The organism is Streptomyces sp. NPDC016677 (genome assembly GCF_055562815.1).
On the sequence record NZ_JBVHEO010000008.1, the window covers coordinates 115061 to 229216 of the forward strand.

General features: G+C 72.2%; 105 protein-coding genes, 5 tRNA genes and 1 riboswitch (2 of these 111 only partly in view). Of the genes, 29 read left to right on the forward strand and 81 right to left on the reverse strand.

The features are described from left to right. The 6 genes from ACZ3IG_RS22225 to ACZ3IG_RS22250 all read left to right on the forward strand — a co-directional run. A protein-coding gene (locus ACZ3IG_RS22225) for an aspartate aminotransferase family protein (RefSeq protein ID WP_467434184.1) crosses the window boundary here: on the forward strand, positions 1-38 show its end. It extends 1336 nt beyond the left edge of the window; only the last 38 of its 1374 coding nucleotides appear in the window; its start codon lies beyond the left edge, outside the window; it ends in the stop codon at positions 36-38. A gap of 190 nt (positions 39-228) precedes the next feature. Beyond that, the gene (locus tag ACZ3IG_RS22230; protein ID WP_467434185.1) at positions 229-1014 is read left to right on the forward strand and encodes an ABC transporter ATP-binding protein; all 786 of its coding nucleotides are present in this window, start codon (positions 229-231) and stop codon (positions 1012-1014) included. Next, positions 996-2486: a hypothetical protein gene (locus tag ACZ3IG_RS22235; RefSeq protein WP_467434186.1), complete on the forward strand. Its 1491-nt coding sequence runs from the start codon at positions 996-998 to the stop codon at positions 2484-2486. The genes ACZ3IG_RS22230 and ACZ3IG_RS22235 overlap by 19 nt, the downstream gene beginning before the upstream one ends. A 130-nt stretch (positions 2487-2616) precedes the next feature. After that, entirely contained in the window at positions 2617-3024 is a 408-nt protein-coding gene (locus ACZ3IG_RS22240) for a VOC family protein (RefSeq protein ID WP_467434187.1), read from the forward strand. Positions 3025-3152: 128 nt separating this feature from the next. Continuing rightward, on the forward strand, positions 3153-4280 hold the full coding sequence (locus tag ACZ3IG_RS22245) for an LOG family protein (RefSeq protein ID WP_467434189.1): 1128 nt from the start codon (positions 3153-3155) through the stop codon (positions 4278-4280). Between the two features lie 162 nt (positions 4281-4442). Further along, a complete protein-coding gene (locus ACZ3IG_RS22250) occupies positions 4443-5156 on the forward strand; it encodes an LAETG motif-containing sortase-dependent surface protein (protein WP_467434362.1) in 714 nt (237 codons plus the stop codon). Between the two features lie 114 nt (positions 5157-5270). On the opposite strand, the gene ACZ3IG_RS22255 is transcribed toward ACZ3IG_RS22250, so the two are convergent. The 11 genes from ACZ3IG_RS22255 to rpsB form a co-directional block, all read right to left on the reverse strand. After that, positions 5271-6071: a maleylpyruvate isomerase N-terminal domain-containing protein gene (locus ACZ3IG_RS22255; protein ID WP_467434190.1), complete on the reverse strand. Its 801-nt coding sequence runs from the start codon at positions 6069-6071 to the stop codon at positions 5271-5273. 23 nt (positions 6072-6094) lie between these two features. After that, the gene (locus tag ACZ3IG_RS22260; protein WP_467434191.1) at positions 6095-7129 is read right to left on the reverse strand and encodes an ABC transporter ATP-binding protein; all 1035 of its coding nucleotides are present in this window, start codon (positions 7127-7129) and stop codon (positions 6095-6097) included. Positions 7130-7131: 2 nt separating this feature from the next. Continuing rightward, positions 7132-8730, reverse strand: a complete 1599-nt coding sequence (locus ACZ3IG_RS22265) for an ABC transporter permease (RefSeq protein WP_467434363.1) — start codon at positions 8728-8730, stop codon at positions 7132-7134. Positions 8731-8768: 38 nt separating this feature from the next. Then, positions 8769-9863 carry a thiamine ABC transporter substrate-binding protein gene (locus tag ACZ3IG_RS22270; protein WP_467434193.1) on the reverse strand — a complete coding sequence of 365 codons (1095 nt, stop codon included), beginning with the start codon at positions 9861-9863 and terminating at the stop codon, positions 8769-8771. An 81-nt stretch (positions 9864-9944) separates the two neighbouring features. Then, positions 9945-10050: riboswitch (TPP riboswitch) on the reverse strand. 36 nt (positions 10051-10086) lie between these two features. After that, positions 10087-11193, reverse strand: coding sequence for a dual-specificity RNA methyltransferase RlmN (gene rlmN / locus ACZ3IG_RS22275; RefSeq protein WP_403545517.1), 1107 nt, complete (start codon positions 11191-11193; stop codon positions 10087-10089). A gap of 20 nt (positions 11194-11213) precedes the next feature. Further along, the gene (locus ACZ3IG_RS22280) at positions 11214-11954 is read right to left on the reverse strand and encodes a hypothetical protein (protein WP_467434194.1); all 741 of its coding nucleotides are present in this window, start codon (positions 11952-11954) and stop codon (positions 11214-11216) included. Positions 11955-12030: 76 nt separating this feature from the next. Next, positions 12031-13119, reverse strand: coding sequence for a phosphatidate cytidylyltransferase (locus tag ACZ3IG_RS22285; RefSeq protein WP_467434195.1), 1089 nt, complete (start codon positions 13117-13119; stop codon positions 12031-12033). Further along, positions 13119-13676: a ribosome recycling factor gene (gene frr / locus ACZ3IG_RS22290; protein WP_215164522.1), complete on the reverse strand. Its 558-nt coding sequence runs from the start codon at positions 13674-13676 to the stop codon at positions 13119-13121. The genes ACZ3IG_RS22285 and frr overlap by 1 nt, the downstream gene beginning before the upstream one ends. 129 nt (positions 13677-13805) lie before the next feature. After that, positions 13806-14567, reverse strand: coding sequence for a UMP kinase (gene pyrH / locus ACZ3IG_RS22295; RefSeq protein WP_215164523.1), 762 nt, complete (start codon positions 14565-14567; stop codon positions 13806-13808). 175 nt (positions 14568-14742) lie between these two features. After that, the gene (tsf, locus tag ACZ3IG_RS22300) at positions 14743-15579 is read right to left on the reverse strand and encodes a translation elongation factor Ts (RefSeq protein ID WP_215164524.1); all 837 of its coding nucleotides are present in this window, start codon (positions 15577-15579) and stop codon (positions 14743-14745) included. Between the two features lie 96 nt (positions 15580-15675). Continuing rightward, positions 15676-16578 (reverse strand): 30S ribosomal protein S2, encoded by a 903-nt coding sequence (gene rpsB, locus ACZ3IG_RS22305; RefSeq protein ID WP_467434197.1) that lies wholly within the window; start codon positions 16576-16578, stop codon positions 15676-15678. A 291-nt stretch (positions 16579-16869) separates the two neighbouring features. On the opposite strand from rpsB, the gene ACZ3IG_RS22310 reads away from it, so the two are divergent. Then, positions 16870-17439 (forward strand): peptidoglycan DD-metalloendopeptidase family protein, encoded by a 570-nt coding sequence (locus ACZ3IG_RS22310; protein ID WP_467434198.1) that lies wholly within the window; start codon positions 16870-16872, stop codon positions 17437-17439. Positions 17440-17498: 59 nt separating this feature from the next. Here the strand turns inward: ACZ3IG_RS22310 and ACZ3IG_RS22315 are convergent, their stop codons facing one another. The 18 genes from ACZ3IG_RS22315 to ACZ3IG_RS22400 all read right to left on the reverse strand — a co-directional run bounded on the left by ACZ3IG_RS22315 (position 17499) and on the right by ACZ3IG_RS22400 (position 31617). Then, positions 17499-17723, reverse strand: a complete 225-nt coding sequence (locus ACZ3IG_RS22315) for a hypothetical protein (RefSeq protein ID WP_467434365.1) — start codon at positions 17721-17723, stop codon at positions 17499-17501. Positions 17724-17992: 269 nt separating this feature from the next. After that, positions 17993-18550, reverse strand: coding sequence for a TetR/AcrR family transcriptional regulator (locus tag ACZ3IG_RS22320; RefSeq protein WP_215164570.1), 558 nt, complete (start codon positions 18548-18550; stop codon positions 17993-17995). A 117-nt stretch (positions 18551-18667) separates the two neighbouring features. After that, on the reverse strand, positions 18668-19510 hold the full coding sequence (gene whiG, locus ACZ3IG_RS22325) for an RNA polymerase sigma factor WhiG (protein WP_403545531.1): 843 nt from the start codon (positions 19508-19510) through the stop codon (positions 18668-18670). 296 nt (positions 19511-19806) lie between these two features. After that, positions 19807-20985: a DNA-processing protein DprA gene (gene dprA, locus ACZ3IG_RS22330; RefSeq protein ID WP_467434366.1), complete on the reverse strand. Its 1179-nt coding sequence runs from the start codon at positions 20983-20985 to the stop codon at positions 19807-19809. A gap of 287 nt (positions 20986-21272) precedes the next feature. Beyond that, positions 21273-22892 (reverse strand): YifB family Mg chelatase-like AAA ATPase, encoded by a 1620-nt coding sequence (locus ACZ3IG_RS22335; RefSeq protein WP_467434200.1) that lies wholly within the window; start codon positions 22890-22892, stop codon positions 21273-21275. Continuing rightward, the gene (locus ACZ3IG_RS22340) at positions 22892-23254 is read right to left on the reverse strand and encodes a YraN family protein (RefSeq protein WP_467434201.1); all 363 of its coding nucleotides are present in this window, start codon (positions 23252-23254) and stop codon (positions 22892-22894) included. The genes ACZ3IG_RS22335 and ACZ3IG_RS22340 overlap by 1 nt, the downstream gene beginning before the upstream one ends. A 117-nt stretch (positions 23255-23371) precedes the next feature. Then, positions 23372-23680, reverse strand: coding sequence for a DUF2469 domain-containing protein (locus tag ACZ3IG_RS22345; protein WP_003965949.1), 309 nt, complete (start codon positions 23678-23680; stop codon positions 23372-23374). Positions 23681-23736: 56 nt separating this feature from the next. Next, positions 23737-24213 carry an NUDIX hydrolase gene (locus ACZ3IG_RS22350; RefSeq protein WP_467434368.1) on the reverse strand — a complete coding sequence of 159 codons (477 nt, stop codon included), beginning with the start codon at positions 24211-24213 and terminating at the stop codon, positions 23737-23739. Between the two features lie 70 nt (positions 24214-24283). Further along, positions 24284-25054 carry a signal peptidase I gene (gene lepB / locus ACZ3IG_RS22355; RefSeq protein WP_467434202.1) on the reverse strand — a complete coding sequence of 257 codons (771 nt, stop codon included), beginning with the start codon at positions 25052-25054 and terminating at the stop codon, positions 24284-24286. A 65-nt stretch (positions 25055-25119) separates the two neighbouring features. After that, positions 25120-25956: a signal peptidase I gene (lepB, locus tag ACZ3IG_RS22360; RefSeq protein WP_467434369.1), complete on the reverse strand. Its 837-nt coding sequence runs from the start codon at positions 25954-25956 to the stop codon at positions 25120-25122. A 319-nt stretch (positions 25957-26275) separates the two neighbouring features. Then, positions 26276-27298 carry a signal peptidase I gene (lepB, locus tag ACZ3IG_RS22365; RefSeq protein WP_467434203.1) on the reverse strand — a complete coding sequence of 341 codons (1023 nt, stop codon included), beginning with the start codon at positions 27296-27298 and terminating at the stop codon, positions 26276-26278. Beyond that, entirely contained in the window at positions 27291-28148 is an 858-nt protein-coding gene (lepB, locus tag ACZ3IG_RS22370; RefSeq protein ID WP_467434204.1) for a signal peptidase I, read from the reverse strand. Before lepB (ACZ3IG_RS22370) ends, lepB (ACZ3IG_RS22365) begins: the two co-directional genes overlap by 8 nt. A 45-nt stretch (positions 28149-28193) precedes the next feature. After that, complete coding sequence (rplS, locus tag ACZ3IG_RS22375) at positions 28194-28544, reverse strand: 50S ribosomal protein L19 (protein WP_070022289.1); 351 nt, start codon at positions 28542-28544, stop codon at positions 28194-28196. 137 nt (positions 28545-28681) lie between these two features. Continuing rightward, positions 28682-29515 (reverse strand): tRNA (guanosine(37)-N1)-methyltransferase TrmD, encoded by an 834-nt coding sequence (trmD, locus tag ACZ3IG_RS22380; protein ID WP_467434206.1) that lies wholly within the window; start codon positions 29513-29515, stop codon positions 28682-28684. Continuing rightward, on the reverse strand, positions 29515-30069 hold the full coding sequence (gene rimM / locus ACZ3IG_RS22385) for a ribosome maturation factor RimM (protein ID WP_467434207.1): 555 nt from the start codon (positions 30067-30069) through the stop codon (positions 29515-29517). The genes trmD and rimM overlap by 1 nt, the downstream gene beginning before the upstream one ends. A gap of 94 nt (positions 30070-30163) precedes the next feature. Beyond that, positions 30164-30403, reverse strand: coding sequence for an RNA-binding protein (locus tag ACZ3IG_RS22390; protein WP_189419670.1), 240 nt, complete (start codon positions 30401-30403; stop codon positions 30164-30166). Positions 30404-30405: 2 nt separating this feature from the next. After that, the gene (rpsP, locus tag ACZ3IG_RS22395) at positions 30406-30825 is read right to left on the reverse strand and encodes a 30S ribosomal protein S16 (protein WP_467434208.1); all 420 of its coding nucleotides are present in this window, start codon (positions 30823-30825) and stop codon (positions 30406-30408) included. Between the two features lie 195 nt (positions 30826-31020). Continuing rightward, positions 31021-31617, reverse strand: a complete 597-nt coding sequence (locus tag ACZ3IG_RS22400; RefSeq protein WP_215164537.1) for a hypothetical protein — start codon at positions 31615-31617, stop codon at positions 31021-31023. A 608-nt stretch (positions 31618-32225) separates the two neighbouring features. On the opposite strand from ACZ3IG_RS22400, the gene ACZ3IG_RS22405 reads away from it, so the two are divergent. Further along, complete coding sequence (locus ACZ3IG_RS22405) at positions 32226-33083, forward strand: SAM-dependent methyltransferase (protein ID WP_467434209.1); 858 nt, start codon at positions 32226-32228, stop codon at positions 33081-33083. Between the two features lie 16 nt (positions 33084-33099). Here ACZ3IG_RS22405 and ftsH read toward each other — a convergent pair whose 3' ends face one another. From ftsH to nsdA, 6 genes are all read right to left on the reverse strand, one after another. Further along, positions 33100-35046 carry an ATP-dependent zinc metalloprotease FtsH gene (gene ftsH / locus ACZ3IG_RS22410; protein ID WP_467434210.1) on the reverse strand — a complete coding sequence of 649 codons (1947 nt, stop codon included), beginning with the start codon at positions 35044-35046 and terminating at the stop codon, positions 33100-33102. Positions 35047-35169: 123 nt separating this feature from the next. Then, positions 35170-36720, reverse strand: a complete 1551-nt coding sequence (ffh, locus tag ACZ3IG_RS22415; protein WP_467434212.1) for a signal recognition particle protein — start codon at positions 36718-36720, stop codon at positions 35170-35172. A gap of 109 nt (positions 36721-36829) precedes the next feature. Next, positions 36830-39307: a [protein-PII] uridylyltransferase gene (locus tag ACZ3IG_RS22420; RefSeq protein WP_467434213.1), complete on the reverse strand. Its 2478-nt coding sequence runs from the start codon at positions 39305-39307 to the stop codon at positions 36830-36832. A 26-nt stretch (positions 39308-39333) separates the two neighbouring features. Further along, positions 39334-39672: a P-II family nitrogen regulator gene (locus ACZ3IG_RS22425; RefSeq protein ID WP_215164542.1), complete on the reverse strand. Its 339-nt coding sequence runs from the start codon at positions 39670-39672 to the stop codon at positions 39334-39336. Beyond that, the gene (locus ACZ3IG_RS22430; RefSeq protein ID WP_467434214.1) at positions 39669-41012 is read right to left on the reverse strand and encodes an ammonium transporter; all 1344 of its coding nucleotides are present in this window, start codon (positions 41010-41012) and stop codon (positions 39669-39671) included. Before ACZ3IG_RS22430 ends, ACZ3IG_RS22425 begins: the two co-directional genes overlap by 4 nt. Before the next feature lie 412 nt (positions 41013-41424). Then, a complete protein-coding gene (nsdA, locus tag ACZ3IG_RS22435) occupies positions 41425-42927 on the reverse strand; it encodes a transcriptional repressor NsdA (protein ID WP_467434216.1) in 1503 nt (500 codons plus the stop codon). A 447-nt stretch (positions 42928-43374) separates the two neighbouring features. Between nsdA and ACZ3IG_RS22440 the strand changes: the two genes are divergently transcribed. Continuing rightward, positions 43375-44040 (forward strand): bifunctional DNA primase/polymerase, encoded by a 666-nt coding sequence (locus ACZ3IG_RS22440; protein WP_467434217.1) that lies wholly within the window; start codon positions 43375-43377, stop codon positions 44038-44040. A 140-nt stretch (positions 44041-44180) separates the two neighbouring features. Here the strand turns inward: ACZ3IG_RS22440 and ftsY are convergent, their stop codons facing one another. Further along, on the reverse strand, positions 44181-45389 hold the full coding sequence (ftsY, locus tag ACZ3IG_RS22445; protein WP_467434218.1) for a signal recognition particle-docking protein FtsY: 1209 nt from the start codon (positions 45387-45389) through the stop codon (positions 44181-44183). 209 nt (positions 45390-45598) lie between these two features. Here ftsY and ACZ3IG_RS22450 point away from each other — a divergent pair, with 209 nt between their 5' ends. Further along, positions 45599-47050 (forward strand): cytosine permease, encoded by a 1452-nt coding sequence (locus tag ACZ3IG_RS22450; RefSeq protein ID WP_467434220.1) that lies wholly within the window; start codon positions 45599-45601, stop codon positions 47048-47050. Between the two features lie 752 nt (positions 47051-47802). On the opposite strand, the gene ACZ3IG_RS22455 is transcribed toward ACZ3IG_RS22450, so the two are convergent. The 4 genes from ACZ3IG_RS22455 to ACZ3IG_RS22470 form a co-directional block, all read right to left on the reverse strand. After that, positions 47803-49221, reverse strand: a complete 1419-nt coding sequence (locus tag ACZ3IG_RS22455) for a sugar porter family MFS transporter (RefSeq protein ID WP_467434221.1) — start codon at positions 49219-49221, stop codon at positions 47803-47805. A gap of 235 nt (positions 49222-49456) precedes the next feature. After that, a complete protein-coding gene (smc, locus tag ACZ3IG_RS22460; protein ID WP_467434222.1) occupies positions 49457-53011 on the reverse strand; it encodes a chromosome segregation protein SMC in 3555 nt (1184 codons plus the stop codon). Between the two features lie 226 nt (positions 53012-53237). Then, entirely contained in the window at positions 53238-53441 is a 204-nt protein-coding gene (locus ACZ3IG_RS22465) for a hypothetical protein (protein ID WP_030824772.1), read from the reverse strand. 380 nt (positions 53442-53821) lie between these two features. Then, a complete protein-coding gene (locus ACZ3IG_RS22470) occupies positions 53822-54103 on the reverse strand; it encodes an acylphosphatase (protein ID WP_467434224.1) in 282 nt (93 codons plus the stop codon). Positions 54104-54263: 160 nt separating this feature from the next. Between ACZ3IG_RS22470 and ACZ3IG_RS22475 the strand changes: the two genes are divergently transcribed. Together ACZ3IG_RS22475 and ACZ3IG_RS22480 are read left to right on the forward strand one after the other, a co-directional pair. After that, complete coding sequence (locus ACZ3IG_RS22475) at positions 54264-55415, forward strand: CAP domain-containing protein (RefSeq protein WP_467434225.1); 1152 nt, start codon at positions 54264-54266, stop codon at positions 55413-55415. 81 nt (positions 55416-55496) lie between these two features. Further along, positions 55497-55901: a winged helix-turn-helix transcriptional regulator gene (locus ACZ3IG_RS22480; protein ID WP_467434226.1), complete on the forward strand. Its 405-nt coding sequence runs from the start codon at positions 55497-55499 to the stop codon at positions 55899-55901. Position 55902: 1 nt separating this feature from the next. On the opposite strand, the gene mutM is transcribed toward ACZ3IG_RS22480, so the two are convergent. The 11 genes from mutM to ACZ3IG_RS22535 form a co-directional block, all read right to left on the reverse strand. Then, positions 55903-56763 (reverse strand): bifunctional DNA-formamidopyrimidine glycosylase/DNA-(apurinic or apyrimidinic site) lyase, encoded by an 861-nt coding sequence (mutM, locus tag ACZ3IG_RS22485; RefSeq protein WP_467434228.1) that lies wholly within the window; start codon positions 56761-56763, stop codon positions 55903-55905. 58 nt (positions 56764-56821) lie between these two features. Beyond that, positions 56822-59251 (reverse strand): tetratricopeptide repeat protein, encoded by a 2430-nt coding sequence (locus tag ACZ3IG_RS22490; protein WP_467434230.1) that lies wholly within the window; start codon positions 59249-59251, stop codon positions 56822-56824. Between the two features lie 22 nt (positions 59252-59273). Continuing rightward, on the reverse strand, positions 59274-59699 hold the full coding sequence (locus tag ACZ3IG_RS22495) for a hypothetical protein (RefSeq protein WP_467434231.1): 426 nt from the start codon (positions 59697-59699) through the stop codon (positions 59274-59276). A gap of 116 nt (positions 59700-59815) precedes the next feature. Beyond that, a complete protein-coding gene (rnc, locus tag ACZ3IG_RS22500) occupies positions 59816-60616 on the reverse strand; it encodes a ribonuclease III (protein ID WP_467434370.1) in 801 nt (266 codons plus the stop codon). A 19-nt stretch (positions 60617-60635) separates the two neighbouring features. Further along, positions 60636-60809: a 50S ribosomal protein L32 gene (gene rpmF / locus ACZ3IG_RS22505; RefSeq protein WP_003951102.1), complete on the reverse strand. Its 174-nt coding sequence runs from the start codon at positions 60807-60809 to the stop codon at positions 60636-60638. 2 nt (positions 60810-60811) lie between these two features. Continuing rightward, positions 60812-61456, reverse strand: a complete 645-nt coding sequence (locus ACZ3IG_RS22510; RefSeq protein WP_467434232.1) for a YceD family protein — start codon at positions 61454-61456, stop codon at positions 60812-60814. Positions 61457-61617: 161 nt separating this feature from the next. Beyond that, positions 61618-62751: an ATP synthase F0 subunit B gene (locus ACZ3IG_RS22515; RefSeq protein ID WP_467434233.1), complete on the reverse strand. Its 1134-nt coding sequence runs from the start codon at positions 62749-62751 to the stop codon at positions 61618-61620. 87 nt (positions 62752-62838) lie between these two features. Beyond that, positions 62839-63318 carry a pantetheine-phosphate adenylyltransferase gene (gene coaD / locus ACZ3IG_RS22520; protein WP_215164573.1) on the reverse strand — a complete coding sequence of 160 codons (480 nt, stop codon included), beginning with the start codon at positions 63316-63318 and terminating at the stop codon, positions 62839-62841. A gap of 26 nt (positions 63319-63344) precedes the next feature. Next, a complete protein-coding gene (gene rsmD / locus ACZ3IG_RS22525; RefSeq protein WP_467434371.1) occupies positions 63345-63965 on the reverse strand; it encodes a 16S rRNA (guanine(966)-N(2))-methyltransferase RsmD in 621 nt (206 codons plus the stop codon). Positions 63966-64036: 71 nt separating this feature from the next. After that, complete coding sequence (recG, locus tag ACZ3IG_RS22530; RefSeq protein WP_467434234.1) at positions 64037-66238, reverse strand: ATP-dependent DNA helicase RecG; 2202 nt, start codon at positions 66236-66238, stop codon at positions 64037-64039. A gap of 49 nt (positions 66239-66287) precedes the next feature. Further along, on the reverse strand, positions 66288-67994 hold the full coding sequence (locus ACZ3IG_RS22535) for a DAK2 domain-containing protein (protein WP_467434235.1): 1707 nt from the start codon (positions 67992-67994) through the stop codon (positions 66288-66290). Positions 67995-68295: 301 nt separating this feature from the next. On the opposite strand from ACZ3IG_RS22535, the gene rpmB reads away from it, so the two are divergent. Further along, positions 68296-68481 carry a 50S ribosomal protein L28 gene (rpmB, locus tag ACZ3IG_RS22540; RefSeq protein ID WP_003993230.1) on the forward strand — a complete coding sequence of 62 codons (186 nt, stop codon included), beginning with the start codon at positions 68296-68298 and terminating at the stop codon, positions 68479-68481. Positions 68482-68561: 80 nt separating this feature from the next. Here the strand turns inward: rpmB and thiD are convergent, their stop codons facing one another. Next, on the reverse strand, positions 68562-69368 hold the full coding sequence (gene thiD / locus ACZ3IG_RS22545; RefSeq protein ID WP_467434237.1) for a bifunctional hydroxymethylpyrimidine kinase/phosphomethylpyrimidine kinase: 807 nt from the start codon (positions 69366-69368) through the stop codon (positions 68562-68564). Further along, positions 69365-70333, reverse strand: a complete 969-nt coding sequence (locus ACZ3IG_RS22550) for a thiamine-phosphate kinase (protein WP_467434238.1) — start codon at positions 70331-70333, stop codon at positions 69365-69367. The genes thiD and ACZ3IG_RS22550 overlap by 4 nt, the downstream gene beginning before the upstream one ends. Positions 70334-70641: 308 nt before the next feature. Between ACZ3IG_RS22550 and ACZ3IG_RS22555 the strand changes: the two genes are divergently transcribed. After that, a complete protein-coding gene (locus ACZ3IG_RS22555) occupies positions 70642-70875 on the forward strand; it encodes an Lrp/AsnC family transcriptional regulator (RefSeq protein WP_215164562.1) in 234 nt (77 codons plus the stop codon). A 20-nt stretch (positions 70876-70895) separates the two neighbouring features. After that, positions 70896-71396, forward strand: a complete 501-nt coding sequence (locus ACZ3IG_RS22560) for a DUF3515 domain-containing protein (protein WP_467434240.1) — start codon at positions 70896-70898, stop codon at positions 71394-71396. Between the two features lie 12 nt (positions 71397-71408). Here the strand turns inward: ACZ3IG_RS22560 and ACZ3IG_RS22565 are convergent, their stop codons facing one another. From ACZ3IG_RS22565 to ACZ3IG_RS22575, 3 genes are all read right to left on the reverse strand, one after another. Then, positions 71409-72566: a D-alanine--D-alanine ligase family protein gene (locus tag ACZ3IG_RS22565; protein ID WP_467434241.1), complete on the reverse strand. Its 1158-nt coding sequence runs from the start codon at positions 72564-72566 to the stop codon at positions 71409-71411. A gap of 70 nt (positions 72567-72636) precedes the next feature. Continuing rightward, positions 72637-73647 carry an NAD(P)H-dependent glycerol-3-phosphate dehydrogenase gene (locus ACZ3IG_RS22570; RefSeq protein ID WP_467434242.1) on the reverse strand — a complete coding sequence of 337 codons (1011 nt, stop codon included), beginning with the start codon at positions 73645-73647 and terminating at the stop codon, positions 72637-72639. After that, on the reverse strand, positions 73644-74438 hold the full coding sequence (locus ACZ3IG_RS22575; protein ID WP_467434243.1) for a lysophospholipid acyltransferase family protein: 795 nt from the start codon (positions 74436-74438) through the stop codon (positions 73644-73646). The genes ACZ3IG_RS22570 and ACZ3IG_RS22575 overlap by 4 nt, the downstream gene beginning before the upstream one ends. A 154-nt stretch (positions 74439-74592) precedes the next feature. Between ACZ3IG_RS22575 and cofC the strand changes: the two genes are divergently transcribed. Next, positions 74593-75231: a 2-phospho-L-lactate guanylyltransferase gene (cofC, locus tag ACZ3IG_RS22580; RefSeq protein WP_467434245.1), complete on the forward strand. Its 639-nt coding sequence runs from the start codon at positions 74593-74595 to the stop codon at positions 75229-75231. 9 nt (positions 75232-75240) lie between these two features. Continuing rightward, the gene (locus ACZ3IG_RS22585; protein WP_467434246.1) at positions 75241-75453 is read left to right on the forward strand and encodes a hypothetical protein; all 213 of its coding nucleotides are present in this window, start codon (positions 75241-75243) and stop codon (positions 75451-75453) included. Positions 75454-75536: 83 nt separating this feature from the next. Here the strand turns inward: ACZ3IG_RS22585 and ACZ3IG_RS22590 are convergent, their stop codons facing one another. The 4 genes from ACZ3IG_RS22590 to leuC all read right to left on the reverse strand — a co-directional run bounded on the left by ACZ3IG_RS22590 (position 75537) and on the right by leuC (position 78833). Then, positions 75537-76181, reverse strand: coding sequence for an HU family DNA-binding protein (locus ACZ3IG_RS22590; RefSeq protein WP_467434247.1), 645 nt, complete (start codon positions 76179-76181; stop codon positions 75537-75539). Between the two features lie 136 nt (positions 76182-76317). Next, the gene (locus ACZ3IG_RS22595) at positions 76318-76548 is read right to left on the reverse strand and encodes an SCO5555 family protein (protein ID WP_215170024.1); all 231 of its coding nucleotides are present in this window, start codon (positions 76546-76548) and stop codon (positions 76318-76320) included. A 254-nt stretch (positions 76549-76802) separates the two neighbouring features. Next, a complete protein-coding gene (gene leuD, locus ACZ3IG_RS22600; protein ID WP_467434249.1) occupies positions 76803-77396 on the reverse strand; it encodes a 3-isopropylmalate dehydratase small subunit in 594 nt (197 codons plus the stop codon). A 6-nt stretch (positions 77397-77402) separates the two neighbouring features. Further along, a complete protein-coding gene (leuC, locus tag ACZ3IG_RS22605; protein ID WP_215170020.1) occupies positions 77403-78833 on the reverse strand; it encodes a 3-isopropylmalate dehydratase large subunit in 1431 nt (476 codons plus the stop codon). A gap of 195 nt (positions 78834-79028) precedes the next feature. On the opposite strand from leuC, the gene ndgR reads away from it, so the two are divergent. Continuing rightward, positions 79029-79745, forward strand: a complete 717-nt coding sequence (gene ndgR / locus ACZ3IG_RS22610; RefSeq protein ID WP_215170018.1) for an IclR family transcriptional regulator NdgR — start codon at positions 79029-79031, stop codon at positions 79743-79745. A gap of 198 nt (positions 79746-79943) precedes the next feature. Here the strand turns inward: ndgR and ACZ3IG_RS22615 are convergent. The 9 genes from ACZ3IG_RS22615 to ACZ3IG_RS22655 form a co-directional block, all read right to left on the reverse strand. Then, positions 79944-80016: transfer RNA gene (locus ACZ3IG_RS22615), tRNA-Glu, on the reverse strand. A gap of 28 nt (positions 80017-80044) precedes the next feature. Continuing rightward, positions 80045-80116 (reverse strand) — tRNA-Gln (locus ACZ3IG_RS22620). Between the two features lie 20 nt (positions 80117-80136). After that, positions 80137-80209: transfer RNA gene (locus ACZ3IG_RS22625), tRNA-Glu, on the reverse strand. Between the two features lie 29 nt (positions 80210-80238). Further along, a tRNA-Glu gene (locus ACZ3IG_RS22630) sits at positions 80239-80311 on the reverse strand. Between the two features lie 21 nt (positions 80312-80332). After that, positions 80333-80404: transfer RNA gene (locus ACZ3IG_RS22635), tRNA-Gln, on the reverse strand. Positions 80405-80497: 93 nt separating this feature from the next. Further along, a complete protein-coding gene (locus ACZ3IG_RS22640) occupies positions 80498-81232 on the reverse strand; it encodes an HAD family hydrolase (RefSeq protein WP_467434250.1) in 735 nt (244 codons plus the stop codon). An 80-nt stretch (positions 81233-81312) separates the two neighbouring features. Then, positions 81313-82797: a glutamate--tRNA ligase gene (gltX, locus tag ACZ3IG_RS22645; RefSeq protein WP_467434252.1), complete on the reverse strand. Its 1485-nt coding sequence runs from the start codon at positions 82795-82797 to the stop codon at positions 81313-81315. Continuing rightward, positions 82790-83575 (reverse strand): fumarylacetoacetate hydrolase family protein, encoded by a 786-nt coding sequence (locus ACZ3IG_RS22650; RefSeq protein ID WP_467434253.1) that lies wholly within the window; start codon positions 83573-83575, stop codon positions 82790-82792. The genes gltX and ACZ3IG_RS22650 overlap by 8 nt, the downstream gene beginning before the upstream one ends. Before the next feature lie 103 nt (positions 83576-83678). Then, positions 83679-83867 carry a hypothetical protein gene (locus tag ACZ3IG_RS22655; RefSeq protein ID WP_309032541.1) on the reverse strand — a complete coding sequence of 63 codons (189 nt, stop codon included), beginning with the start codon at positions 83865-83867 and terminating at the stop codon, positions 83679-83681. Between the two features lie 600 nt (positions 83868-84467). Here ACZ3IG_RS22655 and ACZ3IG_RS22660 point away from each other — a divergent pair. The 9 genes from ACZ3IG_RS22660 to ACZ3IG_RS22700 all read left to right on the forward strand — a co-directional run bounded on the left by ACZ3IG_RS22660 (position 84468) and on the right by ACZ3IG_RS22700 (position 98556). Then, the gene (locus tag ACZ3IG_RS22660) at positions 84468-88691 is read left to right on the forward strand and encodes a sensor histidine kinase (protein WP_467434255.1); all 4224 of its coding nucleotides are present in this window, start codon (positions 84468-84470) and stop codon (positions 88689-88691) included. A 9-nt stretch (positions 88692-88700) separates the two neighbouring features. Next, entirely contained in the window at positions 88701-89114 is a 414-nt protein-coding gene (locus ACZ3IG_RS22665; RefSeq protein ID WP_003973453.1) for a roadblock/LC7 domain-containing protein, read from the forward strand. Between the two features lie 111 nt (positions 89115-89225). Continuing rightward, complete coding sequence (locus ACZ3IG_RS22670; RefSeq protein ID WP_003973454.1) at positions 89226-89624, forward strand: DUF742 domain-containing protein; 399 nt, start codon at positions 89226-89228, stop codon at positions 89622-89624. Further along, the gene (locus ACZ3IG_RS22675; RefSeq protein WP_137308836.1) at positions 89605-90180 is read left to right on the forward strand and encodes a GTP-binding protein; all 576 of its coding nucleotides are present in this window, start codon (positions 89605-89607) and stop codon (positions 90178-90180) included. Before ACZ3IG_RS22670 ends, ACZ3IG_RS22675 begins: the two co-directional genes overlap by 20 nt. Before the next feature lie 405 nt (positions 90181-90585). After that, positions 90586-93804, forward strand: a complete 3219-nt coding sequence (locus ACZ3IG_RS22680) for a sensor histidine kinase (RefSeq protein ID WP_467434256.1) — start codon at positions 90586-90588, stop codon at positions 93802-93804. 10 nt (positions 93805-93814) lie between these two features. After that, positions 93815-94228 carry a roadblock/LC7 domain-containing protein gene (locus tag ACZ3IG_RS22685; protein WP_189419756.1) on the forward strand — a complete coding sequence of 138 codons (414 nt, stop codon included), beginning with the start codon at positions 93815-93817 and terminating at the stop codon, positions 94226-94228. Positions 94229-94322: 94 nt separating this feature from the next. Further along, complete coding sequence (locus ACZ3IG_RS22690; protein WP_467434257.1) at positions 94323-94892, forward strand: DUF742 domain-containing protein; 570 nt, start codon at positions 94323-94325, stop codon at positions 94890-94892. Continuing rightward, entirely contained in the window at positions 94873-95454 is a 582-nt protein-coding gene (locus ACZ3IG_RS22695) for a GTP-binding protein (RefSeq protein ID WP_009314218.1), read from the forward strand. The genes ACZ3IG_RS22690 and ACZ3IG_RS22695 overlap by 20 nt, the downstream gene beginning before the upstream one ends. 81 nt (positions 95455-95535) lie before the next feature. Beyond that, positions 95536-98556, forward strand: a complete 3021-nt coding sequence (locus ACZ3IG_RS22700) for an NACHT domain-containing protein (RefSeq protein ID WP_467434258.1) — start codon at positions 95536-95538, stop codon at positions 98554-98556. 3 nt (positions 98557-98559) lie between these two features. On the opposite strand, the gene ACZ3IG_RS22705 is transcribed toward ACZ3IG_RS22700, so the two are convergent. The 4 genes from ACZ3IG_RS22705 to ACZ3IG_RS22720 form a co-directional block, all read right to left on the reverse strand. Beyond that, the gene (locus ACZ3IG_RS22705; RefSeq protein ID WP_215169998.1) at positions 98560-98754 is read right to left on the reverse strand and encodes an acyl-CoA carboxylase subunit epsilon; all 195 of its coding nucleotides are present in this window, start codon (positions 98752-98754) and stop codon (positions 98560-98562) included. Positions 98755-98772: 18 nt separating this feature from the next. Beyond that, complete coding sequence (locus tag ACZ3IG_RS22710) at positions 98773-100356, reverse strand: acyl-CoA carboxylase subunit beta (RefSeq protein WP_403543916.1); 1584 nt, start codon at positions 100354-100356, stop codon at positions 98773-98775. Positions 100357-100510: 154 nt separating this feature from the next. Next, positions 100511-102844, reverse strand: a complete 2334-nt coding sequence (locus tag ACZ3IG_RS22715) for a polysaccharide lyase 8 family protein (RefSeq protein WP_467434260.1) — start codon at positions 102842-102844, stop codon at positions 100511-100513. A 48-nt stretch (positions 102845-102892) separates the two neighbouring features. Beyond that, entirely contained in the window at positions 102893-103669 is a 777-nt protein-coding gene (locus tag ACZ3IG_RS22720; protein WP_467434373.1) for an SDR family NAD(P)-dependent oxidoreductase, read from the reverse strand. A 347-nt stretch (positions 103670-104016) separates the two neighbouring features. On the opposite strand from ACZ3IG_RS22720, the gene ACZ3IG_RS22725 reads away from it, so the two are divergent. Continuing rightward, a complete protein-coding gene (locus ACZ3IG_RS22725) occupies positions 104017-104580 on the forward strand; it encodes a YceI family protein (RefSeq protein ID WP_467434261.1) in 564 nt (187 codons plus the stop codon). On the opposite strand, the gene ACZ3IG_RS22730 is transcribed toward ACZ3IG_RS22725, so the two are convergent. Further along, on the reverse strand, positions 104567-105133 hold the full coding sequence (locus ACZ3IG_RS22730) for a TetR/AcrR family transcriptional regulator (RefSeq protein WP_467434263.1): 567 nt from the start codon (positions 105131-105133) through the stop codon (positions 104567-104569). The two genes, ACZ3IG_RS22725 and ACZ3IG_RS22730, sit on opposite strands and share 14 nt — an antisense overlap. Positions 105134-105205: 72 nt before the next feature. Between ACZ3IG_RS22730 and ACZ3IG_RS22735 the strand changes: the two genes are divergently transcribed. Next, on the forward strand, positions 105206-106129 hold the full coding sequence (locus ACZ3IG_RS22735; protein ID WP_467434264.1) for a DMT family transporter: 924 nt from the start codon (positions 105206-105208) through the stop codon (positions 106127-106129). Between the two features lie 242 nt (positions 106130-106371). Here ACZ3IG_RS22735 and ACZ3IG_RS22740 read toward each other — a convergent pair whose 3' ends face one another. From ACZ3IG_RS22740 to ACZ3IG_RS22770, 7 genes are all read right to left on the reverse strand, one after another. After that, positions 106372-107766: a hypothetical protein gene (locus ACZ3IG_RS22740; RefSeq protein WP_467434265.1), complete on the reverse strand. Its 1395-nt coding sequence runs from the start codon at positions 107764-107766 to the stop codon at positions 106372-106374. Between the two features lie 138 nt (positions 107767-107904). Next, complete coding sequence (gene cimA / locus ACZ3IG_RS22745; protein WP_467434267.1) at positions 107905-109512, reverse strand: citramalate synthase; 1608 nt, start codon at positions 109510-109512, stop codon at positions 107905-107907. Between the two features lie 375 nt (positions 109513-109887). After that, the gene (locus ACZ3IG_RS22750; RefSeq protein ID WP_467434268.1) at positions 109888-110493 is read right to left on the reverse strand and encodes a TetR/AcrR family transcriptional regulator; all 606 of its coding nucleotides are present in this window, start codon (positions 110491-110493) and stop codon (positions 109888-109890) included. Positions 110494-110505: 12 nt separating this feature from the next. Further along, the gene (locus tag ACZ3IG_RS22755; RefSeq protein ID WP_467434269.1) at positions 110506-111525 is read right to left on the reverse strand and encodes an agmatine deiminase family protein; all 1020 of its coding nucleotides are present in this window, start codon (positions 111523-111525) and stop codon (positions 110506-110508) included. 8 nt (positions 111526-111533) lie between these two features. Then, positions 111534-113204, reverse strand: a complete 1671-nt coding sequence (locus tag ACZ3IG_RS22760; RefSeq protein ID WP_467434270.1) for an urease subunit alpha — start codon at positions 113202-113204, stop codon at positions 111534-111536. After that, entirely contained in the window at positions 113201-113896 is a 696-nt protein-coding gene (ureA, locus tag ACZ3IG_RS22765; RefSeq protein ID WP_467434272.1) for an urease subunit gamma, read from the reverse strand. The genes ACZ3IG_RS22760 and ureA overlap by 4 nt, the downstream gene beginning before the upstream one ends. Positions 113897-114040: 144 nt before the next feature. Then, positions 114041-114156, reverse strand: the end of a protein-coding gene (locus tag ACZ3IG_RS22770; RefSeq protein ID WP_467434273.1) for a branched-chain amino acid aminotransferase. Its footprint extends 982 nt past the window's final position; the window shows 116 of its 1098 coding nt (coding positions 983-1098); its start codon lies beyond the right edge, outside the window — the gene reads right to left on this strand; it ends in the stop codon at positions 114041-114043.

Sequence of the window (114156 nt, forward strand, 5' to 3'; positions counted from 1 at the left end):
TGCGCGCGACGCTGACGGAGGCGTGGACCAAGCTGTGACCATCTGACGTCATGATCATCCGCGGCCCCGGCGCCGACCGTTCGAGTGAGAAACGGCGGCCCGGGGCTGTGTGCTGTCCGCAGCGGCTCCGGGGAGTCCCTAGCGTGCCACTGACCGACGGCCCCCGCCCTCGTTCGCCCGGAAGGGGGACGGACGGCGGGGAAACGGATCAGAACGAGGTGTACGCCGATGGTGGCCCCGCCGGACAAGCCGGACAACGACGTGATCCGGGCAAGCGCCCTGCACTTTGAGCACCACGACGGCTCCCCCGCGCTCCAGGGCGTCTCCCTCGGCGTCCGCAAGGGCGAGGTCCTGGCCGTGCGCGGCCCGCGCGGCAGCGGCAAGACGTCACTGCTGCGGTGCCTCGCGGGACTGGACCGGCCGCAGCGCGGCGAGGTGTGGTTCGACGGCGTCGCGGTGCACACCCTGGGCCCGCTCGCCCGTGAGCGGCTGCGCCGGGACCGGTTCGGCTGGATCGACCCGGCCCCGGTGCTCGTACCCGAGCTGACCGCCTGGGAGAACGCCGCCCTCCCGCTGATGCTGCGCGGCACCGGCCGGCGCCGGGCCCGGCAGGCCGCCCTGGAGTGGCTGGAACGCCTCGACGTCGACGGCAGGGCGCGGCTGCGGCCGCACGAACTGCGGCGGTCCGAGCGGCAGCGGGTCTGTGTGGCCCGCGCGCTCGCCGTCGTCCCCTCGGTGCTGTTCGCCGACGAGCCGACCGCCCCGCTGCACCGCGCCGAGAGCGCCCAGGTGCTGCGCACGCTGACCACGGCGGCCCGCTCGCACGGCGTCACGGTGGTGCTCGCCGCCCACGGTCCGCAGGGCGCCGCCCTCGCCGACCGCACGGTGACCCTGCTGGACGGACGCCGGGTCCGAACCCTGCACCTGCCCCCGGTCACCGACGTGGCGGAGAGCGCGGAGGCCGCCGGCGGCACCGGAACGGAAGGCCGGGCGGCGTGCTCGCTCTCCGCCTGACCCGCGCCGCGGGCCTCGCCGTGCGGCTGCGCCGGCTGCTGGTGGCGGTCGCGTCGGCGGGCACCGGCTTCCTGCTGCTGTGCTCCCTCGGTCACGCGCTGACCCACCCGGACACCGTCGGCGACTCCGCCCTCCGGCTGGCCTGGTGCGCGGCGCCGCTCGCCGCCACGGCGTACCTGGCGGTCGCGGTGGCCCGTACCGACCCCGGCACCCGGCCCCGTACCGGGCTGTCGGCGGTCGGCCTGGGACCGGGCCGGCTGATGGCCGCCTCGGCGGCCACCACGGCCGCGTCGTGCGTCCTCGGCTCGGTCGTGGCGCTGCTCGTCCTCCTCCGGCTCCGCGGCGACCTGGCGGGCCGGCCCGTCACCGGCGCCCTCGCCGACACCTGCGCCGTGGGCCTGACCCTGCCGGTCCCGGCGGTGCTGACCCTGCTGGCGCTGACGCCCGTGGCGGCGTCGGCGGCGGTGGCCGTGGCCCTGCGCCCGCGTGAGACACCCGGGTCCGCCCCGGCGGGCGGCGCGGGGCGGCGGTACGGGCGCTTCGGGGCGTACGGCCTGGCGGCGCGGGAGACCTTCGGGGCGTACGGCCGCTTCGGCGCCCGCCGGGCGACGGTTCCCGCCGGCGTCCCGGCCGCCGCCCCGGCGGCCGGGGCGGACACCCCCACGGGCGGGGCGGGAGACACCCCGGCACCGGCGGGGGGCGTCCTGACCTCGGCGGCCCACGGACCGGCGGCCACGGACACCGGCCCGGCGGGCGCCGCACAGGCCGTCCGCGGCAGCGCCCCGGCAGACCACACCCCGGCCGCCCCGCACACCGGCCCGGCAGGCCACGCACCAGCCACCGCGGGCGACGGCACGGCAGGCACCGCGCGATCCCCCGCGCCCGCCCGCCCGGCCACCGCCGCCCTCCCCTGGGGCATCTCCGTACTGGCCGCCGGTCTGGCCGTGGAGGCCATGGCGGACCGCGCCGGCGACACCGGCGCCCCCGCCGCCGGTGTGCTCGTCGGCTGGGCGCTGACCGCCCTCGGCCTGGCGCTCGCCGGCCCCGGCCTCACCCATCTGTGCGGGCGCCTGCTCCAGGCGGCCCGCCCGGGTGCGCTGCGGCTGCTGGCCGGCCGGGGACTCATGGAGGAGGCGCACCGTCTCGGCCGCCCCCTGGGCGTGCTCTGCGCGGTCGCCTCGGCGGCCTACGCGGCGGCGGTGCTGCGGGACGCGGACGGATCGTCGTTCGGCCCGCTCAGCGCCCTCGGCGCCCTCCTGGTGTCGGGCTGCGCGGTGGCCACCTTGCTGACCACCGCCGTCGAGGCCAAGCACACCCGCGCCGACGCCACGTCGGCACTGCTGCGGCTCGGGGCGCCGGCCACGGTGCTGCGCGGTGCCGCCGCGCTGCGCGCCGTCGCCCTGCTGACCGTGTTCGGTCCGCTGACGCTGGCGATCGCGGAGCTGGCGGCGCTGCCGCTGGCCCGTTCGTGAGAAGGACCGCTCGCCCGCGAGAAGGACCGCTCGCAAAAAAGATCGAAGAAATCTTCGGATCGGCGATGAGTTCGCGCCCGGTCCGCGGTCTACTCCTGCGAACGGCACGACACCGACGGGAGAGGCCCGCATGTACCAGCAGATGATCTTCGTGAACCTGGCCACCAACGACCTCGACGCCTCCAAGAGGTTCTTCACCGAGCTGGGGTACACGATCAACGCCCAGTTCAGCGACGACTCGACCGCCTCGATCCCGCTCAGCGACACCATCGTGGTCATGCTGCACACCCCGGAGAAGTACGGCGTGTTCACGAAGAAGGACATCATCGACTCCCGCAAGAGCAGCGAGGTGCTGCTCGCGCTGAGCGCCGAGAGCCGCGAGAAGGTCGACGAGCTGGTCGAGAAGGCGGTCGCGGCCGGCGGCTCGGTCACCGGCGAGACCCAGGACCACGGCTTCATGTACGGCCGCGCCTTCGACGACCTCGACGGCCACACCTGGGAGGTCGTGTGGATGGACCCGGCCGCGGTGGAGGGCTGACAGCCGCCCGCCCCTAGGCCTGTCGTTCGCACCGGCCCGCAGACGCGGGGCCTGGCACGCACGCCGGCATGAGAAGTCGCCGCCGATGCTCTGCGACCTGATCCGAACGACAGGCCTAGCATGGGCGGGTGGATGACCTGACACCCGCCCAGCCGTACCATGCCGCCCACGACCGCGAGATAGAGAGCCTCGTCGAGTTCGACGAGGTCGTTGCCCGCGGCGCGGGCCTCGCGCACTACCGCGTCCAGGCCGTCGACCTGACGGACCGTACGGACGTACTCCTGGCCGTGGAGGCCGCCGGCGCCGTCTTCCTCGGCTGCCCGATGGACGAGAAGGCCGCCACCGCCGTCCGCGCCGCCGGGGCCCTGGTGTTCCCGCCCGTGCCCGGACTGCCCTTCGATCCCTACCGCGCGTCCGTCTACTCCCCGGACGACCTGTACGCCGGCCTGTCCGACGGTTACGGGACGACACCGGACGCGCTGGCCTACGCCTGGTTCCAGCGGACCAAGGCGGACGGCGACATCTTCGCCTCCATGCTGCGCGCCGTCCACGACGACGCCGTCTCCGACGCGGTCGACGAACTCCTCGCCGGCGCCCGGGTGGTGGGCGTCATGGGCGGGCACGCGATGGCGCGCGGCACCGAGGCGTACGCCGGCGCGGCCCGCCTCGGCCGCGCACTGGCCCGCGACGGCTTCACCCTGGCCACCGGCGGCGGCCCCGGCGCGATGGAGGCGGCCAACCTCGGCGCCTACGCCGCCCCCTTCGCCGACGCCATGCTGGAGGAGGCGCTGCTGCTGCTCGCCAAGGCCCCCTCGTTCACGCCGTCGATCGAGGAGTGGGCGCGGGCCGCCTTCGAGGTGCGCGAGCGCTGGCCCGACGGCGGCGCCTCGGTCGGCATCCCGACCTGGTTCTACGGCCACGAGCCGCCGAACGCCTTAGCCGCGCACATCGCCAAGTACTTCGCCAACGCCACCCGCGAGGACGGCCTGCTCGCCCGCTCCAACGCGGGGGTCGTCTTCCTGCCGGGCGCCGCCGGAACCGTACAGGAGATCTTCGACAACGCGACGCCGAACTACTACGAGTCGCGCGGCGAGCCCACGCCCATGGTGCTGGTGGACGAGGCGCACTGGACCGAGCGGCTGCCGACGTGGCCGCTGCTGCGGGCGCTGGCCCGGGGGCGGTCGATGGAGTCCCGGATCACCCTGGTCGACCGGATCGAGGACGCCCCGGCGGCGCTGAAACTTATTCGAGGTTAATAAGAGGGCAAAGCCAATGCCCTTCTGGTCTCTACGCGTTGACACTGCCGGTGTACTGCCAATAGACCTGTGAGTCTCCTGGGACCGCGGTGTCGCGAAAGTGTGACCACCGGTCCCGGGCAACCCCCCGCACCCAGCATCCGGTAAAGGACCAACGTGCCCCTGCCCATACTCAGAAGTGCGGCGTCCCGCCGTAGCGTTCGTGCCCTCGGTGTGGCGACCGCCGCGGTCGCCCTGGCCGTCGGCGCCGCCGGCAACGCACTCGCCTGCAACATCAGCGAGTTCAGCGCCGACGCCACGTGCGACGGCACCAAGGGCGTCATCACCGTGACCGACGTGGACGCCGGTGGCGTCAACGCCGTCGTCACCGTCTTCCGCCAGAGCGACGGCGGCGAGGAAAAGGTCGGCGAGCAGGAGGTGAAGGGGTCCCGCGAGGGCACCACCATCACCTTCACCGAGGACTGGAAGCCGAGCACGGAGTACCGCGTCCACGTCAAGGCCGCGCCGTACGTGGACGAGGACATCAAGCCGAACCTCGTCACCCCGGCCACCGCCTGTGGCGGCGGTGAGGAGGAGGAGTCCCCGACTCCGACCCCGACGCCGTCCGAGTCCTCCTCGACCCCGGCCGAGGAGGAGTCCGAGACCCCGGTCCCGTCTCCGTCGGCCCCGGCCGCCTCGGAGAGCGAGTCCACCGTTCCGGCGGAGGACACCGCGAGCAACGCTCCCTCGCCCGCGGCCGGTGACTCCAACCTCGCCGAGACCGGCGCCAACTCCAACACCGGCGTGATCGCCGGGGTCGCGGCCGCTCTGGTCGTGGTCGGCGGTGGCGCGGTGTTCTTCGGCATGCGCCGCCGTGGCGCGAAGAGCGAGAGCTGACGACGGATCAGTCCGCAGTACGGGTGGTGGCCCGTCCCCCCTTTTTTTCCAGGTTCTCCGGGGGGGCGGGCCACCGTCATGCCGGCTCCGGGCCGGCTGTCGAGTCGGCCCCGGTCAGCCGAAGCTCGCCTTCGCCAGCCAGAACTCCAGCAGTTCCCGGTCGCCCAGCACTTCGAGGTCCGGCGCGTCCAGCGGCAGCCGCCGGTAGAAGAGGTACAGCACGGAGGCCAGCGGCCCGCGCACCGCGGCCGTCGCCTCCTCGTGGCCCCGGCGCCAGGTGACGCCGTCGGGCGTGAGGCCGATCAGCCAGTCGGCGCCGAGCGCGGGGTCGGTGTCGGTGGCGTGCAGCTGGATGGTGCGGCCGGGGGCGCGCAGGTCCTTCGCCGGCCCGTCGGGCAGCGCCCGCTGCACGAACTCCACGATCTCCAGCCACTCGTCGAGCGCGTCGGCGGCCACCTCGGACGCCGGCGCCCCGGGCGCGCGGCCCGCCGCGAGCGCCCCGTCCACGCCGTGCACGATCAGCTCGTGACACATCCGGCGGGCCCAGAACGCGGCGTCGTGCCTCCCCATCCACGACCAGGCGTAGGCGTCCGGCCCGGCCGCCCGCAGCGCGCCGGTCACCGCGGCGGCGGACCGCGCGAACCACTGCGCCAGCGCGGCGGCGTCACCCCGGACCCCGGGCCCCTCGACGCCGGACACCTGGTCCATGGGGACCTCCGCCCGCGCGCGGGTACGGACGGTGTGCTCCGTCCACCACAGGGCCCGGCCGACGTGCAGGACCAGGTCCTCCAGGGTCCACTCCGGACAGGTCGGCACGGTGGCGCCCAGGTCGGCGCCGGCGGTCAGCAGCTCCTCCACCTTCCCCGCCTGACGGGCGATCTCGTCGCAGTAACGGTCGTGTGTGAGCAGTGTCATGCCCTCACCCTACGAGCGGGTGATCACCCGAGTACGACGATTTCCGCCACGTCGAACTCCACCCCGACCCGCTCCCCGATCTCCGGCGCGGCCCGCAGCGCACAGGCCGCCTCCAGCCGGGGCACGCCCTCGGGCCTCCCGGGCCGCGCGGGCTGGAGGTGCACGGCGACATGGGTGCCCTTGAAGGTACGGGCGGCGACCGTGCAGGGCAGCCCCTCACCGGCGGCGACCAGCCGCACACCGGCCGGCCGGACCAGTACCGGACGCGTGCCCTGCGCGCTGCCCTCGGGCACCGGCACCTTGCCCCACGGGGTGTCGGCGGCCCGACCGGCGACGGCCGCCTCGACGACGTTGTCGAAGCCGAGGAACCGGGCGACGAACGCGTCGGCCGGGTGCTGCCACACGTCGAGCGGCGTGCCCTGCTGGGCGATCCGCCCGTCGCGCATGACCACCACCCGGTCGGCCAGCGCGAACGCCTCGCCCTGGTCGTGCGTCACCGCGAGCACCGTCGTGCCCAGTCGGCCGAACAACTCCCGCAATTCCACCACCAGCCGCTCCCGCAGCGACCGGTCGAGCTGGCCGAGCGGCTCGTCCAGCATCAGCAGCCGGGGCCGGGCCGCCAGCGCCCGCGCGAGCGCCACCCGCTGCTGCTCACCGCCGGACAGCGCGGCCACGGACCGGCGTCCGGCCCCCGGCAGCCCGACCAGCTCCAGCAACTCCGCGACCCGCCCCCGCTGTTCGTCACGCGACGCGCCCCGCATCCGGGGCCCGAAGGCGACGTTGCCGGCCACGTCCCGCTGCGGGAAGAGCTGGTGGTCCTGGAACATCAGCCCGACCTCGCGCCGGTGCGCGGGTACGCCCGCCTGGTCCCGCCCGTCGAGCAGTACCCGCCCGGCGTCCAGCGGCTGGAGCCCGGCCACCGCCCGCAGCAGCGTCGACTTGCCGCTGCCGCTGGGCCCGAGCACACACACCACCTCGTGCTCGGCGACCGTCAGACCGACGGCGTCCAGCACGGCCCGCCCGCCGAGACGGACGGTGGCACCCTCAAGGCTCAGCATGCTCAGAACTCCCCGCTCCGGTCGGTGCGCAGCCGCTCAAGGACCAGCAGCGCCACCGCGCACACGATCATCAGAATCGTCGAAAGGGCCATCGCCTGCCCGTAGTTGACGTCCCCCGGCCGTCCCAGCAGCCGTGCCACGGCCACCGGCAGCGTCGGGTTGTCGGGCCGCGCGATGAACACCGTCGCCCCGAACTCCCCCAGCGACACCGCGAACGCGAACCCGGCCGCGACCAGCAGCGCCCGCCGCACCAGCGGCAGGTCCACCTCCCGCCAGACCCGCCAGGGCGACGCCCCGAGCACGGCCGCCGCCTCCCGCAGCCGTCCGTCCACCGCCCGCAGCACCGGCAGCATGGTCCGTACGACGAAGGGCACCCCGACCAGCGCCTGCGCGAGCGGCACCAGCATCCAGGACGAGCGCAGATCCAGCGGCGACTCGTCCAGCGCGATCAGGAACCCGAACCCGACGGTCACCGCCGACACCCCGAGCGGCAGCATCAGCAGCGCGTCGAAGCCGCGCACGAGACGGCCCGCGTCCCGGCGGGCCAGCGCGAAGGCGGCCAGCGAGCCGACGAGCACGGCGACGGCGGTGGCGGCGACGGCGTACTGGAGGGAGTTGCCGACGGCGTCGATCGGCGGGACGAGGAAGGTGCCGCCGTCCTCGTGCGTGAGGGCCCGGTAATAGCCGAAACCCCCGTCCACCGACCGCTGCACCAGCACGGCCAGCGGCAGCAGGATCAGTACGACGACGGTGGCCAGCACCCCGGCCAGCAGCCCCCGCTGCCCGGTGCCGCGCGGCCGGCGCGCGGTGACCGAGGCGTCCACCAGCTTCAGCGCGGTCTCCCGCCGCCGCACCGTCCAGGCGTGCACGGCGAGGATGGCGGCGACCGCGACGAACTGGACCAGCGTCAGCACGGCGGCCGTGGAGAGGTCGAAGAGCTGCGAGGTCTGCCGGTAGATCTCCACCTCCAGGGTGGAGAAGGCGGGCCCGCCGAGGATCTGCACGACACCGAAGGAGGTGAAGGTGAACAGGAACACCATCAGCGCGGCGGCGGCCACGGCGGGCGCCAGCGCCGGCAGGGTGACCCGGCGCCAGGCGCCGAACGGCGACGCGCCCAGCATCCGCGCGGCCTCCTCCTGCCGCGGGTCGAGCTGCGCCCACAGGCCGCCTACGGTGCGGACCACGACGGCGTAGTTGAAGAAGACGTGCGCGAGCAGGATGGCCCACACGGTGGTGTCCAGCCGCACCCCCCACAGGTCGTCGAGCAGCCCGCCGCGCCCGACCAGGGCCAGGAACGCCGTACCGACCACGACCGTCGGCAGCACGAACGGCACCGTCACCACCGCCCGCAGCACCTGCTTGCCCGGGAAGTCCAGCCGGGCGAAGACGTACGCGCCCGGCAGCGCGATCAGCAGGGTGAGCGCCGTGGAGGCCAGCGCCTGCCAGGTGGTGAACCACAGCACGTGGCGTACGTCGGAGGAGGCGACCACCTCGCCGATCCGGGCGAGGTGCCAGCCGGCGTCGTCCTTCAGCCCCCGGCCGACGATCGCGGCGACGGGCCAGGCGAAGAAGACGGCGAAGAACGCGACGGGCACCGCCATCAGGGCGAGCCGCGCCCCGTTCGACCGCCGCCGCACGGCTACTTCAGTACGAGCGAGGTCCACGACTTGACCCAGTCGTCCCGGTGCTCGGCGATCTTCGCCGGGGCCATGGTCTGCGGATCGGCGACGTCCGGCATGTTGTCGGTGTAGACGGCGGGCAGCTCGGCGCCGTCGACGACCGGGTTGACGAACATGTTCAGCGGCATGTCCTCCTGGAACCTCTCGCTGATCAGGAAGTCGATCAGCGCCTTGCCGCCCTCGGGGTTCTTCGCGTTGCCGAGCAGCCCCGCGAACTCGGTCTGCCGGAAGCAGGTGCCGGTCGCCACCCCCGTGGGCGCGGTCTTCGGCCGCGGATCGGCGTAGACCACCTCCACCGGCGGCGACGAGGCGTAGGAGACGACGAGCGGCCGGTCCCCGCCGGCCTTCCTGCCCCCGGCCGACCCGGAGAACTCCTCGTTGTACGCCTGCTCCCAGCCGTCGACCACCTTGACGCCGTTGGCCTTGAGCTTCTTCCAGTACCCCTGCCAGTTGTCGTCCCCGTACGCGGCGGCCGTCCCGAGCAGGAAGCCCAGCCCCGGCGAGGAGGTCCCGGCGTTCTCGGTGACGAGGAGATCCTTGTACGCGGGCTCGGTCAGGTCGGCGAAGGAGGCCGGCGGGTCGATCCCGTGCTCGTTGAAGTACGCCTTGTCGTAGTTGACGCAGATGTCGCCGTAGTCGACGGGCGTGACCCGGTGCTGCTCCCCGTCGAGCCGGTAGGCGTCGTCGATCCGGTCCAGCCCCTTCGCCTCGTACGGCTGGAACAGGCCGTTGTCGAGGGCGCGGGAGAGCAGCGTGTTGTCGACCCCGAAGAGGACGTCGCCCTGCGGGTTGTCCTTGGTCAGGATCGCCTTGTTGACGGCCTGCCCGGCGTCGCCGTCCTCCAGGACCTTCACCCGGTACCCGGACTGCTTCTCGAAGGCGGCGATGACGCTCTTGGACACGGCCCACGAGTCATGGCTGACCAGCGTCACGGTCTTCGCGTCGCCGGACGCCCCCTCGCCGGACGACGACCCGCACGCGGACAGCGTGACCAGACCGAGCCCGACGGCCAGGACCGTGGCCTTCTTGATGGTGGCCCTTTTGGTGATGCTCACTGAATTCCTCCTGGGTGGACCAGGAGAAGACGCGGCCCTGCCCGGAACCCCTCGTCGGGGGTCCCGGGCAGGGCGCAACAGCTCGAGTGATGACCGATCTCCCTACCCAGAATGACCTGGGCCAGGTTCGGAGGGTCTGCGGCCGGTGCCGCACTCTCAGCGCTGTGGCGCTCCCCTGTCGGAATATGAAGATGTGTTTTTCTGATGTCCTACGTCGATCAGGTTACCGCTCGCTCGCGGCGAGCTGGCCGCACGCCCCGTCGATCTCCTGCCCTCGGGTGTCCCTGATGGTCACCGGCACACCGTGGGCCGCGATCGCCTCCACGAACGCCTTCTCGTCCTCGGGCCGCGAGGCGGTCCACTTCGAGCCCGGCGTCGGGTTGAGCGGGATGAGATTGACGTGCACGGGCTTGCCCTTGAGCAGCCGCCCGAGCCGGTCACCCCGCCACGCCTGGTCGTTGATGTCCCGGATCAGCGCGTACTCGATCGACAGCCGGCGCCCGGACCGCGCGGCGTACTCGAACCCGGCGTCCAGCACCTCACGCACCTTCCACCGCGTGTTGACCGGCACGAGGGTGTCGCGCAGCTCGTCGTCGGGGGCGTGCAGCGAGATCGCGAGCCGGCACTTGAAGCCCTCGTCGGCGAACCGGTGGATGGCCGGCACGAGACCGACCGTCGACACGGTGATCCCGCGCTGCGACAGCCCGACCCCGTCCGGCTCCGGGTCGGTGAGCCGCCGGATGGCCCCGACCACGCGGTTGTAGTTGGCCAGCGGCTCGCCCATCCCCATGAACACGATGTTGCTGAGCCGCGCGGGCCCGCCCGGCACCTCTCCGTCCCGCAGCGCCCGCATGCCGTCCACGATCTGGTGCACGATCTCGGCGGTCGACAGGTTCCGGTCCAGCCCCGCCTGCCCGGTCGCGCAGAACGGGCAGTTCATCCCGCACCCCGCCTGCGAGCTGATGCACATGGTCACCCGGTCCGGGTACCGCATGAGCACCGACTCGACGAGCGTCCCGTCGAACAGCCGCCACAGCGTCTTGCGGGTGGTCCCCTCGTCCGTCGACAGATGCCGTACGACGGTCATCAGCTCGGGCAGCAACGCCTCCCGCAGCTTCTCCCGGGCACCGGCGGGGATGTCGGTCCACTGCTCCGGGTCGTGCGCGTACCGCGCGAAGTAGTGCTGCGACAGCTGCTTGGCCCGGAACGCCTTCTCACCGGCCGCGACGACCGCCTCCTTGCGCTCGGCGGGCGTGAGGTCGGCGAGGTGCCGCGGCGGCTTCTTGGCTCCGCGCGGGGCGACGAAAGTGAGTTCTCCGGGCTTAGGCATGGCTGTACCAGTGTCGCAGATCAACTGGCGTGCCCCGCGGCGCGCGGTGGCGCCCCCGAACCGCCGGGCAACTCGTGCAGCGCCGCCGGGAACACCACCCGCCCGACCCCGTCGGCCACCACGGCCGAACCTTCCGGCGCACGTACCGTGGCAAGCGCCCGCCAGGCGGCGAGGGTGAGGCGCGCGAGGTCCGGTATGCGCGGCGCATGGACCGCACCGCGGGAACGGCTCTGCGCGAGATTGCGCGGCTGCCAGTCGCCGGAGGTCCGCCGCCTGCGGCTGTTCAGCGGCGGGGCCGTCGCCACTTGCAGAGCATGCTCCAGCGCCAGCCCGCAGACTTCGGAGCCCATCTTCTCGACCTCCGACCGCTCGGCCGCCGGAGCCGCGGGGAGCAGCAGCGGCCAGCGGATCACCACGACCCTCTCCCACACCTCGGGCGGCACCGTGTTGGCGAGGTGATGACTCTCACCCACGGGAAGGTCACGCAGCCGACGCCCGGCCTCCTGTGTCTGCCCCACATAGCAGAGCCCCGCGCCGGAGGCGAAGACCCCGTAGAGCACCGCGCCGGCGGTGGCGGGGCTGTCCCCGTACTCCTCGGTCAGCAGGGACCCCACGCGGTGGGCGAACCGGTACCGGCGCTCCTGCCACTGCGCCAGCAGTGCGGCATCCGCCAGCAGCGTCGTCAGCGACGACCGCCAGGTGCGGTAGGCGTCCTCGTACGCCCGGCCGTCCGCCGGTCCGTGTCCCAGGAGATCGTCCACACACCGCAGGGTAGGGCAACGGCGACGGGCCCCGTCCTCCAGGAGGTACGGAGCCCGAGCGCGGCGGCGGCGGTGGTCAGCCGCTTCCGACGAAGATCACCAACAGCAGCCAGGCCACCGGCGCCGTGGGCAGCAGCGAGTCCAGGCGGTCCATGATGCCGCCGTGGCCCGGCAGCAGGGTGCCCATGTCCTTGATGCCGAGGTCGCGCTTGATCATCGACTCGCCGAGGTCGCCCAGCGTGGCGCTGACCGCGACGGCCAGGCCCAGCAGCAGGCCCTGCCACCAGGCACCGTCGTCGATCAGGAACTGCACGCACAGCGCGCCCGCGGCCATCGCGAAGGCCACCGCTCCGGCCAGGCCCTCGCGGGTCTTGCCGGGGCTGATGCGCGGCGCGAGCTTCCGCTTACCGAAGCGCCAGCCGACCGCGTAGGCGCCCGTGTCGCTGACGACCGTCAGTATCAGGAAGGTGAGCACCCGCCACGGACCGTCGTCCGCCGTCAGCATCATGGCGACGAACGTGGCCAGGAACGGCACGTAGAACGCCGCGAAGACGCCCGCCGTGACGTCCCGCAGATAGTCCTGCGGTGGCCGCGCCATCCGCCATACGAGGACGGCGAGCGCCGTCAGCGCCATGGCGACCCACGCGCCGTCGGCGCCCCACACATAGCCGGCGATCACCATCGCCGCGCCGCCGGCCGCCAGCGGGACGAGCGGCGCGTGGATGCCCTTGCGCTCGTCCAGCCGCTTGGTCAGCTCCCACAGCCCGACCACGACGGCGACGACGATCACGCCCACGAACACGGCCTTGACGAAGAACAGCGACGCGACGATCACCACACCGAGCCCGAGGGCCACCCCTATCGCCGCGCCCAGGTCGCGCCCCGCGCTCTTCTTCTGCGGTGGGGGCGCCGGCTGCGGTGCGGCGTCCTGCATGGGCTGGGGTTCCTGTCGGATCGGGGGCCCGCCCGGCCGAGCGGCCCCCCGGTCGTCATCCTGGTCTCCGCCGAAGTCGGGTACGTCGGGCACGATGGGCATGGGGCGAGTCTGCTGCGCGTACTGCGCATCGTAGGCGGGACCCGCCGGGGCAGCCCCCTGGACAGGTCCCCGCTCGGACGGCCCCCAGTACCCGGCTTGTGGCGGCGCCCCCCAGGAAGAGTCGTTCATCAGACCTCGAGCAGCTCCGCTTCCTTGTGCTTGAGGAGCTCGTCCACCTGGGCGACGTACTTCGCGGTGGTGTCGTCGAGTTCCTTCTCCGCGCGGCGGCCCTCGTCCTCGCCGACCTCGCCGTCCTTGACCAGCTTGTCGATGGCGTCCTTGGCCTTGCGGCGCACGGAGCGGATGGAGACCTTGGCGTCCTCGCCCTTGCCCCGGGCGACCTTGATGTACTCGCGGCGGCGCTCCTCGGTCAGCTCCGGGAACACCACGCGGATGATGTTGCCGTCGTTGCTCGGGTTGACGCCGAGGTCGGAGTCACGGATCGCCTGCTCGATGTTGCGCAGGGCGGTCTTGTCGAACGGCGTGACCACGGCCATCCGCGGCTCGGGCACGGAGAACGAGGCCAGCTGATTGATCGGCGTCGGCGCGCCGTAGTAGTCGGCCACGATCTTGTTGAACATCGCCGGGTGCGCACGGCCGGTGCGGATCGCGGCGAAGTCCTCCTTGGCGACCACGACGGCCTTCTCCATCTTCTCCTCGGCTTCGAGGAGGCTCTCTTCGATCACCACTTGCTCCTGCGTGTCTTGAGTAGGCCCGGCCGCTGTTCCCCGCGTGGGGCGGCGGCCGGCTGCGTCGCGTCTTCTTCCTGCACGGTTCCCGACCGGCAGGACATTGTCCATCCCCCGGCCAGGGGGTCAGGTACGGCTGTCCTGGTCCCCCACGAGCGTGCCGATCTTCTCACCCTTGACGGCGCGGGCGATATTGCCCTCCTTCAGGAGTTCGAAGACCACGATCGGGAGCTTGTTGTCACGGCAGAGCGTGACCGCCGTGGCGTCGGCGACCTTCAGGTCCCGGGTGATGACCTCGCCGTAGCCGAGGGCGTCGAACTTCACCGCGTCCGGGTTGGTCTTCGGGTCGGAGTCGTACACCCCGTCCACCCCGTTCTTGCCCATGAGCAGCGCCTCGGCGTCGATCTCCAGGGCGCGCTGGGCGGCCGTGGTGTCGGTGGAGAAGTACGGCATGCCCATACCGGCGCCGAAGATGACCACGCGGCCCTTCTCCAGGTGGCGCACGGCGCGCAGCGGGATGTAGGGCTCGGCGACCTGCCCCATGGTGATGGCGGTCTGCACGCGGCAGTCGACGCCCTCCTTCTCCAGGAAGTCCTGGAGGGCGAGGCAGTTCATCACGGTGCCGAGCATGCCCATGTAGTCGGAGCGGGCGCGATCCATGCCGCGCACCTGGAGTTCGGCGCCGCGGAAGAAGTTCCCGCCGCCGATGACGATCGCGATCTGCGCGCCGTCCCGGACGACGGCGGCGATCTCGCGCGCGATGGCGTGCACCACGTCGGGGTCGACGCCCAGGCCCCCGCCGCCGGAGAAGGCCTCCCCGGACAGCTTCAGCAGAAACCGGCCGCTCACTTTGCCGTCGTCGCTCTTCTCGGCCTTGGTGGTGGTCATGGAGATCTCGCCTCTTTACGTGGGTCACACATACGAAGGAGGCCATTGCCGGGGGGTGGGTTCATCCCTGCGCGGCAATGGCCTCCTCGTCAGATCTGCTGTCGTCCGCGACGCGCGGGTGCGCGGACGACTGCTGCCGACCCTACCGGGGCCGGGCGTCCGTCGCGGTGCGGACTCAGATGCCGACCTTGATGCGCGAGAAGCGCTTCAGGGTGACACCGGCCTCGTCCAGGACCTTCTGGACCGACTTCTTGTTGTCCAGCGCGTACGGCTGGCCGAGCAGCGTGGCGTCCTTGAAGAAGCCGTTGAGGCGACCCTCGACGATCTTCGGCAGGGCGGCCTCGGGCTTGCCCTCGGCGCGGGTGGTCTCCTCGGCGATGCGACGCTCGGACTCGACGACCTCGGCCGGCACGTCCTCCTTGGAGAGGTACTTCGGCGCGAACGCGGCGATGTGCTGGGCGACGCCCTTGGCGATCTCGGCGTTCGGCTTGTCCAGCTCGACCAGGACACCGATCTGCGGGGGCAGGTCGGGCATGGTGCGGTGCATGTAGGCGGTGACGTAGCCGTCGGTGAACTGCGCGAAGCGGTCCAGGACGATCTTCTCGCCGAGGTTGGCGTTGGCCTCGTCGACGTACGCCTGCACGGTCTTGCCGGCCTCGATCTCGGAGGCGAGCAGGGCCTCCAGGTCGGCCGGGGAGGTCTTGGCGACGTGCTCGGCGATCGCGGTGGCGACGGCCTGGAACTTGTCGCCCTTGGCGACGAAGTCCGTCTCGCACTTCAGCTCGACGAGGACGCCGGAGGAGTTGTCGTCGGCGATGATCGAGACCACGGCGCCGTTCTCGGCGGAGCGGCCCTCGCGCTTGGCGACGCCCTTCTGGCCCTTGATACGGAGCGCCTCGACGGCCTTCTCGACGCTGCCCTCGGCCTCGTCCAGCGCCTTCTTGCAGTCCATCATGCCGGCGCCCGTGAGCTCACGGAGCTTCTTGACGTCGGCGGCGGTGTAGTTCGCCATGATTCAGGAATCTCTCTCGAAGTCTGAAGATCTACGGGCCGAAACGGCGGGGGCTTCGTGGGCCCCCGCCGTCCAGAACCCGAAGGGTGTGAGGGGTCAGGCCTGCTCGGCGTCCGCGGCGGGGGCCTCGGCGGCCGGAGCCTCGGCGGCCGGGGCCTCCTCGGCGGCGGGGGCCTCGGCGGCCTCGGCGGGCTTCTCGGCCTCGGCCGGAGCCTCGTCCGCCTTCTTCTCGCCCTCGAGCAGGTCGCGCTCCCACTCGGCCAGCGGCTCGCCCGCGGCCTTCTCGCCCTTGCCCTCGGTGGCGACACCGGAGCGGGCGATGAGGCCCTCGGCGACCGCGTCGGCGATCACACGGGTGAGCAGCGTGACGGAGCGGATCGCGTCGTCGTTGCCGGGGATCTTGTAGTCGACCTCGTCGGGGTCGCAGTTGGTGTCGAGGATGGCGACGACCGGGATGTTGAGCTTCCGGGCCTCACCGACCGCGATGTGCTCCTTCTTGGTGTCCACGATCCAGACGGCGCTGGGGACCTTGGACATCTCGCGGATACCGCCGAGGGTCTTCTCCAGCTTGGCCTTCTCGCGCGAGAGCACGAGAAGCTCCTTCTTGGTCAGACCGGACGCGGCGACGTCCTCGAAGTCGATCTGCTCAAGCTCCTTGAGGCGCTGCAGACGCTTGTAGACGGTCGAGAAGTTGGTGAGCATGCCGCCCAGCCAGCGCTGGTTGACGTAGGGCATGCCGACGCGGGTGGCCTGCTCGGCGATGGCCTCCTGCGCCTGCTTCTTCGTGCCGACGAACATGACCGTGCCGCCGTGGGCGACGGTCTCCTTGACGAACTCGTAGGCGCGGTCGATGTACGACAGCGACTGGAGCAGGTCGATGATGTAGATGCCGTTGCGCTCGGTGAAGATGAAGCGCTTCATCTTCGGGTTCCAGCGACGGGTCTGGTGACCGAAGTGGACGCCGCTTTCCAGCAGCTCCCGCATCGTGACGACGGCCATGGCCGTATCTCCTTGATTTTCTCGGTTGTGCCGCGGATGCCGGACGGCTCCCGCGCCTGACGCCCGATACGCGCCGTGCCACAGAGGACCGAGGGGCGCTGACACGAGGGCTGGTGCTGTCTCGTGCCGGGGCGTGCGAAGTCGACCCGGTCACCCGGGTCGCCACCAGAAGTGTACGGGACCCGGGAGGCACCGGGTGACGCCGCTGTCCACAACCGGCGAGTAGTCCACAGCTCCGGGCGGGGGACGGACCCTTCGGGGGACGGTTCCCGCATGCGAGTGAGGCGATGGATGCGTGCGTGGGTGTGGTCACTGGCGGTGCCGGCCCTGTTCCTCGCGGGGCTCCCGGCGAAGGGCGCCGCGCCGGTGTCCGCGGTGCCGGGCGCGGTGTCCGACCCGGTGGTCCCGGCCGTCGCGCGGAACTGGCCGACCGGCGGGCGGCCCGCCGTCCTGCGGGGCTGGTCACCTCCGGCGACGCCGTACGGGCCGGGCCACCGCGGGGTGGACCTGGCGGCCGCGCCCGGGGCGGCGGTACGGGCGGTGGCGGCGGGCCGGGTGACGTTCGCCGGCCGGGTGGCGGGCCGGGGCGTGGTCTCGGTCGAGCTGGCGGGCACCGGTGAGCCGCCGCTGCGTACGACGTACGAGCCGGTACGGGCCTCGGTGGAGAAGGGTGACGTGGTGGCGGCCGGCGACCCGGTCGGCACGGTGGAGGCGCCGGGCGCCCACTGTCCGGCCGGCTGCCTGCACTGGGGCCTGCGCGCCGGCGACACCTACCTGAATCCGCTGTCCCTGCTGCCGCCGTGGCTGCTCGACGGCGGCCCGTCCCGGCTGCTGCCGGTACTGGGCGTGCCTCCACCGTGACCGGTGTGACCGGTGCCGGTCCGGGGAGCCGCGGGGGCTCGGAGTCGCGGGGGGGGGCGTCAGGGGTCCGTGCGGCGGGCCCTGCGTTCGGCGGCGGCGTGCCACCAGCCGGGCGGGGACGGCCCCACGGCCTCGGCAGAGGGCTGGTCGGGATGGAGCCCGAGGCGCCGCAGGGCGTCGGCGCGCACCTGTACGCCGAACCAGCCGTGCCAGTGCCCGTCCGGGCCGGGCCCGCAGGCCAGGTCCCAGCGGATCTCGTCCGGACCCCATGGCGACCAGTCGATCCCGCGCTCACGCAGTCAGGCGCGCACGGCCGCCCTCGGGGAGAGGCAGCCCGGCACGTTCTCGTAGGCCGCCACGGTGATCCATTCACTGCCGGGTGTGTCCATGGCGTCCATGGTGGCGGAGGACGGCGCGGGTGTCATCGGCGTTCGCCGGAGGGCGGGGAGCGGCGACAGAGGGACGGTGGGCCCCGTTCGAGTGGGCTGACCGTCCAGGACAGCTCCCGGTCCCGGCCCGGGGCCGGCTCAGCGGGGCGGCCCGGCCCGGCGGGTCAGCCCCGTACGCCCCGCAGCACCATCGACACCGCCGCGTCCGTGATCACCGTCGGGTCCTCCGCCGCGCCCAGCTCGATCCGGCGCACCGCCGCGTCGACCACGCCCTGGAGCAGCATCGCCGCCAGCCGCGGCTCCGCGTGGCCCATGTCGCCGAGCGCCTCGACGATCATCGCGACCAGTCCGCCGTGCGCCGCCCGGATCTTCTCCCGGGCCCCGGCGTCCAGCTCGCTGGCCGAGATCGCGACCACGGCCCGGTGCCGCCGGTCACCGACCAGTTCCAGTTGCTTGCGCACATACGCCTCGACCTTGGCCTCCGGCCGGTCGGCGGCGGCCATCGCGGCCTCCACCTCGGCCGCCCAGACGGGGAAGTCGACCGCGCACAGCTCCTCCACGACCGCGGCCCGCGACCGGAAGTACTCGTACACGGACGACCGCGCGAGGCCCGTCCGCTCGGCGAGGGCGGGAAAGGTCAGCGCCTCCGTCCCGCCCTCGGACAGCAGGGAGCGTGCCGCGTCCAGCAGGGCGGCACGCTGCATCGACCGGTGCTCGGCCACAGAGGCCGCTCGAATCCTTGGCACGTCGACCACTTTACGGACGCACCGCCCCGGACGGGAGACGCCGCCCCCGTCCAGCCGATCGGCGATCCACCCGGTCCCGCCGCACAGGCCGGGTCAGCGCCCGAATCCGGCCAGCTTCGCGCGCAGTTGCAGAACCGACTTGGTGTGGATCTGGCTGACCCGGCTCTCGGTGACCCCCAGCACATTGCCGATCTCGGCGAGCGTGAGCCCTTCGTAGTAGTAGAGCGTGACGACGGTCTTCTCCCGCTCCGGGAGCGTGTTGATCGCCCGCGCCAGGAACCTCCGCAGCTCGCGGTCCTCGGCCACCTCCACCGGATTGTCGGCGGCGGTGTCCTCCAGCGTGTCCATGAGGCTGAGCCGGTCCCCGCCCTCACCGCCGGCGTGCAGCAGTTCCTCCAGCGCCACCACGTTGGCCAGCGACAACTGGCTGAAGACCGCGTGCAGTTCCTCGACCGCGATGCCCATCTCGTCGGCCACCTCCCCTTCGGAAGGGGTCCGCCGCAGCCGCGCCTCCAGCGTGGCGTAGGCCCGCTCCACGCTCCGGGCCTTCTGCCGCACCGACCGCGGGATCCAGTCCAGCGCCCGCAGCTCGTCGATCATCGCGCCCCGGATCCGGGTGATCGCGTACGTCTCGAACTTGATCTCCCGGTCGAGGTCGAACTTCTCGATCGCGTCGATCAGCCCGAACACCCCGGACGACACGAAGTCCGCCTGCTCGACGTTGGGCGGCAGACCCACGCTGACCCGGCCCGCCACGTACTTCACCAGGGGTGAGTAGTGCAGGATCAGCTGCTCCCGCAGCCGTTCGTCCCCCGTCGTCTTGTACGACCGCCACAGCTCGTCGAGCGTCGAGGGGGCGGGCGGCCGCACGCTGCCACCGTCGCGGGCGGCTGGGGGGACCGCCGCCCGTCCGGGCCCGGAGGTGTGCTGGGGCATTCGTCGCCTTGTGCCGTTCTGCCGTGTTCTGGTGCCGTCTGTGGACTGTCGGTCCGCCGTCTGGATGGTGCCTGTCCGCGTGAGGATCTGTGTGAGGGTCTGTGTGAGGGCCTTCGTGAGCGTAGCGTGACTGAGCCATCGCGGTGCGCGAAGAGGGGGCTCCGGAGGGTACGCAGATACGTTCCGCTCGACGCTCTCCCGATGCATCGCGATCGCGCAGCGTGATCACTCGAATACTTCAACTGCGGGAATTCCCAAGGGCGTAGGGGTTCCCCCGGACGGCCGAACACGCTCGGTCAGCACGGGTCGCGAGCGGCGCGGGCGGAGATCATCGCCTGGCGTGTCAACTTCCAGCCGTCGTCGTGTCGTTCGACGTAACCGAGTGCTCGAAGCTCGTACAGTCTCGCGATCGCGTCGTCCTGCGAGGTCTGGGCGCGGCGCGCGATCCCGGCCGGTGACGCGGTTCCGCGCGCCGGGAGCGCCGCCAGTACCTGCCGGGCGCCGGGTTCGAGCAGATCGGTGGGGAGCACCGGGCCGCGCCGGTCCGGTGCCAGCTCACCCATGTCACCGACCAGCTCGACGATCTCGGCGGCGTCGGTGACGAGGACGGCGTCGCCGCGCAGCAGTTCGTGGACGCCGGCGGAGAGGGCGCTGGTGGCCGGTCCCGGAACCCCTATCGTGTGCCGGCCCAGGCGTCGGGCGGCCCGTGCGGTGACGAGGGAGCCGCTGCGGTGGGCGGCCTCGACGACGACCGTGCCGCGGGTCAGCGCGGCGATCACCCGGTTGCGCAGGATGAACCTGCTCGGCGTCGGATGCTCTCCGGGCGGCAGTTCCCCGGCCACCAGCCCCTGTTCCGCGATCCTTCTGATCAGCTCGGCGTGGCCGCGCGGGTAGGGCCGGTCGACCCCGCAGGCGAGGACGGCGACGGTGGCGCCGCCGGCCCCGAGGGCACCCCGGTGGGCGGCGCCGTCCACGCCGTAGGCCCCGCCGGATACCACCACCCAGCCGCGCTCGGCGAGGTCGGCGGCGAGCGTGGCCGCCATGTGCGCCCCGTACGCGGTGCAGGCGCGGGCGCCGACCAGGGCGACGGACTTCAGCGCCCACATCCGCAGGCTGGGCCGGCCGCGGACCCACAGGCCCAGGGGGCGGGCGTCCCCCAGGTCGTCGAGCTGCCCCGGCCATTCGGTCTGCCCCGGCGCGACGAACCGCACCCCCGCGGCGGCGGCGGTCGCCAGGTCCCGGCGCGGGTCGGCCCGCTCGGCCCGGGCCCGCAGCCCAGTCCAGCGCCGGTCGCTCACGCCCGGCGGCACGGGCCCTCCCCGCCGCAGCCGCCGGGCCACCTCCGGCACCCCGTACTCCCGCACCCACCGCCCGCCGCACTCGTCCCCGGGCTCGATGACCCGGGTGAGGAAAACCCGGTCCAGCAGCGTCTCGTCCCACTCCTCACGCGCACTCGCACCCTCAGCCGCGCTCATGGGCTCACTCGTCGTCATGGCCTCCCCCGCACCCATCGCCTCCCCCGTCCGCGCGGCCTCACCGGCACTCACGGCCTCGTCCACGCTCACGGCCTCGTCCACGCTCACGGCCTCACCGGCATCTACGGCCCCGCCCGCGCTCACCGCCTCAGCGGTACCTTCGGCCCCACCGGCACTCGAAGCCTCGTCCGCGTTCGCCGCCTCACCAGCGCCTACGGCCTCAGGCCCAGTCCCAGTCCCACTCCCACTCCCACTCCCACGCACAGCCTCGTCCGCCCCCGTGTCGCTCATGTCATCGCCCCGATCGCCTCGATCCGCATGGGTGTGCCGCGCGGCACGCCGGTGCGCAGGTGCAGGGCCAGGGCGACGTCCGTGGCGTCCGGCCGGTCGTGACCGGCGAGGTCGGCGACGGTCCAGGCGACGCGCAGCACCCGGTCGAGGCCGCGGGCCGTGAGGGCGCCCCGCTCCAGACCGCGCTCCGCCTCGTCCAGCGCGCCCGGCACGGCATACCAACGGCGGCGCAGCTCGCGTCCGGGGACTTCGCTGTTGGTGCGCCACGGGGTGCCGTCGAAGCGGGCCGCGGCCCGTTCCCGGGCCGACCGCACCCGGTCGGCGACCGTGGCGGTGGTCTCACCGGGTGTGCCGCACGCGGCCAGCCCGGCACGGGTGACGCGCTCCACCTCGACCCGGAGGTCGACCCGGTCCAGCAGCGGCCCGGACAGCCGGGCCTGGTAGCGGCGGATCGCGGGGGACGGGCACTCGCAGAGCTGGTCCTGTGGCGAGAAGCGCCCGCACGGACAGGGGTTGGCGGCGAGGACCATCAGGAACCTGGCGGGGAACCGCACCACGCCGGCGCTGCGCGCGATAACGACGTGGCCGCTCTCCAGCGGCTGGCGCAGGGCGTCGAGCGCCTGGCCGCTGAACTCCGGGGCCTCGTCCAGAAAAAGCACACCTCGGTGCGAGAGCGACACCGCTCCGGGCCGGGCGATGCCAGGACCGCCGCCGACGAGCGACTGCATGGTCGCGGAGTGGTGCGGTGCGCAGTAGGGCGCGGTGTCGATCAGGGGCCTGCCCGGGGGAAGCAGCCCGGCCACCGAGTGCACCGCCGTCACCTCCAGCGACTCCTGGCGGCCGAGCCCGGGCAGGATCGCGGGCAGCCGCTCGGCGAGCATGGTCTTGCCGGCGCCGGGCGGGCCCTCCAGAAACAGGTGGTGCCCGCCGGCCGCGGCGATCTCCACGGCCGTGCGCGCCGCCTGCTGCCCCACGACGTCGGCGAGGTCGTGCCCCTGGTCACACGGCACGGTCCCGAGCATTCCGGCCGCGCCCGGCGCCCGCAGCCCCGACAGCAGCGGGTCGGGACGGCCCTGCTGGTCGGGCTCCTCGTCCGGCACGGGTTCGTCGGCGAGTACGGCGATCAGCTGCCGCAGGCTGCGCACACCGAGCACGGAGACGCCGGGCACCAGGGACGCCTCGGCGGCGGCGCTCTCGGGCACCACCACCTGTTCGTACCCGGCGTCCGCGGCGGCCAGCACCGCCGGGAGGATGCCCCGCACCGGCCGTACCCGGCCGTCGAGGCCCAGCTCTCCGATCATGACGATGTCGGCGAGCACCCGGGGGTCGATCCGCTCGGCGGCGCCGAGGACGGCCGCCGCGACGGCGATGTCGAATCCGCTGCCGCTCTTGGGCACGGACGCCGGGCTCAGTCCCACCGTCAGCTTCTTCTGCGGCCACTGGACGCCCGAGTTGACCACCGCCGCCCTGACCCGGTCCCGGCTCTCCGTCAGGCTCTTGTCGGGCAGCCCGACCAGGGTGAACGCCGCGACTCCGGGTTCCAGGTCGGCCTGGACCTCGACGACCACGCCCTCGACTCCGACGAGGGCCACCGAGCACGTACGGGCGAAGGCCATCACGCCACCCCCCGCGCGTGCTCGACGACGGGTGCGCCGCGCCGCGGCAGGAGCACGCCCACCAGGTCGATACGGACACCGCCGGGCGGTGCCCCTCCGTGGGTCTGGATCCAGCGCTGGGCGAGTTCGCGCAGCCGCTCGGCTTTTTCCGGGGTCACCGCGGCCATCGGATGCTCGAACGGGCCCGCCCTGCGGGTCTTCACCTCGCAGACGACCAGGACGTCCCCGTCCCGGGCCACGATGTCGATCTCACCTGTCCTGCCGCAGCGCCAGTTGCGCTCCAGGAGCTTCATCCCGGCCTCGGCCAGCCTGCGGGCGGCGAGCGTCTCGCCGTACCTGCCCATCGCACTGCGTGCGTTCATGGTCGGCACCACCTCCGGCGCCAACCGTCACGCAGACCGGCCGATCATGTTGATCATGGTGAACTACTCACCGGTTGTGGAAAACTTCGTCACCCTTCCGGGTGAGGCACGGGTGCGTCACCCGCCCGGCAGCTCCAGATCGCTCTTGTTCAGCTCCTCGATGTTCACGTCCTTGAACGTGAGGACCCGCACCTGCTTCACGAACCGAGCCGGCCGGTACATGTCCCACACCCAGGCGTCCGCCATGGACACCTCGAAGAACACCTCTCCCTGGACCGAGTGCACCTGCATCTCGTAGTCATTGGTCAGGTAGAAGCGCCGCTCTGTCTCGATCACGTATTTGAACAGACCGACGACGTCTCGATACTCCCGATAGAGCTTCAGCTCCATCTCGGTCTCGTATTTCTCGAGGTCCTCGGCGCTCATGGCATGTTCCCCTTCAGCCGTGCGATCCCACCATTGTGCGCCAGGTCCGTGAACCGCTAGACGATTTCGGTGTCAAGGGTCACCGGCCCGGCCGGTGGACCCTCGTCGAGCAGCGTGCGCAGCAGCTCGGCGAGTCTGGTCGGGTACACCGTCTCACGGGCCCGGGCCAGTTCCCGGCACGTCCACCAGCGCGCTCCCGCCACACTGCGCCGCTCCAGCTCGGTCAGCGCGGTGGCCGCGGTCGCGGTCTGGGTGGTGCGGGCCAGGTAGTACCACTCGTCCTGGTCCCAGCGGCGGCCGGCGAACGGGAAGGAGCAGCGGCGCCGCCACAGCACCGGCCCGAGGTCGACCTCGGTGATGCCGGTCTCCTCGGCTAGCTCCCTGCGGGCCGCCTCCTCGCGGGTCTCGTCGCCCTCCACTCCGCCGCCCGGGGTGAACCACCAGTCGTCGGCCGGATCGTCCGGCTCGTGGCCGTGCAGCAGCAGGACACGGTCCTCGGGGTCCAGGAGGACGACCCGGGCCACCTTGCGCAGGCCGCCGGTGTACGTGTCGGCGGCGGGCGCCGGCGGCCCCGGTTGTGCCGCCGGGCCGGCGTGCTCCGCCTCAGCGGACACCGTCGGCCCCCGTCCGGGCGCGGGAGCGGGCCGCCCGCTGGGCCACGGGCCCGTAGGCGGCCCCGCCGAGGATCAGTACGGCCCCGGCGGCCACCGCCCCGAGGACGAGGCGCAGCGGGCCGGGCGAGGACAGGGCGCCGAGTTCCGCGAAACCGGAGGGGCGGGGCAGCATGCCGTCCAGCGGCCAGACGACGGCGTCGACCCGGGCGGCCACGGCGGAGCGTGCCACGGTGCCGCCGGCCGCGTCGGTCAGGTGGGCGGTGGAGTCCAGCGAGGTACGGCGCTCGTCGCCGAGCAGGAACAGGCGTCCCTCGGGGACGGTGACACCGGAGAAGTGGCTGCTCTCGGCCGCCGTGCCGGAGGGCAGGTACGGCTCGTCCATCTCCTTGCCGTTGACCTTCAGCTTGCCGTCCTGGCAGCAGGAGACGGTGTCCCCGCCGACCGCGACCACGCGCTTGACCATGGGGGCGTCGGCCCAGGTGGCGTCCCTGAAGACGACCACGTCACCACGGCGCACGTCGGCGCCGTCGATACGCTCGGCCAGTATCCGGTCACCGGCGCCGACGGTCGGTGTCATCGAGTCGGTGGGCACGGTGTACGGCCGGTAGACCACCGCTCCCCAGACGAACCCGCCGAGGAACAGCACCAGACCCAGCGCGACGACCACTCCGGACAGTCGCTGCCCGGTCCGGCTGCCCGCCGGGCTCGTGGTCGCGCCGCTCCCACGCGGGGCCGTGTCGGTCGTGCTCTCGCCACCCATGGATCCGCACCCTACCCGGCGGAGCGGGGGCGGTCAGCCCCGCGGATCCCCGGCACCGGGACGCTTCAGCGCGTCCCGGCGACGCCGGTCCGCCGACGCCGCCACAGGACGAACGGCACGGCTCCGGCCAGGGCCAGGCCCTGGGGCGCCACCGTCAGGGCACCGGCGGCCGACGACGCGTCGTTCAGCGCGCTCTGGTCGAAGGTGTCCGGCACCGGGAGGGTGCTCCAGTGGTTGACCGGCCAGGCGACGACGATGGCGCGGCCGATGACCTCGTCCACCGGGACCATGCCGCTGTTCTTGTCGGACTGGTTGTAGCGGGAGTCCCGCGAGTTCTGCCGGTGGTCGCCCATGACCCACAGGTAGCCCTCGGGCACCTCGACCTTGAACTGGCCGCCCTGGTCGTCGACGCTGCACGGCGTGTTGCCCGCGTAGACGTACGACGTCTCGTCCAGGGCCGTGCCGTTGACCTTGAGCGGGCCGGTGCCCTTGCACTCGACGGTGTCGCCGCCGACGCCGACGACGCGCTTGATGAGGTCCTTCTCCTCCGCGGACGGCATCAGACCGATCCAGCTGAGGAACGTCTGCAGGGCGTTGGGGTCGGCCGTCGGCTCGCCCGCCAGCCAGTCGGCCGGGTCGTGGAAGACGACGACCTCGCCGCGCTCGGGCTCGGAGCCGAACCAGGGCGTGAGCTTGTCGACCAGGACGCGGTCACCGATGGTGAGGGTGTTCTGCATCGACGCGGAGGGGATCGAGAAGGCCTGCACCAGGAAGGTCTTGATCAGCAGCGCGAGCACCAGCGCGATGCCGATCAGAAGAGGCAGTTCCTTCCAGAAGGATCGCTGCTTCTTGGCCGGTTTGGCGGACGGGGGCGGTGCGTCGCCCGGCCGCCGGCCGCCGATCCCGTTCGGGCCGCCGGGACCGTTCACACCACCGGCCGAACCGACCGGACCACCGGGCCCGTGCGGACCGCCGTCCGGACCGTCGGCACCACCAGGCGCGCTCGGCCCGCCGGGACCGTTCACCCCACCGCCGGGACCGTTCACACCACCAGGGCCGTTCGGACCACCCGGGGTGTTCACACCACCAGGGCCGCGCGAACCCACCCGGCCGTCGTCCGTCACCGCGCCGCCGCTCCCGTCCGTCCCGGCACCGCTCCCGGGGGCCTGAGCCGTGTCCGTCGCCGGGGGGGCCGCATCCACGGGGCGCCCGCGGTCCTCCTCACCACCGTGTCCGGACCGTGCGCCCACCGCCACATCCCCCACGCCAACTCCTTACTCCGTGCCGCCGCCTGCCCCTTGCACGGCGCAGGCCCACCACTCCCATAACGAGCGGGAGTTCCGCAGGGGTCGGGAGCCGGATCATCTCGTTCGAATCCTCGGGGGCCACACTATGCGACAGCCCGGGAGCGGCGGTCGTTCCGGAGGCCGCGTCGGCCACCGAGGCGAAGGTCTCCGGCTCCTCCAGGGTGCTCCAGTGCCCGACCGGCCAGGCGATCACCAGGGCACGGCCGACCACCTCGTCCTCGGAGACCGTCCCGAAGTCGGTGTCCTGGTGGTAGCGGGAGTCGGCGGAATTGGCGCGATGGTCGCCCATCACCCACAGGCGCCCCTCGGGAACGGTCACGTCGAACCGGGTGTCGGAGGGGGCGTTGCCCGGATAGAGGTAGTCGTCCTCGTCCAGAGGGACGCCGTTGACGGTGACGCGGCCCTGGGTGTCGCAGCACTTGACCCGGTCGCCGCCGACCCCGACGACCCGTTTGATCAGGTCCTTCTCGTCGTCGGACGGCAGCAGGCCGATGAAGACCAGGGCCTCCTTGACCTGCTTGACGACGACGGGGTCGTCCTTCGTGGCGGTCTGCTCGTCCTGGAGCCAGCCGCCCGGGTCCCGGAAGACCACGACGTCCCCGCGCTGCGGCTCGGAGCCGAACCAGGGCGTGAGCTTGTCGACCAGGACGCGGTCGCCGATCTGGATCGTCTGCTCCATCGAGCCCGACGGGATCACGAAGGCCTGCACCAGGAACGTCTTCAGGACCAGCGCTATCACAACGGCGACCCCGACGAGGAGCGGTATCTCCTTGACGGCGCCGCGCCGGCGGCGCCGCTTGACCTTGCGCTGGAGCTTGCGCCGCTCGGCACGGCTGCGACCGCCGCCGGACGGGCCGGCCGTACGCCGTGAGCCGGTCGGCAGCAGGTTCTCCGCGGGGCTGCTGGGCGTCCCGCGGGGTTTGCCGCGGCTACCCATCCGAGTCCCCCGCGGCGGGCACGCGCGCGTAGGCGTCGGGACGGCCCAGGCCGGTGGTGTGCCCGAAGGGCCAGACGATCCAGTCGGCGCGGCCGATCACGTCGTCCACCGGGACCATGCCGCCGCCGGGCGAGCCGAGGTGGTCGCGGGAGTCGCTGGAGTCGGCGCGGTGGTCGCCGAGGACGAAGAGGGTGCCGTCGGGCACCGCGACGTCGAAGCGGACCGTGGAGGGGCTGTCCCCGGGGTACAGGAAGGCCGATTCGTCGACCGACCGGCCGTTCACCTGGACCCTCCCCTCCTCGTCGCAGCAGACCACGTGGTCCCCTCCCACGCCGACGACCCGTTTGACGTACTCACCCGCACCGAAGGTCCCGGTGCCGTCGAACACCACGATGTCGCCCCGCTGCGGCCCGGCACCGAAACGGTACGCCAACTTGTTTACGAGGACGCGGTCGCCGATCCTCAAACCGCGCTCCATGGAACCGCTCGGAATCCGGAACGGCTGGATCACGAAGGTGGAGAGCAGCAGCAGGAACACCAGGCAGATCAGCGGGGTCAGGGTGATCCACCCGCCCGGCACCCACGCGGCGACCCCGCCCGGGTCCGCGGAGGACGACCGCGCGCCCCGGTCCGGAGAAGACGACCGCGCCCCCCGGTCCGCGGAAGACGATCGTCCGTCCGGATCCGCATCCGCAGGACCCGGCCGCCCGCCCGGGTCCGCAGGACGCGACCGTCGGCCCGGATACGCGAAACGCGACCGTCCCTCCCGGGCCTCCGGATCCGGGGGTGTCCCGGAGTCGGAAGGGCGGGAGGAGCGGTCGCGCTCCGTCGGCTGTGTTTCGCTGTCCATCGGAGCCAGATGCTATCCGGCTCCGATGTGGACCTCGAAGTGCGCTCAGCTCTCGCGCTTCTCCTTGATCTTCGCGGCCTTGCCGCGCAGCTCACGGAGGTAGTACAGCTTGGCGCGACGGACGTCACCGCGGGTCACGAGCTCGATCTTCTCGACGATCGGGGTGTGCACCGGGAAGGTGCGCTCGACGCCGACGGAGAAGGAGACCTTGCGGACCGTGAAGGTCTCGCGCACGCCGGAGCCCTGGCGGCGGATCACGACGCCCTTGAACTGCTGCACACGGGAGCGGTTGCCCTCGATGACGCGGACGTGCACGTTGACCGTGTCGCCCGGACGGAAGGCGGGGATGTCGCTGCGCAGCGACGCGGCGTCGACGGTGTCGAGCAGGTGAGACATTTCGTCTGCTTTCCTCGCTGATGCCACAGGTCATCAACGGAAACTAGGTGTTTCGATGAGTGAGCGTCGTGCGAGCCGGGCGGGCGTCGTCTCCCCCTGTGGCAGGGGCGCACGCCGGACGGGCGCACAACAGCGACCTATTCTTCCACGCCGGGCGTCCTGCGCCAAAATCGGCCGTACGGCTCCCCCGCCGGGTCCGGTTCCCAGCCCAGGATGGAGAGCATCTCCCGGTCCTTCTTGTCGAACGCCTCGGGGGCGCAGCGCTCGATCAGGTCGGGCCGGTGGGTGGTCGTGCGCTTGAGTGCCTCGTCGCGGCGCCAGCGGGCGATCTTCCCGTGGTGGCCGCTGAGCAGCACGTCGGGGATGCCGCGCCCGCGCCACACCGGCGGCTTGGTGAGGACGGGGCCCTCCAGGAGGCCGGCCATGGCTCCGGGCGCGAAGGAGTCGTCGCGGTGGGACTCCGCGTTGCCGAGGACGCCGGGCAGCAGCCGGGCCACGGCCTCGGTGACGACCAGGACGGCCGCCTCGCCGCCGGCCAGCACGTAGTCGCCGATGGACACCTCGTAGACGTCCATCCGGGTCGCGTACTCGTCGATGACGCGGCGGTCGATGCCCTCGTAGCGGGCGGGGGTGAAGACCAGCCAGGGGCGCTCGGAGAGGTGGACGGCGAGTTCCTGGGTGAAGGGCCGGCCGCTGGGCGTGGGCACGATGAGGGCGGGCGCGTGGGAGCCCGTCTCGTAGCCGTCGGCGAGCACCGTGTCCAGCGCGTCGCCCCAGGGCTCGGTCTTCATCACCATGCCGGGGCCGCCGCCGTAGGGGGTGTCGTCGACGGTGTTGTGCCGGTCGTAGGTCCAGGAGCGCAGGTCGTGGACGCGGACGTCGAGCTGTCCACGCGCGCGTGCCTTGCCGACCAGGGAGACGTTCAGGGGTTCCAGGTACTCGGGGAAGATCGTGACGACGTCGAGCCTCATCACGCCTCTTCCCCGGACGCGTCACGGGAGGAGGCGATCTCGGCCCGGTCGTCGATCAGCCCCGGCGGCGGGTCGATGACGGCCCGCTGCTCCTCCAGGTCGATCTCGGTGACGATCTCGGAGACGAACGGCACGTACACCTCGCTGCCGTCGGGCCGCTCCACCACGAAGAGGTCCTGGGTGGGCAGGTGGGAGATCTCGGTGATCCGGCCGACCTCGGTGCCGTCGGCGAGGACCACGTCGAGGTCCATCAGCTGGTGGTCGTAGTACTCGTCCTCCTCCTCGGGCAGCTCGTCCGGGTCGACCTCGGCGATGAGGAGGGTGTTGCGCAGGGCCTCGGCGCCGGTGCGGTCGGTGACGCCCTCGAAGCGCAGCAGGAGCCGGCCGCTGTGGACGCGGCCGGTGGCGATGGTGAGCGGCCCGGTGGCGGCGGGGTCGGTGGCCAGGACGGCGCCGGGCGCGAGCCGCAGCTCCGGTTCGTCGGTGCGGACCTCCACGGTGACCTCGCCCTTGATGCCATGGGCGCGGCCGATGCGAGCGACTACCAGCTGCACGGTGCTTGATCTCCTGATGTCGGATACGACTACGGGCCGGGGACGGCCCTTGAGCGGCCTTCCCCGGCCCGAGCCGGTGCTGCGTTGCGAAGCGTCAGCGGACGTGGTCCACGTCGACGAGGTCGACACGGATACCGCGGCCGCCGATGGCGCCCACGACGGTGCGCAGGGCGCGTGCGGTGCGGCCGTTGCGGCCGATCACCTTCCCGAGGTCGTCCGGGTGGACCCGGACCTCCAGCACGCGCCCGCGGCGCAGGGTGCGCGAGGCGACCTGCACATCGTCAGGGTTGTCGACGATGCCCTTCACGAGGTGCTCGAGAGCCTCCTCGAGCATGCTCAGGCCTCGGACGACGCGGACTCGGCGGCAGCCTCGTCCTTCTTGTCGGCCTTCTTCTTCTGGGTGATGGCCTCACCCTTGCCCTCGTCGTCGCCACCGAGCGCCTCGAAGGACGGACGGGCCGACTTCTCGGCGGCCACCAGCAGCGGAGCCGGGGCGGGCTCGCCCTTGAACTTCTGCCAGTCGCCGGTCTTCTTCAGGATGGCGAGCACGGGCTCCGTCGGCTGGGCGCCGACACCGAGCCAGTAGGCCACGCGCTCGGCGTCGACCTCCATCACCGACGGGTTGTACGTCGGGTGGTACTTGCCGATCTCCTCGATCGCACGGCCGTCACGGCGGGTGCGGGAGTCGGCGACGACGATGCGGTAGTGAGGCGAACGGATCTTGCCCAGACGCTTCAGCTTGATCTTGACTGCCACGGGAGTGGGTTCTCCTGGAATTGACGTGGTTGGGCACGGCGGAGATGCCGCGTGGGGTTGCGGTACCCGAGTGCCCGACGGACGCGTCAGCCGGAGGAGAGAGGGGTCCTGTGCGGCTGTCGAGTACAGCTAGCCATTGTGCCACACCCAGCGGTCCGCTTCCGGCCGAGGGTGTGGCACCGGGACGGCCGCCCTTCAGCCGGCCGCCGCGCCCACCACCTCCGGGATGCGGAACGGCTTGCCGCAGCCGCCGCAGACGATCGGGGCCTGGGCGAGGACGGACGGGACGACCCGTACGTTGCGCCCGCAGTCGCAGACCGCCTTCACCCGTACGCCGCCCCCGGAGGAGCCGTGCCGGGCGGCCGGGCCGCGGAAGGTGCGGGCGGAGTCGGTCGCGGTCGCCGCCGTGTGCGCCTTCAGGGCGCGCTGGAGGCGCTCGATCGTCGGACGGTAGCGGCGCTTGGCGTCGGGAGTGAGCGTGACCAGGGAGAAGCCGCTGCTCGGGTGCGGCTCCTCGGGGTGGTCCAGGCCCAGCTCCTCGGCGATCGCGAGAAATCTGCGGTTGTGGTAGCGGCCGGCGCGGGATGTGTCACGGACGCCACGCGCGGCGGCGATGCCGTGGACTGCCTCATGGAGCAGTCGTTCGAAGGAGAGTTCGTGCCCGCAGGCGGACGACGACTCTCCGATCAGGGACTCGGGCGCGGCAAGATCGGGCAGCTCGGGGTGGTGCCGCTGAATATCGGCCCACGCCTGCGCCAGCTCTGCGGCGAGAACAGGTGGTGTCGTGCTCACGTAATGACAACGACCCGGGGTGCCCCTGTGTTCCTATTCCGGGGCATCCCAAATATTTTGCTCGTACCCGTCAGTATACGTTGATGCGTCACGACGACGACGGGTGCGCTGATCTGCGGAGAAGCCGCACAGCTCGTACCAAGGTGGTGCGTAGTCCACCGTACGCGTCGGCGTGTAGTCCGGGTCCATGCGCCGGTGTGCGTGGGGTGTGCGCGGGCGCAAGAGACCTTTCGGCCGCCCTCGCGCCGGAAGGACTTCCCTCAGTATGCCCGGCCGATGACGGCCAAGTTACCTGGTGCGTCACGGGCGTTCGGCACCGCCCCCGTCCGGGCGGCCAGACACCCTACGGTCTCGGTCCGCCGGTCGCCGCCCGTGGACCTTGACCGGAATCGCCTCGCGGGCGTGAAGCGGAGCCACCGGTTACCGGAATGTGAAATCTCGCCACTTTCCGGGGGTTCGGGCCGAAGCGGGGCCCTCTACCACTGGACGCCACGGCGAGCCCGGAGTTTCCTGGCATACGGGGGGGGAGCGCGGGCGCGACTCACGGGGGCCATGTATTCGGAGCGATCGGGCACAGCGGCGACACTCGGCGATTGGGGCGCTTACCTATGACACCTACGCTCGTGCGGCAGAACCAGCCTCACGCGGGTGCGAAACCCCGCGTGGACCTGCGTGCACGCGCGCGTGACTGGTCCGAGATCCAGGAGCGGATGCTCGTACCGCTCTACGAGGCCGTCTACGAACGACTGGCCGTGGGACCCGGCACCCGCCTGCTCGGCCTGGGCTGCGGTTCCGGACTGGCCCTGCTGATGGCGGCCGCCCGGGGCGCCGCGGTCACCGGGGTGGACGCCGGCCGGGCCGAGCACCTGGCCCTGGCGCGCGAGCGGCTGCGGCCTCGGGCGTGGGACGCGCGGGCGTCCGGCGGCGCCCGGATCGTCGAGGGCTCGCCGCGGGAGGTGCGGCACGCGCGCGTACCGGCGTTCGGCCTGGTGACGGCGTTCGAACCCATCGGGTGCCTCGCGGGTGACGCGGAGGGCATGGTCGAGCGGCTCGCGGAGGCGACCCCGCTGGCCGAGCGCGGGGCGGCCGTGGTGCTGGTCGGCTGGGGGCCACCGGAGCGGTGTGCCACCTCGTCGGTGCTGCGGGTGGCCACCAAGCTCGCGGACCCGCTGCGCAGCCCGGGCAGCTGGCGCCCCGCCCTCCGTGACGACCTGGAGGAGGTCGCCCAGCGGGCCGGGCTGAAACCGGACGGCTCGGGCCGGGTGGCCTGCCCCTTCGGGTACGCCGACGCGGACAGCGCGCTGCGCGGCCTGCTGTCCACGGGCCTGTTCGACGCGGCGATCGGCGCCACCGACCGGGCCCAGGTGGACAAGGAGGTGACGGAGGCGCTCCATCCGCACCAGCGGCCGGACGGCACGGTGTGGATGCCGAACGTCTTCCGGTACCTGATCGCGCGCACGCGCTGAGCACCGGGCCCTGGTCTCAGCTCTTCGAGGTGTCCTTGGCCGGCCGGCTGATCCCGGCGATGCGGTAGGCGTCCGACTCGTCCAGCGTCTCGCTGGCGAGCAGCGCCTCGGCCAGCGCGTCGAGCTGTCCGCGGTGCTCGCGCAGCTTGCGGCACGCCTCCTCGTAGCAGTCGTCGACGACCCGCCGCATCTCGCCGTCGATGACGTCCAGGGTCTGGGGGGCGGCGGCCAGTCCGTACGCCTGCTGGGCGTCGTCCGGCAGGGCGGACAGCCGGCCGACCTTCTCGCTCATGCCCCAGCGGCCCACCATGCCGCGGGCGATGCGGGTGACCTGTTCCAGGTCGTTCTCGGAGCCGGTGGTGATGACGCCGTAGACGACGTGCTCGGCCGCCATGCCGCCGAGCGCGCCGATGATCCGGCCGCGCAGGTACTCCTCGGTGTACGCGTACTTGTCCGAGTCCGGCGTCGACAGCGTCACCCCGAGCGCCCGGCCGCGCGGCACGATGGTGATCTTGCGGACCGGGTCGGCGCCGGGCCGCAGCATGCCGAGGAGGGCGTGCCCGCTCTCGTGGTACGCGGTGCGCCGCCGTTCCTCCTCGGGCATCACCAGGGGGCGTTCCGCGCCGAGCTGGACCTTCTCCAGGGCGTCGGAGAGGTCGGCGCGCGTCACCCGGTCCTGCTGCCGCTTGACGGCGAGCAGGGCGGCCTCGTTGGCGAGGTTGGCCAGTTCGGCGCCGGTCATGCCCGGGGTGGTGCGGGCGACCTGTGCGAGGTCCACGTCGTCGGCGAGCGGGATCTCGCGGGTGTGGATGCGCAGGATGGCCTCGCGGCCACCGCGGTCGGGCGGGGAGACGGTGACGATCCGGTCGAAGCGGCCGGGGCGGGTCAGGGCGGGGTCGAGGATGTCGGCGCGGTTGGTGGCGGCGACGACGATCACGCCCTCGGCGCCGGAGAAGCCGTCCATCTCGGTGAGGATCTGGTTCAGTGTCTGTTCGCGCTCGTCGTGGCCGCCCGTGCCGGAGCCGCCGGCCCGGGCCCGGCCGATGGTGTCGATCTCGTCGATGAAGATGATCGACGGCGCCACCTTGCGGGCCTCCGCGAACAGCTCCCGCACCCGGGAGGCGCCCACCCCGACGATCATCTCGATGAACTCGGAGGCGGACGCCGAGAAGAACGGCACCCCGGCCTCCCCCGCCACCGCCCGCGCGAGCAGTGTCTTGCCGGTGCCGGGCGGTCCGGACAGCAGTACGCCGCGCGGCATCTTGGCGCCCATCCGGCGGTACGCGTCGGGGTTCCTCAGGAAGTCGACGACGTCGCTCAGCTCGCCCTCGACCTCGTCGATGCCGGCCACGTCCGCGAAGGTCGTGCGCTCCTGGCCCGGTTCCAGCTCGACCGGTCTGGGCGGCGCCTTGCGGCCGAGCACGCCGCCCGCGCCGCCGCCCAGGGCGCCCCGCATGCGCCGTGCGACGAACACCCACAGCACGACCAGGAGCAGCATCGGCGCCAGCGAGATCAGCAGGTTGGCGAGGGTGCTGCGGTGCTGGACGACCGGTTCGGCGGTCACGGTGACGTTGTTCTTGGTCAGATCCGACCAGAGCTGATCGTCCGCGAAGGTCGGCCGTTCGGTCTGGAACTTGGTGTACGTCCCCTCGCCCTCGGGGTTGTCCCGGGCCTTCTTCAGCTGGCCCTGGATCGCGTCGCCCTTGGCGTAGATCTTGCTGACGTTGCCCTGGTCGACCTGCTCGCTGAACTCCGTGTACGAGATGGTCGGCTCGTCGCCGCCGTCGAAGAAGGACAGCACCAGGTTGGCGATGAGATAGACGACCAGCGCGGCGAGGACCAGGTTCCACCAGCCGCCATGCAGCCGCCGCCCGCCGCCGGGAGGCTTCGGCGGCTCGGGGGGCGTGCCCTCGGTACGCCAGGGCGGCTCGGGGGCCTTGCGCGGCGGGGAGGGAGGGGTCATATCCGGACGTTACGACAGGAGGGACGCGCACGCCCGCGCGGATACGTCACTGGGGGCGCCCCTCGCGCGAGGGGCGCCCCCAGTGACGTACGACCGGGAACCGGCGACGTACCGGCCCGGCGGTCAGCCCATGAACTTCTTGAACTCGTCCGGCAGCTCGAAGTCCTGGCCGCCCTGCTGCGGCAGGCCGAGGGCGCCGCCGTTCTGCGCGGCGGCGGCGCGGCGGGCCGCCTCCTCCTGCTCCTGCTGCTTGCGCTTCATCGGGTTGCCGGAGCGCTGCTTGCCCTTGGCCTTCTTCTGCTGCTTCTTCTGCCGGCCCGGGCCGCCGCCCATGCCCGGCATCCCCGGCATGCCCGGCATGCCGCCGCCCTGGGCCATGCGGGACATCATCTTGCGGGCCTCGAAGAACCGCTCGACCAGGTTCTTCACCGCGCTGACGTCGACACCGGAACCCTTGGCGATTCGGGCCCGGCGCGAGCCGTTGATGATCGTCGGCTCCTGGCGCTCGGCCGGGGTCATCGACTTGATGATGGCGGCCGTGCGGTCGACGTCCCGCTCGTCCAGGTTGTTGATCTGGTCCTTGATCTGCCCCATGCCGGGCAGCATGCCGAGCAGCTTGCTGATGCTGCCCATCTTGCGGACCTGCTCCATCTGGGCCAGGAAGTCGTCCAGGGTGAAGTCCTGGCCCTTCTTGGACGCCAGCTTGGAGGCCATCTTCTCGGCCTCTTCCTGGCTGAACGTCTTCTCCGCCTGCTCGATCAGGGTGAGCAGGTCACCCATGTCGAGGATGCGGGAGGCCATCCGGTCCGGGTGGAAGGCGTCGAAGTCGTCCAGCTTCTCGCCGTTGGAGGCGAACATGATCGGCTTGCCGGTCACCGAGGCGATCGACAGGGCGGCGCCACCGCGCGCGTCACCGTCGAGCTTGGAGAGGACGACACCGTCGAAGCCGACGCCGTCGCGGAACGCCTCGGCGGTGTTGACGGCGTCCTGGCCGATCATCGCGTCGACGACGAAGAGGATCTCGTCGGGCGAGACCGCGTCGCGGATGTCGGCGGCCTGCTGCATCAGCTCGGCGTCGATGCCGAGGCGGCCGGCGGTGTCGACGATGACCAGGTCGTGGACCTTGGACTTGGCGAACTCGATGGAGTCCTTGGCGACCTTGACCGGGTCACCGACGCCGTTGCCCGGCTCGGGGGCGTAGACCGCGACGCCGGCCCGCTCGGCGACGACGCTGAGCTGGTTGACGGCGTTGGGGCGCTGGAGGTCGCAGGCGACCAGCAGCGGCGAGTGGCCCTGCTCCTTGAGCCAGCGGCCGAGCTTGCCCGCGAGGGTGGTCTTACCGGCACCCTGGAGACCGGCCAGCATGATCACGGTGGGCGGCTGCTTGGCGAAGCGGAGGCGGCGGGTCTCGCCGCCGAGGATCTGGACCAGTTCCTCGTTGACGATCTTGATGATCTGCTGGGCGGGATTGAGGGCCTTGGAGACCTCGGCGCCGAGCGACCTCTCCTTGACCTTCTTGATGAAGGTCCGGACGACCGGCAGGGCCACGTCCGCTTCCAGCAGCGCGATGCGGATCTCGCGGGCCGTGGCGTCGATGTCCGCCTCGGACAGCCGTCCCTTGCCGCGCAGGCTCTTGAAAGTCGCTGAGAGGCGGTCGGAGAGAGTATCGAACACGGCGGCGTAGGTCCTCGCGTCGGCGGTGGTGTGGGTCGCCCTCCAGGGTATCCGGCCCGGCAAGCAAATCGTCCCTGCCCGCTGTGGAGAGGGGGCGGGCAGCGTGAGGTCACCCCCGCAGCAGCTCCTCCAGCCTGCGCGCCACCGACACCGCCTCCTCCCCCGGCAGCGGCCCGCCCTCGGCGGCGGTCACGTAGAACGCGTCGACGGCGTTGGACCCCAGCGTGCCGGCGTGCGCGCTGCGCACCCGCACCCCCGCCCCCTCCAGCCCCCGCCCGATACGGAACAGCAGCCCCGGCGCGTCCTGGGCGCGGACCTCGATCACCGTCGCGGAGCGGGAGGCCGCCGGGGCGACCGTCACCCTCGGCGGCGGCGCGACCACGCCCCGGCGGCGCGGATAGGCCGCGTCCCGTTCGGCGAGGCGGGCGGCGATGTCCAGGGAGCCGTCCAGCGCGCGGACCAGGTCGGCGCGGAGCCGGGCGGCCTGCGGCAGCGAGCCGTACTCGGCGGCGACCCGCCAGTCGAGGAGCAGGACGGAGCCGTCGACGCCGTCCGGCAGCGACAGGGAGCGCAGTTCGGCGGTGCGGACGGTCAGCCGGTGCACGGCGAGGACGCCGGCGACGGCGGGGAGCACGCCCGCCTGGTCGGGGACGGCGATCAGGAGTTCCACACCGAGCGGCTCCTGCTCGCCCGACGCCGAGCCCGACGCCGAGCCCGACGCCGCGTCCGGCGCCCCGGCCGGTGCCTCGGTCTGCGCCCGCAGCGCCAGCACCGGGCCGCCCGTGCGGAACGCCTCCAGGGCGAGCCGCTCCTGCTCGGCGGTGGGCGCGGCGGCCTCCGGGTCCTCCAGGGGGACTCCGGACAGTACGGCGGAGACCCGTTTGACCAGGTCGGCGACGAGGGAGCCGCGCCAGGCGGACCAGGCGGCGGGGCCGGTGGCGAGGGCGTCCGCCTCGGTGAGGGCGTGCAGCAGTTCCAGCGTGCTCTGGGTGCCGACCGTCTCCGCGACCGCCCGTACGGTGGCGGGGTCGTCGAGGTCGCGCCGGGTGGCGGTCTCGATGAGCAGCAGGTGGTGGCGTACGAGGGTGGCCAGGACGGCGGCGTCGGCGTGGTCGAAGCCGATGCGGACGGCCACGTCCTTGGCGATGATCTCGCCGGCCACCGAGTGGTCGCCGGGCCAGCCCTTGCCGATGTCGTGCAGCAGGGCGGCGACCAGCAGCAGGTCGGGGCGGTGGACGCGGCGGGTGAACGAGGCGGCGCGCACCGCCGTCTCGATGAGGTGCCGGTCGACGGTCCACACGTGCACGGCGTTGCGCTGGGGGCGGCAGCGCACCCGCTCCCAGTCGGGCAGCAGCCGGGTGATCAGGCCCTCGGCCTCCAGGGCTTCCCAGACCTCGACGGTGGGGCGGCCGGAGCCGAGCAGGGTGACGAGCTGCTCGCGGGCCTCGGCGGGCCAGGGCGTGGGCAGGGGGCGCACGGTGGCGGCGAGGCGGCGTACGGCGTGCAGGGAGAGCGGGAGACCGGACTGCGCGGCGGCGGCCGCGGCGCGCAGCGGGAGGACGGGGTCGCGTTCGGGGCGTGCGGCGCGGGCGAGCACCACCTCGCCGTCCTGTTCCACGACGCCCTCGGCGAGCGGGGAACGCTCGGGCGCGGGCTTGCCGCCCCCCAGCATGGCGCGCAGCCGGGGTCTCACCGACCGCGCCCGCAGCACCCGCCCCACCTCGCGCCAGGTGACGTCACTGGCGTACGAGACGAGGCGGGCGGCCTCGTAGACCTGGCGGAGCAGGGTGTCGGCGTCGAGGAGGCCGAGTTCGGCGGCGACCTGGTCCTGTTCCTGCAGGGCCAGCCGGTCGGTGGCGCGGCCCGTCGTCAGGTGCAGGGCGTCGCGGACGTCGAGGAGGCGGCGGCGGGCGTCGGCGAGGCCCTCGCGCGGGGCGTCGGCGAGCCAGGAGGCGGCGACGGCGCGCAGGGCGGTGGCGTCGCGCAGGCCGCCGCGCGCCTCCTTCAGGTCCGGCTCCAGGAGGTACTGCAGCTCACCCTGGCGTTCGGCGCGGTCGGCGCAGAGTTCCCGGAGTTCGGGCAGGCGCCGGGGGGCCTGGTTGCGCCAGTCCGCGAGGACCGTCGTACGCAGCGCGGCGGTCAGGCCGAGGTCGCCGGCGAGGTGGCGGGCGTCGAGGAGGCCGAGGTGGACCTTGAGGTCGTCGCCGGCCGTCTTCCGCGCCTCGGCCGGTGTGCGGACCGAGTGGTCGAGGGCGAGGCCGAGGTCCCAGACCGGGTACCAGAGGCGGTCGGCGAGGGCGGCGACCGCCTTGTCGTCGTGGCCGTCGTGCAGCAGGAGCAGGTCGAGGTCGCTGCGCGGGGACAGCTCGCCGCGCCCGTACCCGCCGACCGCGACCAGCGACACGCCCCGCAGTCCCTCGGCCCCGGTGTCGAACAGGCCGGTGAGCCAGTCGTCGGTCAGCGCGGAGAGGGCGGAACGGCGCGGCGGCCCGGACCGCGCCCCCTCGGTGAGGAGGCGCAGCCGGGCCGCCGCGTAGCCGCTGGGTCCCGAGTCCTCTGTTTCGTTCGCCACATCCGTGCTCGTCACCCAGCGACTCCTGTTCGTCTGTCGTGTCAGAGCGCGTCCGGGCCGCGCTCACCGGTGCGGACCCGGACGGCCGTCTCGACGGGGACCGCCCAGACCTTGCCGTCACCGATCTTGCCGGTGCGGGCGGCCTTGACGACGACCTCGATGAGCTGTTCGGCGTCGTCGTCCTCGACCAGCACCTCGATGCGGATCTTGGGGACCAGGTCGACGGTGTACTCGGCGCCCCGGTAGACCTCGGTGTGGCCGCGCTGGCGGCCGTAGCCGCTGGCCTCGGTGACGGTCAGGCCCTGTACTCCGAAGGCCTGGAGGGCTTCCTTGATCTCGTCGAGCCGGTGCGGCTTGACGACGGCGGTGATGAGCTTCATGCGTCCACCTTCTTGCTCTCGGCGCCGACGACGGACGCGGGTACGGCCGTCGTGCGGGCGGCACCGCCTCCGGCGCCGCTGAAGTCGTATGCGGTCTCGGCGTGCTCGGCCTGGTCGACGCCGGCCACCTCGACGTCCTCCGATACCCGCATGCCGATCGTCTTGTCCAGCAGGAAGGCGAGGACCGCGGAGACGACCAGGGAGTAGGCGAGGACGCCGAAGACACCGGCGCACTGCTTCCAGAACTGGTCGAGGCCGCCGCCGTAGAAGAGGCCCGCGACGTCGGACTGGCCCTTGCCGGTGGCGAAGAAGCCGATGAGCAGGGAGCCGAGGATGCCGCCGACCATGTGGACGCCGACGACGTCGAGGGAGTCGTCGTAGCCGAACTTGTACTTGAGGCCGACGGCCATGGCGCACAGGACACCGGCGATGACGCCGACCGCGATCGCGCCGAGCGGGGAGACCGCGCCGCCCGCCGGGGTGATGGCGACCAGGCCGGAGACCGCGCCGGAGGCGGCGCCCAGCGTGGTGAAGGCGCCGTGGCGGATCTTCTCGTAGGCGAGCCAGCCGAGGACGGCGGCGCCGGTGGCGACCTGGGTGTTGACGAACATCAGCGCGCCGACGCCGTCGTCGTTGCCGAGCCAGGAGCCGGCGTTGAAGCCGAACCAGCCGAACCACAGCAGACCGGCGCCGAGCATGACCAGCGGCAGGTTGTGCGGGCGCATCGGGTCCTTCTTGAAGCCGACCCGCTTGCCGATGACGAGGATGACGCCGAGCGCCGCGGCACCGGCGTTGATGTGCACGGCCGTACCGCCGGCGAAGTCGATCACGCCCAGTTCGAAGGCCCAGCCGCCCGCGCCCCAGACCCAGTGGGCGACCGGGAAGTACACGATCGTGGCCCACAGGGCGATGAACAGCGCCCACGCCGTGAACTTCACGCGGTCCGCGAGGGCGCCGCTGATCAGGGCGGGGGTGAGGACGGCGAACATCAGCTGGAAGACCAGGAAGACGAAGACCGGGATGGTGTAGCCGTCCCACAGCTCGGTCAGGCCGATGTCGCTCAGGCCCACCCAGTCGGAGTTCCAGCCGATGACCGAGCCGGAGTCCGTGCCGAACGCCATGGAGAACCCGTACAGCACCCACAGGACGGTGACGATGCCGAGGCTGATGAAGCTCATCATCAGCATGTTCAGCGTGCTCTTGACCCGGACCATGCCCCCGTAGAAGAAGGCCAGGCCGGGGGTCATGAGCATCACCAGGGCGGAACAGATGAGCATGAACCCTGTGTTGGCGGCAGAGAGCGTCGGCGCCTCTGCGGCAAGGGTGATGGCTGGTGCCATCGGCGTCTCCTCGTCGTTGGTACGGCCCCGTGCGGGCGGAAGCCTGAGCGGGCTGCGGGGTGGGCCGGTCAGGGGGCTTCTGATGGATATCCGCGGAAGAAGGAGCGGCGTGCGGCGAGAGTGCGTGCCGGGCGTCGCGACGCCGCGGAGATCCATCAGCAGCCCCCACGCGCCATGAGACTGGCGCAGCGCGGTTTCGTTGGGCGCCCCTCGTTGTTTCGCCGCCGTGACGAAGACACCGTGCGTGTTACGCGTCGATGAACTGCCTGATCTCGGTACGGGCGATCGTTATCGTGGCGCAACCTGCGCGGACCGGCCGCGGTCGGCCCTCCGGTGACCTGGCGTGGGGGGAGCCGAGTCGGGCAGTTCGGGAGGGCCGGCCGCGGCCGGGGTTCGTGGGATTCGCGGGGGGTCAGACCGCCTCGGCGGTCTCCGGGAGTTCTCTGGCGAGCAGTTCGGTGAGGTCGACGACGTCGGCCAGATCGCCGAAGTCGCGTACGGCCGTGTCGACGGTCTTGCGGATACGGGTGTTGACGCGTTCGGAGCGGACCTTCTTGGCGATCCCGATGGCGTCGGTGGCGAGGGCGGCGCCCTGCTCGGGCTCGCGGCGCAGCAGGTGCACGGTGGCCAGGCCGATCAGGTTGAGCGCGTAGGACCGCTGGTGCTCGTCGTCCTCGGCGAAGAGGCTGACGGCCCGCTTCATCAGGGGTTCGGCCAGTGAGGCGTAGGCGGGGCTGCGGCCGGCGACGTAGGCGAGGTCGCGGAAGGAGTGGCTGTTCTCGCCGTGCAGTTCGGCCGCGGAGAAGAAGCGGATCCAGTCCGGGTCCGGCTCGTCCCACTCGTCGGCGTCCGCGAAGATGTCCTCGGCCATCCGCACGGCCCGCTGGGTGCGTCCGGGCTGCCCCATGTTGGCGTAGGCGCGGGCCTCCATCGCATACAGCATGGACTGGGTGCGCGGGCTCGCGCAGTCCCGGCTGCCGTACTGGGCGAGGTGGATCAGCTCCAGGGCGTCGTCGGGCCGGCCGAGGTGGATCATCTGGCGGCTCATGCTGGACAGGATGTAGGAGCCGAGCGGCCGGTCCCCCGCCTCCTTGGCGGCGTGCAGCGCGAGCACGAAGTACTTCTGCGCGGTGGGCTGGAGCCCGACGTCGTACGACATCCAGCCGGCCAGCTCGGCCAGCTCGGCGGCGACCTTGAACAGCTTGACCCGGGTGGCCTCCGGCTGGGGTTCCTGGAGGAGGTCGGTCACCTCGTGCAGCTGGCCGACGACCGCCTTGCGGCGCAGGCCGCCGCCGCACTGGGCGTCCCACCGCCGGAACATCACGGTGGTGGTCTCCAGCAGGTCCAGCTCGGGCTTGGACAGCCGGCCCCGCGCGCGCCCGGCGGGCACCGGCTCGGGCTCCGGCGAGGTGGCCGGGGGCGTGGGCACGAGCCAGCGCTGCATGGGTTCGATGAGGGACGGGCCCGCGGAGAGGGCCAGCGAGGTCCCGAGGAAGCCGCGCCGCGCCAGCATCAGGTCGCTGCGCGAGAACTCGCTGAGCAGGGCCACGGTCTGCGGGCCCGTCCAGGGCAGGTCGACGCCGGTCGCGGAGGGTGTCGGGCGGCCGGTGCGCAGGCCCAGGTCCTCGACGGAGACGACGACGCCGAAGCGCTCGGAGAACAGCTCCGAGAGGATCTTCGGGATCGGCTCGCGGGGGTTCTCGCCGTCCAGCCAGCGGCGCACGCGGGAGGTGTCGGTGGAGATGTGTTTGGCGCCCAGCCGGCGGGCCTGGCGGTTGACCTGACGGGCCAGCTCGCCCTTGGACCAGCCGCTGCGCACGAACCACGAGGTGAGCAACTCGTTGGGACGCTTGTCGGCGTGCCCGGGGTGTTCAGCGTCCCCAGCGCTCGTTCCGCCGCCACCGTTGCCGCTCACTGGAACGCCCCCATCCCTCAAGACCACCTGTCGCCGAGTGCGCCAAGCCCTATCAGGATGCCGGTGTTCGGACCGTCCGTCCCAGGGTTGTCACTCTTCGAACGGAAAGCCGAGTTGCCTCCGGCATACCCACGTGCGCATGTGCCCCCCAGACGCCGTGCACACAAAGTAATTCCACGATCACGCGTACGGCCAGGGCGCTTCCGCAAACGCCACCATTCGCCACCCCTTCGAATGAACTCGCGGCGCGGACCCCGCGATTCACTTGACTTCAGCCACTCGGGAGTGGGTGCAACGGAGCACGACAGGGGCGTGCGTCGCCGGGTGCACCACCCGGGGTGCTTCCAGGCGCCGTCTGAAACGCTCGGCACTGGGGAGGTGGGAACAGAGAGTCACCGCGCGCACCCACTTCGTAACCATCGGTGCGCCGAACCCGTTGGAGGGGGCATGGGCTTCACGATCGGCAGCAGTCGGGGGATTCGCGACCTCCGGACCGCCGCGCGGCGCCGCGGCCGCCCGTCGGAGTGCACGGCCGTGGCCGAGTTCACCGGCCTGTGGGGGTGGGACGCGGTGCCGGGGGCGCGGGCCGCCGGGGGCGCCTGCTCCTGCGGCCGCGCCGACTGCCCGGCGCCGGGCGCGCACCCGCTGGACTTCGCGCCCGAGGTGCCCGCCGGATCGACGCTGGACGAGGTGAGCGAGGCGTGGGCGCGGTTCCCGGGTGCCTCGGTGATGCTGCCGGTCGGCCGGACGTTCGACGTGATCGAGGTGGCCGAGCCCGCGGGCTGCCGGGCGCTGACCCGGCTGGAGCGCATGGGGCTGCCGGTCGGCCCGGTCACGGCGACCCCGCAGGGCCGCGCCCACTTCTTCGTCGCCCCCGGCGCCGCCGCCGAGCTGCCCGGGCTGCTCTACCGGATGGGCTGGGACGCGCCCTCCGCCCTCGATCTGCGCGGCCTCGGCCGGGGCGCGCACATCACCGCCCCGCCCTCCGACCGCGGCGGCCGGGGCCCGGTGCGGTGGCTGCGCCCGCCGGCCCTGGACTCGGCGACCCGGCCACCGGAGGCGCGGCTGCTGCTGGGGACCCTGGCGTACGTGGCGCATCGGTCCCGGGGGTAGCGGCGGCGGTCGCCCGGGGCGTACCGGGCATACCAGGTGTGCTGGCCGTACCGGCCCCTGACGCCCGGAAGCGCCCGTACGCCCGGAAGCGCCCGTCCCCCGAGGGGGCGGGCGCTTCCGGTGCGGGCCGAGGAACCGGTTCAGTCACCGATCAGCGCGTCCACGAACGCCTCCGGCTCGAACGGCGCCAGGTCGTCCGGGCCCTCGCCCAGGCCGATCAGCTTGACCGGCACGCCCAGCTCGCGCTGGACGGCGACCACGATGCCGCCCTTGGCCGTGCCGTCCAGCTTGGTGAGCACGATGCCGGTGATGTCGACGACCTCGGCGAAGACCCGGGCCTGGATCAGACCGTTCTGGCCGGTGGTGGCGTCGAGCACGAGCAGTACCTCGTCGAGCGGGGCGTGCTTCTCCACCACCCGCTTGACCTTGCCCAGCTCGTCCATGAGGCCGGTCTTGGTGTGCAGCCGGCCCGCCGTGTCGATGAGGACGACATCGGAGCCGATCTCCTTGCCCTCCTTGACCGCGTCGAAGGCGACGGAGGCCGGGTCGCCGCCCTCGGGGCCGCGCACGGTGTGGGCACCGACCCGCTCGCCCCAGGTCTGGAGCTGGTCGGCGGCGGCGGCCCGGAAGGTGTCGGCGGCGCCCAGCACGACGCTGCGGCCGTCGGCGACCAGGACCCGGGCGAGCTTGCCGGTGGTGGTGGTCTTGCCGGTGCCGTTGACGCCGACGACCATCACGATGCCGGGCTTGCCGGAGGGGGGCTCGGTCTTGACCGCGCGGTCCATCCCGGGGCCGACCAGGGTGATCAGCTCCTCGCGCAGCAGCCCCCTCAGTTCCTCGGGGGTGCGGGTGCCGAGGACGCGGACGCGCTCGCGCAGCCGCTCGACCAGTTCCTGGGTGGGCTGCACGCCGACGTCGGCGGTGAGCAGCGTGTCCTCGATCTCCTCCCAGGTGTCCTCGTCGAGGTGTTCGCGGGAGAGCAGCGTGAGCAGGCCCTTGCCGAGCGCGCTCTGCGAACGGGAGAGGCGGGAACGGAGCCGGACCAGCCGGCCGGCGGTGGGCTCGGGGACCTCCAGCTGAGGTACTTCGAGCTCTTCGACGAAGGGCGGCTCGGCGAGGGTGGCGCCGCTGCCGCTCGGGAGGTCGACCTCCTCTATCGTCCGGCGCGTTTCGTCGCGCGGTGTCTCGGCCTCTTCGCCGACGTGCGGCTCGGCCGGAGGGGCGGTGATGTCGGGCGCGGCGGGCGGTGGCTTCGGCAGCGGCTTCTTACGGCGGCTGCCGACGACCAGCCCGCCGATCGCGCCGATCACGACCACGGCGATGACTACAGCAAGGATGACGATGTCCATAACGGCTCCAGTATCAGTCATGGCCCCTGTCGGTCAGGGCCCCGCGGCACACCCGTCTTGGCACTTCCTCCAAGGGACAAAGGTCACTGGTGGGGCGTGATGGGAGCAAAGTACGATGGCGGGGCTCGCAGCGACGCGCGTAGATCACCCGACCGCCGCCCGTCCCTCCCCCACGAGGCACGGGCCCCTTGAGGCACGGACACCCCCACATGAGCGAAACCGCCGCCGCGACCGACGGCGCCCACGGCCTGGAGACCCGCGGCATCGAGCAGGTGCCCGATCACGAACGCACGGCCCGCGTCCGCGGCCTCTTCCCGACCTGGGTCGGCGCCAACATCAGCGTGCTGCTGCTCACGATGGGCGCGAGCCTGGTCGTGGCGTACCGGCTCGGCTTCTGGCAGGCGGTGGTCGTCGCGGTGTGCGCGCCCGTCGTCTCGTACGGACTGGTCGGGCTGGTCGGCATCGCCGGCAAGCGCGGCGGGGCGCCCGGGATGGCGCTGTCCCGGGCGGTGTTCGGGCAGCGGGGCAATCTGCTGCCCGGTGCGCTGATCTGGGTGGCCCGCTGGGGCTGGGAGACGATCAACGCGGTGACCGGCGCGTACGCGCTGCTCACGGTGCTGGACATCCTGTTCGGTGTGCGGGCCAACGCCCTGCTGGACATGGTGACGCTGCTGGCCTTCGTGATCGCCACGTTCGCGATCTCGGGGCTCGGCATCAACGCCGTGCAGCGGTGCAACAAGTACGCGGCCTACCTCTTCGGCGCCTTCTCGGTGCTGGTGCTCGGCTATCTGGTCGCGGAGACCGACTGGTCGGCGGTCTTCGGCCGGCCCGCCGGGTCGGTGGCCGCGATGATCACGGGGATCGGTCTGATCGCGGCGGGCGGTGTCAGCTGGATCCCGTCCGCCCCGGACTTCACGCGCTACCTGCCGCGTACCGCGTCCGCGAAGGGGATCGTGGGCGTGACGGTCGGCGGTGCCGGGATCGTCGTACTCCCGATGGTGCTGATGGGCGCGGTCATGGCGGTCTCCACGCCGGACCTGGCCTCGACGGCCGACCCGGTCTCCTTCCTCGGGGAGATCCTGCCGACCTGGATCGCGGTGCCGTACCTGCTGATCGCGCTGATCGGCATGCTGCTGATCAACGCCATGTCGATGTACTCGGCGGGGTTCACCGCGCAGACCCTCGGCTTCAAGGTGCCGCGTCACTGGGCGGTCTCGGTGAACGCGGTGATCTCCCTGGTCTTCGGCAGCGTGCTGATGCTGGCGGCGACCAGCTTCCTGGGCTCCTTCACCGCGTTCCTGTCGCTGCTGGCGGTCGCCTTCTCGGCGTGGGTCGGCGTCTTCGGCGCGGACATGCTGCGCCGGCGGGAGTACGACGGCGCGGCCCTCGCCGACACGGGGCGCACCAGCGCGTACTGGTACCGGGGCGGCTTCTCCCCCGCCGCGGTGACCGCGTGGGCCACGGGTCTGGCGACGGGCCTGATGTTCACCACGTCGGACTGGTTCACCGGCCCGCTGGCCGGCAACAACGTCGTCGGCGAGTACGGGCTCGGCTGGGTCGCCACCATCGTGGTCTCCGCCCTGCTGTACGTGGTACTGCCCAAGCCGGCGGTGACGGTTCCGGCGGAGCGGGGCGGGGAGCCGCAGCCGCTGGCGCTGTGAGGCGCGGACAGCCGGCGGCTCGCGTTCCGTTCTGAGGGGCCCGGACCGGCTCGGCCGGGGCCCGGTGCGGGCGCCACTGTCGGCCGGCCGCTGGTCGGCGTCCGTCCGCCCCGCCGTCTCCCGCCGCGGCTCCGCTTGGGCCGGCCGGTCGCGCAGCGCCGCCGTGACCGCCTGGCAGGAGCCGCCGCCGAGCACCGGCCGCAGCGGGGCCGGCTCCACGGCCGCGCTCTCGATGACCCGCGCCGCGGTCTTCGCCGGGTCGCCGGGCAACGGGACGGGGGGCGGGGGTGTTCCGGAAGGCCCGCACCCTCGCGGCCGGCGGTGCCCTCGCGGGCGGGCGACGGGTCGCTCAGCCGCAGACTGCTGCCCGCGGAGAAGGTGCGCGCGCCACCCGGCTCGGCGATCGTCACACCGGTACCGAAGGGGGCGACTTCACCGGCGAGCGCCTCTGCGAAGCCCTCGACACCCCACTGGCCCGCGTGGCGGAGCGAAGCCCCGGGGTGCGTCCGTAGCCGGTGTCGGCCACCACCACGTCGGTCGGCCGAGGGCGGCGAGGGCGGCGTCCGCCACCTCCCGTACCCGCGTCGGATCGGTGACGTCGAGGGAACGACGCGCGGGCGGGCGAGGAGGCAGAAGACGTACTGCCCCGGTCCGACGCGCGGACCGGGGCAGTACGTCTTTCACGGGTGTCGAGGAGCGGGGCAGCGGGGACTTGGCCCGGCTCCTCGAGTCGAGGGGCCTCGGAGCGAGGCTCAGCCCATCTCCTCCAGCGCCTTGCCCTTCGTCTCCTTGACGAACTTCAGGACGAACGGGATGGAGAGCGCGGCGAAGATCGTGTAGATCACGTAGGTACCGGAGAGGTTCCACTCGGCCAGCGACGGGAAGCTCGCGGTGATGGCCCAGTTGGCGATCCACTGCGCGGCGGCGGCGACGCCGAGGGCGGCGGCACGGAGCCGGTTCGGGAACATCTCGCCGAGGAAGACCCACACGACCACGCCCCACGACAGGGCGAAGAAGAGCACGAACATGTGGGCGGCGATCAGCGCGACCCAGCCCTGGGTGGCCGGGAGCTTGCCGTCGACCAGGTGGGCGGAGAACGCCCAGGCCTCCAGCGCCAGGCCGATGACCATGCCGACCGAGCCGATGATGGCGAGCGGCTTGCGGCCGACGCGGTCCACGAAGATCATCGCGATCACGGTGCCGACGATGTTGATGATCGACGTCGTGAAGGAGTAGAAGAAGGAGTCCGTCGGGTCGACGCCGACCGACTGCCACAGCGTCGAGGAGTAGTAGAACGCGACGTTGATGCCGACGAACTGCTGGAAGACGGAGAGTCCGATGCCGATCCAGACGATCGGCTTGAAGAAGAAGCTGCCGCCGAGGAGTTCCTTGAAGCTGGCCTTCTCCTCGCGGTGCATGCCCGTCTCGATCTCGGCGACGCGGGCGTCGAGGTCGACGTTCTTGCCCTCGACCTCTTCGAGGATCTGGCGGGCCTTGTCGTGCTTGCCGACCGAGATCAGGAAGCGCGGGGACTCGGGGATGGCGAAGGACAGCAGGCCGTACAGGACGGCCGGGACGACCATGACGCCGAGCATGACCTGCCAGGCCTCCAGGCCCATCAGCTCACCGCGCTGGTCGCCGCCGGCGGCGTTCAGCAGACCCCAGTTGACCAGCTGCGACACCGCGATGCCGACGACGATCGCGGCCTGCTGGAAGGAGCCGAGCCGGCCGCGGTAGGCGGGCGGGGAGACCTCGGCGATGTAGGCGGGGCCGATCACCGAGGCCATGCCGATGGCGAAGCCGCCGATGACCCGCCACATGGCCAGGTCCCACAGCGCGAAGGGCAGGGCCGAGCCGATGGCGCTGACGGTGAACAGGATCGCGGCGATCTGCATGCAGCGGATACGGCCGATGCGGTCGGCGATGCGGCCGGCGGTGGCGGCGCCGATGGCGCAGCCGATCAGCGCGATCGCGATGACCTGGGCCAGCAGCGCGGAACCGACGTCGTAGCGGTGCCGGATGGCCTCGACGGCGCCGTTGATCACGGAACTGTCGTAGCCGAAGAGGAAACCGCCCATCGCGGCCGCCGCCGCGATGAAGATGACGTGCCCGAGATGATCGGGGTGAGCCGTTCTGGCTCCTGACTTGGGTGCCTCAGCAGTGCTGGTCACGTGTACTCCTCGGGCCACCGGCAACGCTGCCGGGGTGGATCTCCCTTCGAGGACCGCCTGAAGGTTCCTGAAGGTAAAAGCAACGTTGCAGAGACTATGCCTTCAAGTTTCGAAGTCAATAGGGTGAAAGGTGTGAGCTGCGAGACGTTTTGCGCGCGAGAAGCACAGAAGGAGTACGAGATACACCTAGGAAGAGTGATCCTTCTGTGTTCAAGTCTTGAAGTTGATCTACCTGTCAACGCAGTCGCTGGCTGATGACCTTGGACACCCCGTCGCCCTGCATGGACACGCCGTACAGCGCGTCCGCGACCTCCATGGTCCGCTTCTGGTGCGTGATCACGATCAGCTGCGACGCCTCCTGCAGCTCCTGCATGATCCGGATCAGCCGTTGCAGGTTGGTGTCGTCCAGCGCCGCCTCGACCTCGTCCATCACGTAGAACGGACTCGGCCGCGCCTTGAAGATCGACACCAGCAGCGCCACCGCGGTCAGCGACCGCTCCCCACCGGACAGCAGCGACAGCCGCTTGACCTTCTTGCCCGGCGGCCGGGCCTCGACGTCCACGCCCGTGGTGAGCATGTTGCCGGGGTCGGTCAGCACCAGCCGCCCCTCCCCGCCGGGGAACAGCCGGCCGAACACGCCCTCGAACTCACGGGCGGTGTCCCGGAACGCCTCGCCGAAGACCTGCTCGACGCGCTCGTCGACCTCCCTGACCACCTGGAGCAGATCGGCGCGGGTCTTCTTCAGGTCCTCCAGCTGCTCGCTGAGGAACTGGTGCCGCTCCTCCAGCGCCGCGAACTCCTCCAGCGCCAGCGGATTGACCTTGCCGAGCTGCTGGTAGGCGCGCTCGGCGGCCTTCAGCCGCTTCTCCTGCTCGTCCCGCCGGTACGGCCGGGGCCGGTTGCGCGGGTGGTCGGGATCGTCGGGGAGTTCCTCGCCCTGGGCGGGGGGCGAGGGCGGCACCGGCTGGTGCGGGCCGTACTCGTCCACCAGTGCCGTCGGTTCCACACCGAGCTCCTCCAGCGCCTTGGTCTCCAGCTGCTCGATCCGCAGCCGTTTCTCGGCGCCGAGTACCTCGCCCCGGTGAACTGAATCCGTGAGCTTGTCCAGCTCGGCCTTGAGGTCACGCCCCTCGGTGCGGGCCGCGGCCAGCTCCTGTTCCCGCCGGGCCTTGGCGGCCTCGGCGGCGGTGCGCTCCGCGTCGGCGCGGGTGAGGGAGACCTCGACGTGCGCCAGCAACTGGCGGGCGCCCGAGGCGACGGCCCCCGCGACCGACGCCTCGTGGCGCAGCCGGGCCCGCCGCTGCTCGGCACGCGCGCGTGCCTCGCGTTCGGCGCGGGCGGCGCGGTCCAGCGAGTCGGCGCGTCCGGCCAGCCCCTTGACCCGTTCCTCGTGCGTACGGGCCTGGAGGCGGGCCTCCATCTCGGTCTGCCGGGCGTTGGCCCCGTCGGCGGCGAGCCGGTCGCGCCGCGAGGTGTCCGGTTCCTCCTCGGCCGGCAGTTCCTCGGCCACGGCGAGCCGCTCGGCCAGTTCCTCGACGTCCATGAGCGCCTTGTCCAGCGCCTCCCGCGCCCGGCCGGCCGCGGCGGCGGCCCGCTCGGCCTCACCGGAGGCGCCCCGGGCCTGCCCGGCGAGCCGGCCGAGCCGCTGGGCGACGGCCGACTTCTCCCGGTCGGCGGCCCGGCGCCGCTCCCCCAGCTCCTCCACCAGCGCCGCGCACTCCCGGCGCCGCTCCCCGGCGGCTTCCTTCGCCGCGGCCAGTTCCTCGCACCGTACGGCCAGCTCCGCCAGCTCGGCGGCGGCCTCGTCGACGGACGCCTGTACTTCGATCAGGCTGGGCGCCCCGGCCGAGCCGCCCTGCGCGAGGTGCGCGCCGAGCAGGTCGCCCTCCGCGGTCACGGCGGTCAGCTCCGGCCGCTCGTACACCAGTTCCTCGGCGTCCTCCAGGGTGCCCACGACGACGATCCCGCGCAGCAGCCGCCGTACGGCGGGCATCAGTTCACCGGGCCCGCGCACCAGGTCGGCGGCGTACGGCGGCCCGTCCCCGCGGGGTTCGTCCGGTACGTCGCCGGCGGCGCCGCCGATCAGCAGCGCGGCCCGCCCGGCGTCCTGCTTGCGCAGCAGGCGGAGGGCGTCGGCGGCGGCGGACGGGGTGGTCACGGCGAGGGCGTCGGCGGCGGCGCCGAAGGCCGCGGCGAGCGGGACCTCGTGGCCCGGCGTGACGGTGAGCAGTCCGGCGGCCGGGCCGAGCAGCCCGGTCAGCCGGTCCCGCGCGGCGAGCAGCGCGCCCGTGCCGTCCTTGCGGCGCAGGCCGAGGGCGAGGGCGTCGTGCCGGGCCTGGGTGGCGGCCCGGGAGCGTTCCGCCTCGGTGGCCGCCTCCCGGGCGGCGGTGAGGGCGGCCTCGGCCTCGGCGAGCCGCCGCCCCGCGGCCTCGTGCCGCTCGGCGAGTTCGTGGTCGTCGGCGTCGAGACCGTCGACCTCGGCCTTCAGCGTCTCGTACTCCTCCTGGGCGGCGACGGCGCGCTCCTGGGACTCGTCGCGGGCGGCGGTCAGGCGCTCTGTCTCCGACTGCGCGGCGGCGGCGCGGGAGCGGGCGGCGCCGACCTGGCCGCTGAGCCGGGCGAGTCCCTCGCGGCGGTCGGCGATGGCACGGGCGGCGTCCTTGAGGCGGCGCTCCTCCTCGGCCAGCTCGCGTTCGAGTTCGGCGCGGTGGGCGACGGTGTCCTCCAGGGCGCGCCGGGCCGCTTCCAGGGCGGCCTCCAGCTCGGCCTCCTGCTCGCGGACCCGGGCGGCCTCGCGCTCCAGGTCCTCGGGGTCGCGGCCCCGGCGTTCCTCGGGGGGCGCGGAGGTGGCGCTCTTCACCCGTGCCTCGGCCAGCGAGACCGTGCCGCGCACCCGTTCGGCCAGCTGGGACAGCTCGTACCAGGTCTGCTGGGCGCGCTGGAGCCGCGGGGTGAGCCCGCGCACCTCGTCCTCCAGGAGCGCCTCGCGGCGCAGCGCCCGGCCCAGGTCCCGCTCGGCGGCCTCCTTGCGTTCCTTGAGGGCGGCCTCGTCGGCGGTCTCGGCCGCCAGCGCCTCCCGCAGCCGTACGAGGTCGTCGGCGAGGAGCCGGAGGCGGGCGTCGCGCAGGTCGGCCTGGATGACGGCGGCCCGCCGTGCGACCGCCGCCTGCCGGCCCAGGGGTTTGAGCTGGCGGCGCAGCTCGTCGGTGAGGTCCTGGACGCGGGCGAGGTTGGCCTTCATCGCCTCCAGCTTCCGCAGCGCCTTCTCCTTGCGCTTGCGGTGCTTGAGGACGCCGGCCGCCTCCTCGATGAAGGCGCGGCGGCCCATGGGGTCGGCGTGCAGCACGGAGTCGAGCTGGCCCTGGCCGACGATGACGTGCATCTCCCGGCCGATGCCGGAGTCGGAGAGCAGTTCCTGGATGTCGAGCAGCCGACAGGTCTCGCCGTTGATCTGGTACTCGCTGCCGCCGTTGCGGAACATGATCCGCGTGATGGTGACCTCGGCGTACTCGATGGGCAGCGCCCCGTCGGAGTTGTCGATGGTCAGCGAGACCTCGGCGCGGCCCAGAGGCGGGCGGCCGGTGGTGCCGGCGAAGATGACGTCCTCCATCTTGCCGCCGCGCAGCGACTTGGCGCCCTGCTCGCCCATGACCCAGCTGAGCGCGTCCACGACGTTGGACTTGCCCGAGCCGTTCGGTCCGACGACGCAGGTGATGCCCGGCTCGAACCGGAGCGTGGTCGCCGAGGCGAACGACTTGAACCCGCGCAGGGTCAGGGCCTTCAGGTGCACGCCGCCGGACTCTACCTTCCGGTGGGGTCTCACTCCATGAACGCTTGGACCCCTGCGGTTTCACCGTTGAACGTGCAGGGCACATCAGACGTTAAAGAAGCCGAGGGGCCTTGCGGGGGAGGCAAAGAAGAAGGGACGCCGAAGCGTCCCTTGCAATGCTGAGCAACCGAGCGGCTGTACGGGCAGCCCGACCACTGCTGGTGCTGTGCGTGGAGCGTCGCAGTGATCAGGTCAGCGCAGGCTCCGCCTGGTGTGCGTCAACGCTCTCCATGATCCTGTCGTGAGAAGCGGCAGCCGCCAGCGCGTCCTTCTCCGCCTGGATCCGTACGAGCTCGGATTCCAGGTCCTGGACGCGCTGCTGGAGCCGTCGCATCTCGGCGAGGAGTCGCGGGTCGGAGCCGCCGACGTAACCGAGAAGCGCCTTTGCCATGATGGATGGTCCTCCACAATGAGTGACCGACCGATGCGGTGTGGGTCGTGAGGGATTCGCACCCGCGGTGCTTGGCACTTTGGAGTTTTCGCTGCCGTTCAACCATGCCAAACAGCTAAGGTGCGCGGGGCTTTCAGCGTCTCACCAAAAAGTTTGACGGTCAACACGATCACGCCCCGTCTTGGCATGCGGCCCGGGGCGCGCGGCCGGGGAACGGCGGCGCTGCGACTCCTGCGGGCCCGTCGGGGCGTGGCGCCGATCCTGCCGTGCGGAGCCGGTTATGGCAAGCGGTTGTCGGCGACCACCTGCTCGTTTCCGTTCCGGACGGCTCCCGGAGGGCGGGCCCGGCGGCCCTGCGCGGATCCGCGCAGGGTCCGGGATCAGCGGATGGCGAAGCCGTCGTAGCCGCCGCGGGGTGTGTCCCAGATCTCGGTGACACCGTCCACGCGGCCGGGCGTGTCGGCGCCGCGCAGCCAGTCGAGGAGCCCCTCGCAGCGGTCCTTGGGCCCCTCCGCGACCACCTGGACGCGTCCGTCGCCCAGATTGAGAGCAAAACCACTCAGCTCGCCCAGCTCCAGCGCCCGCGCCCGCGTGAACCAGCGGAAACCCACGCCCTGGACGTGTCCGCGTACCCAGGCGACCAGCCGTACATCCTCGCTCATGGAGGCAACCTAACGGGCCGATACCCCTGTGGGCACTTCCTCCCCCAGGGCCATGCGGTACCGTCCCGACCCAATGAATCTCATACGAAACTCACTCGATCGTGTGGGTTTCGTGTTGATCAAGAGACGAGTCGACCGCGAGGACGAGGAAGGCCAGTACATGGGACGCCACCGACGCTCCGCCGCCGGCCGCGCCGAGGGAGCCGCACAGCCGGGCGGCTCCGGGGCACGGGACCACGACCCGCAGGCCTCCTGCCCGGGGGACGTTCCCACGAGGGGGACCGCCCCCTACCTGAACCCGGAGGCGTACACCGACGCCCGGGCCAGGAGCGACGCCTATCTGTTCGGCACGGGCGACCCGGCCGGCACCACGGACGCCTTCTCCTCCGGCGGTCTGCCGCCCGGGGGCTCCGGCACTCCGGAAGGCCCCGAGGGAGTGGCGGGCGGTGGCCGGCGGGCGGGGTCGCGGCGCCGCCGGAAGAAGACGGGTTCCGTCCCGGTCCGTACCGGACTGCTCGGCGTCTCGGCCGCCGTCGCGCTCGGCGCGGTCGCGGTGACCACGGGAGCGGTGCCCGGCCTGGACGGCCTGCGGATCGGCCAGGGCCCCGGCGGCAGCGACAGGGTGCGGGCCGCGGACTCGCCGGGCAGCACGCCCAGTGAGCAGGGCGGCACCTCGGGCAGCGTCGCCGGCGCCGAGGAGTCCGCCGGGTCCGGCACCGGCGGCTCGGCCTCGCCCTCCTCCCCCAGCGCCTCCGCCTCCGCCTCGAAGGCACCGTCCGCCTCCGCCTCGCCCGCGCCCGAGAAGACCACCGCCGAGCCGGAGAAGCCGACGGCGACCGCGGGCGGGAAGACGGAGTCCGCCCCGTCGCGTACGGCCACGGATGAACCGCGGGAGTCGGAGGCCGCGGCCGACCGGTCCGTCGCGGTCTCCCGGGCGACCGCCGCCGAGGCCGAGGTGGTCAGGCTCGTCAACGAGGAGCGGGCCAAGGTCGGCTGCACCCCGGTGGCCGCCAGCAGCGCGCTCACGGAACTGGCGGAGGACTTCAGCGAGGCCATGGCCGCGCAGGGCTTCTTCGACCACACCGACCCGAGCGGCGCCACCCCGTGGGACCGGGCCGAGGCGGCCGGGATAACCAACCTCGGCGGCGAGAACATAGCCCGCGGCCAGGCGGACGCGGCGGCGGTGATGGACGCCTGGATGAACAGCGAGGGCCACCGGGCCAACATCCTGAACTGCGACTTCAAGACACTGGGCGTCGGCGTGCACTTCGCCTCCGGCGGCCCCTGGTGGACGCAGGACTTCGGCTACTAGCGGGCGGCGCCCCCTGGGGGGGAGCTTTCCGCCGGTCGGCGCTGCCTGCCGGGCTGCGCTGTGCTGCCGTACGCTGGAGGTATGTCGACCACGCAGGAGCGCACGGAGGGGCGGGACCTTCCGTACGACGTGTTCTCCCGGGCCTGCCCCTCGCGCGACACGCTGGAGCATGTCACCGGGCGCTGGGGCGCGCTGACGCTCGGGGCCCTGTCCGAGGGCTCGTTCCGCTTCAACGAACTGCGGCGCCGGGTGGACGGCGTCAGCGAGAAGATGCTCTCCCAGACGCTGCACGCGCTGGAGCGCGACGGCCTGGTGCACCGCGAGGCCCAGCCGACCAACCCGCCCCGCGTCGACTACGAGCTGACCCCGCTCGGCCGGGAGACGGCCCGGCGGCTGGTCGCCCTCATCGAGTGCCTCGAAGGCAGCATGGACGAGGTGCTGGCCGCCCGCGAGCGCTACGACGCCGAGCGCGCCGTCCAGCGCTGACCTAGGGGGTGACGCGCGGCGGGCGCTGGCACTTCGGGCAGTAGTAGCTGGACCGGTTCATCCACGGCCGGCGGCGCAGCGGCGTGGCGCAGCGGCCGCAGGGCAGTCCCTCGCGGCCGTACGCGTCCAGTGACCGGTCGAAGTAGCCGGACTCCCCGTTGACGTTGACGTACAGGCTGTCGAAGCTGGTGCCGCCGACGGCGAGGGCCGCGTTCATGACGTCCCGTACATGGCCGAGGAGTTCGGCGGTGCGGGGCCTGGTGAAGGTCGCCGTCGGGCGGTCGTAGTGCAGGCGGGAGCGCCACAGGGCCTCGTCCGCGTAGATGTTGCCGACGCCGCTGATCAGGGACTGGTCGAGCAGGGCCCGTTTGATGGTGGTGCGCTTGCGGCGCAGCGCCCGGTGGAACGCCTCGTCGTCGAAGAGCGGGTCGAGGGGGTCGCGGGCGATGTGCGCGATGACGTCGGGCAGGCCGTCGGGCGAGGTGTCGTGCAGCGAGAGGCCGCCGAAGGTGCGCTGGTCGACGAAGCGCAGCTCGGTACCGAGGGCGTCGGCGAAGCGGACCCGGACGCGCAGGTGTTTCTCGGCCGGGGCCTCGTGCGGCTGGACCAGCAGCTGGCCGCTCATGCCGAGGTGGGCCAGGACCGCCTGGCCGCTGTCCTCCAGCGGCAGCCACAGATACTTGCCCCGGCGGCTGGGCACGCCGACGCGGTGACCCTTGAGACGCTGGGCGAAGTCGTCGGCGCCGGCCAGGTGACGGCGTACGGCACGAGGGTGCAGGACCTCGGCGTCGGCGACGGTCCGGTGGGCGACCCACCGCTGAAGGCCGCGCCGGACGACCTCGACCTCGGGCAACTCGGGCACAGCGCTCCTCGGACAGACGTATGGGGAAAGCGTAACGCGGAGTGTCGGCCAGCCCTCCCTACCCGGCCGTTCTGCCGTCGGCGGTGAGGCCACGCGTGAGCAGTGCGTCGGCCTCGTCGGCCCTGCCGCGCTCGCTCAGCAACTGGCGCAGCTCCCGGGCGGCGCCTGGATCTCCGCGATCGACACAGGCGCGAAGGGCTTCTTCTCGGCCGTGTCTCCTGAGCAGCTGCGCCAATCGGTAGGTGTAGTAGGCGTCCCCGGATCTCACGAGTTGCTCCAGCAGCGAGACGGCCAGATCGACCGCTCCGTGCAGTTCGAGGCACTCGAGGATCTCCCGGTGTCTCCAGGAAAGCCGGCCGTGGGCGGTGGCGACGGCGACGGCCTCCTCGCACCGGCCCTCGGACAGCAGGTGCCGGATGACGCCGTCGGCGGCGTGATTGTCTCCCTTCTCCGCACGATCGAGCAGATCTTCGATACTTCCGGTGCGCTCCTGCAACCCTGCGAGGGTGGACGCCGCGTAGACCTCGCCGTCTTCTGCGTACGGAGTCAGCACGGCCACCGCCTGTTCGGTGCGACCGCGATCGTGCAACATGCGGGCCGCCTTGACGGCGGAGCGACAGTCACCGTCCGCCGCCCGGACCAGCAGTTCGTCGAGGTGGCCTCCTTCGGCGAGGAAGGTGGCCAGGAGGTCGTCCAGGTCCATGTGCCCCTGTCCCGCCAGCTCCCGGAGGACGCCCAGGGCTTCCTCCTTCTCACCCCGCTCATGCAGTAGTTCGGCCAAGGAGTGGGCGGGCCAGAAGTACCCGTCGGCGGCGAGTTCGCGCAGCCGCTCCTCGCGGCCGGTGTCCCGGAGGACTTCGGCGTAGAACATCAGCAGATCACCGTCGGGCTCGTCGTCCTGGCGGAAGACCATGTCCAGGATGTCGGCCGCGCGCTCGTCCTCGCCCTCGTCGCGCAGCAACTCCGCCATCCGGTGCCAGGCTGCGAGGTCGTCGATGTCCATGTGCTCGGTCAGTACGTGCCTGGCCCAGCGCGGATTGCCGTACTCAATGATGTGGCTGACGGCGTATTCGTTGCCCGCTTCCGCCAGGCTGGCGAGTTCCTCGAAGTCCCAGCCCGCCAGAAGCACCCGGTGAAGATCCGCCTGCGGATCGTCCGAGGCGGACAGCCGGTCGGCCATGGTCTGCGCGGCGGCCTCATCGCCCATGGTCCGGTACAGCGTGCTCAAATGGCTCATCGCCGGGACGGAACCCGCCTCGACCGCCGTGCGCAGCAACGGCACCGCAGCGGTGTAGCGCAGGCGGGCGACAGCGGCGTCACCGATCCGGGCGAGGTCGCCGGGGTCGGTCAGGTGCTCGGCGCACGCTTCCCAGAACGTCTCGGGCGGCGGCATCTCTGCCTGGACCCTGCCCGTGTGCTGGATCAGGTAGTCGGCCATCCGGTAGCCGTCGGGGCGGCCCATGGCACGTCCTGCGCTGACGGGAACGAGGGGGGCGGTCGCGCCCAGCAGCGGTTGGGTGGCATGGGCCAGGGCGGCATCGAACCAGTCCTCCGGGGCGCCCGCCCGCTCGGCACCGGAACAGTAGCCGGGGGCAGCGGAGCGCAGGAGTTCCCCGGGGATCGGCGCCTGCGCTCCGAGCCGGGTGGCGTCCACGGCAGCGGTCAGCAGCGCCCGCTCGTAAGGACCGGCGTGCTCCCACCGGTGGACGAGTTGGGGGGCGCCGGCGATGACCTGTGTCATGCCGAAGTCCTCGGACTCAAGCGCGACCCGCAGCCGCTCGTCGCTCAGGGCCCGGTCTGCCGCCCGCCCCCTCTCGGTGGCCGTGAAGCCCGTACCCACATGAACGATGTCCGCGAGTTTGAGCACGTCCCGCTCGACGCTGTACCGGTCCTTCTCCTTCATCGAGGTGTGGGGCGCGCTCCACGCGTCGTAGTAATGGGGCCACAGGGTGCCGACGATCAGCACCTCTGGCACCAGCAGCGCACGAACCGTCGCCGCGGTCAGCCCCCGGTCACCGGCCAGATGGTTCTGCAGCTCGTCGAGCCAGATCACCACCTTCCGTCGGCCGGTGAGACGCTGAAGCTGCCCTCCGGCCTCCGGTTGCCACAGTGCCCAATCGGGTACCGCGTCGTGGACTGCCTCGTACAGCGAACGGGTCTTGCCCACCGAGGATCCGCCCACCAGCAGGACGAAGCCGCCGCGCTCGGCAGCCGCCGCGATCAGCGGACGCAGTCCGTCACCTTCGCGGTCGTCGAAGTCACGCGGGACGTAGGCCGGCAGGGCGGACATGTCCGTGCCGGGCACCCGGATGGCCCGGTGCACGCCGAGCCGCAGCGGATCGGCGTGCCGTACGGGCACGAGTGACGGCTCGGCCGGCGGCGTGCGGCCGGCGTCTGCGACGTGGACGGAGACCGAGCCGCCGACGTGCCCGAACTGGACGATGTCCCGGCCCGCGGCCGAGCCCTCCACCGTATTTCTCCCTGCCACCGGTGTCACCCGTGTCCCCGAGTCAGCGGCGGTGGGCGGATCCGATGCGAACGTCACCGCCGACGGCCCCGATCTGGATGCTGTCGCCGCCGACGACACTGTTCACGACGACCTGCGAGCCTTCGCCGGTGCGTACCGTGCCGGACGCCGGGCCAACCAGGGCACGGACGTCCGCGGCCAGCGCCTCGTCGGCGAGGAGCGCCTTGCGGATGGCTCTGCGCAGGGCCGCCGCCGTGTCCTGGTCATGCGGTTCTTCGACGATGTCAGCCAGCGCCTCGGGCAGTTCCTCGCCCTCCGCGCGGATCCCGAAGATCCGCTGCGCCAGCCGCCGCCCCAGGGCGACGGTCGCAGTGGCCGCCTCCTCCTGGGTGCGAGCCAGCACGGCGACTCCGTACGCACCCACCGCCGCGGTGACATAGGGGGCGACCTCCCCGACCACCTGTGCCATGTCCCCCGACATCCTGATCCCCTCCCGGTGCGACTGACATACGAGCCGAGCGCCCTCCCCTGCCTGGGGCGGGCGCTCGGGTGCGCTCATTCTTCCGGAAAGCGGGGTGATGCGGGTCAGGCGGACGCCGACGACACGTCGGCGTTCTCCGTGACGGGCTCCGTGGCCTTGGCCGCCTTCGCCGCCTCGGCTCGCTCGTCCGCCGCGGCCCGGATGGACCGCCACGCGGACTCGGCGGCCTGCTGTTCCGCTTCCTTCTTGCTGCGGCCGGTGCCGGTGCCGTACGAGACGCCTCCGACGCGGGCGGCAGCAGTGAAGGTCTTCTCGTGGTCGGGGCCGGTCTCCGTGACCAGGTACTCGGGGACGCCGAGCCCTTCGGTCGCGGTCAGCTCCTGGAGACTGGTCTTCCAGTCCAGGCCGGCGCCGAGGTTGGAGGATTTCTCGATCAGGGGGTCGAACAGGCGGTGCACCAGCTCCGCCGCCGCGTCCAGGCCCTGGTCGAGGTAGACCGCGCCGATCACCGCTTCGAGGGTGTCGGCGAGGATGGATGCCTTGTCCCGGCCGCCCGTGCCCTCTTCACCGCGGCCGAGCCGGATGAAGGAGCCCAGTTCCAGCCCGCGACCGACCTCCGCCAGCGCACGCGAGTTGACCACCGCGGCCCGCAACTTGGCCAGCTGGCCTTCGGGCAGGTCGGGGTGGGTGCGGTACAGCGTGTCGGTGACGACGAGACCGAGCACGGAGTCCCCGAGGAACTCCAGCCGCTCGTTCGTCGGCAGACCGCCGTTCTCGTACGCGTAGGAACGGTGGGTCAGCGCGCGCACCAGAAGGGCGGACTCGAGCTTGTACCCGAGCCGCCCTTCCAGAAGCGTGTGGGACGAGGCCTGGTGCTCCGCAGAGTTCTTCTTCGGCGTGGACACAGTGCCTCTCACCAGCCGCTCAGACCTCGAGGACCTGGCGCTTGTTGTAGGTGCCGCACGACGGGCACGCGATGTGCTGCTGCTTGGGCTCGTGGCAGCGCTCGCACGCAACCAGGGTGGGGACCGCAGCCTTCCACTGCGACCGGCGGTGGCGCGTGTTGCTGCGCGACATCTTCCGCTTCGGAACAGCCACGGCTACTTCTCCTGCTTCTCGTCGACGCCCGGTTCGGCGCCGCTCATGTCGTCCTTCTCGCCGTCTCCGAGTGAACCGGCGAGTCCCTGCAAAGCCGCCCAACGGATGTCGACGGCGTCATGGTGGTGGTCCGGGTCGTCCGCCAGGCGCACGCCGCATTCGGCGCACAGTCCCGGGCAGTCTTCCTGGCACACCGGCTGCATCGGCAGTGCGAGCACCACCGCATCACGCAGCAACGGTTCGAGGTCGAACAGGCCGTCCTCGAGGAAGAACCTCTCCTCGTCGTCCTCGGCGTCGTCGCCCGGTTCCGCGATCACGCGGCCCCGGTCGTCGGCGTCAGGGTACGAGAAGAGTTCCTGGAAGTCCGCTTCGAGCTCCAGCTCGACCGGCTCCAGACACCTTACGCACTCCCCCTCGGCCGCGGCACGGGCGGTGCCTGTGACGAGCACCCCTTCCATGACCGACTCCAGTCGGAGCTCCAGCTCCACCGGGGCGCCTTCCGGCACTCCGATGACTCCCTTGATACCGAGGTCCCGGGGAGCGTCGACCGTGCGGGTCAGGCGCTGCAGCGCACCAGGACGCCGTCCCAGCTCGTGCGTGTCGAACACGAGGGGGTTGCGGTGGTCGAGGCGGGCGTTCAGAGCCATTCCAACTTTCGGTCCTGGAGCTTTGTGCTGAGAGGGGCGCCGCCCCGTGGTGCTGCGGGCAGCGCGGATCGCGTGGTTACACACGACCGAAGAGCCAGGATACTGGACCTTTCCCTCACGGCCCAATCCGGTGGCGGAGCTGTGGACGGAGCCCCGGAGGGCTACAGTCCCCGGCCCTGCTCGTAGGCCCTCAACTGCTCCGCGCTGATCATGCTGGTGTCGAAGAGGCTGGTCTCGTCGAGGGCCTGGGCCGGCTGCTGGGGCTGGGCATAGCCGGGCTGCTGCGCGTCGTACGCGGGCTGCTGGGGGTCGTAGGCGGCCTGCTGCGGGTCGTAGCCCTGCTGCTGGGCGTCGTAGCCCTGGTACGCGTAGGGATCGGCCTGCTGGTAGCCGTACGCGTCCTGCTGGCCGGCGTAGGGCTGCTGCGGGTAGCCGCCGTACGGGTCGGGCTGCTGCTGGGCGTAGCCGTACGCGGTCTGGTCGGCCGGGGCCGCCTGCGCCGCCGCCACCGGCTGCTGTTGCTGCTGCTGCTCGGTGTACTCCTGCTGCCGGGTCTGCTCGGCGGCGGCGTCGCTGTCTGCGAGGGCGGCCAGGTCGGCGAGGTAGTCGGCGTCGCTGGAGTGCTGGCGGGTGGTGGTGTCGTCGGCGAGGGCGCCGAGGTCGTCGGTGGCGATCCGGCCGTGCAGCTTCTGCCGGCCGCGGCCGACGGCCTCCAGGGTCTTGGCCAGCACCGCCTCGAAGGCGCCCAGCTTGACGTCGACGTAGGCGTCGGCGTCGCGGCGCAGGGTCTCCGGGTCGTGGCTGCGCTCGGGGGTGTCCTCGTCCTCGTAGCCGTTCTCGTCGACGCCCGGACCGGTGCCGAGGAGTTTTTCGCGGCCCCGGCCGACCGAGCCGAGCGTCTTGGTGAGGACGACCTCGAAGTTGGCGAGCTTGGAGTCGACGTAGTCGTCGGCCTCGGCGCGGATCTCCTCGGCCTCGCGGCGGGCCTCGGTGAGGATGCGGTCGGCCTCGGCCTGGGAACGGCGGACGACCTCCATGTCGGAGATCAGGGAGCCGCGCTCGGCGTGCGCGCTCTCGATGATGCGCTCGGCCTCCTGGCGGGCCTGCTCCACCAGTTGCTCGCGGTCGCCGATCAGCTCCTGGGCCTGGGCGAGGGAGCCGGGCAGCGCGGCCCGTACCTCTTCCAGCAGGGAGAGCAGGTCGGCGCGGTTGACCACGCAGGAGGCCGACATGGGCATGGATCGGGCGCCGGAGACCGTCGAGACGATCTCGTCCAGCTTCTTCTGCACGTCCACCGTGTGCTCGCCACTCTCTACAGCTGTGTTGGAGACGGACGGGACGACTGTACGGCTCCGGGGCGGGCGCCGGACACCGCCCCGGGGTCAGTCCTTGCGCAGCCGTTCGGCGAGGGCCTCGTGGACCAGCGGGGGTACCAGGTGGGAGACGTCGCCGCCCCAGGTCGCGACCTCCTTGACCAGCGAGGAGGACAGGAAGCTGTAGGTGGGGTTGGTGGGCATGAAGAGGGTCTCCACGCCCGAGAGCCCGTTGTTCATCTGGGCCATCTGGAGTTCGTAGTCGAAGTCGCTGACCGCGCGCAGGCCCTTGACGATGGCCGGGATCTCGCGCTCCTTGCAGAAGTCGACGAGGAGGCCGTGGAAGGACTCGACGCGGACGTTGCCGTACTCGGCGGTCACCCGGCCGATGAGGTCGATCCGCTCCTCGATCTCGAAGAGGCCCTTCTTGGACTGGTTGATCATCACGGCGACGTAGACCTCGTCGTACAGCCGGGAGGCCCGGGCGATGATGTCCAGATGTCCGTTGGTGATCGGGTCGAACGACCCGGGACAGACGGCGCGGCGCACTTGAGATCCCTCGCTCTCGAGTCCGGTCATCGTGCGTCTTCGCACGTGGAGGCGGCGCGACCGTACCAAAACGTTCCCTCGCCGTAGCGACGGGCCCGGATCGCGTCGAACCCCTTCGGCCAGCGGAACTCCCCGCCCCTGGTGCTGCGCTCCACGGTGACGAGGGCGTCGTCCGCGAGCCAGCCCTGGGCGCGGAGTGTGAGCAGGATCTCCCGAAGATCGTCGTCGGAGACGGCGTACGGCGGATCGAGAAAGACCAGGTCGTACGGGTCGTCCGGCGGGGTCTGGACGATCTGCTGGGCCTTGCCCGCGCGGACCTCGGCGCCCGGCAGGCCGAGCGTCCTCACGTTCTCCCGGACGGTGCGGACGGCTCGTGCGTCGGCCTCCACGAGGAGGACGTGGCCGGCGCCCCTGGAGAGGGCTTCCAGGCCGACGGCGCCGGAGCCGGCGTACAGGTCGAGGACGCGTTCGCCGTCCAGGGGGCCGCCGAGGAGGGCCTGCCAGGTGGAGAAGAGGCCCTCGCGGGCTCGGTCGGAGGTGGGGCGGGTGCCGGTCCCCGGCGGGACGGCCAGGCGGCGTCCGCCGGCTTCTCCGGCGATCACGCGGGTCATGTGTGGTCCTTGGTGGTGAGCGGCTTTCGGTTTCAGTGTGGCTGGTCGCGCTCACGCGGCGGTAGCCGCATGTCGAATACGGCCTCGCGCCCCTGGGGCAACCTCACTCAGCCCTTTTCCAAGTACTGCTCCCTCTCGTCGTCCAAGAGGGCGTCCAGGGCCGTTCGCAGGCCGGGCAACCCGGTCAGCTCCGGGTCGGCCGCCACCACCGTCGCCGCCTCCTGTCTCGCCTCCGCGATGATCTCCTCGTCCTCGATGACGGCCAGCACCCTGAGGGACGTACGGGCCCCGGACTGGGCCTGGCCCAGGACGTCGCCCTCGCGGCGCTGTTCGAGGTCGATGCGGGAGAGTTCGAAGCCGTCCAGGGTGTCGGCGACGGCGTTCAGCCGCTGGCGGGCGGCGCTGGCCTCGGGCATCTCGGTGACCAGCAGGCACAGGCCGGGGGCCGAGCCGCGGCCCACCCGGCCGCGCAGCTGGTGCAGCTGGGAGACGCCGAAGCGGTCCGCGTCCATGATCACCATGACGGTGGCGTTGGGGACGTTGACGCCGACCTCGATGACGGTGGTGGCGACCAGGACGTCGGTCTCGCCCGCGGCGTAGCGGCGCATGACGGCGTCCTTGTCGTCGGGCTGCATACGGCCGTGCAGGACCTCAACGTTGAGGCCGCTCAGCGGGCCCTTGGCGAGCTGGTCGGCGACGTCCAGGACAGCGAGCGGGGGGCGCTTGTCCCCGTCGTCCTGCGGGGGGCCGCCCTTCTTCTTGGGCGTCTCCTCCTCGTCGCCGATCCTCGGGCAGACCACGTACGCCTGGTGGCCGTTCTCCACCTCCTCGCGCACGCGTTCCCAGGCGCGCGCCAGGAAGTGCGGTTTGTCGGCGGCGGGGACGACATGGCTGGCGATCGGGGAGCGGCCGGCCGGGAGCTGGTCCAGGACGGAGGTCTCCAGGTCGCCGAAGACGGTCATGGCGACCGTGCGCGGGATGGGCGTGGCGGTCATCACCAGCAGGTGGGGCGGCTGCTTGCCCTTGCCGCGCAGGGCGTCGCGCTGCTCGACGCCGAAGCGGTGCTGCTCGTCGACGACGACCAGGCCGAGGTCGTGGAACTGGACCTTGTCCTCGATCAGCGCGTGGGTGCCGATCACGATGCCGGCCTCGCCGGTGGCCAGGTCGAGCATGGCCTGGCGGCGGGCGGCGGTGCCCATCGAGCCGGTGAGCAGGACGACCTTGGTGGCGTGCTCGGAGCCGCCGAGCATGCCCCCCTCGGCCAGCTCGCCCATCATCTCGACGACCGACCGGTGGTGCTGCTGGGCCAGCACTTCGGTGGGCGCGAGCATCGCGGCCTGTCCCCCGGCGTCGACGACGGCGAGCATGGCGCGCAGGGCGACCAGCGTCTTGCCGCTGCCGACCTCTCCCTGGAGCAGCCGGTGCATCGGGTGGTCCGTGGCGAGGTCGGTGAAGATCTCGGCGGAGACCTTGCGCTGCCCCTCGGTGAGGGTGAAGGGGAGGCGGTCGTCGAAGGCGGTCAGCAGGCCGTCGGGCCTGGGTTCGCGGGGGACGGCGGGGAGCTGGGTCTCGGCGTGCCGGCGGCGGGCCAGGGCGACCTGGAGGACGAACGCCTCGTCCCACTTCAGGCGGGCGCGGGCGGCGGCGATGTCGGCCTGGTTGTGCGGACGGTGGATCTTCAGCAGGGCCTCGGGGAGGGAGACCAGGCCGCGTCCCTCGCGCAGGGACGCGGGGAGCGGGTCGAGGGCCTCCTGGGCCGCGGGCAGCACCGTCTGGATCGCCTTGGCGAGCTTCCAGGACTCCAGCTTGGCGGTGGCGGGGTAGAGCGGGATGAGGGCTCCGGCCCAGCTCTCCACCGTCTCGTCGGTGTCGCCGCGCAGCAACTCGTAGGCCGGATGGGCCAGTTGCAGTCGGCGGTTGAAGACGGAGACCTTGCCGGAGAACATCGCGCGGGTGCCCGGCAGCAGGTCCTTGTGGGGTTTGTGGACGCCGTTGCCGAAGAAGACCAGCGTGAGCCGGCCGCTGCCGTCGGTGATGGTCACTTCGAGGCGCTGTCCCTTGCCGCGCGGGGCCTTGGACGACGCGAACGTGTGCAGGCGGGCGTCGGCGACCTGGGCGACCACCGTGACGTGCTCGTCCATGGGGAGGTCGGCGAGGTGGGTGAGCTGCCCGCGCTCCTCGTATCTGCGCGGGTAGTGGTGGAGCAGGTCACCGACGGTGTGCAGGCCGAGGTGCTCGGCCATCACCTTCGCGGTGGCGGGGCCGAGCACCTTCTTCAGGGGTTCTCGCAGTGCGGGCACGAGATCCATTGCACACCACGGCACTGACAACGTCCGCCCAGCCCGCCCGGATACTCTGCTACTCCACGCCGATGAGCAGCAGCGATCCCTGCCGCCCGCCCCGGTAGACCACCGTGTCCACCGCGAGGTACGCCTCCCTGACCCGCGTCTCCAGGTGGCCGGCGACGTCCTCGGGGGCGTCGTCGCCGAGGACGAGGGTGACCAGTTCGCCGCCGGCCGCCAGCATCCGGTCGAGCACGGTCGTCGCGGTGGCGGTCACGTCCGAGCCGATCACCGCCACGTCGCCGTCGATCAGGCCGAGGACGTCCCCGGCCTGGCAGATGCCGGCCGTGGTCCACGACTGGCGTTCGGCGACGGCCACCTCGGCGTACCGGGTCGCGCCGGCCGCCGAGGTCATCGCCACGACGTCCTCGTCGAACCGCCGGCCTGGTTCGTGCACGGCGAGCGCGGCGATGCCCTGGACCGCGGAGCGGGTCGGGATGAGGGCGACCCGGACACCCTCCGCCCGGGCCTGGTCGGCGGCCGCGGCGGCGGTGTGCCGCAGTTCGGCGTCGTTCGGCAGCAGGACCACCTCGCGCGCGTGCGCCCGGCGGACGGCCTCGGCCAGCTCGGCGCCGGCGGGCGGCTCCCCCGGACGCGCCAGCACGGCCCGTGCCCCGGCCTCCGTGTAGAGCCCGGCCAGCCCCTCGCCGGGCACCACCGCCACCACGGCCCGCTGGGCCCGCTCCCGGGGCGGGCGACCGCCCCCGGTGGTGTGGACGTCGCCCTGCCCGAAGTGGGTGATCCGGATGCGGTACGGCCGGCCCGCCTCGACGCCCGCCTCCACGGCGGCGCCCGCGTCGTCGACGTGCACGTGGACGTTCCACAGACCGTCGCCGCCGACCACGACCAGGGAGTCCCCGAGGGCGTCCAGCCGCTGCCGCAGCCGCGCCACGGCCGCGTCCCCGGCCTCCAGGAGGTAGATCACCTCGAAGGCGGGGCCGCCCTGGCCAGGCGGGCACTCCCCGTCGGCCGCCGTTCCGTCCTCCGGTTCCGGCACGCGCGCGTGGGGCGCCCGTACCGCCGAGGGCGCCTGCCCCGTGAGCGTCTCCACCAGCGCCGCGAGCACCGTCACCAGTCCGTGCCCGCCCGCGTCGACCACTCCGGCGCGCTCCAGGGCGGGCAGTTGCCCCGGGGTCGCGGCCAGCGCCGTCCGGGCACCCTCGTAGGCCGCCCGGGCCACCGCGTCGCACCCGCCCCGCGCGCGGTCCGCCGCGTCGGCGGCGGCCGAGGCGACGGTCAGAACGGTGCCCTCGACGGGGTGGGCGACGGCCTGCCGGGCGGAGTCGGCCGCGCGGCGCAGCGCGCGGCGCAGCTCGGACGCCTCGGTGCGCGCCCCCTCGTTCCACGTCTCGTCGGCACGCGCCCCCTCGCCCCGCTCCGCGAGCACCTGCGCCATGCCGCGCAGCAGCTGCGCCAGGATCGTCCCGGAGTTGCCCCGCGCGCCGATCAGCGCGCCGTGCGCCATCGCCCGCGCGGCCTCCGCCAGCGAGGGCCCCCGGCCGGTCCCGGTGTCCCCCGCCTCGTGCCCCGAGAACACCGCCTCCACCGCCGCCGCGGCCGACTCCACCGTCAGGTACAGGTTGGTGCCGGTGTCCCCGTCGGCGACCGGGTAGACGTTGATCGCGTCGATCTCCTCGCGCGCCCGCCCCAGCGCGCTCAGCGCCAGACCGCACCAGGTGCGCACCGCCAGAGCGTCGAAGAACCTCTGCGGCACCTGCGCCACCTGCGCCTCCCTGAACTGCTGGATCACCTGGACCCGGGGCCTGGACGTGGCACGCAGCGTAGACCCCGGGGCGGCGTCCGCCGGAACAGGGCCGGAACAGGGCCGCGACAGGAGCCTGATCAGGCATGGTAGTTTCGTTGTACGGACGCAGTCGTTGTATGCTGCTCCGGTTGCCCGATCCCGATCGGGCCATTCCCCCTGGCACCGCCACTCAGATCACGGTCGCTCGCAAGAGCCCGAGACCTCGATTCCGGCATGCCGGGATCAACCGTAAGTGCATCTGAAGTCTTTGGAGTGACCCGTGGCTGCCAACTGCGACGTCTGCGGCAAGGGGCCGGGCTTCGGCAACAACATCTCGCACTCGCACCGCCGTACGTCCCGCCGCTGGAACCCCAACATCCAGCGTGTTCGTACCGTGGTGGGCGGGACGCCGAAGCGCGTGAACGCTTGCACCTCGTGCATCAAGGCCGGCAAGGTCTCGCGCTGACGCTCAGCAACAGCGCGCGGCCACTGTCGGTCCGCTGCATCAAGCCGGTCCACCTCAGGGTGGGCCGGCTTCTTGCCGTGCTACCGGATTTCCCAGTCCTCACACAGTGCCCACCCGTGATGCACCGGCCCGATCCCGCCGCCCAGCGCGAACCCGGCCGCGATCGCCCCGGTGACGTACTCCTTGGCCGCCGCCACCGCCTCCGGCACGGAGCGGCCGTGCGCCAGCTGTGACGCGATCGCCGAGGCCAGGGTGCAGCCCGTGCCGTGGGTGTGCCGGTTGTCGTGGCGCGGAGCCCGCAGCCAGTGCTCCTCCGTACCGTCGGTGAGCAGGTCGACGGGGTCCCCGGGCAGATGACCGCCCTTGATCAGCGCCCAGCGCGGTCCGTACGCGAGCAGGGCCGCAGCGGCCCGCCGCATCCCGTCCTCCGACTCCACCCGGACCCCGGTGAGCTGCGCCACCTCGTCCAGGTTCGGGGTGGCGACGGTGGCGACCGGCAGCAGCTTGGTGCGTACGGAGTCCAGGGCCGAGGCGGCCAGCAGCGCGTCCCCGTGCTTGGAGACGCCGACCGGGTCGATCACCGCGGGCGCGTCCGTCGCCGCGATCAGCTCGGCGACCGTCTCGACCAGCGGCGCCGAGGCGAGCATGCCGGTCTTGACCGCCTGGACGCCGATGTCGTCGACGACGCTGCGGTACTGCGCCCTGACCGCCTCGACGGGCAGTTCCCAGGCGCCCTGCACGCCCAGGGAGTTCTGCGCGGTCACCGCCGTGATCACGCTCATCCCGTGGGTGCCGAGCGCGAGCATCGTCTTCAGGTCGGCCTGGACGCCGGCGCCGCCGCCGGAGTCGGAGCCGGCCACCGTCAAGACCCTCGGGGGCGCGTTCATCCCTCGATCTCCCCTCCGAAGTGGTCCCAGCCGCCGGCGCTGGCCCAGGGCGCCCCGTCGACGGTCACCTGGGGCAGCGCCGAGGGGTGCAGGACCTCGCCGATGACCTTCCAGCGGGCGGGCAGCTTCACCTCCGGCCCGAAGGTGGCCACGATCGCGTGGTCCTCTCCCCCGGTCAGCACCCACTGCATCGGGTCGACGCCGACGGCCTGGCCGATGTCGTTCATCTGGGACGGGATGTCGATCTGCCCGGAGCGGATGTCGATCCTGACCTTGCTCGCCTCCGCGATGTGCCCCAGATCCGCGATCAGCCCGTCGCTGACGTCGCACATGGCGGTCGCGCCGAGCCCGGCGGCGGTCGGCCCGGCGTGGTACGGCGGCTCCGGGCGCCGGTGGGCCTCGACGAAGGCGCGCGGGGAACGGAAACCCCGGGAGAGCACGGCGAACCCGGCGGCGGACCAGCCGAGCCAGCCGGTCACCGCGACCAGGTCGCCGGGGCGGGCGCCGGCCCGGGTCACCGGTTCCTGGCCGCGCAGGTCGCCGAGGGCGGTGATGGACACGGTGATGGTGTCGCCGCGCACCACGTCGCCGCCGACCACGGCGGCACCGGCGACCTGGCACTCGTCGCGCAGCCCGTCCATCAGCTCGGTCGGCCAGGTCACGGGACATTCGGCGGGGACGACCAGGCCGAGCAGCAGCGCGGTCGGCACGGCGCCCATCGCCGCGATGTCGGCCAGGTTCTGGGCGGCGGCCTTGCGGCCGACGTCGTAGGCGGTGGACCAGTCACGGCGGAAGTGCCGGCCCTCCACGAGTATGTCGGTGGTGGCCACCACCCGCCGGTCGGGCGCGGCGACCACCGCGGCGTCGTCGCCGGGGCCGATCCGGACCGCCGGGGTGGTGGTGAGACGGGAGGTGAGCTCCCTGATGAGCCCGAACTCCCCGAGCTCACCAACAGTGCCCTTCATGGTCCTGCTCCCCTTCCGTCCCGGTCCGTACCCGGTCGCGCGTCGTCTGTGTGTACCAAGGTCGTGCACCAAGGCTGGTGTACCAAGGTGATGTATCAGGGTGGTGTACCGGGTGACGTCCACGGGGTCCCGGCGCGCGTCCCCGTAGGTGTCGCGGTGCACCTCCCCATCCGTGCCCCGGCGCGCGTCCCGGCGTGTGTACCGGCGCGCGAGACCCCTGCTCCGCAGGTCTCCCCGTGGCGCGGGACGACGCGATACCGTGGCGTTCCTTTTCCCCACATGATCCTCGTGGCCGCCCTGGAGGTTCCGTGGTACAGGCGTACATCCTGATCCAGACCGAGGTCGGCAAGGCGTCGGCCGTCGCCGAGACGATCGCCAAGCTGCCGGGGGTGATCCAGGCCGAGGACGTGACCGGACCCTACGACGTCATCGTGCGCGCCCAGGCCGACACGGTCGACGACCTCGGCCGCATGGTGGTCGCCAAGGTCCAGCAAGTGGACGGCATCACCCGCACCCTGACCTGCCCGGTCGTCCATCTCTAGTACCCGTCTACCCTGTGCCGGTGAACTCCTTCCGTCACCGGCTGCTCGGTCCGCCCCTGCTCGTCCTGCTGACCGCCGTCGCGGGCTGCTCCGCGACGGACGGCGGCGCTTCGGCGGCGGTGCCCAGCCCGGACGCGAAGGTCGTCCCGCTCTGCGAGGACCTGGACGAGGCCGTGCCGTCGAAGGTGGACGGCCAGAGCCGCAAGGATCCCGAGCCCGCCTCCAAGCTCACGGCGGGCTGGGGAAACCCGCTGATCATACTGCGCTGTGGTGTCACCCGGCCGCCGAAGATGGTCGACCCGAAGGTGGCCGAGGGCGGGGACGCGGACGCGGTGGCCGGCGGGGTGAACGGCGTCGACTGGCTGATGGAGAGGCAGGACGACGGGTCGTACCGGTTCACCACCGCCAACCGGGAGGCGTACGTCGAGGTCACCGTGCCGGAAGGCCGGGACAGTTCCAGCGTGCTGATCGACCTGGCCCCGGCCGTGAAGAAGGCGATCCCCGAAGGGATCGCCCTGTAGCGGCACGCTGCTTCAGCGCAGTCCCGTGGGCCGGTTGAGCGCGGCCTGCACCAGCCGGTCGACCAGCTCCGGGTAGCTCACCCCGCTGGCCTGCCACATCTGCGGGTACATCGAGATGGGCGTGAAGCCGGGCAGCGTGTTGATCTCGTTGATCACGAACTCGCCGTCGTCGGTGAGGAAGAAGTCGGCGCGCACCAGCCCCTCGCAGGACGCCGCCTCGAACGCCTCCACCGCCAGCCGCCGGACCTCCGCGGTCTCCTCGTCGGTGAGCGGCGCGGGCACCAGTCCGGGCGTGGAGTCGAGGTACTTGGCCTCGAAGTCGTAGTACGCGTGCGCGCTCGGGGGCGGGATCTCGGCGGGTACGGAGGCCCGCGGGCCGTCCTCGAACTCCAGCACCCCGCACTCGATCTCGCGGCCGGTCAGCGCCGCCTCGACGAGGATCTTCGGGTCGTGGCGGCGGGCCTCGGCGATCGCCTCGTCGAGCCCGTCGGGGCCGTCCACCTTGGTGATGCCGATCGACGAGCCCGCGCGCGCGGGCTTCACGAACAGCGGCCAGCCGTGCTCACCGGCGAAGTCGACGATCTTCTCGCGGGCCGCGGAGGCGTCCCGCTCCCACTCACGGGGCCGGATCACCACGTACGGGCCGACCTTGAGCCCGAAGGAGGCGAACACCCGCTTCATGTAGTCCTTGTCCTGGCCGACCGCCGAGGCGAGCACCCCCGAGCCGACGTACGGCACCCCCGACAGCTCCAGCAGGCCCTGCAGCGTGCCGTCCTCCCCGTAGGGGCCGTGCAGGACGGGGAAGACGACATCGACCTCGCCGAGCGCCTTGGGCACCGAGCCCGGCTCGCTGTAGACGACCTCCCGGCTGGCCGGGTCCACGGAGAGCACCACCGCGCCCTCGGCCGGGTCGGCCAGCTGCTCCACCGTCGGCGTACGCCGCTCGGTGATCGCCATGCGTTCGGGTGCGTCGGCGGTGAGGGCCCAGCGGCCGTCCGTCGTGATGCCGATCGGCAGGACCTCGTACTTGGTCCGGTCGATGGCGGCCAGGACGGCGCCGGCAGTGACCACGGAGATCCCGTGTTCGGAGCTGCGCCCGCCGAACACGACGGCGACCCGCGGCTTGCGAGACGGCTGCTCGGGGCTCTGGGGGAGGTTCTCGGTGCTCATATCGCGTCGAGAGTACCCGTCCCCCGGGCCGCGTCACAGCGTCCGCCCCGCGCAAACGAGCGAGGGTGGCTCAGCGTCGCTCGGGCTTCGCGCTGCGCGACATCAGCTCCTTGACGGCGACCACCGGGGGCTTGCCCTCGTGCACGATCTCGAAGACCGTCTCGGTGATCGGCATGTCGATGTCGTGCCGCCGGGCCAGATCCAGCACCGACTCGCAGGACTTGACGCCCTCGGCGGTCTGCTGGGTGACCGCGATGGTCTCCTCCAGGGTCATGCCCTTGCCGAGGTTGGTGCCGAAGGTGTGGTTCCGGGACAGCGGCGAGGAGCAGGTCGCCACCAGGTCGCCCAGGCCCGCGAGTCCGGAAAAGGTCAGCGGGTCGGCGCCGAGCGCGACGCCGAGCCGGGTGGTCTCGGCCAGGCCCCGGGTGATGAGCGAGCCCTTGGCGTTGTCGCCGAGGCCCATGCCGTCCGCGATGCCGACGGCGAGCCCGATGACGTTCTTCACCGCGCCGCCGAGTTCGCAGCCGATGACGTCGGTGTTGGTGTACGGGCGGAAGTACGGGGTGTGGCAGGCGGCCTGGAGCCGCCGGGCGACGGCCTCGTCGGTGCAGGCGACGACGGCGGCGGCCGGCATCCTGGCGGCGATCTCCCGGGCCAGGTTGGGGCCGGTGACCACGGCGACGCGGTCGGCGCCCATCTCGGCGACGTCCTCGACGACCTCGCTCATCCGCATCGCGGAGCCGAGTTCGACGCCCTTCATCAGGGAGACCAGGACGGTGTCCGGGGCGAGCAGCGGGCGCCACTTCGCGAGGTTCTCGCGCGCCGTCTGGGAGGGGATCGCCAGAACGGTGAAGTCGGCCCCGGCCGCGGCCTCGGCGGCGTCGGTGGTGGCCCGGACGTTCTCGGGGAGCTCCACGCCCGGCAGGTAGTCCGGGTTGGTCCGGGTGGAGTTGACGGCGTCGACGAGCTGCGGGCGCCGGGCCCACAGGGTGACCTCGCACCCCGCGTCGGCGAGGATCACGGCGAACGCGGTGCCCCACGACCCGGTGCCGAAGACGGCCGCCTTGACGGGCTTGCTCACGTGCCCTGCCCTTCTGCCTGTTTGCCGTGCGTCTGTGCCTGTGCGCGCCCCCGCGTCTGCGCCTGGGTGCGGCGCCGCTGTTCGATCCGCTCGCGGCGCGGGTCGTAGGGCGTCTCGGGCGCCTTCTCGCCGCGGATCTCCTCCAGCTGGCGGGTGACGGCGGCCATGATGACCTCGGTGGCCTCCTTCAGCACCTCCGCCGTCATCTCCTGGCCGTAGAACCGGGAGAGGTCGACGGGCGGGCCGGCCAGCACGTGGTGGGTCTTGCGGGGCAGCAGGCGCGGCTTCCTGGCGTACGGCGGCAGCAGTTCGTTGCAGCCCCACTGGGCGACCGGGATGACCGGGCACCTGGTCTGCAGGGCGACGCGCGCGGCGCCGGTCTTGCCGGTCATGGGCCAGCCGTCGGGGTCGCGGGTGAGCGTGCCCTCGGGGTAGAAGGCGACGCACTCGCCGCGTTCCACGGCGTCGATCGCGGCCCGGAAGGCGCTGAGCGCGTCCGTGCTCTCCCGGTAGACGGGAATCTGCCCGGTGCCGCGCATCGCGGCGCCGACGAACCCCTCCTTGAAAAGCCCGCTCTTGGCCAGGAAACGGGGAAGGCGGCCGGTGTTGTACTGATAGTGCGCGTATCCGAGAGGATCGATGTGGGAATTGTGATTCACGGCGGTGATGAATCCACCCTCGGCCGGAATGTTCTCCATTCCCCGCCAGTCCCGCTTGAGCAGTATCACCAGCGGCGGTTTGCAGATCACCGCGGCCAAGCGGTACCAGAAGCCGATTCTGCGGCGGGGCACGCGGACACCTTCCTCTAGGGCCTGGGCGGGGCGGGGGAGCCGCACAAGTGTCGCCCCGGGCCACCGGTCTGTCGAGGACACGGTACGCCCCGACCACCCGGTGACCACTGCCCCCGGGTGACAATGAGCGCGACAAGAGAGGGACGGATCGCCTGTGCAGTGGACCTTGGTCGTGCCCGTGAAGCCCTTGGCCCGGGCCAAGAGCAGGCTGTCGGACACGGCGGACGACGCGGTACGGCCGGACCTGGCGCTGGCGTTCGCCCTGGACACCGTGGCGGCGGCGCTGTCCTGCCCGGCGGTGGCGGATGTGGCAGTCGTCACGGACGATTCCCGGGCGGGTCGGGAGCTGGCCGCGCTCGGCGCCGGCGTCGTCGCCGACGAGCCCGGCGGCGGCCTGAACGCGGCCCTGGCCCACGGCGCGGCGGCCGTACGGGCCACGCGCCCCGGAACTCCCGTGGCGGCGCTGAACGCCGATCTCCCGGCACTACGGCCGGCCGAATTGACCCGGGTGCTGAATGCGGCGGCACAATTCCCGCGTTCTTTTCTGCCGGATGCGGCCGCGATCGGCACGACGCTGCTGGCCGCCGCCCCGGGCAGCGAACTGGACCCGTTCTTCGGCCCGGATTCCCGCCGCGGACACCGCGCGTCGGGCGCGGTGGAACTCGGACTCGACGCGGTGGCTTCCGTACGGCAGGACGTCGACACCGGCGAGGATCTGCGCGCCGCGCTGGCGCTGGGGGTGGGGCCGCGGACGGCCGCGGCCGTGGCGCGGCTGCTGATCGCCGAGCAGTAGGCTGCCGTCATGCAGGCGACCGCTTACACGTACGACCCCGACAGCCGCAGCGGGCAGGTGCTGCTGGACGACGGCACTCCGGTGCCGTTCGACGCGGCGGCGTTCGACGCGGGCGGCCTGAGGCTGCTGCGGCCCGGGCAGCGGGTGCGGATCGAGACCGAGGGGTCGCGGGAGCCGGGCGAGGATCTGCGGATCACGCTGATCACGCTGCAGACGCTCTGAGCGACGCCTCCCGGACAGGCCGCGGGCCGGACTCCCGAGGGAGTCCGGCCCGGCGCGTGAGTGCCCCTGGGTGCCGCCGCCCGTTACTTCTTGCGTGCGGTGGCCTTCTTGGCGGTGGTCTTGCGCGCGGTCGACTTCTTGGCCGGCGCCTTCTTGGCCGTGGCCTTCTTCGCCGGGGCCGTCTGCGCGGTGGCCTTCTTCGCCGTGGTGCCGGCCGACTTCTTCGCGGGGGCCTTCTTGGCGGCGGTCTTCGCCGTGGTGGCCGCCTTCTTCGCCGTGGTGGCCGTCTTCTTCGCGGCGCCCGTGGTCTTCTTCGCGGCGGCCTTCTTCCCCGCGGCCGTCGTCTTCTTGGCGGCGGCCTTCTTGCCCGCGGCCTTGGAGATGGTGGGCGGCGGGCCGGAGAGGCTGCCCTTGGGCGCCTTCTTGACCGCGATGTCGTTCTTCGGGAGCTTCTTCGAGCCGCTGACCAGGTCCTTGAAGCCCTGACCGGCGCGGAAGCGCGGAACGGAGGTCTTCTTGACCCGAACCCGCTCGCCCGTCTGAGGGTTACGGGCGTAGCGTGCCGGGCGGTCGACCTTCTCGAAGGAACCGAATCCGGTGACCGAGACCCGGTCCCCCGCGACCACCGCGCGGACGATGGCGTCCAGAACCGCGTCGACGGCGTCGGCGGCCTGCTGCCGCCCCCCCATCTTGTCGGCAATCGCTTCTACGAGCTGCGCCTTGTTCACGTCTTCCCCTTCGGAGACCTCGCCAGAACGAGAATGTTCAAGCTTTTTCGCACGTTAGGCAGATATATACCGCAAATCAAACACGAAACGGGCTAATCACCCTTGTGCCGCAACGGACTCGGCTGTCCCGGCCTGTTCAGCGTTGCCCGTCGGAGAACCGACCTTCGTCGAGATCCTCCGTGAACCGCTCCAGACGCCTTGCCGCACCGGCGGGATCGTGTTTGGCCGCGGCCGTAATGACCAGCAGCTTCCGGGTCAGCGCCATCCGTACGCCCTCCGGGACTTGCAGTGCGCGCACTCTTGTGTGCGCTTCCTTGAGCCGGGACGCGACCGCCGCATACAGCTGGAGTTGGCCGTCGTGTTCCATGCACAGATTGTGCCATCTGGGGCGAGTTGTCGCCTGCGCAGGGGGCAACTGCCGCCCCACAGGGCCTCTCGGGCCACCGCCGAGGAGGCCGCCCGATGACTCACGTACCCCGTCAACCACCTGCGTAACGTGGGACGTTGCCGCCTCGCCGGACACCGTCCGGGCCCCGACACGGCCGTACCCCCGATCGGTCCGATCGGGGGTACGGGGGTGTCTGCGGGTGGCCGAAAGTCGACCTTGTTACGGCCGCCGGGTCAGACCTGGACCGTCCGCGGCTTGAACGACGGGCGCTTCGCCTCGTACGCGGCGATGTCCTGCTCGTTCTGGAGCGTGATGGAGATGTCGTCCAGCCCGTTCAGCAGCCGCCAGCGGGAGTTCTCGTCCAGCTCGAAGGCGGCGGTAATGCCCTCGGCGCGCACCTCGCGGGCCTCCAGGTCGACCGTGACCTCGGCCTGCGGGTCGTTCTCCGTCAGCTCCCACAGCGCGTCCACGGTCTTCTGGTCGAGGACCACGGTGAGCAGGCCGTTCTTCAGCGAGTTGCCGCGGAAGATGTCGGCGAATCGGGAGGAGATCACGGCCTTGAAGCCGTAGTTCTGCAGCGCCCACACCGCGTGCTCGCGGGAGGAGCCGGTACCGAAGTCGGGGCCGGCGACCAGCACGGTCGCGCCCTGCCGCTCGGGCTGGTTGAGGACGAAGGTCCCGTCCTTGCGCCAGGCCTCGAACAGTCCGTCCTCGAACCCGTCCCGGGTCACCTTCTTGAGCCAGTGCGCGGGGATGATCTGGTCGGTGTCCACGTTGCTGCGGCGCAGCGGGACGGCCCGGCCGGTGTGCGTGGTGAATGCTTCCATGGCTGATCAGACTCCAGCGGGCGTGAGGGCGTCGGCGGCGGCGAGGTCGGCCGGGGAGGCGAGGTGCCCCGTGACGGCGGTCGCGGCGGCGACCTGCGGGGACACCAGGTGGGTACGCCCGCCCTTGCCCTGCCGGCCCTCGAAGTTGCGGTTGGAGGTGGAGGCGGAGCGCTCACCGGGGGCGAGCTGGTCGGGGTTCATGCCCAGGCACATCGAGCAGCCCGCGTGCCGCCATTCGGCGCCGGCCTCCTTGAAGACCGCGTCCAGGCCCTCGGAGACGGCCTGCAGACCGACCCGCGCGGAGCCCGGGACGACCAGCATCCGTACGCCGTCGGCGACTTTGCGACCCTTGACGATCTCGGCGGCGGCGCGCAGGTCCTCGATGCGGCCGTTGGTGCAGGAACCTACGAAGACGGTGTCCACCTTGATGGACCGCAGCGGCTGCCCGGCCTCCAACCCCATGTACTCCAGGGCCTTTTCGGCGGCGAAGCGCTCCGAAGCGTCTTCGTACGAAGCCGGGTCGGGGACGACGGCCGAAAGCGGCGCGCCCTGGCCGGGGTTGGTGCCCCAGGTGACGAACGGCGACAGCTCGGCGGCCTCGATGACCACCTCGGCGTCGAACTCGGCATCGTCGTCGGTGCGCAGCGTCTTCCAGTACTCGACCGCCGCGTCCCAGTCCGCGCCCTCGGGGGCGTGCGGGCGGCCCTTGAGGTAGGCGAAGGTGGTCTCGTCGGGGGCGATCATGCCCGCGCGGGCGCCGGCTTCGATCGACATGTTGCAGATGGTCATGCGGGCTTCCATCGAGAGCTTCTCGACGGCCTCCCCGCGGTACTCCAGGACGTAGCCCTGGCCGCCACCGGTGCCGATCTTCGCGATGATCGCGAGGATCAGGTCCTTGGCGGTGACGCCGTCGGGCAGCTCGCCGTTGACCGTGATCGCCATGGTCTTCGGGCGGACCATCGGCAGCGTCTGGGTGGCCAGCACGTGCTCCACCTGGGAGGTGCCGATGCCGAAGGCCAGCGCGCCGAAGGCACCGTGCGTCGAGGTGTGCGAGTCGCCGCAGACCACCGTGGTGCCGGGCTGGGTCAGGCCCAGCTGCGGGCCGACGACGTGCACGACGCCCTGCTCGACGTCGCCCAGCGGGTGCAGCCGGACGCCGAAGTCCGCGCAGTTCTTGCGCAGCGTCTCCAGCTGGACCCGGGAGACCGGGTCGGCGATCGGCTTGTCGATGTCGAGGGTCGGGGTGTTGTGGTCCTCGGTGGCGATGGTCAGGTCGAGCCGCCGCACACCGCGGCCGCTCTTGCGGAGGCCGTCGAAGGCCTGTGGGCTGGTCACCTCGTGCAGCAGGTGCAGATCGATGAAGAGGAGGTCGGGCTCGCCCTCTGCGCGCCGGACGACGTGGTCGTCCCAGACCTTCTCCGCGAGTGTCCTACCCATCGCTTTCCCTCCGGCCGGCAACGGCTCGCCGGCCCAACTAGAGATCTTGAGGAAGCGGCGCCCGCGCCCCGGTTTCCGGGCTGCCGCCACCAGGCCCTTACGTCACGGGCCGTTGTGACTTGGTGCCTTCCAGAGTGGCGCGTTCCACGGAAAATTGAACTTGCGTTTCACAGAGTGAGACGCGAGTATCGTTGCATGGACAACAGTAGCGGCGTCGGCGTTCTGGACAAGGCGGCCCTCGTCCTGAGCGCTCTGGAGTCCGGTCCGGCCACCCTCGCGGGTTTGGTCGGTGCGACCGGACTGGCACGACCCACGGCCCACCGCCTGGCCGTGGCGCTGGAGCACCACCGTATGGTGGCGCGCGACATGCAGGGCCGCTTCATCCTCGGCCCGCGCCTGTCGGAGCTGGCCGCCGCGGCCGGCGAGGACCGGCTGCTCGCCACGGCGGGCCCGGTGCTCACCCACCTCCGTGACGTGACGGGCGAGAGCGCCCAGCTCTACCGCCGCCAGGGCGACATGCGGATCTGCGTCGCCGCGGCGGAGCGGCTGTCCGGCCTGCGGGACACGGTGCCGGTCGGGTCCACGCTCACGATGAAGGCCGGTTCGTCCGCCCAGATCCTGATGGCCTGGGAGGAGCCCGAGCGGCTGCACCGCGGCCTGCAGGGCGCCCGCTTCACGGCGACGGCCCTGTCCGGCGTACGGCGCCGGGGCTGGGCCCAGTCCATCGGCGAGCGCGAGCCGGGTGTCGCCTCGGTGTCCGCGCCGGTGCGCGGCCCGTCCAACCGCGTGGTGGCCGCCGTCTCCGTCTCCGGTCCCATCGAGCGCCTCAGCCGCCACCCGGGCCGGATGCACGCCCAGGCCGTCATCGACGCCGCCGGCCGCCTGTCGGAGGCACTGCGCCGCTCCAGCTGACGACGACACGAGGGTCGGTCCCAACGCCGCGGCCGACCTCGATGTCCGTTCAGTGGAGCGCCCGCAAGGGGCGCGGGGCTGTGACATATGCGGCTGCGCCGCCCGGGCGCGAGCAACCACGACGAACCCGCACCCGCGACATACGGAAATGGCCCCCCACCTCACGCGTTGCCGCGAAGGCGGAGAGCCGTCGTCCCGTACCCCCGACCGGATTCGAACCGGCGCTACCGCCTTGAGAGGGCGGCGTGCTAGGCCGCTACACAACGGGGGCGTGGATCCTGCGTTTCCGCAGGTCCGAGCTGGTCTACCTGGACTCGAACCAAGACTAACTGAACCAGAATCAGTCGTGCTGCCAATTACACCATAGACCAATGTGGTTTAGACCAGACAGTACCCCCGACCGGATTCGAACCGGCGCTACCGCCTTGAGAGGGCGGCGTGCTAGGCCGCTACACAACGGGGGCCCTAGCGATCACCATGAAGTGGATCACCGTACCCCCGACCGGATTCGAACCGGCGCTACTGCCTTGAGAGGGCAGCGTGCTAGGCCGCTACACAACGGGGGCTTTGCAGATGAGCTCTGCGAGCTGGCCTACCTGGACTCGAACCAAGACTAACTGAACCAGAATCAGTCGTGCTGCCAATTACACCATAGGCCACTGGAACGCAAGCCCCGTACTGGGGATCTTGTTCTAGTTTCGCGCTTTCGGTTCCGGCCTTTCGGCCCGCTCCCCGGCGGCGCAGGAAGAACATTACCCGAAGGTGGACGGGGCTCCAAAACGAGTATCCCCACCGAGGAGCGAGGGGAGTTCCGCGAGGGACGCGATGCGGCGCGGGCCGACGGGCGGGTCGACGGTCGCGTACACGCCGCCCCGGTCGAGCCAGACCGACAGCAGCCCGGCGTCGGCGGCGCCCCGGCCGTCGATCTCCGGGTGGTCGCCGACGTAGGCGACCTGGTGCGGGGCGAGGGAGAGCGCCTCGCAGGCGGCCAGGAAGGCGCCGGGGTCGGGCTTGGAGACGCCCAGCTCGGCGGCGCACAGGATGGCCTCGAAGCGGTCGTGGACGCCGAGGACGCGCAGTTTGCGGTCCTGGACGGTGAGGCTGGAGTTGGAGAGCACGGCGTGCCGGTGACTGGCGGCGAGGGCGTCGAGGACGGGCAGGACGTCCGGGAAGAGGGCCCAGGCGGCCTCGTAGTGCGCCACATAGCGGTCGAACCAGTCGTCGGCCTCGGTGTCGGTCAGCTCCGGGCGGTCCAGGAAGACCCGGGTGCGGTCGCGCCGCTGGGTGACGAAGTCGACCTCGCCGGCCGCGAACCGGGCCCACTGGGCGTCGGTGACCGCCCGCCACTGGGTCAGGGCCTCCTCGGCGCTCCCGTACCGGTCGAGCAGTTGCTCGGCCACGAGGTGGGCGCGCATGCCCTCGCGGTCCGCGGAGGTGTAGTCGAAGAGGGTGTCGTCGACGTCCCAGACCACGGCTTCGATCGTCATGTTCCCGACGGTACCGGGGTACGGCGAGGGGCGGCAGACCGTGCCGGCACGGTCTGCCGCCCCTGTCAGGCGTACGGGCGTCAGGCGGCGAGCCGCGCCAGCGCCGCGTCGATCCTGGTCAGCGCCTTCTCCTTGCCCAGGACCTCCAGGGACTCGAAGAGCGGCAGGCCGACCGTGCGGCCGGTGACGGCGACGCGGACCGGCGCCTGGGCCTTGCCGAGCTTGAGGCCGTGGGCCTCGCCGGCGGCCAGGACGGCCTCCTTGAGGGACTCCGGGGAGCTCCAGTCCGCCGCGTCCAGCTTCTCGCGGGCGGTGCGCAGCAGGGCGTCGGAGCCCTCCTTCATCGCCTTGGTCCAGCTCGCCTCGTCGAAGACCGGCTCCGGCAGGAACAGGAAGTCGACGTTGTCGGTGATCTCGGAGAGGACCTTCAGGCGGGTCTGCGCGTGCGGGGCGATCGCCTGCCACTTGGTCTCGTCGAAGTCCTCCGGCGCCCAGGGGGCGAAGGGCGGCTTCAGCCACGGGCGGCAGCGCTCGGCGAAGTCCTTCGCCTCCAGCATGCGGATGTGGTCGCCGTTGATGGCCTCGCACTTCTTGAGGTCGAAGCGGGCCGGGTTGGGGTTGACGTCCGTGACGTCGAAGGCGGCGACCATCTCGTCGACGGTGAAGATGTCCTGGTCGGCGGAGAGGGACCAGCCGAGCAGGGAGAGGTAGTTGAGCAGGCCCTCGGGGAGGAAGCCGCGCTCGCGGTAGAGGTTCAGGGAGGACTGCGGGTCGCGCTTGGAGAGCTTCTTGTTGCCCTCGCCCATCACGTACGGGAGGTGGCCGAAGGCGGGGATCTCCTTGGCGACGCCCAGCTCGATCAGCGCCTTGTAGAGGGCGATCTGGCGGGGGGTGGAGGAGAGCAGGTCCTCGCCGCGCAGGACGTGGGTGATCTCCATCAGGGCGTCGTCGACCGGGTTGACCAGGGTGTACAGCGGGGCGCCGTTGGCGCGGACGATGCCGTAGTCCGGGACGTTCTCCGGCAGGTAGGTGATCTCGCCGCGGACCAGGTCGGTGAAGGTGATCGCCTCGTCGGGCATCCGGAAGCGGACGATCGGCGTGCGGCCCTGGGCCTCGTACTCCTCGACCCGCGCGGCGGTCAGCTCGCGGCAGTGGCCGTCGTAGCCGGAGGGCCTGCCGGCGGCGCGGGCGGCCTCGCGGCGGGTGTCCAGCTCCTCCTGGGAGCAGTAGCAGCGGTAGGCGTGGCCGGCGTCCAGGAGCTTCTGGGCGACGTCGCGGTAGATGTCCATGCGCTGCGACTGGCGGTACGGGGCGTGCGGGCCGCCGACCTCGGGACCCTCGTCCCAGTCGAAGCCGAGCCAGCGCATGGAGTCCAGGAGCTGGTGGTAGGACTCCTCGCTGTCGCGGGCCGCGTCGGTGTCCTCGATGCGGAAGACCAGCGTGCCCTGGTGGTGGCGCGCGAAGGCCCAGTTGAACAGGGCGGTGCGGACCAGGCCCACGTGGGGGTTACCGGTGGGCGAGGGACAGAAACGGACGCGTACGGGGGACGACGCTGCGCTAGCCACGCTTGACAACCTTGTTGGTGAGAGTGCCGATGCCTTCGATGGTGACGGCGACCTCGTCGCCGACGTTGAGGGGGCCGACCCCGGCCGGGGTGCCGGTGAGGATCACGTCGCCGGGGAGCAGGGTCATCGCCTCGGTGACGTTGACGACCAGGTCCTCGATGGAGTGGATCATCTCGCTGGTGCGGCCGAGCTGGCGCTGCTGCCCGTTGACGGTGAGCTGGATCGTCAGGTCGGCGGCGCGGGCGAGGTCGATGTCCGTCTCCACCCAGGGGCCGAGCGGGCAGGAGGTGTCGAAGCCCTTGGCGCGGGCCCACTGCTTCTCGCGGCGCTGGACGTCGCGGGCGGTGACGTCGTTGGCACAGGTGTAGCCGAGGATGACGTCGGCGACGCGCTCGCGCGGGACCTCGCGGCACATGCGGCCGATGACCACGGCCAGCTCGGCCTCGTGGTGCAGTTCCCGCGAGAAGGAGGGGTACTGGATGTCGTCGCCGGGGCCGGTGACCGAGGTGGACGGCTTGAAGAAGGCGAACGGGGCGTCGGGCACTTCGTTGCCCAGCTCCCGGGCGTGCTCGGCGTAGTTGCGGCCGAAGGCGACGACCTTGTTGGGGAGCACCGGCGGCAGCAGCCGGACCTTGCTCAGCGGGACCTTCGTGCCGGAGAGCTCGAAGTCCGCGAACGGGATGCCCTTGATGATGTCGAGGACGAGCTGGTCCGGCTGGTCGCCCTCGACCGCGCCGAAGGCGACGTTCCCGTCGATGGAGAACCTGGCGATGCGCACGGGTTGCTTGGCCCCTTGACTGATGCGGCTGGAGTCTGACGCTCCAGGCTAACGCGGCAAGGGGCGGGTGCCTCGCGCATCACCGCCGCTCGGGCCGGGTGTGCTACTCGGCCGGGGTGGCCGAGGCGGGAATCTCCATGAGGATGGTGCGCCGGGGGTTGGCGGTCTGGGTGGGGAGCTCGACGGCGTGCTCCGGCTGCTCCGGGGCCCGCAGTTCGCCGGCGTCCTTCAGGTGGACCAGCGTCGTGCGGCGCGGATTGGCGATCTTGTGGAACATCATCGTCGTCTTCACGGTGGTACGAGCCTCATGGGGTGCGGGCGCCGGGCCGGCCCGGAAGGGCCTCGCACGGGCGCGGGTTGTCGGATTTGCCTTCTCTGTAAAGCGCCAGGCTAAACACGCGATTCCCCACCGAAGAGGTGAAGGACTCATGGCGCCCGTGTGAGTTTGCTCACTCAGCAAGGGGCAAAGCGGTCAAAGCAGACCCCCACCCTCCCGGCAAGAAACGGACATTGCCTCCCTGAAGCGGCCATTCCGCTCCTGATCATGGCGACTGGGACACCCGCCGGGGACCGATGACTCGTGGCCATACGCCCGTTTTGCCGTCGACCACTCTCTACGTCCGGTGACCTGCCCCTCACGTGCTGTCACGCTGGTCGCGGGCTCTCCCACGGCCCTTGTTGGAGATCCGGCACTGTGCTGGAATTCCACGGACCGCCGCAGGATCGAGCCGGCACACGGGGGGCGCACCGAAGCGCCGAGTGGCGGCAAGAGGGGGAACCGGCGCCGGTTACTCACGACCATCAGGGGGCGCATTCAGGGCGCCCCCGAGACGCCGACACCGTGCCTCGCCGTTCACGCGGAGGGGCGCCTGGTCCAGAGGTTGCGACGCTAGTGCAGGGACGTTTCAAGAGGGATGGCAGCGCTTCGGCGGAGCCGCAGGCGCAGGGTGGGACTGGCCCCATGACAGGCAGCTCCTCTCCCCAGCACGCCCAGCACGCCCACAAGGGTGCCTCGGGCCCGGCCGCGTCCGGCCCCGGCGGCGAACGCTCCGGACGGGGCGGCCCCGCGGGGACCCCCGGCACGCCCGGTTCCTCCGGCACGCCCGGCGCGTCCGGTGCGCAGGGCCAGGCGTCGGCGGCGAAGCCCGCGAAGGGCCCGAGCGGCCCCGGCTCCCGCATAGCCCTGCGCAACTGGCGCATCTCCACCCGTCTGGTGTCCCTGCTGGCGCTCCCGGTCGTCGCGGCCACCTCGCTGGGTGCCCTGCGCATCAGCGACTCCATGGACAACATCCAGCAGCTCGACAACATGAAGCTGCTGACGGAGATGACCGCGCGGGCCACCGAGCTGGCCGCCGCGCTCCAGGAGGAGCGGGACAAGTCGGCGGGTCCGCTGGCGCACAACTCCTCTTCCAGCGCGTCCGCGGTGAAGGGCGACCGGGAGAAGACCGACCGGGCCCTGGCCAACTTCATCGACGGCTCCGAGGACATCGACGCCGCCAGCAAGGACGGCAACCTCCAGGGCGTGCGCGACACCGTCGTCGGTCTCGCCAGCGAGCTCAACGGCCTGAGCAAGATCCGCAACTCGGCCTACGAGGACCCGCGCAACTCGACGCAGACCGTCGACGCCTACCACCGCCTGATCACCCACCTCCTGGACCTCTCCCAGGACATGGCCGAGGCGACCAGCAACCCGGAGATGATCCAGCGCACCCGCGCGCTGTCGGCGTTCTCGTCCGCCAAGGAGTACGCCTCGGTGCAGCGGGCCGTCATCGCGGCGGCGCTGCCCGCGAGCAACACCGCGTCCGGCAGCCTCTCCGAGAACGACCGGCTGTACGCCGAGGCGGCCCTGGACAGCCAGGACTACGACCTGCGCAGCTTCGCCAGCATCTACGGCAGCGGCTCCACCGAACTCCTCCAGCCCATCGAGGAGGGCAACGCGACGATCGAGTCGGCGGACAAGTACGCCGGCCGGGTCCTCGCCAACCAGGGCGCCATCGAGGAGATGGAGAAGCAGTCCTACCAGGACTGGCTGGACAGCAGCTCCACCAAGATCCAGCAGATGTCGAACATCGAGCACACGCTGCTGGAGGACATGGAGCAGCAGGCGCGTGAGCTGCGCAGCGAGTCGGAGCGCGAGGCGATCCTCTCCGGCGCGCTGATCCTGATCGTGCTCGGTGTCTCGCTGGTCGGCGCGTTCGTCGTGGCCCGCTCCATGATCCGTTCGCTGCGCCGCCTGGAGGAGACCGCGACCAGGGTCGCCTCCGACCGGCTGCCCGAGCTGGTCAAGCAGCTCTCCGAGTCCGACCCGCAGGACGTCGACACCTCCGTGGAGTCGGTCGGCCTGCACTCCCGGGACGAGATCGGCAAGGTGGCCGCGGCCTTCGACGACGTGCACCGCGAGGCGGTCCGGCTCGCGGCCGAGCAGGCCCTGCTGCGGGGCAACGTCAACGCGATGTTCACCAACCTCTCGCGCCGCTCCCAGGGCCTCATCCAGCGTCAGCTGTCGCTCATCTCCGAACTGGAGTCCCGCGAGGCCGACCCGGACCAGCTGTCCTCGCTGTTCAAGCTCGACCACCTCGCGACGCGCATGCGCCGTAACGGTGAGAACCTCCTCGTCCTCGCCGGTGAGGAGCCGGGCCGCCGCTGGACCCGTCCGGTGCCGCTGGTCGACGTGCTCCGTGCCGCCGCCTCCGAGGTGGAGCAGTACGAGCGCATCGAGCTGGCCTCCGTGCCGACCACCGAGGTGGCCGGCCGGGTCGTCAACGACCTCGTGCACCTGCTCGCCGAGCTGCTGGAGAACGCGACGTCGTTCTCCTCCCCGCAGACCAAGGTCAAGGTCACCGGTCACGCGCTGCCCGACGGGCGGGTGCTGATCGAGATCCACGACACCGGCATCGGCCTCTCCCCCGAGGACCTCGCCGCGATCAACGAGCGGCTGGCCTCGCCGCCCACCGTGGACGTCTCCGTCTCCCGTCGCATGGGTCTGTTCGTGGTCGGCCGCCTGTCGCAGCGCCACGGCATCCGCATCCAGCTGCGCCCGTCCGACTCCGGTGGTACGACCGCGCTGGTCATGCTGCCCGTCGATGTCGCCCAGGGCGGCCGCAAGCCGCAGGGCAAGCCCGGTCAGCCCGGTACCGGCGGTCCCGCCGCCGCGCAGGCCGCGGCCGGCGCCGCGGCGGCCCGGCGGGCGGGCGGCGGCCAGGGCGGCGCGCTCGGCGCGGGTGCCCCGGGCGGTCCCCGGCTCGCGCCCGGTCAGGGGCCGCGCGCCGCACTGCCCGGCCGGGACGGCGGACAGCCGGGCGGCGCGCGCGGCCCGCAGTCCCCGGCGGCACCGCTGCCGTCGGCCCCGCAGTCGCCCCAGTCTCCGCAGAACCGTCCGGCTCCGGCGGGCGCGGGTGCCGGTCAGGCGCCGGGCGCCCCGCAGGGCCTGCAGGCCGCGGGTCTGAACGCGCCGCAGCCGCAGCAGGGCCAGGACGCCTTCGGCAACGCCGGGCCCGCCGCACCGCAGCGCGGCCGGCGCAAGGGCGGCAACCCCGGCGACCAGGGCGAGTCCGAGCGGGGCCGGCGTCCGCAGCTGCCGCCGCGCGGTGGCCCGCGGGCCGAGCTGCCCGGCGGCAACCCGCAGCCCCGCGTGCCCAGCTGGAGCGACGAGAACGCGCAGCCGTCCGTGGACCGCGCCGCGCTGGACGCCCCGCGCGGCCACGAGGAGCCGGACGTCGCCCGCACCGCCCCCGTCCCCCGGATCGACGACCGGCAGGGGCCGGCGGCGACCGCCGAGATGCCGGTGATCGGCCGCCCCGGCGAGCAGGACGGGCCCGCCGCCACGGCCGAGTTCGCCCGCCCGGACTTCGACGCGCCCGCACCGGGCACCGCCGACTCCCGGCACACCGGCCGGTACGCCGCGCCGGAACGGAACGCTCCGGCGCCCGCCGACCCGTTCGGCCGCCCCGGCGGTCACGGACCCCAGGGCGGCGGCCAGGACGGGACGCGGGACAACGGCCCGTTCGTCCGCTCCGACGTCTTCGGCACGCCCGCCGGACCGAACGGCGCGGGCGGCACGGCCGGCCAGGACCGGTTCGGCGCCCCGCAGGCGTACGAGGACGGCTCGGCCACGGGGCGGCACGGCCTCCCGGGCCACCAGGACCCGGCCGCCACCGGCCAGTTCGACCGCCAGGACCTCGACGGCACCGGCGGGTACGGCCGGCAGGACGCGTCGACGGCCGGCCGGTACGGCGGCCAGGACGCCTCCGCCACCGGCCAGTACGACCGGCAGCAGCCTCCGGCCGGGTCGTACGACCGCCAGGACCCGGCCGTCACCGGCCAGTTCGAGCGGCCGGACCCGGCCCGCGAGGACGCGTTCGGGGCGCAGGGCTTCGAGCCCCGCGACCCGGCCGCCACCGGCCGGTTCGACCGGCCGGACACGGCGCCCGGTGCCCCGTACGATCGCCAGGACGCGTACGACCGGCAGGACGCGTACGACCGCCAGGACCCGTACAGCCGGCAGGACCCGGCCCCCGCGGACCCGTACGCCCCGCAGGACCCGGCCGTCACCGGCCAGTTCGAGCGGCCGTCGGCGGGGCGCGGGGACGGCTTCGGCGGGACCCATCTGCAGCGTCCGCAGCGGCCCGTGCGGCAGGAGCCCGAGGCGCTGCCCCCGGCCACCGGCCCCGGCGACGGCCGTACGCCGCTGTTCGACACGCTGGAGACCAACTGGTTCCGCGGCGAACGGCGCGAGCGGCAGGCCGGCGGCGACGCGCCGCAGGCCCCCGAGCAGCAGCTCCCCGAGGCGGCGCAGCCCGCCGCACCCCAGCGTCCCGCCGCCTCTTCCTGGCGCAGCTCGCCCAACGACGAACTCGTCCGGCAGGCAGAGCGTGTCCGGCAGCCGGCCGCGGGCGGTATCACCACCTCCGGCCTGCCGCGCCGGGTGCCCCGTGCGAACCTCGTACCGGGCACGGCTCAGCAGCAGTCCCACCAGAGCGGTCCGCAGGTCTCGCGCGCCCCCGACGAGGTACGCGGCCGGCTGACCAATCTCCGTCGGGGTATCGCACAGGGCCGTCAGGCGGGAAGCGGCCAGACCGGCAACTTCCCGAGGCCCACTCACCAGCAGGAGCGTTAGTTGAGCCCGATGAGCCAGGCGGCACAGAACCTCAACTGGTTGATCACGAATTTCGTGGACAACACCCCCGGGGTGTCCCACACCGTCGTCGTGTCCGCCGACGGACTCCTTCTGGCGATGTCCGAAGGCTTCCCGCGCGACCGCGCCGACCAGCTCGCGGCCGTCGCCTCGGGGCTGACCTCGCTCACGGCCGGGGCGTCCCGGATCTTCGAGGGCGGCAACGTGGCGCAGACGGTCGTGGAGATGGAACGCGGGTTCCTCTTCCTCATGTCCGTCTCGGACGGCTCGTCCCTGGCCGTTCTGGCTCACCCGGAGTGCGACATCGGCCTCGTCGGCTACGAGATGGCGCTGCTCGTCGACCGCGCGGGCGCCGTACTCACCCCCGACCTGCGCGCCGAACTGCAAGGAAGTCTGCTCCACTGATCGGCCCCGGCACCACCCGTCTCACCGAATCACCGTCCGGCCGCCACAAACCCCCCACCGGCCACACCAGACGGCTTGACTTACCGACATGCCGCCCCGCCCGGAGGACCCATGACCCCGCCCACCGCCTCTCATGATCCGTACGCGGAACCGTACGAGGACGAGGGCGACCAGCCGCTGGTACGTCCTTACGCGATGACCGGCGGCCGGACCCGGCCCCGCTATCAGCTCGCCATCGAGGCGCTGATCAGCACCACGGCCGACCCGGCAGCGCTGATGGGGCTGCTCCCCGAGCACCAGCGCATCTGCCACCTGTGCCGCGAGGTGAAGTCGGTGGCCGAGGTGTCGGCCCTGCTCGCCATGCCGCTCGGGGTCGCCAGGATCCTGGTCGCCGACCTCGCGGAGGCGGGCCTGGTCGCCATCCACCAGCCGGGCGGCGACGAGAACAACGGCGGCGCGCCGGACGTGACACTGCTCGAAAGGGTGCTCAGTGGACTTCGCAAGCTCTGACGGGGGTCGGGCGACGACCTCCGCCAAGATCGTGGTGGCCGGCGGCTTCGGCGTGGGCAAGACCACGTTCGTCGGCGCCGTCTCGGAGATCAACCCGCTGCGCACCGAGGCCGTCATGACGTCCGCGTCGGCGGGCATCGACGACCTGACCCACACCGGGGACAAGACGACCACCACGGTCGCCATGGACTTCGGCCGCATCACCCTCGACCAGGACCTGATCCTGTACCTCTTCGGTACGCCCGGCCAGGACCGCTTCTGGTTCATGTGGGACGACCTGGTGCGCGGCGCCATCGGCGCGGTCGTGCTGGTCGACACGAGGAGGCTCGCCGACTGCTTCCCCGCCGTCGACTACTTCGAGAACAGCGGTCTCCCCTTCGTGATCGCCCTGAACGGCTTCGACGGACAGCAGCCGTACAACCCGGACGAGGTCCGCGAGGCGCTGCAGATCGGGCCCGACACCCCGATCATCACCACCGACGCCCGCCACCGGGCCGACGCCAAGAGCGCGCTGATCACGCTGGTCGAGCACGCGCTGATGGCCCGGCTGCGGTAACGATCAAGCAGACGCAAATCGACGACGGCACAGGGAAGTTGCCGTGGGCACCGGGAAGCCGGCTGTGTCCTTGGACACGGTCGGCTCCGGCGTTCATAACGTTTCGGCAGAGGAATCGGGTGGTACCGCCACGCGTCGCGCACATCTGGTGCCGCTGTGCGCACGGACGGCCCGCCATTTGACGCCCCTCGCTCCTTATGACCCTTTTATCTGCTGCTTACATCACATGTAATCCTCTCGTCACAGTGTTTGGAAGAGCGCTGGTCGCCGTGCTGGAATGCCAGAACTGCCCGGCGGTCAAAGACATACTCATCAGTAATACGTAGGTGATGAGTAGGTGACGTCCTGGGCTCTGAGACACTGCGGCACGACACAGGTGCCGACCGCCGAGAGGTTGTTGGTCGAGTGAGGCGAAGCAAGAACAGTCCCGAGCCGTCGGCCCGGGGCAACTTCACCCCGCCGCCGCGCACAGCGGCGCCCGCCCCTGTGCCCGGTCCGCAGTCCAAGGCCGCCCCCGCGCCGAGCGGCGGGCGTCTGTCGCCGCGCAACTGGCGGGTGCGCACGCGCCTCAACGCGATCCTGCTCATACCCGTGCTGGTCGGCCTCGTCATGGGCGGCTTCCAGGTGAAGGGCTCCCTGGACACCTGGCAGGACGCCGAGGACGCCGAGTCCACCGCCAAGCTGGTGCGGGCGTCCCTCACCTACGCCGACGCCCTCTACAACGAGCGGGACGTCTCCGCCGCCCCGCTGCTCCAGGGCAAGGACGACGACGAGAGCGTCCTCAAGGCACGGAAGGCCACCGACCGGGCCTCCGACGCCTTCGACGAGGCGGTCCGGAACATGCCCGCCAAGGACGGCCTGGAACGCCGGCTGCAGCAGTTCCGGGAGGTGGAACCCAACCTGCCGACGCTGCGCACCGCCGCCTACACCTCCGCGCTCAAGGGCGTGGAGACCGAGGAGGGGTACGTCCAGATCGCCCACCCGCTGATGTCGTTCGCCAACGAACTAGGGCTGGGCACCGGCAACATCACCTCCTACGGCCGGGCCGTCTACGCGATCGGCCTGACCAAGGCGTCCCTCTCGCTGGAACGCGCCATCGGCATGCACATGCTGACCAAGCCGGGTCCGGAGCCCAGCCACCTGGCCAGCCAGCGCGTCGCCCTCTCCTCGTACGCCTATCTGGAGGGCATAGCCGTCGAGGAGTACCTCGGCGGCGGCACCGAGGCGGACGCCAAGAAGCTGGAAGACGCCGAGGCGAAGATCAAGACGGACGGCGCGGCCCTGGCCAAGGAGGCCGCGGCCGAGGACCCCGACTACGTGGCACCGCCGTCCAACCCGACCACGATGGTCTCCGAGCTGGCCCAGCTCTCCTCCACCGACACCAGCGCCCGCGCCTCCCTGGCCCAGCAGGGCATCACGCCGGCCAACTGGTGGGCGGTCACCACCCTGAAGTTCGACGCCTACCGCGCGATCGAGTCGGACATGGCCGACAAGGCCGTGAGCGAGGCGTCCGCGATAGCCGACGAGGCCGCGCGCGACACCTACGTCACCGGCGCCGCCGTGGTCATCGCGCTGCTCGCCGCGTTCATCCTGGCCGGCATGGTCGCCCGCCAGATGAGCCGCAACATGCGGCAGCTGCGCAACGCCGCGTTCGGCGTCGCCGAGCAGCGGCTGCCGGGCCTGGTCGACCAGCTCTCCCGCACCGACCCCGGCCGGGTCGACACCCGGGTCAGCCCGATCCCGATCACCACCACCGACGAGATCGGCGAGGTCGCCCGCGCCTTCGACCAGGTGCACCGCGAGGCGGTCCGGCTCGCCTCCGAGCAGGCCCTGCTGCGGGGCAACATCAACGCGATCTTCACCAACCTCTCGCGCCGCAACCAGTCGCTGATCGAGGGCCAGCTGACCCTGATCACCGACCTGGAGAACAACGAGGCCGACCCGGACCAGCTGGAGAGCCTCTTCCGCCTGGACCACCTGGCCACCCGCATGCGCCGCAACGGCGAGAACCTGCTGGTCCTCGCCGGCGAGGAGCCCGGCCGCCGCTGGGACCAGCCGGTCCCGCTGGTCGACGTGCTGCGCGCCGCCTCCTCCGAGGTGGAGCAGTACGAGCGCATCGAGCTGTCCGGCGTACCGGAGGCCGAGATCCACGGCCGCGCCGTCACCGACCTCGTCCACCTGCTCGCCGAACTGCTGGAGAACGCCACCACGTTCTCCTCCCCGCAGACCAAGGTCCGCGTCACCGCGACCCGGCTGCCCGACGGCCGCGTGATGGTCGAGATCCACGACAAGGGCATCGGCCTGACCGCCGAGGACTTCGCGGACATCAACCACAAGCTGGCCAACCCGCCCACCGTGGACGCCGCGATCTCGCAGCGCATGGGCCTGTTCGTGGTCGGCCGGCTCGCCGACCGGCACGGCATCCGGGTCCAGCTGCGCCCCTCCGGCGAGCAGGCCGGCACCACCTCTCTGGTCATGCTCCCGGACGCCATCACGCACGGCGGCGGCGGCGAGAGCCCGGTGCGGCGCGACGACTTCACCGTCTCGCAGATCATCCCCGAGCAGCAGTTCCAGGGCGGCGAGAACTTCGGCGGGCAGCAGCAGCCCCTGCGCACCGCCGCGGAGCTGGGCTTCGACGACAGCCGGTACGCGGAGGTCCCCGACGACATCCGCGAGCTGGACCCGGTCGGCCGCTCCCTGATGCGCGAGGAGCGCCGCGCCGCGCTGGAGTCCCAGTCCCCGCCCGGCACGGAGGACCCGGCCGCCGACGGCCGCGCGGCCCCGTACCAGGACCCGTTCGCCGGCCCGTCCGGCTACGACCAGGGCTACGGCCAGGGTTACGACCAGCAGGCGCCGTACCCCGGTCAGGAGCAGGCCGCGTACGAGGCACCCGGTCAGCAGGCGTACGACGGGCAGTACTACGCGCCCGACGGCGGCCTGCCGCAGGGCGACGCCTACTCCCCCGACGGCGACGGCGGCTACCAGCAGAACGGGTACACCGGGGCCGGGCTGCCGGAGCGTCCCGTGCCGGGCGGCGGGGTCCAGGACGACTGGCCTCGGCAGGACGGCTACCAGAACGGCTACCCGGCCCAGTACCCTGCGGACACGGCGGCGGCCCAGTCCGCCCAGGCCGCTGACGCGGGCGAATCCGAGCGCGTAGGCTTCGAGCGTCCGGGACCGGCCCCGTCCGCCGTCCACGACCTGACCGACGCCGGGCTCCCGCGCCGCGGTGCCGCCGGGGGCGGTGCGCACCGCGCGGCCGCGGAGCCGTCGGGGTCCGCCCCGGAGGGCAACGGCGCGGACGGTGCCGAGGGCTCCTGGCGGTCGGCCAACGACGAGCGCTGGCAGCAGGCTTCCCAGCTGAAGAAGCCGAAGGCGGGCGGAGTGACCCCCTCCGGTCTGCCCCGGCGGGTACCCAAGGCCAACCTGGTCGAGGGCGCCGCCGAGACCACCCCCCAGGGAGGCCCCCAGGTCTCCCGTGCCCCGGAGGATGTCCGGGGCCGGCTGAGCAACCTGCGCCGCGGTGTCGAACGAGGCCGCAGCGCGGGCAGTGAAACGAACAACGGCCAGGCCACTGGGTCTCACCGCAGTGGTCCTGACAGCACCTACGACCAGGAGCGTTAGTGTGAGCCCGATGAGCCAGGCGGCACAGAACCTGAACTGGTTGATCACCAACTTCGTGGACAACACCCCGGGGGTGTCCCACACGGTGGTGGTCTCCGCCGACGGACTCCTTCTGGCGATGTCCGAAGGTTTCCCGCGCGACCGCGCCGACCAGCTCGCGGCCGTCGCCTCCGGTCTGACCTCGCTGACCGCGGGTGCCTCGCGCATCTTCGAGGGCGGCCATGTGAACCAGACGGTTGTGGAGATGGAGCGGGGATTCCTCTTCATCATGTCCATCTCCGACGGTTCCTCCCTCGCGGTTCTCGCACACCCGGAAGCGGACATCGGTCTCATTGGGTACGAGATGGCCCTTCTCGTCGACCGAGCCGGTACGGTCCTGACGCCGGACCTGCGCGCCGAGCTTCAGGGGAGCCTTCTCAACTAACGGGCAGACGGTGCGTTTTGGCGTCCCGTGGCCGTAAGGTTTCGGGACGCGGCTCCACAGTGATGGGTGCCAGGCACAGTCGGAGGAGGAGAAAGTGGCAACACCCCCAGGCAGTCCGTCTTCGGGCAACTGGTCGTACGGCCCCGCACAGGGCCACGGCGACGGTGCGTACCCGTACGGCTTCCCCTCCGCGCCCAGCCACCAGCAGCCGTACGCGCCGCAGGGCCCCGGCCCTTCGCCGTACGACCAGCCGCAGGCCCCGCGCATCCAGCCCGTGCAGCCGCAGCGCCGCGCCCCTGAGCCCGCGCCCGCCGGGGCGTCGAACAACCCCCTGGTGCGTCCGTACGCCATGACCGGCGGCCGGACCCGCCCGCGGTACCAGCTCGCCATCGAGGCGCTGGTGCACACCACCGCGCAGCCGCACCAGATGCAGGGCCAGTTGCCCGAGCATCAGCGGATCTGCCAGCTCTGCCGGGAGATCAAGTCGGTGGCCGAGATCTCGGCCCTGCTGACCATCCCTCTCGGCGTGGCCAGGATTCTCGTCGCCGACTTGGCGGAGGCGGGCCTGGTCGCCATCCATCAGCCCGGCGGCGACGACAACGCCGGCGGCCAGCCAGACGTGACACTGCTCGAAAGGGTGCTCAGTGGACTTCGCAAGCTCTAGCGGAGGGCCTTCCCGCTCCACCACGTCCGCGAAGATCGTGGTGGCCGGCGGTTTCGGCGTGGGTAAGACCACGTTCGTCGGCGCCGTCTCGGAGATCAACCCGCTGCGCACCGAGGCCGTGATGACATCCGCGTCGGCGGGCATCGACGACCTCACCCACACCGGCGACAAGACGACCACCACGGTCGCCATGGACTTCGGCCGCATCACCCTCGACCAGGACCTGATCCTGTACCTCTTCGGTACGCCCGGCCAGGACCGCTTCTGGTTCATGTGGGACGACCTGGTGCGCGGCGCCATCGGCGCGATCGTGCTGGTCGACACGCGCCGTCTGGCGGACTGCTTCCCGGCGGTCGACTACTTCGAGAACAGCGGCCTCCCCTTCGTGATCGCCCTGAACGGCTTCGACGGACAGCAGCCGTACAACCCGGACGAGGTCCGCGAGGCGCTGCAGATCGGGCCCGACACCCCGATCATCACCACCGACGCCCGCCACCGGGCCGACGCCAAGAGCGCGCTGATCACGCTGGTCGAGCACGCGCTGATGGCCCGGCTGCGGTAACGATCGGCACGAATCGGTTGCGGCCCCCGTTCCTCCTGTGGGAGGGATGGGGGCCGTACGTCGTCGCACCGGGGGGTGGAGATGAGCGCAGAGGCGGCCGCGCTGCGGCTGGGGACGACCGTGGCGAGCACGGCGGCGCGGATATGGCTCGGGGGGAAGGCGCGTGAGCAGGAACGTCACCTGACGATCGAGGAACTGGCCCGGGTGCGGGTGCCCGGAGTGAAGTTCTCACGGTCGGTGAAACGGCAGTTCGAGCAGATCGCCGACGCGGTGTTCGACCGGCTGGAGCCGTACCTGGAGCACGAGTTCAAGGGGCTGGAGGAGTCCGGGCGCCGGGCGGTGATCGACGCGGTCTGCGACACGTTCGCGGCGGCCGACCTCTCGGACGAGGCACTGCTGGCGGCCGACGCCCAGCCGGCCGAGCTGATCCGGCGGATCACCGGGGCGGTGCGCGCCCCGGTGGGGCTCGGCGAGGCGGAGGGCAGCCTGTACGAGCGGCTCTTCACCGAGTGCGTGGAGTACTACGTCCGGATCGTGCGCAGTCTGCCGGTCTTCGAGGAACGCGCGGCGGCCGAGCTGCTGGTGCGGACCTCCACGCTGGGCGGCGAGGTGGCCCGCATCCTCGAACGGCTCCCGGACCGTACCCTGTTCGCTCCCGACGGCACGGACCAGGACACCGCGTTCCGGCGCCGGTACCTGGAGCTGGTCAGCGAGAGCCTCGATGAGGTCGAGCTGTTCCGCCGCGCCTCCGACCGCGCGGCGGCGCAGGTCAGGCTGTCGGTGGCGTACGTCAGCCTGCGGGCCACCGGGGACGACAGCGCGTGGCGGCGCACCGCCCGCTCGCTGCCCCGGCTGCGGGCCGACATGAGCGACTGGGAAGAAGCGCCGGGCGGCGACGCCTCCGGCATGCGGGTGGAGGCCGCGCTGCGGGGCTCCGCCCGTGTCCTGCTGCGCGGCGAGGCCGGCTCCGGCAAGACGACCCTGCTGCGCTGGCTGGCCGTCACAGCGGCCCGCGGCGCCTTCACCGGGGAACTGGCGGAGTGGAACGGGCTCACCCCGGTCGTCGTCAAGCTGCGCGAGTACAGCGGCCGCCCGCTGCCCGCGCCGGAGGCGATGCTCGACGGGGTGGCGGCGCCGCTCACCGGCATCATGCCCAGGGGCTGGGTGGAACGGCAGCTCGACAGCGGCCGGGCGCTGCTGCTGATCGACGGGGTGGACGAGCTGCTCGACCGGGAGCGCCGGGCGGTACGGGACTGGCTGCGCCGGCTGCTGTCGGCGTATCCCGGCGTACGGGTCGTCGTCACCTCCCGGCCCGCCGCGGCCGGCGCGGACTGGCTGCGGCGCGAGGACTTCACCGCGCTGCACCTGGACCGGATGACCCCGCCGGACCTGGCGGCCTTCGTACGCCAGTGGCACCAGGCGGTGCGGGAACTGGGCGAGGAGCTGCCCTGCCCGGTGGAGGACCTTCCGCAGTACGAGCAGTCACTGCTGGCGAGCCTGAAGGACCGGGCGCATCTGCAGTCGCTGGCGGGGACTCCGCTGCTGGCGGCGATGGTCTGCGCGATGCACCTCAACCGGGGGCGGCATCTTCCGCGCGACCGGATGGAGCTGTACCGCAGCGCGCTGCACACCCTGGTCCACGACCGGGACGCGGACCGGAACGTGCCGAGCGCGATGGACAGCCCGCTGAGCCTCGGCGACAAGCTGATCCTCCTGCGCGATCTGGCCTGGCGGCTGTCGGACAACAACCGCAGCGAGATCGCCCTGGAGCAGGCGGCGGTGCACGTCGGGGCGAAGCTCAGGGCGATGCGGCACCTGGACCCGCTGGACGGGGAGCACGTGCTGCGGCAGTTGCGGGACCGCGCGGGAGTGCTGCGCTCCCCCGCGCAGGGACGCCTGGACTTCGTACACCGCACCTTCCAGGAGTACCTGGCGGCGGCGGAGGCCGCCGAGGAGGACCGGATGGGCAACCTGGTCGGGCGGGCCCACCTGGACCTGTGGCGGGAGACGGTCATCATGGCGGCCGGCCACGCCAACGCCCGCCAGCGGGAGGAACTGCTCGGCGGCATCCTGGACCGGGCGGACTCCGAGCCCCGCAACGCGCGGACGCTGCGGCTGGTGGCGGCGGCGTGCCAGGAGACGCTGCCGGAGGTACCCGAGAAGCTGGCCGCGCGCCTGGACGCGGCGGTGACCACCCTGCTGCCCGCTCGCCGACCGACCGACCCGGCCGCGCTGGCGGCGGTGGGACCGAGTCTGCTGCGGTGGCTGCCGCGGTCGGGGGCGGGGCTGACGGAGGCGGCGGCGGCGTACACCGTGCAGACGGCCGCCTTGATCGGCGGCGAGGACGCGCTGGAGGTGCTGGAGGGGTACACGGGGGACGAGAGGGACCGTGTGGTCGAGGCGCTCATCGACGCGTGGGGCTACTTCGACGCCGCCGCGTACGCCGACCGGGTGCTGTCACGGCTGCGGCTCGACGGCCACACCGTCAAGCTCACCCATTCCGCCCAGTGGCACGTCGTCACCGGACTGACATCGGTGACCGAGCTGAGCGTCATGTACCCCTTCACCCGATTCGTGGCTGTGGGTGACATGCCGTCCCTGATCAACTTGCAGCTCTACCAGTTGCGCGGCGAGGTCGACCTGCGGGTGCTGCGGCGGCTGCCCGGACTCAAGTACCTGGCGCTGGACGGCGACATGACGATGCACCACCTCGACGTGTTCACCGAGCTGGAGCACTTGAAGCTGCTGCACCTCGGCTTGCGGGGGATGCCCTCCCTCGACGGAGTGCGCCTCGGGCACGGCCTCGGGAGTCTCATCCTGTGGGGCCTCGACGAGACCGCGGACCTCGCCTTTCTCGCCGGCTGCCCCCACCTGACGCGCCTCCTGGTGGTGGCAGACAAGATCTGCCTGCCCGCGCACCTGAGCGCGGCGACGTCACTGCCCGGCCTGGACCTGTCCCTCCACGGCGTCGACATCGCCGCCTGGCTGTCGTCCCCCGACTTCACGCCGCCGAAGGTCAAGCAGCTCAAGCTGTACGACTGCCTGCTGCCCGACGACCTCGACGCCCTGGACTTCCCGGGCGTCGAGGTCACCGTCTTCTGAGGTCTACCGCCAGCTGTGCGGGGCCCGGAAGCCCGGCTCCCGCTCCAGGCGGCGCCAGCCCGCGCGGACGCTGCCGCCTCGGGACGGGGCGACCTCGGCCGGGCGGGACGCCGCGCGGGCCATCAGGACGGCCGTGATGGCGGCGACTTCCTCGGGCCCGGCGTGGCCCTTCTCGACACGGATGTCAGGCATGGACATACGACAGACTCCTCGGGGTCACTGCGGGGGGTTGCCGTGCTTGCGGGAGGGCAGGTCGGCGTGCTTGGTCTGGAGCATGGCCAGGGAGCTGACGAGCACCTCGCGGGTCTCGGCCGGGTCGATCACGTCGTCGACCAGGCCGCGTTCGGCCGCGTAGTAGGGGTGCATCAGCTCGGTCTTGTACTCCTTGACCATCTTCTGGCGCATCGCCTCGGGGTCCTCCGCCGCGGCGATCTGCCGCCGGAAGATGACGCCCGCGGCGCCCTCCGCGCCCATCACGGCGATCTCGTTGGTCGGCCAGGCGTAGGTCAGGTCGGCACCGATGGACTGGCTGTCCATGACGATGTACGCACCTCCGTACGCCTTGCGCAGGATCAGGGAGATCCGCGGCACGGTGGCGTTGCAGTACGCGTAGAGCAGCTTCGCTCCGTGCCGGATGATCCCGCCGTGCTCCTGGTCGACACCCGGAAGGAACCCGGGGACGTCCAGGAAGGTGACGATCGGGATATTGAAAGCGTCACACATCTGGACGAAACGCGCAGCTTTTTCGCTGGCCTCGATGTCCAGGACGCCCGCCAGCACCTGGGGCTGGTTGGCGACGATGCCGACGACCTGGCCGTCGAGGCGGGCCAGCGCGCAGATGATGTTGCGGGCCCAGCGCTCGTGGACCTCCAGGTAGTCGCCGTCGTCGACGATCTCCTCGATGACCTTGGCCATGTCGTACGGGCGGTTGCCGTCGGCCGGCACCAGGTCGAGGAGGACGTCGGAGCGCCGGTCGACGGGGTCCGCGGACTCGGTGCGCGGCGGGTTCTCCCGGTTGTTCTGCGGCAGCAGCGACAGCAGGTAGCGGACCTCGGCGAGGCAGGTCTCCTCGTCGTCGTACGCGAAGTGGCAGACGCCCGACGTCTCGGCGTGCACGTCCGCGCCGCCCAGACCGTTCTGGGTGATCTCCTCGCCCGTCACCGCCTTGACCACGTCCGGGCCGGTGATGAACATCTGCGAGGTCTCGCGGACCATGAAGACGAAGTCGGTCAGGGCGGGGCTGTAGGCCGCGCCGCCCGCGCACGGGCCCAGCATCACCGAGATCTGCGGGATGACCCCGCTCGCCTTGGTGTTGCGCTGGAAGATGCCGCCGTAGCCGGCGAGGGCGCTGACGCCCTCCTGGATACGGGCGCCCGCGCCGTCGTTCAGGGAGACCAGCGGCGCTCCGGCCGCGATGGCCATGTCCATGATCTTGTGGATCTTGGTGGCGTGCGCCTCGCCGAGCGCCCCGCCGAAGATCCGGAAGTCGTGCGCGTAGACGAAGACCGTACGGCCCTCGACCGTCCCCCAGCCGGTGATCACACCGTCGGTGTGCGGCTTCTTGGCCTCCAGGCCGAACCCGGTCGCCCGGTGCCGGCGCAACTGCTCGACCTCCCGGAAGGACCCCGGGTCCAGCAGCAGTTCGATCCGCTCCCGCGCGGTCAGCTTGCCCTTGGCGTGCTGCGCCGCCGTGGCCTTCTCGCTCGGCCCGGCCAGCGCCCGCGCACGGATCTCGTGCAGCTCGGCGACCCGCCCGCGCGCGTCCGTCGGCTCACCCGGCGCCTCATCCAAAACGGTCATGTAGTGACCTTACGAAGCCGACCAAGGAAAGCACGCCGTCGACTCCGTACAGTCTCCGGCGGGTTTTCCTGGTACACCTGAACAGAACCATTACGGCGGGCAGCCGTTTCGACTGCTCAGAGGGCCGGACCGTTGTAGAGGTCACACAAACGCGTCAGCTGAGAGACACCTCACATCGATGGGTGGCGCATACCGTCCCCGGAGTGACGCGCAGGCGCAGCCGGCGGCCGGTGGACAGGATCTCGACCGTCTCGTCGGCCCGGACCGGCACGCCCACCGGGTGGTCCCAGGTGATCTCCAGCGGTTCGCCCGTACGGGGTGGTTCGCTGAGGTGGAGCGTGGCGGTACGGCCCCGGCCGCGGACCAGGACGCTCGCCCCGGCGGTCGCGGTGAGCGGCCCCACGGTACCCGCCCGCCAGAAGGTGGCCGCCGTCAGCCCCAGCGCGGGGACGGACACCGCCTGACGGTCCGGGTCGTTGGCGAGGACCGACAACCAGTGCCGGTCGGCGGCACGCCCCACGACCGCTTCCCTCCCGGCCCCCGGGAACAGGACATAGGCGTACGCCGCGCCGGCCGGGTCGGTGCCGTGGTCCAGCCAGAGGGTCTGCCAGCGCCGGGTGCGGCGCTCGGTGGCGCCGGCGCTGTTGATGTCGGCCCAGGCGCCGGTGCGGTCCTCGCGCAGGGTGCGCAGTTCGCCGCCGTCCAGGACGACCCAGCCGCCGTGGCCGGCGAGGTGCGCCCAGTCCCGGCCGCGCGTGAAGGCGGCGGTACCGGCCTCACCCAGGTTCCGGTTGTCGACGACCGTCTCGACCGGCACCCCGTCCGCGCAGCTGATCCCGGCCCCGAGACACACCACGGCGTCGTCGGTGAAGAACCAGGACTTCCGCGCTTCCAGCGTCGACTCCAGCCCTTTCAGGTGCTGCCCGGCCACCGCGTACTCCCCGTCCGTCGTCCCGCCCACCCACCGCACGTCGGGCCGGGGCTTGCCCCACTCGCCGCCCGCCCGGTCGGCGAGGCGCCGGGTGGAGACGGTCGTACCGGGCAGGCGGTACCAGTCGACGGTGGGCCAGTACCAGTCGGTGTACTGGTCCCCCTGCCGCCCGGCCGGCCACCAGGAGAGCCATCCGGCGCCGGTGTGCCAGCCGCGCGGGTTCTCGCCGTTGCCGCACTCGTAGTGGGCGATGCGGTCGCTGGCCATGGACAGGGCGGCGGTGAAGCCGGGACGCCGGTGGACGGCGCGGTCCATGGCCGCGAACAGCCGGTGCCCCACGGGCTCGGGCGCCGCCGCCCCGGGCGCGTCGGCGATGGCCCGCAGCCGCGCCAGATCCGCGACGCCGAACTGCGGGGCCGTCAGCACCGGCGACACGGCATCCCGTTCGATCCACCCCTTGATCCGCGCGTGCCAGCGCTCCCGCTCCGCCGCGCTCGCCCCGCCCGCCAGGACGGCCATCGCGGCGATGAGCCGCTGCCCGCGACAGTGGTCCCCCCGCAGCACGCCCCCGCCGCCCCCGGACAGCCCACGGCTGATGGCCCGCCCGCTGACACAGTCCATGACCAGCCCGTCGAGGATCAGCGGCGCGAAGGCGTGCTCGACGCTGTCGAGGATGTTCTGCCGCGCCGGATCCCGCACCTCCCACTCCGACCCGGCCAGCAGCGTGAACAGCCTGCCGAGCCCGTCGAGCAGGACCTGCCCGTACGTCCCCGAGTACGCGACCCAGGTGTGCTGTACGAACGACCCGTCGGCGTGGAACCCGTCGCCCCGCGTGACGTACGGGAAGACCGGGGAGAGGGCGTCGCGGGCGAGGGCGATCTTCTCCGGGGCGCGGCCGAGGACACCGCGCAGGGCGACCGAGCGGCACAGGTCGACGCGGTTGGCGCCGGTGGAGGTGCCCGCGTACTCCCCGAGCGCCGTGTCCGGGACGAAGTGGTCCACGGCCGCGCAGGCGGCGCCGATCCGCTCGGCGCCGAGGTGTCCGTGGAGAGCGGCCACGATGTCCGTGAGGAGCCGGGGACTGCCGATCTGCCAGTCCCACCAGTTGCCGTAGGGAGCGGTGGCGGTGTTGTAGACGGTGGCGGAGAGGTGGTCGAGGCCGCGCAGGACCCCGGCGAGGAGTGCGGGGTCGCCCGTCGAGCCGGTGCCCCGCTGGACGTACGCCTGGGTCATCGTCCACAGGCGGCCGTAGCCGGCGGTGACGCCGGAGGACGGGGGGAAGGGGAGGTCCGGCCACAGGGACGTGGGCGTCGGCGCCATGGCCGCCCGGTGCGCGCGGGCGGCCTCGCCGGTCCGGGCGAGGCGGGAGGCGTACGGCTCGGCGGCGGGGTCGTAGCCGGTGCCGAGGGAGAGGTCGAGCCAGCGCCGGCGGAGGGTGTCGTAGGGGTCCTCACCGGCGCGGGCGCGGGTGGCGGGCGCCGGAGCGAGGGCGGCGGCGAGGACGGCCGCGAGCAGGACGGTGCGGCGGGGGGTGCCGGACAACGACGTCATGCCCATGCCGTCTACCACGTCGGCGCCGGCCGGGGAAGAACACGCCCGCGCCTGTCAGCCGAAACGGTGCAGCAGTCGGCGGTACAGGCCGGGCACCAGCCCGCGCACCCGCCCCGGGACGGCGAGCCAGCCCGGCACGTGCACGTCGTCACGCCCGTCCCGCACCGCGTCCCAGACCGCGCCGGCCACCCGCGCGGGCGCGGTGGGCCGGGGCCAGGGCCGCTGGTACGGCGTACCGCGCCGCTCGAAGAACGGTGTGTCCACCGGCCCCGGCACGACATGCGTCACGCCCACCCCCGTGCCCCGCAGTTCCTGCCGCAGCGCCTCCGCGAACGCGGCGACGCCCGCCTTGCTCGCGGAGTACACCGCCTCCTGCCGTACGCCGACACTCCCGGCGACCGAGCCGACCAGCACCACCCGCCCCCGGCCCGCCGCCAGCATGGCGGGCAGCACCTCGTGGACGAGCCGCAGCGTGGCGCCGAGGTTGACGGCCAGCACCTGGCCGATGGCGGCCGGAGGCATGGCGGTGAACGGCCCCGCCCATCCGATCCCCGCGCCCGCGACCAGCACGTCGATCCGCCCGGCCGCCGCCAGCGCCGACTCGGCCAGCAGCCGCGGCCCGTCCGCGGCGGTGAGGTCGGCGGGGAGGGCGAGCCCGGACGTGGCAGCGGCGGTCTCGTCGAGCCGCTCCCGGTCCCGCCCGCTGAGCAGCAGCCGCCAGCCGCCGGCGGCGAACCGGCGGGCCGTGGCGGCACCGATGCCGGACGAGGCGCCGGTGACGAGCGCGACAGGACGGTCCCGCCCGGCGTCACGGCCACCGCGCGGGGACACCTCCTCGAACGCGTCCGCGATTTCCTTGTCGACGGCCTTGCGGAGGGACGGCGGTCCTGACTGGGTCACGGGATGCCTCCCGGGCGATGTCTGGGCTTCCCGCCACCATCACACCGACCGGCGCCCCCCGGCACGCCGAGTCCGCCCATAGGGGCCCGCCGGTGCGCCAGGCGGCCTACCGGACCCTCAGGACGGTGGCGGCACGGCGCGGCGAGGGAATACGTTCCCACCATTTCCGCGACCCTCGCGGATGCTGTTGAACGCTGTCCTGAACAGGTCTACGGTCGTCACCGCACCACACTCGTTGAAGTTTAAAGAACCAGCGTCAAGAGCCAGAGGAGATCACCATGAGCACGTCCGCGCACCCCGACCTCGCCGCCCTCACCGGTGACTACACACTGGACCCGGCCCACACCACGATCGGCTTCGTGGCCCGCCACGCGATGGTCACCAACGTCAAGGGCCAGTTCCGCGAGTTCAGCGGGACGCTGCACCTGGACGGCTCCGACCCCGCCCAGTCCACCGCCACCCTCGACGTGACGATGGAGAGCATCGACACCGGCAACGCCGACCGCGACGGCCACCTCAAGAGCGCGGACTTCTTCAAGACCGACGAGTACCCGACGATGACCTTCCGCTCCACGTCGGCGGAGTCCCTCGGCGGCGACGACTACCGCGTCACCGGCGACCTGACGATCCTCGGCACCACCAAGCCGCTCACCATCGACCTGGAGTACAACGGCACCGCGAAGGACCCGTTCGGCAACGACCGGGTCGGCTTCGAGGGCAAGGCCGAGATCAAGCGCTCGGAGTGGGGCCTGACCTGGAACGCGGCACTGGAGACCGGCGGTGTCCTGGTCTCCGACAAGATCAAGCTGGTCTTCGACATCTCGGCGATCAGGAACGCCTGACGCCACCGCCGAGCAGCTCCCGGGCCTGTTCGCGGGCGACCGCGAACGAGTCCGGGACCACCCCCATCCCGTGCGCGACGAGCGCCCCCTCGTGCAGCAGCATCAGCACCCGACCCATCCCCTCCCCCGCGAGCCGCGTGAACAGCTCCAGCATCCACGCCTTCTGCGCCGCGATGACCGGATACGCCGGATGGGCCGGGTCACTGATCTCGGCGTGGGCGTTGACCATGGCGCACCCTTTCGCGCCGTACTCCGCCGACCAGTCACGCGAGGCGTCGAACACGGCCAGCACCCGCGCCGCGCCCTCCTCCCCCTCCAGACGCCCGGCGAGGAACGCCCGCCACCGCTCGTCCCGCCCGGCGAGATACTCCACGACGACCTGCTCCTTCGACCCGAACCGGTCATAGAGCGTCTTCTTGGTCACCCCCGCCTCGGCCGCGATCAGATCCACCCCCACCGCATGGATGCCGTGCGCGTAGAACAGCCGCTCGGCCGCTTCGAGGACGCGCCGCGCGGCCGGCGTCATCCGCACGCGCCCCGTTTCCTGTCCCATGCCCCCAAGTATACCGACCTGTATAGTGGGCACTCCGACAGTAAACCGATCTGTCTACCAACGGTGACCCCCATGAAAGCGCTCCTCCCGATCGCCTTCGTCCTGTGCTGGAGCTCCGGTTTCATCGGGGCCAAGCTCGGCTCGGACACCGCGTCCGCGACAACCCTCCTGCTGTGGCGGTTCCTGCCCCTGGCCGTCGCCCTGCTCGCCACGCTCCCCCGGACGGCGTGGCGCGACCTGACCCCCCGGACCATCGCCCGCCAGACCCTGATCGGCGCCCTCTCCCAGACCGGCTACCTCCTCAGCGTCTACTACGCCATCCAGCTCGGCGTCTCCAGCGGCACCACCGCCCTCATCGACGGCGTCCAGCCCCTCGTCGCCGGCGCGCTCGCCGGCCCGCTCCTGCGGCAGTACGTCTCCCGGCGCCAGTGGCTCGGCCTGTGGCTGGGCCTGGCCGGCGTCACGGTGGTCACCCTGGCGGACGCCGGGGCGGCGGACGCGGCCTGGTGGGCGTACCTCGTCCCGTTCCTCGGCATGCTGTCCCTGGTCGCGGCGACGTTCCTGGAGGGCCGCTCCCGCACCCGGGTCGCCCCCCGCACGTCCCTGACCCTCCACTGCACGACCAGCGCGGCCCTCTTCGCCGCCCTGGCCCTGGCCACCGGCACCGCGACCCCGCCCGCCACCTCGTCCTTCTGGCTGGCGACCGCCTGGCTCGTGGTCCTGCCGACCTTCGGCGGCTACGGGCTGTACTGGCTGATCCTGCGCCGCTCCGGGGTCACCCAGGTCAACACCCTGATGTTCCTCATGGCCCCGGTCACGGCCGTCTGGGGCGCCCTGATGTTCGACGAGCACTTCAGCACGACAACCGCCCTCGGCCTGGCCATCGGCCTCGCGGCCGTCGTCATCGTGCGCCGAGGAAAGCCGTCCGGAACTCCGCCCACACGGTCTTCCCCGGCCTCCGCTCCCCCGTCCCCCACTTGCCGGCGAGCACACTGACACCAGAATCGGTACCTGGCAGGATCTTCTTGGCGAGCAGGGCCGCTCATCCGAGCGCAGCGTGAACACCTGAATCCGAAATGCTCACGCTTCCCAGCAGACAGTCAGCCGCCGGACCGGCCCGGCGCGCATGCGAGGCGCCGCCGCGCATCCCGCACGCCGGCAGGTGCCCGACCCACCCAAGGGGCCGCCGCCCCCGGGCCCCCGCTCTCCCGGGCGGCCCGCAGCCCCCCTCACCCCCCTCAGAAGCCGCCCCCGAAGTCGCCCCCACCCCCACCGAAGTCGCCCCCACCCCCGAAGTCCCCACCACCGAACCCGCCCCCGAAGTCGTCGGAGTTGAAGTCGGCCCCGGAAACGTCACCGCCCTCATAGCCACCGACACCGCCACCGCCGAAGTCCCCGTACCCGGCCCCGTAATCGGCGGCATACGCCGGCGCCGCCATCATGCTCCCGAGCATCGTCCCGACCAACAGCCCCGGCAGCATCCCGCCTCCGAAGTAACCCCCCGCCCACGGCCCGTACGCGGGCCCCGCCTCCCAGTACGGCCGCCGCCCACCCTCGGTCTCCACCTCACGCACCACCGGCTCCAGCCCGTCCGCCAACCGGGCCTGGTCCGCCGCGCACACCGGCACCTGCCGCGTCGCCCCACCCGCCGGGGTCCACGCCACATCGGCCACCGACGGACCGTGCCGGGGATCGAAGAAGCACGGCGGGCGCCGGTCCGGCAACGGCCGCCCCTCCCGCCGCGCGGCCAGCTGCGCGAGCGCGAACCGCCCGTCCTCCACCGCCTGCGTCACGGCCCGCACATCCTCCGGCCGACGCGCGTCGGCCATGAACGTCTTGGACCGGTCGTACGCGTCCAGCGCCCGTTCGTAATCGGCCCGCATCGCGTCGTCCGCGCCCGGCTCGCCGGGATGGAAGTCCAGCCGGTCCAGTTCCTCACCGAACGCGGTGATGTCCTCGTCCACCACCACCCGCAGCTTCTCCAGCGCGGCCCGCTGCTCCTCCTCGTGCCGCCGCCGGTTGCGCCGCGACAGCGCGTAGACCCCGGCCCCGCCGGCGGCCAGCACCGCACCGGTGGCGATCAGCCCGCCCACCGGCACACCGTCCCCGGCCCCCTCGCTCCAGCCGCTCGGCGCCGCGCCGCCCGTGTTCCGCAGCGCGTCGTCGACGAAGTCGTTCAGCTGCGCCTTGGCGTCACCCGCGTCCTGCACCGCCGCGACCAGGTTGGACACGCCCTGCCGGCTCATCACGCTGCTGTCGGCCCGCGCGTCGAAGCGGTCACCGAGCCGGATGCCGTAGAGCCCGGTCACGCCGGTCTCGGTGCGCAGGTCCCGGAAGATCTCGGTCGTCGGCTGGTCCGCCGGCAGCACCGCCACGAAGATCGGCTTGTCCGCGTCCTCGATCTTGTCGGCGAGCGCCTCCGCGTCCGCGTCGGAGAGCTGGCCGGAGGCGGCCGGGTCCACGTACACCGGACTCTCGCGCAACGCCTCCGCGATCTCCGACACGTCCGTGGCCGCGTGCGCCCCCGACGCACCCCACACCCCCACCGACACACCCACCGACAGCGCCGCCAGCACGGCGGCGACCGGCACGATCAGAACACGTACGAGCATGCGCACCAGTGCGAGCCTCATACGTTCGAAAGTACCTTAAAAACCACCCCAAACGGAACGGAAGGGACGCCTTCAGAGCACCTTCGGAGCACTGTCGGGGCACTGTCGGGGCACCTTCCCTCGCACCCCGACCGAAGTCCCTTCCGCCCCGCCCCAGGCTCACTCGGCGGGAACGACCCCCGCCCGCAGCAGCCCGTACGTGTACGCGTCCTCCAGCGCCTGCCACGACGCGGCGATGACGTTCTCCGCGACCCCCACCGTCGACCACTCCCCCGCGCCGTCGCTCGTGGCGATCAGGACGCGGGTGGTGGACTCGGTGCCGTGGACGCCCTCCAGGATGCGGACCTTATAGTCGACCAGCTCCAGCTTGGCGAGCTGCGGGTAGATCCGTTCCAGCGCGACCCGCAGCGCCCGGTCCAGGGCGTTGACCGGACCGTTGCCCTCCGCCGTGGCGACGATGCGCTCCCCCTTGGCCCAGAGCTTCACCGTCGCCTCGTTGGCGTGGCTGCCGTCGGGACGGTCCTCGACGATCGCGCGCCAGGACTCGACGGAGAAGTACTTCAGCGGACCGCCCTCGACCTCCGCCCGCAGCAGCAGCTCGAACGAGGCGTCGGCGGCCTCGTACGTGTACCCCTTCAGCTCGCGTTCCTTGACGCGCTCCACGACCCGGCCGACCAGTTCCCGGTCGCCGCCGAGGTCGATGCCGAGTTCCTTGCCCTTCAGCTCGATGGAGGCGCGGCCCGCCATGTCGGAGACCAGCATCCGCATGGCGTTGCCGACCAGCGCGGGGTCGGTGTGCTGGTACAGGTCGGGGTCGACCTTGATGGCGGAGGCGTGCAGGCCGGCCTTGTGGGCGAAGGCGGAGACGCCGACGTAGGGCTGGTGGGTGGAGGGGGTGAGGTTGACGACCTCGGCGATGGCGTGCGAGACGCGGGTGGTCTCGCGGAGCCTGCCCTCGGGCAGCACCCGCTTGCCGTACTTCAGCTCCAGGGCGGCGACCACCGGGAACAGGTTGGCGTTGCCGACCCGCTCGCCGTACCCGTTGGCCGTGCACTGCACATGCGTGGCGCCCGCGTCGACGGCGGCGAGGGTGTTGGCGACCGCGCAGCCGGTGTCGTCCTGGGCGTGGATGCCGAGCCGGGCGCCGGTGTCGGCCAGCACGGTGGCGACCACGGCGCTGATCTGCACGGGGAGCATGCCGCCGTTGGTGTCGCAGAGGATGACGACATCGGCGCCGGCCTCCGAGGCCGCGCGGACGACGTCCTTCGCGTACTGGGGGTTGGCGCGGTAGCCGTCGAAGAAGTGCTCGCAGTCCAGGAAGACCCGGCGGCCCTGGTGCCGCAGGAAGGAGACCGTGTCGCGGATCATCGCCAGGTTCTCGTCCAGGGTGGTGCGCAGGGCGAGTTCGACGTGCCGGTCATGGGACTTGGCGACCAGGCAGACCACCTCGGCGCCGGAGTCCAGGAGCGCCCTGACCTGCGGGTCCTCGGCCGCGGTGGTGCCGGAGCGGCGGGTGGAGCCGAAGGCGACGAGCTGGGCGTGCCGGAAGTCGATCTCCTTGGCGGCGCGCGCGAAGAACTCGGTGTCCCGAGGGTTGGCGCCGGGCCAGCCGCCCTCGATGAAACCCACGCCGTAGTCGTCCAGGTGCCGGGCGATGGCCAGCTTGTCCGCGACGGTGAGGTTGATGCCCTCGCGCTGCGCGCCGTCGCGCAGGGTGGTGTCGAAGACGTGGAACGAATCGTCGAGCAGCTCGCTGGGTGCGGTCATGATCTTCAGGGCTCCTGTATGGGATCTCGGTCTACCGGAATGACCGGTTCCACCGTCCGTCTATGATCCCCCGCGCTCTCTTCCCGGCTTGGGGTGGGCCAGGAAACAGAAAAACCCCTCGCGGGTGCGAGAGGTCTGCGCGCGGGTCGAGGACGACGGTGTCCGCCCGTACCTGGTCGTACGTGGCGGTCACTGCGGACCGGCGCGCCTGCTGCCAATAATCATGGCGAACGAGAGCACGGGGGCAGTCTGGCACAACGCGCCCCCGCGCTCACCGTCCGTCTCAGAATGCGAGCGCGGCGCAGGTCGGCGCAGGTGGCGGACGCCCCGGGCGGGCGCGCTCACGGAGTACACGCGTACACCCCGGACGCGAGATCAGGCGTCCGCGAGCAGGCCCTCGGCCAGGAACTCCCGTACGTGGCCGAGAGCATCCGCCCTCCCGCTCCCCCGCAGGCCGATCGCCACGTTGATGGCGAAGCCGTCCAGCAGGGCCCGCAGGCGGGTGGCGAACCGGTCGGGGTCGACGGCCCGGAACTCGCCCCGCGAGACGCCCTCCGCCAGCAGGGCGGCCAGGTCGCGGTGCCAGGCGCCCTCGATGGCGGCCTGCCGGTCGCGGGCGTCCGAGTCGGCGGCGGCGTTCTGCGAGCGGTTCCACACCTCCAGCCACAGCGTCCAGTGCGGGTCGCGGTGGCCGTCGGGGAGGTACAGCTCCACATAGGCGTCGAGGCGTGCGCGGGCCGGGCCGGGGGCGGCGAGCAGCCGGGCGCGCTCGGCGCCGAGGCGGCCCTCGCTCCACTCCAGGGTGCGCAGCAGCAGTTCGTCCTTGGTGCGGAAGTAGTAGAGGAGGTGGCCGCTGCTCATGCCGACCTCGCGGCCGAGCGCCGCCATGGTCAGTTTCTCCAGGCCGCGTGCGGCGATCATCTCCATGGCGGTGGCGAGGACGTCCTCGCGCGGCGGGGCCTGCTTGCGCCCACCGGCCATCTGGGACTCCCTTTACACCCTCGGCTGCTGTTGGGTGACGCAGTGGATGCCGCCACCGTTCGCGAAGATCGTACGGGCGTCGACCGGCACCACGGTGCGCCGGGGGAACAGCCCGCCGAGGATGTCGGCGGCGGTCTTGTCGTTCGGGTCGTCGAAGGCGCAGAGCACGACGCCGTCGTTGCAGAGGTAGTGGTTGATGTAGGAGTAGTCGACCCAGTCGCCGTTCTCGTCCTTCAGGACGGTGGGGGCGGGGACCTCCACCACCTCCAGGGGGCGGCCCGCCGCGTCGGTCTCGCCGCGCAGGATCTCCAGGTACGCCAGCGAGCGGGCGTGGTCGGGGTGGGCCGGGTCGCGCTGGGTGTGGACGAGGACGGTGCCCGGCCGGGCGAAGGCCGCGACGATGTCGACGTGGCCCTGGGTGCCGTAGGCGCCGTAGTCGGCGGTCAGGCCGTGCGGGAGCCAGATCGCCTTGCTGGTGCCGAGCTTGGCGTGGATCTCCGCCTCGACCTGGGCGCGGGTCCAGCCGGGGTTGCGGCCGGCGCCGAGCTGGACGGTGTCGGTCAGCAGGACCGTGCCCTCGCCGTCGACGTGGATCGCGCCGCCCTCGTTGACGAGCGTGCTGCTCAGGACCGGTGCCCCGGCCAGGTCCGCGACCTGGCGGGCGATGTCGGAGTCGTGGTCCCAGCGGGCCCAGTCCTGGGCGCCCCAGCCGTTGAACACCCAGTCCACGGCGGCCAGCCCGCCCGTCCCGTCGGTGACGAAGGTCGGGCCGATGTCGCGCATCCACGCGTCGTCCAGAGGGCGTTCCACCAGGTCGATGCCGGGGCCGAGCAGTTCGCGCGCCCCTTCGCCCTGGCCGGGGCCGTGCACCATCGTCACCGGTTCGAAGCGGCGTACGGCGCGGGCCACCGACGCCCAGGCGGCGCGGGCCCCGGCCAGCTCGGCGGCGTCGCCGAACGTCGGGTTGGGGCCGGGCCACGCCATCCAGGTGCGTTCGTGCGGGGCCCATTCGGGGGGCATGCGGTAGGTCATCGGCGGTCCTAGAGGAAGTACAGGCGGTTGAGGGAGACGGAATCGGCCGGTGCCGAGCGGACCGGGTCGCCGTCGAGGGTCACCAGGCCGGTGCGCCGGTCGACGTCGACCTGTCCGGTACGGGTGTTCAGGCGCAGGTCGGCGGGGCCTATGCCGCGGGTGCCGTGTACGGCCACCCGGCGGCGGCGGGTCGGCATCCGGTCGGCGCCCTGGTCGAGGGCGGCCCGCGCGACGAAGGCCACGGACAGTTCGGCGGGCGTGGCGCCGTGGGCGCCGAACTGCGGGCCCAGGACGAGGGGTTCGCAGGTGTCGGTGGCCGCGTTGGGGTCGCCGGTGACACCGTACGCCGGGAAGCCGGACTTGAGTACGAGCTGCGGTTTGGCGCCGAAGTACTCCGGGCGCCACAGCACGAGGTCGGCGAGTTTGCCGGTCTCGATCGAGCCGACCTCGTGGGCGAGACCGTGGGCGATCGCCGGGTTGATGGTCAGCTTGGCGATGTACCGCAGGACGCGCTCGTTGTCGTCGTCGCCGTCCGCGCCGCGCTCGGCCTTCATCTTCCCGGCCATCGCGAAGGTACGGCGGACCGTCTCGCCGGCCCGGCCCATGCCCTGCGCGTCGGAGGAGGTGATGCCGATCGCGCCCAGGTCGTGCAGCACGTCCTCGGCGCCCATCGTCGAGGCGCGGATGCGGTCGCGGGCCATCGCGGCGTCGCCCGGCAGGTCGGTCTTGAGGTCGTGGACGGAGACGATCATGCCGTAGTGCTCGGCGACCGCGTCCCGGCCGAAGGGCAGGGTGGGGTTGGTGGAGGAGCCGATGACGTTCGGGACGCCGGCCAGCCTCAGGACGTCGGGGACGTGCCCGCCGCCGCAGCCCTCGATGTGGAAGGCGTGGATGGTGCGGCCCTCCAGCACCCTGAGCGTGTCCTCCACCGAGAGGCACTCGTTCAGGCCGTCGCTGTGCAGGGCGACCTGGACGTCGTGCTCCTCGGCGACGCGCAGCGCGGTGTCCAGGGCGCGGGTGTGGGCGCCCATGTCCTCGTGCACCTTGAAGCCGCAGGCGCCGCCCTCGGCGAGGGCCTCGGTGAGCGGCGCCGGGTGGGAGGAGGAGCCGCGGGCCAGGAAGCCGATGTTCACCGGCCAGGCGTCGAACGCCGCGAAGGCGTGCTTCAGCGCCCAGGGCGAATTGACACCGACGCCCCACACCGGCCCGAACTCCTGCCCGATGATCGTGGTGACGCCGGACGCGAGCGAGGCCTCCATGACACGCGGGGAGAGCAGGTGGACGTGGGTGTCCACGGCGCCGGCGGTGGCGATGAGTCCCTCACCGGAGACGATGGTGGTGCCGGTGCCGACGACGACGTCCACGCCGTCGAGGGTGTCGGGGTTCCCGGCCCGGCCGATGCCGCTGATCCGGCCCTCGCGGATGCCGATGGACACCTTGCGGATGCCCTGCGCCGCGTCGATCACGACGACGTTGCTGATCACGACGTCACAGGTGGCGCGGACGGCGGCGGCCTTCAGGTGCAGTCCGTCGCGGGCGGTCTTGCCGAATCCGGCCAGGAACTCGTCGCCGTACCGCTGCGCGTCGGTCTCCACCCGGATCACCAGCCCCGAGTCGCCGAGACGGAGGCGGTCGCCGGCCCGGGGGCCGTGGGTGGCGGCGTACTCGTGCGGGTTCACTCGGCGGCTCCCGGACCACCGGCTCCCAGATATCCGCAGGCGGCGGCGCGGCGCAGGGCCTCGGCCCGCGCGCCCGGCGCGTCCAGCGGCCCGTCGACCAGACCGGCGAACCCGATCACGGTCCGTGCTCCGCCGATCGGGACGAGCCCGACCTCGACGCGCTCGCCGGGGCCGAAGCGGACCGAGGACCCGGCGGGGACGGCGAGCCGCATGCCGTAGGCCCGCTCACGGTCGAAGTCGAGGCGCGGGTTGGCCTCGAAGAAGTGGAAGTGGGAGGTGACCGAGACGGGCACGGTGGCGGTGTTGGTGACCGGTATCCGTACCGCCGCCCGGGGCTCGGTGTGCTCCGGTCCGGGCAGCAGCGCGCCCGGCGCCGCCTCCCCCAGGCCCCCGCCGATCGGGCCGGTGACCACCGCGAGCCGGGAGCCGTCGTCGAAGACCGCCTCGACGTGCACCTCGGTGACCACGTCCGCGACGCCCGGCAGGACGTCGTCGGGGCCGAGGACGGACCGGGCGCGTTCGACGGCCTCGGCGAGCCGGGCGCCGTCGCGGGCCGCCTCGCAGACGGTGTCGGCGATCAGCGCGGTCGCCTCCGGCACGTTCAGCCGCAGGCCGCGCGCCTTGCGGGCGCGGGCCAGTTCGGCGGCCGAGAACAGCAGCAGCCGGTCACGTTCGGTCGGTGTCAGTCGCACGGGTGCACCTCCTCGTTTAGAGCAGCACTCTAAAGCAAGACGCCAGAACACCCAATAGCCACAAGCTCATCGTTCGAGCGGCACACAAAGAGGGGCCGCCCTGGACGTGCTGTCCAAGGCGGCCCCTTCACCGCTGCCGCCGGCTCAGGCGAGCGTGCGCATCCAGCCGCGGGTGTCCTCGGCCGTGCCGCGCTGGATGTCCAGCAGAGCCCGGCGCAGCCGCATCGTGACCTCGCCGGACTCGCCGCTGCCCTGCTGCC

Excerpts from the sequence above, each read along its gene's own strand:
- ACZ3IG_RS22230 (WP_467434185.1), top strand. The coding sequence starts at position 229 with ATGGTGGCCCCGCCGGACAAGCCGGACAACGACGTGATCCGGGCAAGC.
- ACZ3IG_RS22240 (WP_467434187.1), top strand. The coding sequence starts at position 2,617 with ATGTACCAGCAGATGATCTTCGTGAACCTGGCCACCAACGACCTCGAC.
- ACZ3IG_RS22255 (WP_467434190.1), bottom strand. The coding sequence starts at position 6,071 with ATGACACTGCTCACACACGACCGTTACTGCGACGAGATCGCCCGTCAG.
- ACZ3IG_RS22260 (WP_467434191.1), bottom strand. The coding sequence starts at position 7,129 with ATGCTGAGCCTTGAGGGTGCCACCGTCCGTCTCGGCGGGCGGGCCGTG.
- ACZ3IG_RS22265 (WP_467434363.1), bottom strand. The coding sequence starts at position 8,730 with ATGGCGGTGCCCGTCGCGTTCTTCGCCGTCTTCTTCGCCTGGCCCGTC.
- rlmN (WP_403545517.1), bottom strand. The coding sequence starts at position 11,193 with ATGCCTAAGCCCGGAGAACTCACTTTCGTCGCCCCGCGCGGAGCCAAG.
- ACZ3IG_RS22285 (WP_467434195.1), bottom strand. The coding sequence starts at position 13,119 with ATGAACGACTCTTCCTGGGGGGCGCCGCCACAAGCCGGGTACTGGGGG.
- pyrH (WP_215164523.1), bottom strand. The coding sequence starts at position 14,567 with ATGACCACCACCAAGGCCGAGAAGAGCGACGACGGCAAAGTGAGCGGC.
- tsf (WP_215164524.1), bottom strand. The coding sequence starts at position 15,579 with ATGGCGAACTACACCGCCGCCGACGTCAAGAAGCTCCGTGAGCTCACG.
- rpsB (WP_467434197.1), bottom strand. The coding sequence starts at position 16,578 with ATGGCCGTCGTCACGATGCGGGAGCTGCTGGAAAGCGGCGTCCACTTC.
- ACZ3IG_RS22310 (WP_467434198.1), top strand. The coding sequence starts at position 16,870 with ATGCGTGCGTGGGTGTGGTCACTGGCGGTGCCGGCCCTGTTCCTCGCG.
- whiG (WP_403545531.1), bottom strand. The coding sequence starts at position 19,510 with ATGCCCCAGCACACCTCCGGGCCCGGACGGGCGGCGGTCCCCCCAGCC.
- dprA (WP_467434366.1), bottom strand. The coding sequence starts at position 20,985 with ATGAGCGCGGCTGAGGGTGCGAGTGCGCGTGAGGAGTGGGACGAGACG.
- ACZ3IG_RS22335 (WP_467434200.1), bottom strand. The coding sequence starts at position 22,892 with ATGGCCTTCGCCCGTACGTGCTCGGTGGCCCTCGTCGGAGTCGAGGGC.
- ACZ3IG_RS22340 (WP_467434201.1), bottom strand. The coding sequence starts at position 23,254 with ATGAACGCACGCAGTGCGATGGGCAGGTACGGCGAGACGCTCGCCGCC.
- ACZ3IG_RS22345 (WP_003965949.1), bottom strand. The coding sequence starts at position 23,680 with ATGAGCGCCGAGGACCTCGAGAAATACGAGACCGAGATGGAGCTGAAG.
- lepB (WP_467434202.1), bottom strand. The coding sequence starts at position 25,054 with ATGGGTGGCGAGAGCACGACCGACACGGCCCCGCGTGGGAGCGGCGCG.
- lepB (WP_467434203.1), bottom strand. The coding sequence starts at position 27,298 with ATGGGTAGCCGCGGCAAACCCCGCGGGACGCCCAGCAGCCCCGCGGAG.
- lepB (WP_467434204.1), bottom strand. The coding sequence starts at position 28,148 with ATGGACAGCGAAACACAGCCGACGGAGCGCGACCGCTCCTCCCGCCCT.
- rplS (WP_070022289.1), bottom strand. The coding sequence starts at position 28,544 with ATGTCTCACCTGCTCGACACCGTCGACGCCGCGTCGCTGCGCAGCGAC.
- trmD (WP_467434206.1), bottom strand. The coding sequence starts at position 29,515 with ATGAGGCTCGACGTCGTCACGATCTTCCCCGAGTACCTGGAACCCCTG.
- ACZ3IG_RS22390 (WP_189419670.1), bottom strand. The coding sequence starts at position 30,403 with ATGCTCGAGGAGGCTCTCGAGCACCTCGTGAAGGGCATCGTCGACAAC.
- ACZ3IG_RS22405 (WP_467434209.1), top strand. The coding sequence starts at position 32,226 with ATGACACCTACGCTCGTGCGGCAGAACCAGCCTCACGCGGGTGCGAAA.
- ftsH (WP_467434210.1), bottom strand. The coding sequence starts at position 35,046 with ATGACCCCTCCCTCCCCGCCGCGCAAGGCCCCCGAGCCGCCCTGGCGT.
- ACZ3IG_RS22425 (WP_215164542.1), bottom strand. The coding sequence starts at position 39,672 with ATGAAGCTCATCACCGCCGTCGTCAAGCCGCACCGGCTCGACGAGATC.
- ACZ3IG_RS22430 (WP_467434214.1), bottom strand. The coding sequence starts at position 41,012 with ATGGCACCAGCCATCACCCTTGCCGCAGAGGCGCCGACGCTCTCTGCC.
- ACZ3IG_RS22440 (WP_467434217.1), top strand. The coding sequence starts at position 43,375 with ATGGGCTTCACGATCGGCAGCAGTCGGGGGATTCGCGACCTCCGGACC.
- ftsY (WP_467434218.1), bottom strand. The coding sequence starts at position 45,389 with ATGGACATCGTCATCCTTGCTGTAGTCATCGCCGTGGTCGTGATCGGC.
- ACZ3IG_RS22450 (WP_467434220.1), top strand. The coding sequence starts at position 45,599 with ATGAGCGAAACCGCCGCCGCGACCGACGGCGCCCACGGCCTGGAGACC.
- ACZ3IG_RS22465 (WP_030824772.1), bottom strand. The coding sequence starts at position 53,441 with ATGGCAAAGGCGCTTCTCGGTTACGTCGGCGGCTCCGACCCGCGACTC.
- ACZ3IG_RS22470 (WP_467434224.1), bottom strand. The coding sequence starts at position 54,103 with ATGAGCGAGGATGTACGGCTGGTCGCCTGGGTACGCGGACACGTCCAG.
- ACZ3IG_RS22475 (WP_467434225.1), top strand. The coding sequence starts at position 54,264 with ATGGGACGCCACCGACGCTCCGCCGCCGGCCGCGCCGAGGGAGCCGCA.
- ACZ3IG_RS22480 (WP_467434226.1), top strand. The coding sequence starts at position 55,497 with ATGTCGACCACGCAGGAGCGCACGGAGGGGCGGGACCTTCCGTACGAC.
- ACZ3IG_RS22495 (WP_467434231.1), bottom strand. The coding sequence starts at position 59,699 with ATGGCACAGGTGGTCGGGGAGGTCGCCCCCTATGTCACCGCGGCGGTG.
- ACZ3IG_RS22510 (WP_467434232.1), bottom strand. The coding sequence starts at position 61,456 with ATGGCTCTGAACGCCCGCCTCGACCACCGCAACCCCCTCGTGTTCGAC.
- recG (WP_467434234.1), bottom strand. The coding sequence starts at position 66,238 with ATGGATCTCGTGCCCGCACTGCGAGAACCCCTGAAGAAGGTGCTCGGC.
- thiD (WP_467434237.1), bottom strand. The coding sequence starts at position 69,368 with ATGAACGCGCCCCCGAGGGTCTTGACGGTGGCCGGCTCCGACTCCGGC.
- ACZ3IG_RS22550 (WP_467434238.1), bottom strand. The coding sequence starts at position 70,333 with ATGAAGGGCACTGTTGGTGAGCTCGGGGAGTTCGGGCTCATCAGGGAG.
- ACZ3IG_RS22565 (WP_467434241.1), bottom strand. The coding sequence starts at position 72,566 with ATGAGCACCGAGAACCTCCCCCAGAGCCCCGAGCAGCCGTCTCGCAAG.
- ACZ3IG_RS22585 (WP_467434246.1), top strand. The coding sequence starts at position 75,241 with ATGCAGGCGACCGCTTACACGTACGACCCCGACAGCCGCAGCGGGCAG.
- ACZ3IG_RS22595 (WP_215170024.1), bottom strand. The coding sequence starts at position 76,548 with ATGGAACACGACGGCCAACTCCAGCTGTATGCGGCGGTCGCGTCCCGG.
- leuD (WP_467434249.1), bottom strand. The coding sequence starts at position 77,396 with ATGGAAGCATTCACCACGCACACCGGCCGGGCCGTCCCGCTGCGCCGC.
- leuC (WP_215170020.1), bottom strand. The coding sequence starts at position 78,833 with ATGGGTAGGACACTCGCGGAGAAGGTCTGGGACGACCACGTCGTCCGG.
- ndgR (WP_215170018.1), top strand. The coding sequence starts at position 79,029 with ATGGACAACAGTAGCGGCGTCGGCGTTCTGGACAAGGCGGCCCTCGTC.
- ACZ3IG_RS22640 (WP_467434250.1), bottom strand. The coding sequence starts at position 81,232 with ATGACGATCGAAGCCGTGGTCTGGGACGTCGACGACACCCTCTTCGAC.
- ACZ3IG_RS22665 (WP_003973453.1), top strand. The coding sequence starts at position 88,701 with ATGAGCCAGGCGGCACAGAACCTCAACTGGTTGATCACGAATTTCGTG.
- ACZ3IG_RS22670 (WP_003973454.1), top strand. The coding sequence starts at position 89,226 with ATGACCCCGCCCACCGCCTCTCATGATCCGTACGCGGAACCGTACGAG.
- ACZ3IG_RS22685 (WP_189419756.1), top strand. The coding sequence starts at position 93,815 with ATGAGCCAGGCGGCACAGAACCTGAACTGGTTGATCACCAACTTCGTG.
- ACZ3IG_RS22700 (WP_467434258.1), top strand. The coding sequence starts at position 95,536 with ATGAGCGCAGAGGCGGCCGCGCTGCGGCTGGGGACGACCGTGGCGAGC.
- ACZ3IG_RS22705 (WP_215169998.1), bottom strand. The coding sequence starts at position 98,754 with ATGTCCATGCCTGACATCCGTGTCGAGAAGGGCCACGCCGGGCCCGAG.
- ACZ3IG_RS22710 (WP_403543916.1), bottom strand. The coding sequence starts at position 100,356 with ATGACCGTTTTGGATGAGGCGCCGGGTGAGCCGACGGACGCGCGCGGG.
- ACZ3IG_RS22715 (WP_467434260.1), bottom strand. The coding sequence starts at position 102,844 with ATGGGCATGACGTCGTTGTCCGGCACCCCCCGCCGCACCGTCCTGCTC.
- ACZ3IG_RS22725 (WP_467434261.1), top strand. The coding sequence starts at position 104,017 with ATGAGCACGTCCGCGCACCCCGACCTCGCCGCCCTCACCGGTGACTAC.
- ACZ3IG_RS22730 (WP_467434263.1), bottom strand. The coding sequence starts at position 105,133 with ATGGGACAGGAAACGGGGCGCGTGCGGATGACGCCGGCCGCGCGGCGC.
- ACZ3IG_RS22735 (WP_467434264.1), top strand. The coding sequence starts at position 105,206 with ATGAAAGCGCTCCTCCCGATCGCCTTCGTCCTGTGCTGGAGCTCCGGT.
- ACZ3IG_RS22740 (WP_467434265.1), bottom strand. The coding sequence starts at position 107,766 with ATGAGGCTCGCACTGGTGCGCATGCTCGTACGTGTTCTGATCGTGCCG.
- cimA (WP_467434267.1), bottom strand. The coding sequence starts at position 109,512 with ATGACCGCACCCAGCGAGCTGCTCGACGATTCGTTCCACGTCTTCGAC.
- ACZ3IG_RS22750 (WP_467434268.1), bottom strand. The coding sequence starts at position 110,493 with ATGGCCGGTGGGCGCAAGCAGGCCCCGCCGCGCGAGGACGTCCTCGCC.
- ACZ3IG_RS22755 (WP_467434269.1), bottom strand. The coding sequence starts at position 111,525 with ATGACCTACCGCATGCCCCCCGAATGGGCCCCGCACGAACGCACCTGG.